Below are 115343 nucleotides of genomic sequence, written 5' to 3' on the forward strand. Positions count from 1 at the left end.
GGGTATTATGGAAGAAATTTGATTGAATTGAAACGATGTTAACAAAATGACGGCTCATGTAAATTCAGCAAATGCTGTTTGTACAGGAACAACAAATAGGTTACACGTATTCAATTCGAAAAATAAATGCCAAAAGGAGATTATTATGGCACAGAAATTTTATTGCAAATGGTGTGGTACAAACTATTCAAGCGTTTCAAGTTTAACTTCCGGTCATTGTTCTCGTAATCCGGAAGGAAAATACCACGAGCTGTATGAAGGAGCTGAAAAAAGTCAGTATACCTGTAAGTTTTGTGGAGCGAAATATTCTTCATTATCAAGTTTGACAAGTGGTAACTGTAGCAAGAGCCCGTATAAGAAACACCATCCCGCGTTATAGAGAGAAATTGAGTGCTTTAAGATATAAGATAAGTCATCTAAAAAAATAGTGTGATGTTGCCTCACACTATTTGAGTGAATTGAAGCTCTATGATTGACATGAGGTCAACCTGTTTTCGATGATGTCGAGACAGGACGGTCTATACTATGTATAAAAGGAGTTTTATTTATGAAACGCAGATATATTTTACTTCTTAGTGCGCTTGTATTATTTACCGGCGCCGTAATAATGACCGGCTGTCCTGCCCACGTACAACCGCAAACCCAAAAGTACAAGGTAACGCTCAACTCCGGCAAGCACGGTTCGGTAACAGTAAATCCCGCACTCCCTGAGGACGGCATGGTTGAAGCGCATACGTGGCTTTCTTTTACCGCGCAACCTGACGAGGGGTATGAAGTTGATACATGGACGGGAGCAAACCGTAACTATCCCGATAATACGACAGCGACGCTTACGGTAATGGCAGACACGACCGTATCCGTCACATTTAAAAGGATAGGCTACAGTTCGGAAAAGCAGAAGTACAAGGTTACGCTTGTTCAACCCGAACACGGTACGGTAACGGTGAAACCTGCCTTATCTGAAGACGGAATGATTCCACAGTATACTCGTCTTACTTTTACTGTAACACCGGAACCCGGTTGGAAGGTGAACAAATGGACGGGGGCGGGTATATGGCAAGATAAGATAGGATACGATGTTGAGAACAATGAGGTACATCTTTCCGTAACCGAAGATCTAACCGTAAGCGTTACGATGATAGAAGAAGGGAAAGCCGATGCATCGCTTTTGATAATCGATTCAACCGGCAGACTGACTGGTGTAACCGACAAATACAGACTAAAGGGAAGTCTGGCGCTTCCGAACACGGTTACCGCAATCGGCAGTAAAGCGCTTACTCTGTGTACCGGTTTAACAAGCGTGATTATACCCGATAGCGTTACCTCAATCGGGTATCAAGCTTTTTATCTGTGCACCGGCTTAACAGGCGTTACCATTGGAAATAATGTTACTGAAATTGATGAAGGCGCTTTTTCCGGCTGTTATAATTTAATGAGTATTACGATACCGGATAGCGTTACTAAAATAGGAGACTTCGCTTTTTCTGGCTTTAAAAGCTTAACAAGTGTTACGATCGGAAAAGGCGTGACTAAAATAGGATATTCCGCTTTTGACGGTTGCAATAAGATTGAGACACTCAACATTAATTGTAAAACGGTACCGTATCTCGGTATGACATCTCTTAAAGAGCTTACGCTCGACGATAATGTGAACGAAATCGGAGAGCAAGCATTTTACAGTTGTACCGATTTAACAAACGTTACCATACCGAACAGTGTTACAAAAATAGGAAACAAGGCGTTTCAAGGCTGTACCGGCTTAACGGATGTTATCATTCCTGATAGCGTTACGGAAATTGGTAAGGCTGCTTTTAAAGATTGCTCAAATATTACCGGTCTGACTATCGGCAAAGGGCTTACTACTATTCACGATGAAGATTATTATTCTAATGAATTTCCTTTTGACGGCTGTAATAAGATTGAGAAACTGAATATCAACTGTAAGACTGTCCCACGTCTTAACATCAAAAGTCTTAAAGAGGTTATTATCGGTGATAATGCTGCTATAATAAATGGATATTCTTTTTCCAATTATACCAGCTTAACAAACATCACTATCGGAAATAATGTTACAACGATCAGTGATAATGCATTTTCCGGCTGTACCGGCTTAACGGATGTTATCATTCCCGATAGCGTTACGGAAATCGGCGCGAGTGCTTTTGCCAGCTGTACTAAATTAGCAACTGTTAACATCGGAAATAACGTTACGACAATCAGTAATAATGCATTTTCCGGCTGTACCGGCTTAACAAGTGTTACCATACCAGATAGCGTTACGGAAATCGGACAAAGAACTTTTTCCGGCTGCACCGGATTAGCGACCATTACCATACCGGACAATGTAACTGAAATAGGATATGCGACTTTTGCTAGCTGTACCGGCTTAACGGATGTTACCATTCCCGATAGCGTTACAGAAATAGGAAGTGAAGCGTTTCAAGGCTGCACCGGCTTAATCGGTATTACGATCGGCTCCGGTGTTACAAAAATAAATGATAATACTTTTTCAAACTGTACCGGCTTAACAAGTATTACTATACCGGATAGCGTTACAGAAATAGGAAGTAGAGCGTTTCAAGGCTGCACCGGCTTAACGGATGTTATCATACCTGATAGTGTTACCGATCTAGGAGATAGTGCTTTTAAGAACTGTTCAAATATTACCAGTTTGACTATCGGCAAAGGGCTTACTACTAATTATTATCTCTATCACACTCCTTTTGACGGTTGTAATAAGATTGAACACCTGAATATCAACTGTAAGATTCTCCCGCGTCTTAACATCAAAAGTCTTAAAGAGGTTATTATCGGTGATAATGTCAATACAATAAGTAAAGATGCTTTTTCCAACTGTACCGATTTAACAAACGTTACTATTGGCAATAACATTACTACAATCAGCGATAACGCATTTTCGGGCTGCACCAGCTTAACGGATGTTATCATACCTGATAGTGTTACGGAAATCGGCAAATCCGCTTTTAAGAATTGTTCAAGTATTACCAGTCTGACTATCGGCAAAGGGCTTACCACTATTCTATTAGAAGATGATTATCCCTATAAAAAAGCTCCTTTTGACGGCTGTAACAAGATTGAGAAACTAAGCATCAATTGCAATCCTATCCCAGCTCTTGGTTTTCTCCGTACAAGTCTTAAAGATGTTATTATCGGTGACAATGTTACCAAAATTGATGACTGGGCGTTTTCCGGCTGTGACAGTTTAGCAAATGTTACTATAGGCAATAGCGTTGTCTCTATTGGCAACAGGTCTTTTGAGAGCTGTACGAGCTTAACAAGTCTGACCATCGGTGACAATATTACCGAAATTAGTAAGTATGCTTTTGTACTCTGTTCCAGCCTAACAAGCGCGAAGTTCGAGAATACGATGGGTTGGAAAGTGAGGGATGGTAGCTTTCAAATGAACATAGAACCAACGAATCTGCAAAATCATTCAACAGCTGCGAAGTATTTAAAATCCATGTATGTTAATTATCGCTGGACTAGAAACTAAAACGCCCGCCGCTTCCTTTTTAAGGGATTCCCTATCGGAAGCAGCAGCAAGGTGGTTAAAGCCTTTTATTATTATAGAAAATCTTTAAAAATCTAACCAAGTTTTTAGAGATGCCCTATATATCAAATCCGCAGAAGGCGGAAGGAGGAGAAAAAATGAACAAAAAGATTGATGAACAGCTTTTACGGATTAACAATCTTCACTGGCTGCCGTGGATAGGAAAGAACTATTCCGCAAGTCAGACAAAGCTGATGGTATTGGGAGAAAGCCACTATCTTTGCGCAGGCGACAGTCCTGACGAGTACGGCATCGATTTTACCCGCAGCTTTATCGGTATGCATCAAAACGGCGAGGAAGGAACAAACGTTATCCGCAATTTTGAAAAAACGCTGTTGAATAGAGATTATGATGAAGAGCTGAGCAAAAAAGAGATGACGGCAATTTCAGACAGTTTTGTCTACCAAGTCATTATTCAGCGGCTTCTTAACGCAAGCGAAGAACGCCCCGACGATTCCGATTTTGAAGCCGGCTGGCATATCATTTTAGAAACGATAAAAATACTCAAACCGAATACGGTTGTTTCATTGGGTGTAAAAGCCTTTGATGTATTAACCAATTTGGAATACGAGGGACTTACCGTTAAACAAGAAAAATGGGGAGATGATAAAATCAACAATGCCTATCCTCGCTATTGCCGTATAGAGCTTGACGGTGAATCCATCGACATCATTTTCCTCCGTCATACCAGCGGAACGATGGGCGGTTACTATCCGAAAGAATGGTATAAATTCTTAAAAAAATATTTTGATGTCTCCCGATATTTGAGTGAATTGAAGTTATAGAAATAACCATAAAGTGCTGGAATCTGCAAAACGTTTTACATTTTTTGCAGATTCCAAAATCTTCCATTTCCTACTATAATACCACTATGAAAAAGGATCAAAACCGTGCGATTACCCATCAAATGTTAGAACGTCTCACGTATATTCATCATCGGATAAAAGCAGAATGCTTCCCTAAGACATCCGAACTTGCAAAAGAACTGGAGTGCAGTGTTCCGACAATAAGCCGCGATATAACGTTTTTGCGGGATCGGTTTAATGCACCCATTGAATATAATGCGCAAAAGAAAGGATTTTATTACAGCGAAAAATATGAAATACCGATCCAAAATATTTCGCAAAAAGATGTAACAGCGCTTGTTGCTGCAAAAACGCTGCTGCAGCAATATCAGGGAACGCCGATCTACAAAGAGCTCGTTGCCGCCATTGATGTTATTACGTTTCCTCAAAGGCAAGGAACGGGAGCGTTTATTGACCGTATCGCCGTTCCGCCGATGCCTTATGCCATTATCGATGAAGCGGTATTTGCTGCACTCTACCAAGCGATGATTCAAAACCGCATGATCGAATTCGATTACCGCGGTGTGTTGGATAGCGGGAAGGTACATCGGCGTGTCCGTCCGTATCAGCTCCTTTTTGATGACGGGCGATATTTTCTATTCGGCTATGCAGAAGAACGCCAAGCGGAACGGCTTTTTTATATTCCGCGTATTGAACAGCTTTGCATTACTGATGAGCTTTTTACGCTGCCCGAAAATTACGACTTTATCTCCCGCTGCGGCGGCGGAAGATTCGGCTCATTTATGGAACCGGAAACGGTTACCTACCGTATTGCATTCTACGGCGAGTCTCGTCTCGCAATAAAAGATTCCGTATGGGCGGACGACCAAAAAATTACCGAATATGATGAAGAAGGGAAAACCGAAATAGTCTTTTCCGCAGCGCAAGGCTACCGGATATTGAAATGGGTCTTATCTCACGGCTCAAACGCACAGCCGCTTGAACCGGAAGATTTTGTGCAAGACTGGCAAGCGGAAATACAGGCTATGGTGAGGCGGAGCAAGAGATGTGCGGAAATACGCTAATTATATTTTCCGGCGTTTAAATCCTTCGACACGGGCGCTTGCAGGACAATCGAGAGCGCTTCTGTCTCCGCGTTGCAGATAACGGTAGCCTACGCCGGCAATCATTGCGGCGTTATCCGTACAGAGCTTGAGCGGCGGGAAGATGCACGTTAAACCTTTTTGTTCGGCGAGTTTTTCACGGAGCAGCGAATTTGCAGCAACTCCGCCGCCTGCGACAATCGTGTGCAGTCCCGTGTCTTCAACCGCCCGCAGCAGGGAACGCAGTAATATCTTAACGGCTCTTGATTGAAAGGCCGCTGCGATATTTTCGGGCGTTTTTTCATATCCGGGATTCCAGAACTGATCGATCTGATTGATAACCGCGGTTTTTAAACCCGAATAGGACACGTCATACCGGCGGCCGGATTCATGCAGCACCGGCATCGGGAAGTTCGCAGCCTTGGGGTCGCCGTTTTTCGCCAGCCGGTCGATGATCACTCCGCCCGGATAGCCGAAATTATAGAATTTAGCAACCTTATCGAAGGCTTCGCCCGGCGCATCGTCGATCGTACTGCCGAGCACCTCGATTGAATCAAAGTCGTAGACCTTACAGATAAGCGAATGACCGCCGGACACTAACAGGCCGAGGTACGGATAGGGAATATCCTGCTCAAGATGCGCCGCATACAAATGCCCAAGCATGTGGTTCACGGCAATAAAAGGCTTGTTGCATGCCCATGCGAGGGTTTTTGCAAAGGTAAGCCCTACCAGCAGCGACCCCATCAGCCCCGGTCGATTGGTTACGGCGATACCGTCTATCGATTGCAAAGTTTCACCTGCTTCCTGCAAAGCGGTCTTGACAACCGGTAAGATCCATTCGGTGTGCTTTCTGCTCGCAATTTCCGGTACTACACCTTTATATGCTTCGTGGAATGGTATTTGAGTCGCCACCACCGAGCTGATGATTTTATGACCGTCCTCTACGACGGCGGCAGCCGTTTCATCGCAAGAACTTTCAATGCCAAGTATCTTCATTCTATATGTCCTTTTTGCGCAGCTTGGGCAATTGCCGAAAGCGAAAAACCCTCTTCGATAAGCGCGGGATACATTTCCGTTAAAAGCTGCGCAAGCTCAACTGTAAATACGTGTCCGATCATAATAGCCGAACCTTTTTGCCTTGCGATGCTTAACCCCTTTTTAATTTGAGTTTCCATCGCAGCACGGCTTTTATCATTGTCAATAAAAATTGCCCGTTCCCAGACAACCATATTTTTCTCCTTTGCAACCTTCGAGACAACCGACTTGGCAGTTGTCCGCGAATCCAAAAAGAATATATGCTTTTCCGCTACAACGTCCAAGACAGCCCTCATAGCCGCCTCATCAGCCGTCATCAATGAACCTTCGTGATTGTTCATACCGGCGACAGGCCAAATCTCCTCAAGGTTTTTTCTGACGATGTTTTTGATTTGCTCCGCAGAAAGCCCCGGCGTAACGGCACCCGGTCCCGGATTGATATGCAGATCTACCGACTGCATCGGCTGGTGCAGGATAACCTGTTTTCCGGCCTTGCGTATCCGACGTGCAGACTCGCTAGAGTACCGCAATCCGGGTAAAACTGCAATAGTACAGGGGAATGGCAGCCGCAAAAAGTATTCAAGCTGGTCGAGGTTGTGTCCCGCATCGTCAAACACAAAGGTAAGATTCCCGGCATAAGGAGCACGCTTGCGCGGCTTTTCCGGTTTTGCAGCAGGCTGCACCGGCTGCATTGTTTGTACGGCTTTTTTCTTGTCGGGTACGGTAGGTTTCTCCGGTACGGTATTCTTTTGCGGAGCCGCATGGACTGCCGATTTCTCTTTCTTCGCACTGTCTTTCTGTGCGGCAGAAGCGGTATGGGATGCTGGCACAGATGCAGCAGCAGGCGAATGCGGCGCCGGTTGTGCAGCCGGCGTTGTTTTTTTGGCAGTCGGCGCTTTCTCCTGTGATGACGCTGTTTTTTGCTGCGTTGCCGGTGTGTTTTGCCGTTTTTGCTGCACCGCGGAATCGGTATGCGGCTGTGCTTGTGCGGCAACCTGCGGCACGGTAACCGGCGGTGAAGGTTCTTGTGCTGCCGTAAGCGGTTCATTCCGTTTTTGTTCGGTTGAGGTTTTATCCTGTTGTTCTTGAGTTTGAGCCGTGCCGGTATCCTGTTTTAATGAATTTTTAAGATTAGGCACTAATTTTAATACTAAAACAAGATTAAACCCCAAAAGCAGAACGCACAATATCACCAATGCGGCAATAATATTCCCGCGCGAACGCTTTTTACGGGCGGTTGAACTGCGCGGCTTTTTCTTTGCAGTGGTAGTGCCTGTGCGGCTTTTGGTTTTCGATTGGGTTTTTCCGGCCGTCTTTTTCGGCGACGTTTTTTTGCTTGTTTTTACTTTATCTTCTTTTTCGGGCATAGGCAAAAGCATAAAAACAGTACGGCTTAATGTCAAGCACTTTTTTATATAGAAAAATATACCGGATTCTTTTTATATCTTTAAAGTAGCGGTTCCCAACCTATTTTTTCTTAACATTTTCATAAAAACGGCACTTTTTCTCTTAAATCTTTAGCCGAATTGCGGCTCATGCCCTATATATCCTTTAAGAAACTGCAACTATCATGTTTTTTACGAAATGGTCGCAGAATGAGGAGTGTAAAATAAAAGCCGTACAAATAGCACAGCTTTTATGGGAGAAAAAAATGACTATTATGAGTTTTGCCTCCTTCGGCTACGAGGGAGAGATTATCAAGGTTGAAGCGGATTTGCGGCGCGGGTTACCGATTGTCGATATTGTCGGGCTACCGGGTTCGGCGGTGAAGGAGGCACGGGAACGGATGCGCGCTGCCATCAGTAACTCCGACTTGCCTTTTCCACAAGAACGGATACTGATAAATTTAAGCCCTGCCGACCAGAAAAAAGAAGGCAGCGGGTTTGATCTGCCGATTGCGCTCGCGGTATTGCAGGCAGACTGTGCGCTCGATACACCGGTTATGGTAATCGGAGAACTGGAACTATCAGGGCGGGTGCGTCCGGTTCGGGGTGTCTTGGGCGCTTTGATTTCGGGATCTACTACTGGAATCGAGTACTTTATCGTACCAAAAGAAAATGAAGCGGAAGCTCGTATTCAAAAAGGCGTACACATATTCGGTGTTGAAACACTGCGAGAAGCGTTGGACAGCCTCTATACGATTGAAGCGGAACTACGCACGGAAAACAATAGCGAATCAAACAGCGGCGACAAAAACAGCGGCGCACCGGCACGGGAAGCTATCGGACACACAGGCAACTCGATTTCCATTGCCGCTTCATGGTCGGAACCAAGTCAAGCGGATGCCGCGGCAAATACGGGTACGGGCGGCTTTTTCGAAGAGGTTTACGGCCAACGCGAACTGGTACGGGCTTTGCACATTGCGGCGGCAGGCGGACACAGCATACTTGCCTACGGACCGCCCGGCTGCGGTAAAACGCTTTCGATGCAGCGGTTTGCCAGCCTCCTTCCCGACCTAGACCCGAAAACGGCGGAAGAAGTTACCCACATCTATAGCATCGCAGGGCTTTTACCGAGTATGCGCGGTCATGATGTGCGGATTAAACGCCCGCCGTTTAGAATGCCGCATCCTAATGCCAGCCTTGAGGGAATGATCGGAGGCGCGGGAAAGTGCATGCCCGGCGAAATCTCCCTTGCGCACGGCGGAACGCTTTTTTTGGACGAGGCCGTACAATTTAAGCAGACGGTGCTGCAAACACTCCGTGCGCCGCTTGAGACGGGAACCGTTACCTTGAGCCGTGCGGGAAGGACAAGTACCTTCCCTGCACGTTTCCAGCTTCTCATGGCGCTTAACTCATGCCCCTGCGGAAATCTCGGCGCCGACGGTAAGGTATGCACGTGTATGCCCGCCGTAGTTGAACAATACTGGAAAAAACTGACGGCGCCGCTGATCGACCGTATCGACTTGCGGATTCCGGTGTTTCCGCCTCAATCATACGGGCTGCCGGAAAAGCCGTGTTACAATACCGCCGATATGCGTAAAAAAATCGCAGCTTCGGATAAAATACAACGAGAGCGGTACGCCGCATATCTTCGTAAAGGATTAAACGGCGGAGCGGCGGCAGGAACGCCTGTACACAACAAGGCGGTAGACTCCAACCTCGCCGGTACTGCACAATCGGCAGCACAGCTATCCTACAAAAACGTACATCTAACTCCGTCAGCCCTGTCGGCACTGTGTCCGCTGACCGGCGAAGCGGAGCGTATTTTTACCCATAATGCCGAAAAAAAAGAGCTTTCGGGAAGAGGCAGCCACGCCGTTTTGAAGATTGCGCGTACCATTGCCGACCTCGCACAGGAAGATGTAATTGCTGCGGCTCACGTCGAAGAAGCAATCCGTCTCCGCGAATGGAGCTCCTTTTTGCCGTTCTTTATGCATTGAAAAGGCACACTTAGTTTATCCCGCGTCAAGAATTTCAAAGGTACGGACACGGCGGGCGCCAAACGAATCGGTAACGGTGAGAATATGCTTACCGATCTTAGGCCGAACAGTCATCGTGTGTGTCCCCTGCGTACTGCCGAGGTATACGCCGTCAATATCCCAATAGATAACCGTGCCGATATCGCGCGCTGCGGCTTGCATAATCATGGCACCCGCAGTACCATCGATTTCTACCGGAATAACAATACGAGCTCCTTGTTCCGGGAAAAGGATTGCCAGCTGCAACTGAGTGCCGCCTCGATGTCCCGCAACGAAGGGCGGCAGTTTTTTATACGTCGCTGCAAACCGGGTATAATAATACTCTACTGCCGGCGGCAATACAAAGCGGTTTTGAATGAGCGGAAACCGGCCTTCGTATACACCCGTCATATCCGACATATCAGCCTGAAATCTCCCGTCAGGTGTAAACGATACGGCGGTGCAATACGGACAAACCGCGCCCTGCGGCGCTTGAGCGGGACGAAAGCCCTTCACGGTACGGCTGCAATGCCGTCCGGCGATATAGCCTGAATCCGCGCAGAAAGTTTCTTCCTTTAAATTCTCGGATGGTACCGCAGGCCAATGCGCTGCGGGAAGGGACGCAAAAATTTCAAACAATACCGGCGCTGCCGTACGGATACTTTGGAGATCTTGCCTCCCCTGCCCTTCCGCATTACCGAACCATACGCCGACCGTATACGCTTCCGTAGTTCCGATTGCCCAGCCGTCGCGGTTCCCGTTACTCGTACCGGTCTTCCACGCAATCCGTTTAGAACCGGCAAAAACACGCCAAAGCGATTCATCATCAGGACGCACCCCCTCGGCCAATGCTTTGAGCGTCAACCATGCAGCGCCGGTTGACACGGGAAAGATATGTTCACCGAAGAATCCGCTCCGGCTGCATGCGGCGTTCATAAGCTGTGCGTAGGCATATACCGCTTCGTAAAGCGTAATCTCACCGCCGCCGAGGATAAGCGGGAGGCCGTATTCATCGGCAGACCGCGTAAAGGTGGTAAAACCGCACCGCTTGAGATAGTCAAGAAAATGACTAATTCCATATTCACGAAGCATTCTCACGGCAGGAATATTTAACGAGCGTGAAAGCGCTTCTGAAGCGGGAACTGCCCCGCGGTAGAGCGGTACATTGTTATCGGGTTTGTAGCTGCCGATACGGGTCGGAATATCGATGACGAGTTGATCCGGTAATAACCGGCCGCTGTCCAACATCGCCGCATAAAGGAACGGCTTTAACAAGCTGCCGGAACTTCTCCGCGCCTGCACGATATCTACTGCCGATGTAGTTCCATTCCGGCCGTCAAGCCCCGTATTGCCGCAGTATGCGAGCACTTTTCCGGTAGCGGTTTCGATAATCAGCGCTGCAGCATTATCGATCCCTTTTCGGGAAAGTGCGCGCGAATACCGTTCCAGAATCCGGTACAAATTTTTTTGCAGACCGGAATCCAGATCGGTATAAAACCGCGCAGTTGAAGGCTGTTGTTTCTTCAACAATTCCAGATAATGAGGAGCATCTGACGGCAGCGGATACGGCTTTGCGGGCAGCGACTCTGCAAGCGAAAGTTCAAGGGTTCGCGCATCGATAGACCCTTTCTCATACAGCATATGCAGCACTGCATTGCGCTTTTCGAGCAGGATAGACCTATGTGCTCCCGGATGCACCAGCGAAGGTTGATTCGGCAGCACGGCAAGTGTTGCCGCCTCCGCCCATGTCAATGAAGCCGGCGAACGGTTAAAATATCGCCAAGAAGCAGCCTCAATACCGATGACATTTCCTCCGAACGGTGCATAAGCGGCATACAGCGACAAGATTTTTGCCTTGCCTAACCGGATTTCCGCCATAACCGCGAGGAAAGATTCCCGACACTTTTGCCCGAATGTCCGCGGCTTACTCCCTGCAAGCAGCCGCATGGTTTGCATTGTAAGCGTCGAAGCTCCCGAAACAATCCGTCCTGCCCGTATATTAGACACAACTGCACGCAGTACGGCAATCGGATCAACACCGAGATGATAATAAAAACGTTTATCCTCAAAAACGATAACCGCTTGGGCAAATTTATCGGGAACCTCTCCAGGCGAAAAACGCCACTGCCCGTCCGACGCAACCGATGCACCGATCAGCGCACCTGTTTTATCATAGAGCGCATACGAATATGGCACATTTTTCGGCAGAATTTTCAACGGAAATAAAAAAATTGTGGCATAGGTAAAAAAAAGCACTGCAAAGAATTTTCTGTACCGTATTTTTGTTTTATCCGGTAAAGCCGATGGTCTGCCGTTCATACCTTATTTTATCTCCTTTTTTGATCCTTTTTAAGAGGTTACCGAAGACTTTCTATATGTCAACAGACAATTGTCTTAACTTCCTTCACGGTCAGTTTTGTTGTATCAAGCTGATAAATCTTTTCTTTTTTTAGCATCGTAAACCAGCTCTCCATCCGTGCATTATCCCAGGGTTTATTTTCAGCGGCACAAATGGTACCGCTGAAAATAAACCTTGACCGCCATATCGGTTTAATTTATTATCTATTTTAGGGAGTATACCATGAAACATACCGGTTTTTTTTCCTACATACTGACAAAAAACGTCAACAACAAAAAAATAAAACGTATACCCATTGCCGCAGTTCTGAGCCTTGCTGCAATGTTTATATTCGCAGCTCTGAGCCTTACCGGATGCGCCGATAAGCGGCAAACGGCGGCGGACAGCGGAACGGAGGAATTTGTTACGGCGATTTCTCCGACCAATATCGAACGGCTTGCTCCTATTGCCGTCAGCTTTGCCTGCGATGTTATCTGCGAACCTGAACAGGCTTTGCAGTTTTCTCCCCGGCAGACGGGGACATGGGAACTCCAAGACAGCAAAACGGTTGTGTTTATGCCGTCAGCTCCCTACCCTTCCAGCCGTAAAATCATCTTATCCGCAGACTGTGCAAAGCTTTTCGGGAAGGAGACGGCGCAGGGTACATACCGCCATGTGTTTTTAGCAGACACCCCTTCCTATGAGGTTGCGTTGGATACGTTAACGTTGAATCAAGATGAGGAGGCTTATTCGCTCAGCGGCAGTATCACTACGGACATTCCCGTTACCGCGGATACCATCCGGCACTGTGTTTCGGCAAAGTCAGGAGGCTTTTGGGGAAGCTCCTGCACAATGCAATGGGAACAGGGTTCATCGGGAAAGGTGTGGAAATTTTTTATCCAAAATATCGGTATTAAAAAACGGGCGCGGAGCTTATCGGTTTCGTGGCAGGGGCGGAAGCTCGGTTTGTCGAAAAAACAGGATGCGGCATTTGCAGGCACAAAATCATTCAATATTCCAGCAAAAGACGAATTTTCCATCATCGATATCAATACTTCAAAAAAGAATACCATACTGGTGAGTTTTTCAGGACTGCTCGACGCTTCTCAGGATATACGGGATTTTGTTTCGACACATAATGAGAACGGCGCACGGAGCGATGATGTCAATGTATCAGTCAGAGGTAATGTACTGACAATTTATAACGATTCAAATTGGCGGAATATCAGAACTATCCGTATTTCAAACGGGATTAAAAGCTCGAACGGTATCTACCTTGCTGCAGCGCGGACTATCACTCTTTCGGATAATTGGGAACTGCCGTCCGTGCGTTTTATGACCGACGGAACTATTTTACCGTCTTCACAGGGGACGGTGCTGCCGGTCGAGACACGGAACGTGAGCGGTCTTTTAATACAAGCTTTTGCTATTTACGATCATAATATGGTGCAATTCTTGCAGGTCAACGAATTGGACGGAACCGATGAACTGTACCGCGTGGGCGAGCCGGTGTGGACGCAAAATGTTTCATTCGAGTGGGACGATTCGATGCAGAATAAATACATTCCGCGCGGAATTGATGTGTCGGCGCTCACAAAAAAATATCCTCATGGGATGTTTCAGATACGCATTTCATTCAGAAAAAAGAATATCAAATACCGTATTCCCTCAGATGCCGATGAAGCTTTTGCTTCACTGCCGCAGCCTCCCGATATGATCGAAGCTGATTTGCCGCCCGACGAAAAGAGTTTTTGGAATTATTGGGAAGATTTGGATTATGATGAGCGGGATACTTATTGGTCAAATAAAAACAACCCCTATCATCCGGCTTTTTATATTCCGCGTTTCAATAGTAAGAATTTGATAAAGAGGAATATTCTTATCTCGGATGTCGGCATTATGGCGAAAAAGACAACGAGCGGGAAACTATACGTCAGCGTTGCCGACATCAAAACGGCGCAACCTATCAGCGGAGCGGAAATTACCTGCTATTCGTATGTCGGCTCCAAAAATGTCGAACTCCGGTCGGACAAAAACGGCTTCGCCGTACTCGAAGACGCTTCCAAGGCTGTGTTCATCGCGGCAAGCTATAAGGGGCAGACTTCATATTTGAAAATTGGAGCCGGAACGGGATTGAGTGTCAGTCATTTTGAAACCGGCGGCGAAAAAACCGTAGGCGGCGTAAAGGGATTCATTTACGGAGAGCGCGGCGTATGGCGGCCGGGTGATCCGCTCTATCTTACCTTTGTGCTGCAGGATTTACAGAAAACCCTCCCCGCGGATATTCCGGTCTCTTTTGAACTTTCCGACCCGCTCGGACGGGTAACGGAGTCGCGCCTCCTAACCCATTCGGTAAACGGCTTTTATCCGGTGGAAACAAAAACCGCCGCAGGCGCGGTAACCGGTCTCTGGCAAGCAAAGGTAAAAATCGGCGGACAGGAATGGACTCGTCCGCTCCGTATTGAAACGGTCGTCCCGAACCGCCTGTCGGTCAAACTGGAACCTGAGAAAAAAATGCTTACCAGCGGTACGAACAACTTTATGCTTTCGGGGGCATGGCTGCACGGTGCGCCGACCCCCAATTACAACGCAGACGTTGCCGTGTTCTTTACCTCTGCGCCGGATAATTTCGGTTATTCCGATTTCAGCTTTACTAATCCGTCGGTAGAAATGGAACTGGGCCGCTCAACCATTTGGGAAGGAACACTGAATAGCGCCTCAAAGGCAACATTCAGCGAACATTTCACCATCGGTGCAGATGATCCCGTACCGGGAAAACTACAGGCTCATTTTGTCAGCCGCATCTTTGAACCGTCGGGAGCCTTTTCCACCGAGCAAAGCTCATTCCCGTATTCGCCGTACAGCCGTTATGTCGGTCTGCGGCTGCCGAAAGGAGATGCCGCACGGGGAATGCTTTTAACCGATGTTCAGCATATCGCCGATGTACTGCTGATAGACCAAGACGGCAAGCCGGTTTCCTCAGGGGAGCTTTCATATACGATTCATAAATTGGATTGGAAATGGTGGTGGGAAAAAGACGCCCTCACCGACGCAACGTATGTCTCCAGCAACTCGTCTTATGAAATTGTACGCGGCTCGGTACCCGTTACAAACGGAAAAGGAAGCTTTCAGTTTGAAATAAAATATCCCTCATGGGGACGGTACCTCGTTACGGTCTCCGATGGGCTGCACGGACACAGCGCAGCAAAAATCGTATATATCGATTGGCCGGGCTGGGCGGGACGGGCTCAAGAAAACGGTTCGGGCAGCGCGGCAATGGTTGCGCTCATCACCGACAAACGGCAGTACAGCACGGGCGAAACCGCTTCTATTTCGTTTGCCTCAAGCGCCGGAAACAGAGCGCTCGTTACGATAGAAAAGAACGGCGAAATTCTCAAACAGGATTGGCTTGAAACCGCAAAAGATACCACGGTATATAAACTGAAATTGACGGAAGCGATGTCGCCGAACGTGTACGTGCATATCACAGTATTGCAACAGCACTTGCAAACGGCGAACAGTTTGCCGATCCGCCTTTACGGTATTGTACCGGTGATGGTCGATAATCCCGCCACGAAACTCAATCCGGTGATTACCGCTCCGGCCGTCTATGCACCCAACGAAAAAGCGGTTATCTCCGTATCCGAACAAAACGGAAAACCGATGACGTTCACGCTGGCCGTTGTCGATGAGGGGCTTTTGGGATTAACGAACTATCACGGGCCGGAGCTGAGGCGAGAATTCTATAAGAAGGAAGCGTCGCAGCTTTCGAGCTGGGATTTATATAAGTATGTTATGAACGCCTATAGCGGAAAGCTTGAAACGCTGCTTGCAATCGGCGGTTCCGAAGACCTTGTCGACAATCGCGAACGGGGCAACAATCGGTTTAAACCGGTGGTGCAATACCTCGGCCCCTTTACGATCGCCGCCGGTGAAAAGAAGCAGCTTTCGTTCGATATGCCTGAGTATATCGGAGCCGTGCGGGCGATTGCGGTTGCGGGCTTTAACGGCGCTTACGGTATTGCGGAAAAGACCGTTCCCGTAAAGGCCGACCTTATGATACAGGCAGCGCTTCCCCGCACACTCGGTGTCAACGAGCGTATCGATGTACCTGTTACGGTATTCAACGGCACGGATTCCGCACAAAATGCAAAAATCACCTTGAATACAAAAGGCGCCATTCCGTCCTTCACCGGTGAAAAAACCGTAAAGGTTCCCGCTTCTTCGGATACGACCGTTACGTTCACGGTAAAAACGGAAGCGGCCGGTACTGCCGACTTCACCGCCGCCGTAAAAACGGACAAAGGTTTTGCACAGTCGGTAACGCCGGTAGCGGTGCAAGCGCGCGGTATTCCCGTTACCTACCGTACGCCGTTCACCCTGAAACCTTCGGAAAAAACGATTGTGAACGTGCAAAGTCCGGGAGAAGTCAGTTCGGCAACACTTTCGATGGAGCTTTCTTCCATACCGGCACTCAATTTAGCAAGCCGGCTCGACTACCTGATTCGATATCCGCACGGATGTATCGAACAAATTACATCCGGCGGCTTCCCGCAGCTGTATCTCGCAGACTTTGTACAGCTGTCGCCGCAGGAAAAGACGCGCATTCAAAAGCATATCCAATCGGTTATCGAACGGTATCCTCAGTATCAAACCGCATCGGGAGCCTTCGCGTACTGGCCGGGCAACAGCGCGCCGTCCGCATGGGGTTCGAGCTATGCGCTCCACTTCTTAACGGAGGCAGAAAAGCAGGGCTATGCGATACCCGATTCGATTAAAAAACCGCTGACCTCTTGGCTCGCTTCCTCGGCGGCAGAATGGGAATCCTATAATGAAGATTCGGCCGAAATACAGGCATACCGGCTCTTCTCGCTCGCCCTTGCAGGCAGCCCGAATATCGGGGCAATGAACCGGTTGAAAAATGAACGCCTTGATGCTTCCGCTGCACTGCTGCTGGCTGCTGCATACTCGCTTGCCGGCCGGAGAGATACGGCGGAAGACTTATTCGCCGATGCATTGAGCGCGTTGGCTAAAAAGGAGACATCCTACCGGTATACCGGCGGCTCTTTCGGTTCGTCCACCCGCATACAGGCGCTCTATTTGATGGTATGTACACTGCTGCAGGATGATGTAAAGGCAGCGAAAGCAGCCCGCGAGGTTGCATCCGTACTTTCTTCCGATGATTGGTGCAGTACGCAAGAGACCGCATGGCTCCTGTTCTCGCTTTTACCCTATTACAAAAACCGCGATGCAGCCTCGTGCAGCTATACCGTTACGGCGAACGGCACGGCACGGCAGGGACAGCTTAAAAACGCCTCGATTATCGAAACCTTGCCTGCGGGAACGGCGGACAAACAGACCATCGAAGTAACGAACACCGGAAAAGCGATCCTCTACGGCGTTTTAACCGCAGAAGGTATGTCCATACCGGGAACGGAACAGCGCCAGAATGAAAATATCGACCTTGATGTTTCGTATTTCGATTCCGACGGATACATGATTTCTCCTGCCGATTTGAAGGTAGGGGATTCATTCGTCATAAAAATTCTTGTCGCGAACCAAACATCGAAGAAGATCGAAAATATCGCACTGACATTCCCCATCCCAACCTGTTGGGAAATCAGCAACGATCGGATAGCCTTGGACAGCAGCGACGGTTCGGATTCTTTTGCCTATCAGGACATCAGAGACGACGTCGTGTATACCTACTTTGATTTAGCGCGTAGGGATTCGGTAACCTACAAGTTCTATGCAACGGTTACCTATAAAGGAGAGTACTTTATACCGGCTATCCATGCGCAAGCGATGTACGATAATTCAATTAGAGCGGTATATCCGGGACGAAAGGTGTCCTTTTGAAAAGAGCACCTTTCACAAATATGGGGATGTCGAAAAAGTAACCAACTTTTGGGACATCCCCATAGCTCAAGGTATTGACCTATGATCTCTTTGGCGATCGATACAGGCGGTTGCATCGGTCATTGGAAGTTTATATACAATCGGCTTTTTACTTTTTGTAAGCCGAGAGCTTCTCCATTGCAACATCCAAAGAAGACCGCCTTCTTCTTTTTTCTTTTGTTTCTTTTACGGAGCCAACCAAAACTATTCTGTGTCTCGGTATTTTTAATATGTAAGTTTTGTACCAATAAGGTTGTGGTTTGGGAATCTTAATATTTACCGCTCCCTTTTTGATGAGGAATTCTTTATTTTTCCAATATAAAACGGCATGATCTTCATATAGTTCAAGCTGTGCTTCTTCCTCCTTGCTGCTCCAACATTTTGCAGCAATCCATGCCGGCAGCGACATAGCAATAGGAATTAAACCGAATATCACATAAACAGCATGCATGGGATGTTCTCTGAAATAAAGCGGTCCATCTTCCGGTCCTTTCTCAATACCGGAGAACACAAGAAATGCATAAAAAGTCAAAAGCCCAAGACTTACTCCGAATAACACCATAATATACAATACACCGGGTGAATATTTATTGCATTGAAATGTTATGCTTCTCATAATATACAGCTCCTTTTGCAACGCTTTATTCCATGACAAGCACTAACTATTGATACATCTCTTTAAGCGATACTAATATCACTTTTTTGTCCTGTAACGTATCAAACCATTTTGTATAACCTGACAGTGAAAACAAAAGATATGTTACAATGTCGTATGTCGGTGATATTACATTTGCTCGCCGTATCAACGTTTCATATATTCCCTTATCTATCTTTTCATTCTTAAATTTACACTCTCCTATGACCGCTTTTTTTTCCATTTCTGACAATGCAACCACATCAATATCCGCAGATTGTATGACTTTCTCTCCATTGCTATTCAAAACGGTTTCCGTTCCCCACCATGTACCAACAGCTGTAATAAAACAATTAAATTTTCCAAGAATTCCTTGTTTCAAGGTATAATATCTGCACATATCCTCAAATACTGTTCCCATAAAAGAATGTAAAATTGGTTTTACTGCTTTTTTATAATACAGTTCACCCTGTCCCATTTCTATTACACTGGTTGCCTTTGGAACAAATTCATACCAAAACTTAAACATGTGGTCTTTTAAAACGTACAGTGTCTTTTTCTTATTCTTTTCTTCTGTGATACATTTTTTCTTTTCTACCAACCCTACACTTATTAATTTTTCAATAGAATAGAGAATGGTCGGCTCTTTTTCATTTATTTTGTTAGCGATAACATTGATGGTATTTTTTCCTGATGCAATCTGCTCAATTATATTATTAACCACTGTGATGTCTGAAAATTCCTGTGTCAGAAGGTTTCTTGTTTCATCATATAAATATCCGTCTGTTCGAAAGAATAACCGTACAATATTTTCATCAAGATTTTTCTTAGGATCAATCATTGACAAATACTTTGCTACCCCGCCGGTGATTCCATAGCAGATTGCTTTGTCCTCATAAGAATACTTCGGTACGAACTGAGCTGCATCCAAATAGTCAAATGCTTCTAATTTTATTTGAGAATCCCGTCTTCCAAATAACGGGCTTTTTTCACTCAGCACCTTGTTTTCCATAAAACTTAATGCAGATCCGCACAGTATAATTTTTAAGTTTTTAGTCCGCCAAACGGTATCAATATACTTCTGCAATACTGAAAGCAGCGCTTCATCTTTTTCTGCCCAATACGGTAATTCATCTATTACCAGTAGCATTTTTTCATCTGACATATTTTGTGCAATAAAGTCAAACACAGCCTCGATTGTACGAAAGTTTATGTCTCCAATGCCTGCTAAAAATACATCCGTTACCTGTTTTGAAAATAATTCCAGATTTCTCTCTTTACCCACTTTAGTGGCTGTATAAAAAATTACCTTTTTATCTTTCACAAATTCCGAAATAAGGGTAGATTTGCCAATACGTCTGCGCCCGTATATAACAGTCATTCCTAGTCCGGGTTTTTGATAAAATTCATTTAGATACGATAATTCTTTTTCTCTTCCAATGAACATATTTACAGCCTCATCAATAGTTTTATTCAAATTGATTTTATTAAAATTGATTTGAATAAAACTGTATCATATTTCATTCTGTTTATCAAGTCAAATGTACTAAGTCAAATGTACTAAGGTAACATTAAACCATGTTTGAGGTGGAGTGATACAATAAAAGTACAGTGCCAAAATTGCCGAAAAAGAGAGGCGTGTAAAATAAAAGCCGTACAAACGGTACGACTTTTATTTACCCAAGTTTGCGGTGAGCAAACTTATATATTATATACACGTTCTTACTTCGTTGCGAACATGCGTAAAAAGTCAATCGAAAGTTGATACTTTTTTCTTGACTTTTTATGGAAGAAAAGGCAATGAAACGGTACGATGAGAACTTTAAAATTGAGGCATTGAAGCTGTCGGACGAGATCGGAGTGAAGAAAGCGTGCGAGCAGCTTAACGTGAACTACGGAAGGTTTATTTTCAGCCGCTAAAATAGCGCGGCTTAAAAACACTTCAAGTTTGCAATGCAAACTCGAAGTGTTTTTAAGCGGTACCATTTGTACCGCTTAAAATAAACCTTGGGATAATGCACGGATGGAAAGCTGGTTTGCGATGCTGAAAAAGGAAAAGATATATCAGCTTGATACGACAAAACTGACCGTGGAGGAAGTCAAGACAATCGTCTGGAGATACACGTTTGCCTATTACAACACCAAGCGTGTAACGACAGTAAATCCCAATGGCTTACCTCCACTGGTATATAGAAAAACAGCAGCTAAAAAAGGTGCTGCTTAAATACATTTGGGATGTTTAGGCACTACACTACTATTGACTATTCCACAATATCACCAATGCGGCAATAATGTTTCCCCGCGAGCGCTTTTTGCGGGATGTTGAAGTTCTCGGTTTTTTCTTTGCCGCAGTACCGGTACGGCTTTTCGATTTTGATTGAGTTTTTCCCGCCGTTTTTTTCGGCGCCGATTTTTTGCTTGTTTTTAATTTATCCTCTTTCTCGGGCATAGGTGAAAGCATAAAAACAGTGAGGGAGAATGTCAAGCATTTTCATAAATTCTTAATTATGAATTATGAATTAAATTACCGGATCTCGCCGCGTTCAACTGAGAACTTTCCTTCTTTCTTTTTTGCTTCTACCTTTATATCGCCGATGGGGTTCCACTCAACCGCAAAAGTTATTGTCGGACTGAATTCATAATATTTGCGGGCTCCTTCATTTTTTATCTGCGGTTTAATTTCGCAATTGAATTTTAATGTCCAGTCTTTAAGATAGTGAGTAAACCCTATGTCGAGCGATTGCAGTTTAAACCCCGACGCTTCTCGTTTCGATCTGTCCCAAAAATAAAATGAGTAAGCCAAATCGGTAAGTATATTGGTCTCGCCCGGAATAACCACCGGCAGATTCAATGCTTTTTGAAAATATCGGGCAATAACATCATTTCTACTCGATGAACCGAAAGAAAAATCCCAAAATTCATGAATATTAAAAATAATCTTAGGAGCAAACGTAAAATAACTGTCGGTGCTCCGGACTAAATTAAACTGTAATGTTGAAGATAGTCCCAACTGTATTTTAATGCGGTTTTTCCAAGCATAAATAGTAAGGGCATTCGACGTATTGGAAAACGAAAGGCCTAATGCAAAAGGAATAAACCGTTTTTCCGTACCGTCTAATATCCAGCCGCTCCCCGGCACAAGTTTTTGCGGTATTTCTCTGCTTTGGGTATAGAAGGCGGAAAAATATTTCCATCCTAAAGTGATATGCAGCCGTTCACTGCTCTTATCCTCAATATTATAAGTGTAGCTTTGAGTACTCCGTATATCATACGGAAGCGTCCATGTCAAATCCGTTTTTAAGGGTTCCCAAGCCCATTTTTTTGCTGTATTTTCTCTTTCAAATAACTTACCGGAAGCTGTAAATGTCCCATAAGGAAACGAAAGATTTAACGATGTACTATATGCCTGTAAAAGGGGCGGCAGGTTTATCGAAAAAGTGATTTTTTGCGTATACTTTTCTGCAAGCACAATACCGAATACCGCCGAGCCCGTATGAGTGGTGATAAACTCCTTGTTCCATTTTACCCTCTGCGTTTCCCATTTCGGGGCATCATGGGTGCCGGTAAACACATTTTTTGCCAACACTTCGGTGATGCTCCAGCCGAACGAGACCGGTTTAAATAAATCCGTATACACCAGCGGATTAACAGTTACCGAGTTTTCATTCTTTAAGGTATAAACATTAGCCTTGAAGTCGTTCAACTCTAAGACCGGCTTTCTGCTTGTATCCCGCGTCCATGGGTGCTGCTGATAGTTACCCGAAAAGACAAGATTGCTCGAAAGAGAAATAAGATTTTGTGAATATGAAAATGAACCTCGTAAACCGGCATTCCCCTTCAATTGGTAATACCGCGATTCATAGTCTTGCCATTTTATGTCTTTGGGAGCATTCCACTGCTCATTAGCAAAGGTTGTTTCCTGTAAAGCGGAAAAATCACCCGTATAGTTCAGCGAATATGTAATACTGTGATCAAATTCTTTACCGTACAGCGGTTTAAATACCGGAATAAAAGTATCTAAAAATTCCCGTTTTTCCGTTTTTTGACTTTCCGATTGTTTAGGCTCTCCTAGGCCTTCTTCCGATGAATTGGGCGGTGTGTTATCCTGCGTAATAAACGGATGAGGAATTCCTTCCACATCGGGAATTTTTTCCGCTTTTTTTTCCGCAAACATCGTATTGGAAAGAATTGTACCCGCAATTGAAATTTTTCCTTCCGGCTTAAAAAGCCGCGGATAAAAAAACTCTCTCTGCGGTGCATGCAATCCTTCAACAGGATCGATAGGGCGTGTTTGTTTGGAAGAAAAATCTACTGCCAGCGATGCGGTATCAAGATTAAACGAAGTAATCCACGGATTAAGGCCTTTCAATGACGGCCGTATGGAACCGTCGATTTTCCAAGAATAGGAAGTCTCACGTCCGATATCGGCTCCTTTCGACAATTTGTCCCTATTCAAAAGATAACTAAACCAATTCATATCTTCCGACCGGTCAAAAAAATCTTTTTTAAAATAAGGGTCGGAAATAAAGGGCATATTTATCGAAAATTGAAACGGTGCTTGGGAGATACCGAAATTGATATGAGCTCTATACCGGAACGGCACGGATATTCCATAAAGAAAACTCTTGTTATAATGCCGTTGTCCGTCACTACCATACGTTATATGCGAAATACCGTCGATCCCGGTATTTTTAAGAGGAAAAAGCGTCCGCGAAAAACCTAACAAGAGTGAGAAATCGAGCTGTCTAATCAGTGTATTTTTCGGCACTACCTTTCCGTCAATTCCGACTAAGCCTCCAAGCTGTGAATACGTATCTGCGAGTAATTTGATATATGAGGAGCCCGCATCGGTGTCATCTTCGTTCAAATTTTTAAAAAACAAACCGTTCCGTTCCTGTTTTTTCAGCCGATCGCTTTTCATAAAATTGGAGAATGAACCGGATGTTTTGGAGTCGGTAGTGAGCGGTTTACGTCCGAAAAGATACGTTGTCGTTTGAAGAAAATATCCTTCGCGGTTACGGAAACCGAACACAGGATGGAAAATCATTTCATCGGCTGGGTAATAAAAAAACGGCAGATAGAATATCGGTACAATTCCAATGGAAAAATAACCGTTAGCAAAGGCAAGTTCATTTCCGGGCAGCATCCAAATCCTGCTTGCACGGATAGACCACAGCGGTTCATCGTCGGGATCGGTATTGGTGCTAAGTGCGGCGTTTTTAAATCCGGTTGCACCGCTTGCATCCCGCCCCACTGTCGCAGATTGAATGGTAAAAGGATTGCTTCCTCTTTTCCGCGGGGCTTGTTTGATTGTCCCGTCAAGAAATATTCCTTCCATCTCGTCGATATTGAATAACAGTAATTCTCCGGTGAATTCTTCTGCCTCCTCGGAACCGCCGGTTTTTCTGCTGTACCGGACATTTCCTTCGGCCTCAATCATGTTTTCGGAGCGGTTATACACCAATGTATCCGCTTCAATCGTAGAAACGGATGAACCGTCTTTTACCGAAAGCGAAACACCGCCGGTGAACATAATAATATCGTCTTTTTTTGCTTCGACAGCTTTTTGCGCCTCTTCCGTCGTTACCTCTAACGGTTGAGCTTCGGCATTAGCGGCAGCATCCGACGGTGCGCTATTCTGCGGCGTTTCACCTTCACCGCTCTCCCGAACAACACCTGCCGCCGATTCCTGCTCACTCTCCGCGGTGTTTTCCGTCTTCGGCGTATCTGATGTTTCGGCTGTCTTCGGCGTTTTAGCCGCCTCTTCCGTCTCCGGCATATCTGCCGCTGCTGCCGTTTCTTTTTTGGTCTCTTGTTCCGTTTTTTTACCGTACTGAGCCTTGTTCTCTTTTTTAAACACCTCCATTATGCGGACGGAATTGATGGTAATAACCTTAGATTCTGTACTATTCTGCGCAAAAGAAGAGAGAATGAGTAAAAAAAGAAAAAAAACGGAGAAGGATACTTTTTTCATTGCATGGAATCTACACCGGTTTTCGCTGCTGCCGGTCAAGCATCTCCTTAATATAAAAGCCGGTGTAAGAATTTTTTACTTCGGCAACTTCTTCCGGCGTTCCTTCCGCAATAACGGTACCGCCACGGAAGCCCCCTTCAGGACCGAGATCGATAATATGATCGGCTTGCAGGATGACGTCGAGGTTATGTTCTATCATCAAGACGGTGTTTCCCTGATCTGCCAGCCGCTGAATAACTTCCATCAACTGCTTGACATCGGCAAAATGCAGTCCCGTTGTCGGCTCATCCAAAATATAAAGCGTCTTACCCGTCGACCTCTTGGAAAGTTCGTGCGCCAGTTTAACCCGCTGCGCTTCGCCGCCTGACAGGGTAAGCGCCGACTGTCCGAGCTTGATATAACCGAGCCCTACCGAAAGGAGAGTCTGCATTTTGCGGGCAATCTGCGGGATGGGGGCAAAAAACTCGGCGGCTTCTTCGATGGTCATATCAAGCACGTCGGCAATGTTTTTTCCCTTATACCGCACATCGAGCGTTTCCTTGTTAAACCGCTTGCCGCGGCATACATCGCAGGTGATATACACGTCGGGTAAAAAGTTCATTTCTATTGCGATAGCGCCGTCGCCCTGACAGTGCTCGCAGCGGCCGCCGCGCACATTAAACGAGAACCGACCCGGCTTATAGCCCCGCGCCTTCGATTCCGGTAAGTTGGCAAACAAGTCGCGGATAGCGGTAAAGACTTCTACATAGGTTACCGGATTTGAGCGGGGCGTTCTGCCGATGGGGCTCTGGTCGATATTGATAACCTTGTCGATATATTCAAGCCCTTTAATCCTTTTATATGCGCCCTCCGGCAGGCCGCTGCGCATCAGCGCGTTGGACACGGCGGGATACAGCACATCCGAAAGAAGCGTGGACTTTCCCGAACCGGAAACCCCGGTGATGCAGGTAAAGGCTCCGAGCGGAATGGAAACGGAAACATTCTTTAAATTGTGTTCGGTTACTCCCTGCACGGTTAAAAAGGAGCCGTTCCCCTTCCGCCGCTCTTTCGGTATTTCCATGCAGAGCGTTCCCGCAAGATATTGGCCGGTAAGGCTCTCCTTTACCTGCATCACCTCATCGGGCGTACCCGCCGCTACGACGGCGCCTCCGTGCACCCCTGCTCCCGGCCCCAAGTCTACGATATAATCGGCGACTCGGAGAGTTTGCTCGTCGTGTTCCACTACGATGAGCGTATTGCCGAGGTTGCGCAGGTACAGCAGGGTGTCGATAAGCCGTTGATTATCCCGCTGGTGCAGCCCGATGGACGGTTCGTCGAGGATGTACAGCACCCCGATTAAGCTGGAACCGATTTGGGTTGCAAGCCGTATCCGCTGAGACTCCCCGCCGGACAGCGTCGCCGCCTTGCGTTCGAGGGTAATGTAGTCAAGTCCCACGTTTTTCATAAACTGCAGGCGGGATGTTATCTCCTTCAAAATCTGATGTGCGATGGTTTTTTCCGTTGCGGTCAGTTTGAGTTTTTCAAAAAACGTAATCGAATCGCCGACGGAGAGGCTGCTCAGCTCGTAAATGTTTTTACCGCCGACGGTAACGGCTAAGGCCTCCGGCTTCAAGCGTTTTCCGCCGCAGTGTTCGCAGGTTGTTACCGCCATGTATTTTTCAAAGTTTTCCCGCTGAGCTGCGGAAAACGCTTCGTTATAGCGGCGCTGCATATCCGTATAAATTCCGAGCCACGGACGGCGGTACTTAGACTTACCGGTTCCGTCCTGCCGTTCATAGACAAATTCAATCGGTTCGGCGCCGGAACCTTCCATAATGATCTTGAGTTCTTTTTTTGACAGCTCTTTTACGGGTGTGTCAAGCGAAAAGCCGAAATGATGGGCGAGCGCCTCAAAACGGGCGCGGTTCCATGCGGAATCGGGATTATAGGGCAAGAAAGCCCCTTCGTTAAAGGATAGCGAGGTATCGGGCACCATCAGCTTAAAATCAAAATGCTGCTTATGCCCCAAACCGGTACACTCCGGGCATGCGCCGTAGGGATTGTTAAACGAAAAGAGGCGCGGCTGCAAATCCGGCATCGAAATACCGCAATCGGGGCAGGCATTTTTTTGCGAAAAGAATACCTCGGTTACCGGGTCGTTTGCAGTCTTTTGCCGCAGCGCGATCAATGTTCCGCCGGAACTTTCAAGCGCCGTCTCTACCGATTCCGAAAGCCGTTTGCGTACATCGGCGGACAGCTGAATACGGTCGACGACAATCTCTATCGTGTGTTTTTTCTGTTTATCGAGCTTAACGCCTTCTTCCAGATTAACCGTCAGTCCGTCGATGCGCGCCCGGAGAAAGCCTGCCTTTTGGGCATCTTCGATAATTTTTTGGTGCTCACCCTTCTTGCCTTTAATAATCGGCGCGAGGATCTGAACGCGGGTATGCTCTTCCCAGCTCATAATCGCATCGATAATTTGATCGACCGTCTGCTCCTGAATTTCCTTCCCGCACTGCGGACAATGCGGGTGCCCCGTCCGCGCATACAAAAGCCGGTAGTAGTCGTAAATTTCGGTTACCGTGCCGACCGTCGAGCGCGGATTACGGTGCGTAGTCTTTTGTTCTATAGAAATAGCCGGGGATAGCCCTTCGATATAATCAACATCAGGCTTATCCATACGGTCTAAAAACTGCCGCGCATACGCCGAAAGGGATTCCACATACCGCCGCTGCCCCTCGGCAAAGATAGTATCAAAGGCAAGGGAACTTTTTCCGGAACCGGAAAGCCCCGACACCACGATGAGCTTGTCGCGGGGCAGCTCTACGTCGATATTTTTCAGATTATGTTCGCGCGCGCCTTTAACAATCAGTTTATTCAGGTGCGCAATATTCCGTGTTTCTTTTTCTTGCATAATTGAGAACCTCTAATTGAGCACCTCTCGAAACCTCAGTTTTAAGAGGTGTTCATTAGATTTATTTGCGAGTTTTTAGAGATGCTTAAAGATTAAACTAAGAATCTTCGCTTACTTCGCTTTGCCCTGATTCGCAACGGCGTTGATTTTCGCATTGATTTTTTCTTGATCGCCTAAATAGGCCTTGCTCACTACGTTAAAATGGGTATCGAAGTCGTAGACAAGGGGAACGCCCGTCGGCAGGTTCACTTGGATAATCTCTTCATCGCTCAGGTGTTCAAAGTATTTAATAAGCGCGCGCAGCGAATTACCGTGTGCCGCAATCAGCACCCGCTTTCCCGCAAGCATATCTTTTTTAATCGTCGATTCAAAATACGGAATAGCCCGCGCAATCGTATCTTTGAGGCTTTCGGTTCGCGGCAGTTCAGCCTTATCGATGCCGCGGTAAGGAGTTTGCAGATACGGACAGCGCGCATCGTCTTCGGAGAGAACAGGCGGCGCAATATCGAAGGAACGGCGCCAAATCTTTACCTGTGCCTCCCCGTATTTTTCAGCCGTTTCCGCCTTGTTTAAGCCCTGCAAGTCCCCGTAATGCCGCTCATTCAGTTTCCATGTTTTAACGACGGGAAGCCAGTTGCGGTCAAGCTCGTCCAATACAAATTGCAGCGTATGGATTGCCCGCTTTAAGTATGAGGTGTAGCAGATATCAAAGTCAAAACCGGCGGCAGCAAGTGCTCTACCTCCCTCTTTTGCTTCTTCTACACCCTTTTCCGATAATTCAACATCAGTCCAACCGGTAAACAGGTTCAACTTGTTCCATTCGCTCTCGCCATGCCGTATAAGCACTAATTTCATTTTATCTTACACTCCCTTAGGAAACTCCGATTATCCGCAAACAGGGTTTCATCGGGATTCCCTTATAAAAAAACGGTAATCCATCTCCGAAAATATCGGATATTCTTTTTCTCTTTTAATCAGCCGATCGGTACCGACCGTTCCCGAACCGAGCGAATCATACACATCGGTAAAAGCATTAAGATGCTCCTCGCACTGTGCGGCGGCATATTCTGCAGAAGTTTGGGCATCCGTCATCAGCGGCCAATCCGTCGACTGCGCAAGCAGCAGCTCTTTTGCGGCCATATTCAGCGTCCGCTCTTTAAGGCCTTGATCATCGGGGAAACGCCCTGCAAGGTCGATCATCCGTTCGGTGGCCTTTTGAATACGCGGAAACATCCAATCGTTGGAACTGTTAATCAGCTCATCCGCATACCCGCTCGGTAAATTGGAAGCATAAAAAGGACTAATGCTCTGTATCCGCCGCACTCTTTTAAGATATTCGGACGGTAACGCACAATGCATATCGTGCAGCTGCGCAAGGTTACGGAAAACCGATTCCAACCAGTATATTCCTTCCATCCACGTTTTTCCGAGGAACCGGAGCGGCAGTACGGAAACCGAACACAGCGGATCGGCATCGAGCAGTTCTGCAGCCTCAGTTAATACTGCGTTCCGGTTTGCCACAAACCGTTCCGCATCCCTTTCCGCCTGCATTGCCCCCGCATGTTCGTCATAGAGGCTGCCGGATCGCCGGGAGTAACAAAGACCGGTGGTGCGCCGTCCTTTCTTCACATCGAACAGCGTAGAAAGCGCCTCACCATCCAGTTCAAACCCGACGTCTTTATCCGTATCGAGGTAGTCGGGGTGCAGATAAAAACCGGTTTCGGGATGCGCAATATCGGCGCACGCAGTGCTGTCCTTGCCAAAAAAAGAAAACCCGCTCTCTCCCATTGCCGCAGAAAAGATTCCGTTTACCGGCGGCCTATCCGCAAATAAAAAGCTCTGAGTTTCCAATACGGTATAGTCGATGCCGTAAGACTTGATGATACGGTCTACACCTGCGTCATAGCCCATTAAGGGAAGCCAAAAGCCGAAAGGTGTTGTTGCAAAGTTCTCCCGAAAACTACTCAGTCCCTGTTCAATCTGGGCGGTTAGCGCCTCAGGCATATCCTGATAAAACGGAAAAAAACACGGCGTTGCCGACGTTGCGAGAAGTTCAATGCAATCCTTGGCGGCAAAGGAATTTATCCTGCTTAAAATATCTTTTTTATAACGGACGTTAAAGTCCTCTCGGTTAAGCGTAAAAAACTCAAGTGCGTGCCGTATCAGAGCTTCCCGCGGTGCGCCGGCCGCCCGTTTCAGTTCCTGCCGTGCAAATGCAATTTGCCGACCCAAATACGCACCGTACCGTTCTCGGCAAAAGGAGGAGTTAAGCATTTCGCACAAAAGCGGAGAAATAACCAGTGCACACTTAAACGGAACGGTATCCGCATCCAAGCGCTCGCACATCCGCAAAAACGGTAAAAAACCGTATGACAGCAATTCATAGAACTGTGCCGCCTCAAGAGGTTCATCCCCATCCGCATGAGGAATATAGGGCACATGAGCATGAAAAATAAAAAGCAACGTCTTTTTAACCATCGGGCACCTCGAATATACGATTCTTCGAACTCGTGGCATTACTGAAACAAAAGTGTTCAGCAGGTTTTCTATCTAAAAGCCTGCCGGTAATGCCGAAAGTGGGACTTTTTCAAAGCAGCCAATCCCGATAAACTGATTATTTTATTCACCGCGTTTTGAGCGATACAAAGCCGCTGCGGAATATTTTTCCGCTGCATGCCGACAATATGCGATTGTGCGAGTACCTGTTCGCGGCCGTTCGTAAAATGAGCCATTAAATCGATGCGGTGCAAGTATTCATCAAAAGAAACATGCACATAGTGCCTGCGATCTTCCTTAGGCACTTCTATATCAAAAAAATCCAGCGATTTTGCCGTATCACCGGGGTCAAGCGAATGCACCCGCAGTGAAAAAAACGAAAAATCTTTTGATTCCGTTAGTTCGGTAAACAGCCGGCGATGAAAATCCCAAAAAACAAAGAACCAAAGCGGATTCTTTACAACAACCCGTACCTCGGTCATGTTATAGCTTGTAGCCTCGTGAGGTTTTGCAGATATCCTACTCGAATCGCTGCCGTCTTCATCGCTCTCCGCCCCATCATCCAGGTCGAGCAGCTCACCGATTAAAAGGTGCCTCGTCAAGTCCGACGACAGAAAAAGCCCGTATTGGTCGGCCAGCGTAAACAGCGCATCAGTCGAGAGTGTCTGCAAATAGGATCTGGTAAATTTCACCGTGTTACCCATTGCCGCATCATCTAAAATATTCATCGTTATGTCAAGACTCAAGCAGGCATGTATTTCTTACACCAAAAACCTTATTTCTCTTTCACGCGAGCTTACTGTTTCGGGTGATTAGCATAGCGACATCAGCGTCTCGACGATTCCATTAAAATCAACCGAAACCCGCTATTTCGTGAATGTTCCTTGATTTTTTTGAGGTTTCCTCTTGTCATTTTTATAAAAATAGAACATAGTAACACAATGCTAGTACTGTGTTCTCGCTATCGGAACCATCATATTTTTACCTCTAAAAAAGCTGTAAAGGTCTTGACACGCCGAAATACGTCTCACAGTCTCACAGTCTCACAGTCTCACAGTCTCTGTGCAAATATAGGTCTCTCTTTTTTACACGCATTCATCATCGATTTTTCTCATCAGTATGCACGCAAAGAAGGGTACAATTTTCTATCAAATCCCTTCTTAACAGCTACTGTGCAGTATATATGCACTCCCCCTTATCCTAAAACCGGAGGAACGCATGCGTAAACTTTACACCAGTACAATCGGAATTTTTTTAACCTTTTTGTTTATATCCTGTACGCAGTTTACCGCCGATATAGAAGACTATTTGAGTTATTGGTCAACGGAAGTTGCCTCTACCAATTTTACAATCGATACACCATATACAAGAGTGGGAGAGATGCCGTATGTATCGTCGGCGGAAGATGTAATAGTTACGATTAAACTGCGAAATCCCAAAAAACTGACCCTCAAGATGCCGACATCCTCCAATAATGTTATCCGTTTTCCGGGGCTGTCTACTCAACCTCAGTACGGTACAGCAAAAGACTATACCCTCACGCAAACGACAAGCAATAAACTCACCCTCACATATAAGAAAGATTTTTTACAAGCGCACGAATGGGGTTCAGGCGATATCGGAGCCGAGATTACCTTCATTGCTGATGACAATAGAGTCTTTGACAAGCGATTCAGTATGAACTTCAAAGTGAATACGCCGCCTCCAAAACCCGACTTTATCGTTGCAAAGACAACCGGCACGCCTTCGTATTATGTGCTTTGTATTACGGTGCCGAAGACTGATATGCAGGAGACAATAGCGGGGGGATTGTTGCATAAGGATATTAAGCGTATCGACATAAACGGGACACCCTATTCGTTTTCAGTAAACGAGACAGAAAAGAAATTTGTAAAACCTGAAGCTGATGCCTTTATTACGCTTTCCGATGTAACAAAGCTCTCTGAACCTGATGCCGATGAGGTTCCTGCAGACGGATGGGTTCTATACTATAAAACCGATGCGGAAGTGAAAGACGGGGCTGCAAAAAAAGACTACACGATTACACTTGCAGATGAAAAGGGCTTGGTTTCCGCAGCCTTGAATGCAAGTACAAAGCCCAATAGACCTGCTCCCGTTCACATCAGTCTCGTAAAGGGAATTTGTACGGCAGATGTAAACAACGACAATACCGAAACAACTCCTCATACTATAGCTGTAGGCGGCCAAAACAAACCTGCAACACTACGCCTTACCAGTGCTACAGCGAATGCAACTATTTATTATACTCTAACGGAAACCTCCGCAGGAAGCACAGCAAGTCCGTCTAACGGAAGCGGCGCCGGAAGCGGATTTGATATCTCTTTACCCATTCAAACAGGAAAAACCGAAGCGAAGTATACGCTTACCGCATGGGCGGAAGCAGACGGTTTTGAAACGGGTACTACCCGTACCGTTTATTATAAAATTATCGCGCAAAGTACCGATACGGCTTTAAACGAACTGAAGTTAACGGAAGGCACTGTCAATTATTCAGCCTCCCTTATTGCAGGCAGTGATTCTGCTTATATCTGCAAGATTCTATTTACGGGAGTGGCAAGAACCTTGAATCTTACAGCAAAAACGGCGAACGATCAGTCAAAAATAACCGCTGTAACGGTAAACGGCACCACCCCCGCAGGCTTTGTAGCCGCTAACACGGTAACGCTTGTAAATGCCGTAACATTGCCTGATAGCCTACCTGCACAAGCAGTGGTAAAAATTACCGTAACGGGAGAGGACACGAGTGCAACGAAAGAGTATACGCTTACGGTTACAGCTATCGACCCACCGGTACTCAATAGCTTAGCTTTTTCCTCCGGCGGTACACCGGTGCAGTTTAGCAATGCAGCGGACACTGGAAACGAAGCCTTTAGCACAAATACTCTTGAATATTATATTTTTGCGGCACAGCTTAGTCCAAGCTCTCTGAGCTTTACTGCCACACCTGAAGCCGATGCAGCGGTTACGGTAAAAGTAAACGGTAGCGACCATACGGGAACAACGGTAACGCTTCCCACCGTAGGAGGAGAAACACTCGTAACCTTTACCGTAGAAAAGGCAGGGTTGCAAAATGAATACAAGGTACACATTAAACGAAAGGCTTATACGGTAACCCTGATGGCAAAAAGTTCCGACGACGAATCGGCAGCAGGCGGCGGTACAATCAACGTAACAAACGCAGTGGGAACAGGAGGCATAAGCTCTGTAAGCAACAACAATTCGGCTGAAGTTACCGTAAAAGCTGAAATCGGAGCAACAATCACGGCAACCGCAACCCCTAATACGGGTTACACGTTTATGAAATGGAGCGGCATAAGTGTTACATCACCAACCAATGTTAACCTTTCTTATGTAGTTGGAAGTAATGCTGAAATAAAGGCGGAATTTCAGTCTCCCAATATCTATGTCCGCGGAACAAACGGCGATTGGTATAGCAATACTACCAACGTACCGGGAGGGGCAGCCGAGGGCAATGACGATACGGGAACCGGTTCAAAGCAAAAACCGTATAAAACCGTTTCCAAAGCCTTGAGCCAATGTACAGAAACAGGCACACCATATACTATCTTTGTAGACGGAACAATTAACGAAACTGTTACACTCAATATTCCAAGCGGCAAAACGGTTACGATAGAATCGTTACGGAAGGATACGCCTGCGGTAATAGAGGAAAAACGAGTATCCCCCAGCGCTTATCAGTATCTTCTTACAACGGCGGGAACGCTTACCCTCGATTCCGTTATCTTAAAAGCGAATAAAACGGGTACTCATACACCTGACGCTAGCACATTTATTTGCGGCATACAACAAAACGGCGGAGCGGTAACCGTTAAAGGCGAAAGGACAGAAATTAAAAACTTTGCCCATGCCGTGGAGATTAAGAGCGGAACTTTTACCATGGAGAACGGTTCAATCTGCAATAATTATGTAAACGGCGGAAGCTCCGGCGTAGAGATAGGAGGGGGCGGGACATTTATCTTAAAAGGCGGCTCTATAAAAGTTAATGAGGCGACCAGCATGGCAGGCGTGTATGTAAAAGGTTCCAGCGAAAGCAGTAAAGGAACATTTAAAATGGAAAGCGGTGAAATATCGGGTAATAAAGCAAAATGCTTGGGAGGCGGTATTTATGTCGGCGAATACGGAGTCGCAGATATTTCAGGCGGAACAATAAAAGCCAACCATGCGGCGCAAAGCACCTATAAAAATCCCGCCGAAGATGTCGGCGGCGGCGGTATCTATGTAGAAAAAGGTACCGTTAATTTTACGGGCGGCACTATAGAGGGAAACATTATCCACGAAGTGGAAAAAAACTGCGGAGCCGGGGTCTTTATCGGTAAAAAGGGAACATTCAATATGTCGGGCGGCTCCATTAAGGATTGTACAACCGAAACATCTGCTTTTAGGCCGAGCCGAGGCGTCGGCGTGTATGTATCCGGCGGTAGTACGCCTAACACAGAAGGCACATTCAAGATGACAGGCGGTACAATCGAAAATTGCAAACCCCTTGCGGGTCATACAGGAGCCGGCGGCGCTGTGTATGTGGGCCAGTATGGAAAGTTTAGTATGAGCGGAAATGTAAACATCAGCACCAATGAAACGGATACGGGTAAAAACGACATATACCTTGCAACTGGGAAAAAAATCACCATTGCCGGAAAGCTCGATCGTAATTATCACGTTGCCCGTATAACGCCTGAAAGCTATCCTGCATCATCTTCTTCTAACACACAGGTATTAGAAAATCCGACAGGTAACACTACAAACGTAGCCGAAAACCATTTTAAATTTACTGTAACACGCGACTCAAATACAAATAAGGCTTACTGTGTAAATGAAGCAGGTCTTATACGGCAGCAGGTAGATACTACTCCTGATGACGTAAGCTTCCAAAACTGGGGGAAATTAAAAGCCGCAATCGAAAACGCAAGCAATGGTGATGTCATTTATATTAGAAACAATTGCCAAGCCTTGAATGATTCCGATACAATTACAGTAACCAAAACGATAACCCTTATAGGATTAACAGTGAATCAAGTTAATCTTAACGGCAATAGAAAATGTAGAATCTTTAAAATTACAAATGGGGGAAATTTTACCATTAAAAATGTGACGTTAGAAGGGGGAGATGCTCAAAACGATGGCGGAAACGGCGGCGGCGGCATATTGTTGGCGAGCGGAGGAACCAAATCGCTTACGCTGGAAAATGTTACTATTAGCGCTTGTTATAATTCTAAGAACGGTTTGTGCCACGGAGTCGGAATTGCTATATACGACGGAACCGTTACGATGAAGGACAAAGCTACTATATCAGGCTGCGAAACTCTCGTTCATAACCGTTTTGGAGGAGGGGTCTATATCGGTTCAGGAGGTGTCCTCAATATAGACGGGTCTGCGGGCTCAACATATGAGACTGAACCTAATATCAGTAGCTGTAAAGCGTATAAGGGCGGCGGCGTTTATATTGCAAATGGCGGAAAACTTAACTTAATAAAAGGACGTATTTTGGGAAATAGAGCCAAAGGTAGTACGGGAGAAGGGTACGCTGTATACAACGAAAATACCACTTCGAACTCATTTAACTGGTTGGGAGGCGCGATTAAATACCATTATGTCGGTTCGGGTGGCTCTGTAATTGAAGGACCGTGCAATAACCCTAACCATTTTGTTGCAGACTAACCCTATAGGGTACAGCAACCACTGTCGGCAGCCGCCTTGTCGCTCAAGGCGGCGCGCAGTATGCAGGGGCTTTTTGGATAAACCCTTGCTTTCATTACATCCATCAACGGACAGGGCGATCAAGCGGAAGTAGAGATTCTATAATAACCTTTGTATCCTCTGCATCTTTAGCGGTTGAATACCCCCTCAACGCCACACCGCTATACATTTTTGACGAGGAGGTTGCGCCTTTTAGATATATACTATAGTATAGAACACCATCATACCACTGCACATATCAAAGATGAGCAAAAAAATGAATATAATCGATTTTATTTACAACATTGTTAAGGGACTCAATTTACCTACAACTATTTTAATATCCTTTGCGTTAATATTGATAAGCGGTTTCTTAGTAACCAGATTCACAAAAAAACTCCAGCTGCCGAAAGTAAGCGGTTATATTCTGGCAGGAATTTTAATCGGCCCGAGCGGATTACATTTAATTCATCGGGATTTTATCGCTAACTTAGATGTTATCTCGGTTATCGCACTCAGCTTTATCGCCTTTGATATGGGACGGTACTTTAAGCGCAGTGACGGGAAAAAAGAAATCGAAAATGTCGTATTCATTACGCTCTGCGAATCGCTGCTGGCGGGATGCCTCGTTACTATTGTTATGCTCTCCGTCTTTAAAATGAGGCTTTCGTTTTCACTCTTGCTCGGAGCGATTGCAACGGCTACGGCTCCTGCAAGCACTATCATGACTATAAAAGAATACAACGGCAAGGGGCCGTTTGTCGATCTGCTTTTGCGTATTACCGCGTTTGACGATGTCGTATGTCTTTTTGTGTTCAGTATTATGGTTGCCGTTGTCAATGCACAGGAAAGCGACGTATTTAATATCATGAGTATTGCGGAGCCGATTGCCCTCAATGCCGCAATGTTGATTTTAGGCTTTTTTACCGCCCTGTGCATGGAATTTTTAATTACGGAAAAACGGAGCTTTGATAACAGACTGATCTTGGCTGTTGCGTTTCTCTTTTTGATTTCCGGTATTTGTTCTTATTTTGATGTAAGCCCGCTGCTTGCCTGTATGGTCTGCGGTGCCGTGTATTATAATCGAACAAATGATAAAACCTTGTTCGACCAGATGAATAATTTTTCCCCGCCGGTGATGAGCAGCTTTTTTATTATTTCCGGTATGAATATGGATCTAAGCATTATCGTAACGGCAGGAATTATCGGCGTTGCGTATTTCTTTATCAGAATAATCGGAAAATATATCGGCGCATACACATCGTGCAAAATACTGTCGATCGATAAAAAAATAACCGACAATATGGGTTTTGCCCTAATGCCGCAAGCAGGTGTCGCCATCGGACTTGCCTTTATGGGTAAGGCGATGCTGCCGGAAAAAGACGGCTTAATCCTATTCAATATCATTTTGGCCTCTTCGGTTTTATATGAATTGATGGGGCCGGTAACCGCAAAGATAGCGCTGATACGGTCGGGAGCAATCAACCCTGAAAGCTTTAAAAAACCGATAAAATAAACTGCGCAAAATACCGTGTTGTATATTCACCGCCCCTCTTGTATACTACTATTTAATATTGGATGAGGGAGTAAGTATAATGAAAAAAGCCGGTATTGTTTTAATGATCATAGCCTTGACAGCCGTTATCGGCGGCTGCGGTAAAGGTGCGGGTTCAACTGATGCAAAGCAAAAAGCGTATATTGCAAAGCTGCAGGAACAAACGCAGAGCAAGTACGACGATCCGAAGCTCTCGGATTTTGAAAAGCAGTTTTTGCCGCAGTATGCGATAGAAACACCCGAACCCGAACAAGAAGCAAAGATACCGGCTTTTAAGGCTCCGGCGCCGCAGACGTCTGCAAAAGACGCATCGGTTATTCCCGGAGTACGGGCGCTAACGGCATACCAAACCGCCTATACGCCCCGATTAATGGAAACCGGCGCTCAACCTAAGGATGCCGGCGGAGACGGAAGTTCCGGCAATGCCGATTCCCCCTCGGATGCACGGCAAGGCGCGGAAACTATCGACCTTCCGCAAGGCGGGGCGCTTACGGTTGCCGATTGGGGACCGAAAGGCAAGATTCCCGCTGCGGTAACCGCCCCTTCGTTGTATGTCGTGTTCTCGCTGCCGGTTAAGGCGATCGCTGCTCTGGAAAAACCGGCAGCGGAGTCGTCCTGCTTATCGATCAGCCCCGCCGTAAAGGGAGTATTCCGCTGGTACGGCTCGCGTTACCTTGCCTTTGAGCCGGAGGAAAGTCTTAAACCCGGACAGGAATACACGATGACGGTTAAAGACGAAGTACAGGCGCTCAACGGTAAAAAAATCGAAGGCAGAAAGCAATTTAAGATTACCAGCGAAACGCTGCGGATAACGTACATGCAGCCCGGCTATACGCTGCGGAAAAACTCCGACCGGTGGATACCGATCGACACCGACAACCTCATCCCGGAAGCGGCAAACGATGTACAGCTCAGCTTCAATTATCCGGTACGCCCCGAAGACCTGTCTTCCATCCTCTCCGTATCGGTGCAGGAAGCGGGAAAACAAGCCGTTCCCTACCGCTACACCCTCTCCCGCATCGAAGGGGAAAACGACTTCAACGTATTGGTTACAATCGGCGAAAAAATTCCCTTTAACGCAACGGTTACCGTCGCGGCAAAACGGCCGGACGGCTCTCTTACAAGCGTGCGATACCATACTCTCAAACCGTTTACCGCACGGGGAGCGGCGGCTTATCATAACGACTACGGATACACAAACCCGATAAGGATCGGTTTTTCACATCCGGTAGATACAAAGACCGTACTCAATAATATTTCCATAAATCCGCCGCTCGCATTCGATGAAAAGAACATCGAGGTGCTCAATTCGGCATACAATCCGGCCGTGCTGATTCACAGCTTGCCGGTGTCTCCTCAAGAAAAATACACCGTTACCGTGCAAAACGGCATAAAAGACATATACGGCAGAGCCATCGCTTCCGCCGCTTCCTATACGGTTACCATTCCCGACGCACCGAGCTTTGTGCAGTACAACGATTCGGGGCATCTGATGCTGGAAGCGGCGTATCCGCATAAATACCTGTTTGAATATCAAAACATCCTGTCTCCGTCGGACTACGCAGTCGCAAAAACCGATAATCCGCTTAATCTTCTTGTTTGGGGAGAAGCGTACGACAGTTCAAAGGCAAAGACCTTAGACGTCTCCGTGCGGAACAAACGGCAGTTTGAACTTGCCGACCTCGATCCTTACCTTGAAAACGGCAAGGGCTTTGTCCGCATCGATACGGCGGTAACGCTGCCACCCTATTCGCAGCGGGACAAAAAACCGCATGTAAGCCGCAGAACGTCAACCGTTCAGGTAACCGATCTCGGCATTACCGTCCGCGCCGCGCTGAATAAAACCGTCGTGATGGTTTCCAAGCTTTCCACCGGAGAGCCGGTGGAAGGAGCTTCCGTGTATCTTTACGATGCAAAAACCGATAAAGCCGATACGGCTGTCAGCCCCGAAGAAGGTGCGCAAAATCCTTTTGCATCCGGCACCACCGATAAAGAAGGGCTTGCCGTCCTTCCTTACGGCAGCAAAAGCATCCGCTTTTTCCGCAATGCGGAAAGTTACACCGCCGTGTTCGTAGAAAAAGACGGAGACCGCGCAGTGTTCTATCCGCACACCCACAGCCCGTGGCGGTTCGATGTTTCCGCAGCGTATTATCCGCAGGAGGTAGCGGAAACCCGGCAGCGGACATTTCTCTTTTCCGACAGAGGCCTCTACAAGCCCGGAGAAACAGTTTCGTTCAGAGGCATCGACCGCACGCAAACGTTCAGTACCTTCACGCCTTACGAGGGGGACTACACCGTGACGCTCTCAGGCTATTCATGGGAAGGAGATGACGTCGAAGTTGCGATGCAGGGAGGTACGTGCACCGGTTCGGGCAGTTTCTGGGGGTCATTCGATTTGCCGGATGATTTGGCGCCCGGCTCCTACAGCCTTACCTACCGGCGGGCGGACGATACAAACAGCGAACCGCAGGAATGCCTTATCACCGTCGCTTATTTTGAAAAACTGAAATTCCAAGCGGAAGTCGCTCTGCCGCAGCAGCCGCTCATTATGGGAGATACGATTACGGCGGCGGTATCGGCCTCGTACCTTTCCGGCGGAGGGCTCGGTAGGGCTTCCTATAGCGGAAGCTGGATGCGTCAAGGCACCTCTTTCCGGCCGCAGAATCCGGCATTAAAAGGCTACCGATTCGGAGTGGAAGGCTACGGCATCGATCACGTTTCATCGTTCTCGGGAACTCTGTCGAATGCCGGCACGGCGGAACTTTCCTGTCAAGCCGCCGCTACGGAAGGCATTGTCGGCCTGCCTTATCGATACACTGCCGAAGCTTCGATAACCGACGTAAGCAATCAGCAAATTTCCGCACGGGATGCCGTTACGGTACATCCGGCGGCGTTCTATGTCGGGCTTGCGCGGCCTGAAAACCTCACCGGCTTTGCGCAAAAGGGGCAGAAGCTCACCTTCCCGTTCATCCTCGCTTCTCTCGAAGGCAATCCGCTTACCGACACAAAGCTCGCCGCGGGAGATTTTACCGTTGAGCTGATCCGGGAAAACTGGAAGCCCGTGCAGGAACGCGGTGCGGGCGGAAGCATTTATTCAAACTACGAAAAAGAGAATATCACCGAGCATACGGCAACCGTAAAACCCGCGGCGAAGGGAACGGTGCAGCTGACGCCGAAAAATGCCGGTTCATATATTTTGAGCATGAGCGGTACCGATACCGCGGGGCGGAAGTTCAAAACCGATTACCGCTTCTATGTTACCGGATCGGGAGCGAGCTTTTGGGATCGGGATTATGAAGACGCCGTGCGCCTTACCCCCGATCAATCGCTGTATAATCCCGGCGACACCGCCCGTATTTTAATGGAAAGTCCGCTCCCTGCGGGAAGATACCTCATCACGGTGGAACGGGAAGGTATCTTTACGGAAGAAATTAGGGAACTCGGCGGGAATACGCAGGTACTGGAAATTCCTGTTGCGGGCAACTATGTCCCCGTGGTCTATGTCGCGGTGTCGTCATACTCGGTACGGACAAAGGAGCCTGAGCACAAGCTCGGTGAGCTCGATCTTGATAAACCCAAGGGCATTTTCGGGATGACGCCGGTATTTGTGAATACCAGAGTTAAAGCGTTCTCCGTTGAACTTGCCGCGGATAAATCCGTGTACAAGCCCGGAGAGCAGGCGACGATTACGCTGACGGCGACACGAGGCGGTAAGCCTTTAGCAAATGCGGAATTAACCCTGCTTGCCGTAGACCGCGGCGTGCTCGACTTAATAGACTATCACGTCCCGAATCCGCTTGAATTCTTTTATAACCCCGAAAATTTCCGGCTCGGCGTTATGGGCGGAGATTCCCGTTCATGGCTGATGGACCCCGTTATGATGGAAGCAAAGGCGCTTGCAGGCGGCGATTCCGACGGTGGAAAAGAAGGAGACGAAGCCGAACGCAGCAACTTTAATCCGACCGCGGTGTTCATCCCCATCTTAAAGACGGATGCAAACGGGCGGGTAACGGCAACCTTTACGTTGCCGGATACGCTGACCAGCTACCGGCTTACCGCGGTCGGGGCGCATACCGATCTCTTCGCCCTGCACGAAGAAGAAATCACCGTGCAGAACACCGTCAACATCCTGCCGGTTATGCCCCGCCGCCTCCGTGAACGGGATACGGCGGAATGCGGCGTCCTCATTTCCAATGTGGACACCCGCGCTCACAGCATTACGGTAAGCGCCTCAGTCCGCGAACCCGGCTCGCAGGATGATTCCGCTGCCGATGCACAGGGCGGTCAGCAAGGCAGCGCGGGAAATGCTGCCGGTCAAAAAAATGGACAGGGGCAGGATACCTCTACGGTCGGCATACCGCACCGCGGAGCCGCCTTTATCGACGGAGAGACAACGCACACGGTTACCGTTGCAGGCGGACAGCAGGCGGCGGTCTACTTTGACATTGCAGCGGTAAAGGCGGGCACGGTAGAGGCGGTGTTTACCGTTTCTTCCGATGCGCTCAAAGAAAAACTGATTCAGCCGCTCGTTATCGAACGCCCCTTTGTCTTTGAAACCGTAACGGCAACCGGCGCTATTGCGCAAAACGAAAGCGAAGCGGCTGAAGGGCTCGTTATTCCGTCTATGGCGGATTCAAACACCGGATCGCTCAGCCTGACGCTGGATTCGAGCGGGCTCGGCGCATTGTCGTCGGCCATCGATTATGTCTTCGATTATCCGTTCCTCTGCATGGAGCAGCAGTCCGCCCGCGTACTGCCGCTCGTATTGTTTGACAATTACATCGACGTGTTCTCGCTCAAAAGCAAGGTACCGAATGTACGGCACACGGTTACCAAGACGATGGCGGCATGGGCACGGGAGCAGCATGACGACGGCGGCTTCCCCTATTGGCCGGGCGGCTGGGACACGGACTTTTACGTCAGCTTGCGGATTGCGCATATCTGTGCCGCCGCACAGCAGCGCGGATACACCCCCGACGATATCGCCGTCAATACAAAAAGGCTCACCGACTACATTCGCTCGCAGCTGCTTGCAAATAGGAAAGCACTCTCGCCGTATATCCAAGCATACGCCTGCTTTGTATTGGCGATGAACGGCGCCGGTTTTGACGACAGCATTTTAACCGCAGTCCAAACGCGCGTGATTCCTCAGCTGGAAGACTACACCGCGCAGCCGAATGATCTTGCAGCCCTTGCATTGCTGAGCTTAACCTACACGCAGCGGAACCGCGCCGGAGATGCAGCAAAGGCGGCGAAGTGCACTGAGCGGATTATAAACTCCTGCCGCTTTACCACCCGCAGCGTATCGCTTGCGGTACCGCCGCAGCAGGGCTACCGCTTCTGGTACGGGAATGACCTTTCCCTCGACTTGGCGCTTATTCTGCAGAGCTTAGTAAAAGCGGCACCCGATCATAGCCGCGAGGATGCGGTACGGGCAGTGCTGTACACCCTGCTCCAGCGTCAAAAGGGCGGTTATTGGCAAAATACGGCAACTACCGCTCACGTACTGGAAGCAGTGTATGAATATATTCAGTATGCACAGCTTGATGCTACCGACCTCACCGCTGCGGCGTCGCTGCCCGGCGGAGACTTGCTCACTGCGGCGTTCAAAGGAGTGGCAGCAAAACCGGCTTTCCAAATGTTCTCCTTTAAAGAACAGCCGGTGTCGGGAGCAAAGCGGGATACCCTGCTGCCGATACGCTTTACCAAAACCGGTACGGGACAGCTCTACTACACAGCCTCGCTTGCGTATGCACTGCCGCAGGAACGCCAGAAACCGCGCGACGAAGGACTCGGCGTTTCCTGTACTATCCGCGACATCGCCGCAGATAAAATCGTAACGCCGGATTCGGAGAACAGCTCGATGATCACCCTCGAAAGCGGCAAAACCTACGAAATAGCAATCCGCCTCTCGTCAGGAAAGGACTATACGTTTGTCGCATTGCGGGCGCCCATTCCGTCAGGCGCAGAAATTTTAGACGCAGCCTTCGTTACCACCGCATCAAACGATTACGAGGAAGAAGATACGGAAGAGTCGTGGACTGATTGGCGGCCTTTAAGCAAGCAGCAAATATACGACAACGAAGTTCAGTATTTCTGGAATATCTGGGACAAAGGCGGCAGCACGGTACGCTTTAAATTCCGCGCAGCCCGCCGCGGCATATTCCCGTGCCCGCCCGTAACCGCCGAATGTATGTACGAAAACGAAATTTTCGGGCGGAGCAGCGGCACACTCTATGTGATTAAGTGATGGTGATGGGAGGATAGGCAAACGTATCAGACTGAGTAAATTGCGGAACGGCAGTAACCGTGCTATAATACCGATATGAACTTTTCACGGAAACTGCCGGTCGGCATACAAAGCTTTAAAGATTTGCGGAAAAAAAATTTCCTCTATGTTGATAAAACGGAATACATTTTTCGACTGGTAAATAACGGAAAGGTCTATTTCCTAAGCCGCCCGCGCCGGTTTGGGAAAAGCCTTTTCCTTTCAACACTTGCAGCATATTTTCTTGGCCAAAAGGAGCTGTTCACAGACCTGTATCTTGAAAAAGCCGAGGAAGAACAAGCGGAGTTCGAACAACGGGCAGCATGGGAAGCATATCCGGTATTGTATCTGGATTTTAATACAGGCAACTATATAGAATCTGATGAGCTCGGTATGAATCTGAATGGGCATCTCTGCAAATGGGAAAAACTATATGGGGTTGAACCATCCGAACAAAATTTTGCACTCCGTTTTGCAGGTGTTATTACACGAGCCTGCCAACAAACCGGTAAGCAAGTAGTCATCCTCGTAGACGAGTACGATAAACCCTTGCTGCAAACCATGGGTGTAAATGAAGAACTGAACGAACACTATCGCAATACCCTTAAAGCATTTTACTCCGTGATAAAAACCTGCGATCAATATATCCGCTTTGCCTTCCTCACCGGCGTTACCAAGTTCAGCAAGATCAGTATTTTCAGTGATTTGAATAACCTTGAAGATATCAGCCTGCGCAATGATTATGCAGGAATATGCGGCATTACTGAACAGGAACTTGAGCAGAACTTTGAGCCGGAGATAGAAGCATTGAGTATAGCAGAAGGTTTGACGAGAAGTAAAACGCTTGCAGCCTTGAAGAAGCACTATGACGGGTATCTCTTTGCAAAAGCCGGTGTGAATGTGTATAACCCTTTCAGCCTTTTAAGCGCATTTAAGGCGAAGGATTTCGGCAACTATTGGTTCAGTACGGGGACACCGACCTTTTTAGTCAATTACTTAAAAGAGGCTCATTATTTTATTCCGGATTTGGACGGTAATGTCGAACTCAATGAATCGGGGTTGGAAACGTATCGTGCAGTGACAGAAAATGCATTACCTATTCTGTTTCAATCAGGGTATTTGACGATTATAGGGTATATCAAAGAAGCGCGGCTGTATAAGCTCGGCTTTCCGAATGATGAAGTACGATACGGCTTTTTAGAGAATCTACTGCCTGCGTATTCAAGTTTACCGCTCGGTGATACAGGCAAGTCGGTATGGCAGTTTGTACAAGACATCCGTGAGGGGAAAGTTGACTCTTTTATGGAACGGATGAGGTCGATCATAGCAGGTATACCGTATGATGATTTTCCGAAAGAAAAGCTGAAACTGAGGGAACAAAACTATCAAACGGCAGTGTATTTGGTCTTTGCGCTGATGGGGCAGTTTGTGCAGAGTGAGGTGCATTGCTCGACCGGACGAGCTGACTGCGTGGTTACTACTGCAGATAGTATCTACCTCTTTGAGTTTAAGCTCACCGGCAACGGCAGTGCGGAAGACGCACTCAATCAGATAAAAGAGAAAGAATATGCAGCAAAATATCTTACGGACGGTAAGAAGATTGTGCTGATAGGAAGTTCGTTTGACGAGCAGACACGTACGATTAAGGATTGGCAGGTAGCTAATGGGTAATGAACAATAGCGGGTTACAAATGAATGATCGAATTAAAAACGCGGATGAACTTGAATTTGCGATATTCTGTATAGAGAACCTTGCTCTCCGCTTAAAAACGGATGCCGAGCATATCTATACGGCGCTCGCAGAATCAAGCAGTTTTCTCTATGACTATATTGTTGCGCATTATGATGTACTGCATACTCAGGATAAAGAGTACATCATCAATGATATACTTGAGGCGATGGATCAATGCGGGATAAAAGTATAATCGTGTATCACGGCTCTGATCGGATTATTGCTCAGCCTGACATCGAGCACTCGCGGCTTAGAGTGGATTTCGGCAAGGGATTTTATACCACACCGTTTTATGAGCAAGCAAAAAAGTGGTGCGAAAAATATACAACGCGGCGGAAAAACGGGATCATCTCATACTACGAACTTGATGTGTCTGTTTATAAAGGATGCGCTGTTCTCTCTTTTGAATCCTATACCGAAGCATGGCTTGATTTTATTTTGAAATGCAGAGCCGGTACTATGCCAAGTGATTATAATCGATATGATATAATTGAAGGCGGAATTGCAAATGATAAGGTATTTAATACAGTGGAACTTTTTTTTGACGGATTGATCGATAAAGCAGAAGCGCTGAAACGGCTGCAATACGAAAAACCGAATTGGCAAATATGCTTTAAAACACAGTCCATTATTGATACGTACTTACAGTACAAAGGATTTTATAGCATATGTTAGCACATCCTGTTCTACTGCAAAAAAAATATGCACGGGTTATCGCTCTGTATGCCGAAAAAGAGCATATCGGTTTAGATGCAGCCTTACAAAAATTCTATCATTCGGTAACATATAAATTGATGAAAGACGGCATTTCCGATATGCATTGTATGAGCGATGACTATCTTACGGAGGAATTGAAGGCAGAAGATATACAAAAGAAGTAGTGAGCCGGTTACCTTGCATCCATACAATTATCCTAAAAATTATTGAATATCGCAAAAAGATTCAATGTTTAGAAGTTTCCTATATCAATCGACATAAAAATCGGTACATGGTCGGAAATCTTCTTTTCAAAGAAAGATTCAGGTTTGTATCTATGCCCTCCCTGTAGTTTCAAATTATTGGCAGCGTTATTTAGAATAAAATGATCATATCGTTTGTGACCGCGAGTTGTCGTTTCACAACATTCGATAACATAACCGGTGAAAGTTAAATATGACTGTCTTTTTAACAAGTTGTTACAGTCTGTATTAAAATCTCCGCAAAGGATTATCGGAGCACCTTCATCAACGATGCTGTAGGGTAATATCTGGATGTCTTGATTTATATTCTCATTTTCCGTATTTGTGCTTCCGTAAAAAAAGATTGGGGAATATCCATCCATTTCATACAGTTTATCACATATCTTGCGTAAAACTCCTATATCCCGTTTTCTATTCTCTTTGTTGTTATAAGGCATATGTGTATTAATCAGATAGAAATAGTTGACATCCGAAAATCGGCTGTTACTATTCGAGATTTTTAAGATATTCGTATGGTTCATACTCATTTTGTACTTCGATATATCAAAGTTATCGAAATAGAACGGATAGCCTGAGTGGAGGTCTTCAACAACGAGTTTATCCGATCGATACAAGACGGCATTATCAAGACCGCTGTCGCTGTTGCACGAGGCGTAATATTCTCCTTTTACCCATTTTTCTCCTCGTAAGGCATATTCTGCGGAGGATGTATACGCCCATTGACCTCCTGTTTGTTCGGATAAAGCTTTAGCAAATTGCTTCAAAAAAGCAGTGGTATCGATTTGCAGGTTTAACATCACTTCCTGTAAGGCGAGGATATCGATATGTTTATCCCGTACAAAAGACTGACCGAATTTAATTACTTCTCGCGCTTCTTTCTCTGCGAATGTTCGCCCATTGCCTTGTATATTCCAAGAACCGATGACTATCTCTTCTGCAAAGGCTGTCAGTAATACACACAGCATGCCGCATATCAATAGAAAACGCTTATAGATAGTTTCAGCAATCATGCGGTATTTTTTATAGGACGGTACACTGTGCAATAGTATGTTTTTAGGATGCAATATTTTTTTCATACATTTTTCCTATCCAATATATTGGAAAAAGAGCGATATTTACTACTCGTCTTTTCCCAACATATACCTCGTTTTAACCATTTCTATTGTTTTTTAATTTCTATGAATTTCGTACATTTATAGTCGGTTACCACATTACCGGTTGTCTCCGATATTGTATCCAACGAGAATACGATAAACGTATCTGTTTTATCGTTGAGCCGTTTATTTCCGGTTAAATAATTCTTGCCCGCATATATAGGAAGCCATAAAATATGACTTACAGCAACAGAAGCATACAATGTCCAATCCGACCAATCAACTTTCCAATATGACGGCGGAGCGTCAAAGCGGTATACACTTGCACTGAAGGCAACATATTTATCATCATGCTTATATGTTTCTTTTTCTGCCTCTTGTAGAATTGTTCTTAACTGATATTGATAATCTTTTTTTATGTTGATAAGATACTCTTGTTCCGATGCATGTCCTTTTTTCTTTGCCGCTTTTTTCGCTTCCTTTTGCAAGGTTTTATCATCCTTAAATTCAAATTTACCATCGCGTAGTTTTTCTCCAAAGATAACAGCTGTATTTCCGTCTTGAGATTGAATATCGGAACCGAGCTGACCTAAACCCATCGCTGCCCGCATTACAACGCCCTCCGTAGAGAATGTTACCGTATAGCGCAATGAAAATGTTTTACCGGTATTTTTATCTGTTAGGATCAGTGCAATCGAATTTTTATCAGGATTCAAATCCTTCCATTTCGTATTGCACCAGTATGTGTGATAGTCATTTCCTTTATTGGAAAATAGAATCGCCGTTACATTCTTTTTTTCTCCGTTTATTTCTATTTCTGAAATACGGTATTCCGCTGCAAGCATGTTGGGAATTGTAAAGCAGATGTAATCATTTACCAGCTCTTTCTTTTCCGGCTTGCCTATAATTGCCAGTTCCAAGTGCGCACCGTCGTCTGTTTTCCAATTGACCGTATCTGCTAAACAGCCTTTGTCATTATCAAATGCTCTATGCAAACGATCGGCAGTAAAGGTAATAAATTCCGCTTTTGTTGCAACATCATAAATGATATGGTTTTTCTCGGATGCTAATTCCGTTTTGATAATTTTTAAAAGGAATTTTGAACTACCAAGATAATCTTTTCCTGAATCGCCGAGTCCGATATTTTCTTCCAAACTTTTAACCGCTTTTGTCGTATCGCCGAGCACATAATAAATCTGTGCCATGTAATAGTTTTTGTCGATAACGTCAAACGTATTTTCCCGTGAAGTTTGTTCTTCGATAATAGCAAGATACTTGTATACTTCGTTTTTATTCTCACGTAACTGTTTGTTTTTTGCTTCCATTGAACCGCTGCCAGCAATAAGACTGATCATGTTTTTTGCAAGTTCAACATAGTATTTATCATACGTGATAATGGTGTTGTTTTGTAACTGTTCGAATTTTGTGTATGCTTTCCGTGCAGCGCTATAATTATTGTCATTTTGGTAGGCGGAACCAAGTTCATACCAGAACGGCGGAAAATTATCAAAGCGGTGTGATTCTTCCAACACGCGCAAATTATTGAGTTTTTCTTTATTACCGCTCATCTGCAAAACAGTAATAAATTTTTCCATAAAGTTTTCGTGCGTGTAGCTTTTTTCATCTAGCCGATATTGACTGAGGAGTGCCGTACTGTTATTAAAGAGCTGTGTTCGTTGATCATCAATGACTCTCAATTGATTTTGATCGATATTAAACGTCTGCTGATCCAATGCATTATCAACGGAATTGACCGCCCGTTTATAATTGAAAAAGGCTGATGTGCCCGTATAAGCAAGTGAGGCAACCATTTGCAACGGTGTCCTTCCGGGAACAAAAACCGAACCGAAACTTTGAAATGCATTAAAAATTGCCTGCTTGCGTTGTTTTTCCGCCTGCTTCTGATAAAATGCCCGTTCGTTTTCCTGCAATTTTAATTCCGTTAAATTTTGCAGTAACGAACTGTATGTATTGATCAAGCGCGGATCGATAAAGATATTCCGTTTAATTTTATTAATGACAAAGTCAAACTCTCTATCGACAACTATCCTGTTTTGATGCTTTTTTATTTGTGCCGTTGAAAACTCAACATAGTTCAATGCGGTGATGAGCTGCTCTTTCTGCGCTTCCGTCAGTGTTCTTACCGTTTGTGCATAGACGCCGATAGCCGTTAGGCATAGCACACACACGGCAACAAGCTTTTTGAATGTGTTCATTTTGTAACTCCTTTTGAAAATCATTTTTATTATCTTCCTCATTCCTCTACTGCCGCCACATCAGCATTTACTTGCTTTCTGCTGCGGCAATAGATGCCCTCCCTAAAAATTCTCCTATCCTTACGGGATTGGCTTGGTGTCGTCGTATTCTTTGATTTTTTTCGATGGAAAATCACCAATTGAAATACCGTGGTCTATGAGACTTCCTATACGAGAACGATGTCCTAACGGAACATATATCGTTTTTACACAAGTATCATAATTAGACTCTTTCACTCTTTTACCGAATGCGACAAAGTATATTTGTTCTATCGTTCTAGGAAGATATATGGTTAAAGAGCGGCAGTTATCAAATGCTTGACTATCAATACGTTTAACATTTTTGGGTAACCGAACTTCTTCCAATGAATAACAGTTATAGAATGCATTTTCACCGATAGTTGTTAATGCATTTGCGGCTTCACCTTGCAGGGTAACTTTCTTCAGCTTTGTGCATCCTTGGCACATAGATTGTTCAATTGTTATTACGGTTCGAGGAATCACGACTTCTGTTAGTTCGGTACAATTGGAAAAGGTATATCCTACGATAGTGGTAACCGGTATCCCATACATACTTTCAGGAATAACGATTCGTCCTTTTAATATTTCATCTTTTCGGGATGCATCTCCTTTATAAAAAAGTCTTCCATGCTCATTTACCGACAAATACGGCAAAGCAGCACTCTTAAAATACGCCTTTACATACCGGTCGCTGGTTACCGTATAGGTTGCAGTTTCCTCGCTTGAGGCAGAGGTAAGCCCTTCCCAGCGGTCAAATACATAGCCGTCCTCCGGTATGGCTGTAAAGGTAACGGAAGAACCGTAAGGCGCTGTGCCGCCGGACTGGAGTTCTTCCGTGTTTTCTCCTATTTTTACCGTTGCGGAAATCGAACCGCCTTCGCTTGCACCAAATGTAATGGTGCATTGCCGTTTTACAAATGCAACAGAAACGGTTACATCTTGTGTGATAATCAGTTCAACAGCGCCCGTTCCGGCTTGAGTATCAGTACCGGTCCATGCGCCGATCGCGTAACCGTCAGCGGTTTTCGGCGTAGCGGTAAAACGTACTTTTGTACCGGCCTTTACCTTCTCGTTGTTGGTTAAAGTCTTACCGTTCGCTGTTGCGGTGAGCGTGCCGCCCTCCGCATGTTCGGCTATGCTGAACTTGACAGTATATTCTTGAACGGGCGGCGGCGGATTTTTCACAAATGCAACAGTAACGGCTACATCTTGTGTGATAATCAGTTCAACAGCGCCCGTTCCGGCTGCTGCATCAATACCGGTCCATGCGCCGATCGTATAACCGTCTGCACTCTTCGGGTTTGCGGTAAACCGTACTTTTGTACCGGCTTTCACTTTCTCGTTACTTGTTAAAGTCTTACTGCCCGCTGTTGCGGTGAGCGTGCCGCCGATGTTGTTTTTCACATTAAAGGTAAGCGTACATTCTTGAGTTTGTTCAGACGGATTCGGTGTTTGCGGTTGAGATGGTGTTGATGGATGCGTTGAACCGCCGTTTGCCGGTTTTTTGATAAATTCAACGCTCACTTCGCTGTCGCGTGTTATCAGCATTTCCGTAGTCGCAGCACCTGCTCCTGCCGATATGCCTGTCCAAGAACCAACCGTATAGTTTTCTGTGTTTTCCGGAACTGCGGTAAAGGTTACTATTGTTCCGTATGGAACTTTCTTACCGCTTGTCAGCGGATTCCCGTTAGCTGTCGCTGTAAGTGTTCCGCCGGTATCATCCTTTACACCGAATATAACAGTATAGTCTTTTTTTACAAATATAACGCTTACGGTACTGTCTTTTGCCGCAGTTAATTCCGCAGCGGTATTCCCTGCCGTTACACCCGTCCACCCTTCTATTTTGTATCCTTCACGGGGGTGTGCCGTCAGCGATATCTTTGTTCCCGACAATACCGGTATGTTAGTTTCAGAACCCGTTTCAACCGGTTTGTGATTAATCATTGCTTTTAGCGTGCCGCCCTCCGCACCGGAGACCTTCAAGGTAATCGTGTAATACACTGCCGCCGGAGCGACTTTGGGCTTACAACCGGCAATACCGATCATCATCATCACCATCATACTGATAACAGCACATAATCGAAGCAGCGATGCTTGTCTTAAGAATTTCATTTTTTCCTCCATAATAAATGAAATGAAAAGAATAAAATATTTGTGCATCTGCAAAAAAGCATGATTAGTTTTTTTGCAGATGTCCATTTAATTGCTGTAAACTTCTTGCCGTTTTCCGGTTTGTGTTTGCAGCAGCGGTGTGTGTGATGGAGCTGTAGCGTTTGACTGAGTTTGAAAGAAATCCGCTTGGCTGTCTGATATGCAGCGGTAGTCCGCTTAATAGGCTCAACGATATAGTACAGGAAGCGGATAGTGCAAAAAGAAACGTCCGGCACGGGGATACTCATAGAGAATCCCCGTGCACTATATATATTAAAAAAGAGGAACCCTTCGATTAAATTTTGTAAGTCGTTGTTACATAATGATTTAATGGGGGGGGGTATGGAAAAGAGGCTCGTGAGCGAATGATAGGCTATGTGTCATGGCGAACCTCCTTGTCAAAATAAGCTAGGGAATAACAGACCAATTATAACCTCTGCAATAAAGCGCTGTCAAGCAAATTTTTATGTGTGTCAAATTTTTATGTGCGTCGTAACAAAGATTATTCAAGCCGGCCGCAGCAACCTCATCAAAGTTGATCAAGGATAGCAATTATCTTAAGTTTGCGTTACACTGATTCAGGTCTGTAATTTCTTGGGTAGTATTGTTTTTTTCTTTCTAATCTAACCATACCACGAATTACAAACTTTTAACACTCCTTACTTTATCTTGGATAGATGTGATGAAAACTGAAAAAACACTTATTGGAACAAAACGGTTTTGGTTTTTAATGTGGGGTTTAGGCCTTGCAGGACAGTTATGCTGGAATATCGAAAATCAATGGTTCAATACCTTTGTCTATGCTAAAATAGCAAAGGATTCTTCCATTGTAACGCTCATGGTGATTACCAGCGCTTTAGTAACGACCTTTGCGACCTTTTTATTCGGTACCTTATCGGACAGAATCGGTTCACGGAGAAGGTTTATTTCCATAGGCTATATCGTATGGGGAATTACAACCATCCTGTTCGGGCTCACCGAATTTGTCGGGCACGGACAGGTAGGAACCGGCGCAAAGGTTTCGGTGTGGGCGGCAGTCCTCGTTATATTAGCCGATGATGTTATGAGTTTTTTCGGTTCGATGGGAAACGATTCGGGATACAACGCATGGAGCAACGACATGACCACCGATAAAAACCGCGGTCAAGTCGGAGCCGTACTTGCAATCCAGCCGATAATCGGCACAATCGTCGGCACCGTATTGGGAGGTCTCCTTATCGGCAGCGAAAATAATTATCAGCGGCTGTTTTGGTCTATGGGAATATTTGTCATCATGGCCGGACTTTTATCTCTTTTTCTTTTAAAAGATTCTCCCGACTTAAAACCTTATAAAACGGGTTCGTTCCGGCAACAATTAAGCTCGATCTTTAAAGCGGAAGGATTTTTTTCTCAAAAAGAATTGATGCTTGCCTGTATTACAACAGCGCTTTTTTTTATCTCGTTTAACGTTTATTTTGTGCACATGGGAAACTGGATGATTTACCGTATGGGCTTTAACGCGGGAAGCATGGGAATTATTCAAGGAATAAGTTTAATCGCCGCTTCTCTGCTGGTGATACCCGCAATCGGGATTATCAATAAGAGACGTACGCCGCGCCTTGCCGGTTGTGCAATTATCTTAAATATCATCGGCCTGTGCATTTTGTCGCTCTTTGCAAAACCCGCCGCCTTTAACACGGAAACGGTATTTTGCTTACAAAATCTCCCGTTGTTCCTTTCCGTATTCCTTGCAGGAGCAGGACAAATCCTTGTTACGCAATCGATGACAATGTGGGTTAAGGAACTGTATCCCGAAACTGCGCGGGGGCAATTTGAAGGCATCCGTATTCTCTTTTTTGTCCTCACCCCGATGATTATCGGAACTGTGATAGGAAATATCATCGTCAAAAACGGAGCGGGTTCCATCGCAAATGAATTCGGTATAATCGAAAATATCCCTGCAGAATCCATCTATATATGGGGTGCAATTTTAGCGGTAACGGCACTGCTTCCGCTCTTTTTCGCATCAAAAATGTATAACAAACGCAGAAATATTTTTCTAAATATAGGGAACATCAAATGAGAACGAACAAACCGATTACACCGCTGCTCACCTCGTGGGGCGAAGCAGCCGATAAATCAAAACCCTTAAACGATTATCCCCGCCCTCAGCTGATGCGGAAAGAATGGCAATGCTTAAACGGTCCGTGGGATTATGCGATAACTGCCGATAAGCACATTCCCGAAACATGGGACGGTGAAATAATCGTTCCATTCTCTCCGGAAACAATTCTTTCAGATGTACAGCGGCAGCTTCTTCCCGGTCAAACCCTGTGGTATCGTAGAACGTTCGATTTTGAAAAATGCAAGCAGGGGGAACGGCTTCTCTTGCATTTCGGAGCGGTAGACCAGCATTGTACCGTCTATATCAACGGTAAAAAAGCAGGCTCCCATTCGGGGGGATACTGGCCGTTCTCTTTTGATATAAGCGGTTTTATAAACAGCGGTAAAACGGAAATCCTCATTGAAGTTACCGACGATACCGATACCGGAGACGAAGCCTACGGTAAGCAAACCCTGAACAGAGGAGAGATTTGGTACACGGGACAGAGCGGCATTTGGCAAACCGTATGGTGCGAACGGGTTCCCGCCGTTTATATCGAAAAGATCAACATAACCCCTCATTATCAAACGGGAGAGGTTGAATTTTCGGTCTTTATCAATACCCCCGATTCCGGCGGAAAGGATGAGCCTCCGCATAACCGTGATGATATACGCATTAAAATCTTTGATTCCGGCGCATTAATTGCGGAAGGAACACTGAAAAACAATCCGCTGATTATAAAGATGCCGGCAGGTTTTAAGAGTTGGAGTCCCGAGCATCCTTTCTTATACGATGTGGAAATCCGCGCCGGAGAAGACACGGTAACTTCATACTTCGGCATGAGAGAATTCGGGATTGTAAACGGTAAACACGGTCCCGTGCTCAGTTTAAACGGAGAGCCGCTCTTTCATAACGGTCTTTTAGATCAGGGATATTGGAGCGACGGAATGTATACGCCTCCTTCCGATGAGGCGATGGTGTGGGAAATTAAAAAGCTGAAAGATATGGGTTTTAATATGCTGAGAAAGCACATTAAAATAGAGCCGCTCCGCTGGTACTATCATTGCGATAAAATCGGGATGCTTGTTTGGCAAGACTTTGTAAGCGGCGGCGGTCCGTATAAACCTTTTGTCGTTCAATATGCGCCGTGGCTCGGTTTCAATTTTAAGGACACAAAAAAACGTTATGCCCTGCACGGACGGAAAAGCGATACGGGACGCCGGGTGTTTTTACGCGATGCCGAACGCACCGTTGATTTACTGTACAATACGGTCGGTATTTCGGTGTGGGTGCCCTTCAACGAGGGCTGGGGTCAATTCGATGCGGCGTCAATGGCGGAGCGCGTACATAAGAAAGATCCCACGAGGCTCATCGATCATGCAAGCGGATATTTCGATCAAGGGGCGGGAGATTTTCACAGCTATCACATCTATTTTAAATCCTTCCGGCCCAAGCCCGATAGGTTAAAACGGGTTTTAGCGTTAACCGAATTCGGAGGATTCAGCTTAGCCGTAGACGGACATACTTCATCCGATATCTTGTACGGTTATAAAATGTTCAAAGATAAACAATCCTTAAACGATGGTGTCCGGACTCTCTATGCAAACGACGTATTTCCGGCGATGGAAAAGGGATTGAGCGCTGCAATTTACACACAGGTGAGCGATGTTGAAGATGAGGTAAACGGTATCTTCACCTACGATAGAAGAGAGACAAAATTAGACCCAAGTATCACTGTAAAAATTGCCCGAACTTTACATGAACTTTTCAAAAAAAACTACTCCGGTAATTAAACGTCCGGTATCTCCGGCAGAAAGCAAGAGTAAGAGCCGCAGGTTGAGTAAAAAACAGCTGCTGTACGGCGCAGGGGCATTGCTGCTTGCGCTCTGCCTCGGCGCTTGGCTTTCGCTTTTTTTGCCGTTTCCGGAGCTTGATGCTTTTATACAGCGGGACTGGAGTACCCGTGTCTATGACCGGGGCGGCAACCTTATTCAAATCCTTGCGCTGGAAAACGGCATACGGCGCGAATTTACCGCGTATGAAGCGATGCCGCCCGATGCCATCCGCGTCTTCCTTGCAGCGGAGGATAAGGATTTCTTTACCCACCGCGGAATCGATATTGCAGCCATTGCACGGGCGGCTTATCAGAATATCAGCAGCGGAAAACGGGTAAGCGGGGCGTCTACCGTTACGATGCAGTTAGCCCGCCTCGTTGTTCCGGCAAAAAGGCGCACGTTTTTTGCAAAGCTCCGCGAGGCGCGGAATGCGCTGCGGATTGAGCGGCGGCTTTCAAAGCGGGACATCCTTGAGCTTTACCTCAACAGCATTCCGTTCGGTTTCCAAACCGAAGGGCTTACCTCGGCGGCGAGAAATTTTTTTTCCCTGCCGCTTTCGGAAATCACCTCGGAACAGCTCTGCTGCCTCGCGGTTATTCCCCGCCGCCCTGCCGGCTATAACCCCCTTGAACATCCCGAAGCCTGCGCCGAAAAAGCGGCCGTGCTCTACCGTTCCGTATTCGAGCCGGAAAGCGGACGACCGAACAGCCGGCAAGAGAGCCAACCTGACACTCTGATTGAAGACCGGCTATTGCAGGCAGCGCGTACCGCCCGCCGCTTTGAATATCCCTTCAATATGCCCCATTATATCGAATACCTTGTGCGACGGTATAAAGCGGGCGATTTTTATCCGCAAACGGAAGATATCTCAGAGGTATTGCAGAGAGAGACTCAACCGCAAAGAAACAGACAAACAGCCCGGCAATCCGAAGCGGCTGCCCGGACACTGCCGCCCGACTGGTACCTAACCGCCGACAGCGCCTTGTCCGCTCAGGGGGAATTTTGGCTGCAAGCGCAGCTGAAAGCCAATCCGCAAGCCCGCGTACGCAACGGCGCCGTCCTCATTATCGAAAATGTAACCGGAAACATCCTTGCTTGGGTAGGCTCAAACTCTTACTTTGATGATGAAAGCAACGGAAAAATCGACGGCGTTACCGCTTTGAATCAGAGCGGCAGCAGTTCCAAACCGTTTTTATATGCGCTTGCCTTAGAAAAAGGATGGAAGCCGTCGGATGTGCTGCCGGATATTCCGATGCGGTTCGGCAGGGAAGAAGCCTATATCCCGCGTAACTTTAATAACCGCTTTAACGGCCCCGTCCGCTTACGGGTTGCCCTTGCCTCCAGCCTCAACATCCCCGCCGTGTATCTGCTCAACGAAATCGGCGCCGAAACCTACCTGCAAACCTTGGAGCAGCTCGGCTTTCAGTCCATCGGCACAAAGGGAGATGAAGCGGGGCTGTCTCTCGCGCTCGGCAGCGTGCCGGTTCCCCTCTACGAGCTCGTCCGTGCGTTCAGCGTATTTCCCCGCGACGGCATACTCCTCCCCTTGCGCTCATTCACGGACGGGAGCACCGCCGACGGGTTTTCCGAGCCGAGGACGGTTTACAGCGCCGATACCGCACGGCTTATCTGCTCGATTCTTTCGGATTCTGCGGCGAGGGCAAAGGGATTCGGTTTTTCTTCAACTTTTAAGACACCCTTCCCTTCTATTTTTAAAACAGGTACGGCCAATCAGTTTCAAAGTCTTGTCGCCCTCGCCGCATCATCGGCCTTTACCGTCGGCGTGTGGATGGGTAATTTTGCAGGCGACACCGTGATGGGAAAAACGGGAAGCTCCGCGCCCGCCGCAATCGCACGGGACTTACTTGTACGGCTGCACAGCCGGCCGTTGGCGGACGGCACGCTTACCCCGGCGCAGTCTTTTGCAGAGCCGGAGCACTGGCGCCGTGAATCCGTCTGTGCGCTTTCGGGGATGCCGGCCGGCTCCGCGTGTCCCAACACCGTGCAGGAATATCTGCCGTCCGCATTCGACGGATACCATCCGTTCGACACAGCCGGCCGGCACGGCATGTATGAACGGAAAAACGCTCAATATGGGCAGGGCAGCAATACATATAAGCAAGAGGGCGGCGGATGTACATGGCACCGCATGCAAAACGGGCACACGGTAACCGTCTATCCCGAAGAATACCGGCGATGGTTTGCAAATAGCACACGGCACGGCACAATCGGACGGCCGAGCAATGCGTTAACCGTTATCCGCCCCGCAGACGGCAGCCATTTTGTCGGTTCGCCGGACAGCGGCAGTATCCCAATCGAAATTACCGGCGGTGCGGAAGATACCGTGCAAGTCGAATACGACAGCCTGCCCCCGTTTATATTGAACCGGCCGTTTTCCGGCAGTCTTCCCTCGGAAAAAGGCGAACACAGCCTCTCCGTCCGCTGCGGCGATGAAGAAGTGTCGGTAACGTTTACCGTCGAATAAGCCGATTTTAAAGAATAAGCCGATTTTAAATAAAAAAGACACTCGGAATGAGTGTCTTGTAAAGAGGTTAGCGGCAATAGGGCTTGAACCTATGACCTAACGGATATGAGCCGTTTGCTCTACCGACTGAGCTATACCGCCGTAAAAATACTCAAAGAATATATCGTAAAATAAAATCTTTGTCAATTGCCCTAAAAAGAGTGTTAACAAAATATGTCCCATGCGCCCCCTTGAAAAATATACACCGAACCATATACAATAGGGCATCTCTAAAAAAGAACATCTCTAAACACTCGGATAAAATAATGGCGGAAGAAAAAACGGAAGCATCGGCGGCATTTTTGCGGACACGTGCGGATCATGCAATAGAAATACTGGAAGATTATGCCGAAGCTATCGCTCAAATCACTAAAGAAAACGGCAAATGCCGCGTTATGGATCTTGCACGGTACTTTGGTGTAAGCCACGTATCCGTTATCCAAGTGCTGCAGCGGCTTAAAGCCAATCATTTTATTGAAAGCGGTACTCATAAGCCGATATGCCTTACCGAAGAAGGCCGTAAATTGGCACGCGAATGCGCAAACCGCCACGGTATTGTACTTCAGTTTTTGCTGAAAATCGGCGTAAGCGAAAACACTGCGATGCTTGATTCCGAAGGATTGGAACATCATATCAGCGCAGAAACCCTGGAATGTATGAAAAACTTCATTGCCGTACAATAGGGCAATCAACAAAAAAAAATCGTATAGTTGACCAAAAACCGGTTTTTATGTATCATAGCCTGTATTTTATTATTATAAGGATACCTCTAAAAACTTTTATTACTAGAAGTTCCTATCACTTGATTAATTTCCGGGAGGATTAACGTGAGCGTAAAAATCAGATTAAAGAAATTCGGGAGTAAAAAACGCCCGTATTACCGCATTGTAGTACAGGATGTGCGCGAACCCCGCGACGGCAAAACGATCGACGAGGTCGGTATCTATCATCCTATCGAAGCGGAAGAGCGGCAAATTGCTTTTGATGCCGATAAGGTACGAGGTTGGCTTAATAAAGGCGCTCAGCCGACCGACACTGTCCGCCACTTACTCAACAAAAAACAATTTACGTTATAGGTCGGCTATCGAACATGGAACGTGATTTAGTCGAGTACATTGCAAAGTCGCTTGTCGATGATCCCAGCGCCGTTTCCGTTTCGGAAAAAGAAACCGACCGCGGCATTGTGTTGGAATTGCGTGTTGCAAGCGGTGATGTAGGAAAGGTAATCGGAAAATTCGGAAGGGTTGCACAGGCGATTAGAACCCTGCTTATGGCATCGGCAGGCCGCAGCGGAACCCGCTATTTACTGGAAATTCTTGATTAATGGACTGGCTCATAACCGGTAGGGTTCGGGGGACATTCGGCCTTGAAGGCTTTATTAAAATTGAAAGCTGTTCAGGCGAATATGAGCATTTTTTAAGCTTAAAAGAGATTATGCTGCGGCTTCCCGTCCGAGAGGCTGAAGAACAGTGTCCCGAAATAACCTATCAGGTTGAAGAGTGCGTTGTCCGAACTGCGGACGCGTTATTAAAACTACGGGGTATCAATTCGCCCGAAGCGGCAAAAAAGCTGCACGGAGCGGATATATTGGTTCCTCGCGATATGGCTTGCCCGCTTGAACGCGGTGAGTTTTATATCAATGATCTTTGTAATTCTGACCTTGTGTACAAAGGAAATTCTGTGGGTACAATTGCAGATGTAGTGGAAGGCGGAGGCGGCTTTTTATTGGAAGTCTCCGAGGCTGCAACAGGCAAAACCGTGTATATCCCGTTTCGTTCTCAATTTATCGGGAAAATAGACATACCGGCAAAGCAGGTTGAGCTCATGCACCGCTGGATTCTCGAATGAGATTCAATGTGCTGACCTTGTTCCCCGAAATACCCGCCGCCTTTTTTGAATCGTCGATCATGGCGAAGGCGGTTGAGCGGGGGCTTATTACCTACAATCTGGTGAATATCCGCGACTTTGCTTATGACAAGCATCGCACCTGCGATGATCTAACCTACGGCGGCGGGGCTGGAATGCTCCTATTGCCGCAGCCACTTTCGCTCGCACTCGATTCCGTACAGGCTGCCGAAAAACGGGTTATCTATGTAACCCCTTCCGGTAAACCCTTGACGCAATCACGTGCAGTGGAGCTTGCACGAGAACAAGAACTCGTGTTTATCTGCGGCCGCTACGAAGGAATTGATCAGCGGATTATCGATGAATACGTCGACGATGAAATTTCGCTCGGCGATTACGTGATGTCTTCAGGTGAACTTGCTGCGCTCGTAGTAATAGACGCGGTATACCGCTTGATCGACGGCGTTATTTCCCGCGAATCCCTTGAAGAGGAAAGCTTTTCCGACGGTTTGTTGGAATACCCCCAGTACACACGGCCGCAGATATTCAGGGACAGAGTTGTTCCTGAAGTGCTTCTTTCCGGACACCATGAACACATCCGTAAATGGCGGCTCGAACAGCGGATCAGAAAGACGCTTGCCATGCGTCCCGACTTACTATCGGCAATCCGCAGTTCGGATAAATGGACAAAAGAAGCGGAACTTATTTTACAGGAGATAACAAATGGCAGAGAATTTAATTCGTAAAATTGAAGAAAAGCAAAAGATTGTCGAAAAACCTTCTTTTAAAGTAGGAGACACTGTCAAGGTTCACTTCAAAATTATTGAAGGAAAAACCGAACGTATCCAGATATATGAAGGCTTGGTACTATGCTTTAAAAATGCCGGCATCAGCCGGACATTTACCGTAAGAAAGAATTCGTACGGTGTTGGTGTCGAACGCGTATTCCCGCTCCACTCACCGCGTATCGCAAAGGTGGAAGTTGTACATGCCGGTAAGGTACGCCGTGCCAAGCTGTATTACATCCGTGAAAAGATCGGTAAGGCGGCAAAGATTAAGACACTTCTGCAAAAGAAGAACTAGCAATATGCAGTCTGCAGCGGAACGGCCGGCGCTTTTTATTCCCTTAAACCGGAACAATGCGCTTAATACGGCCGTTCTTTTCAACGGCAACACTGCTGCCGATTTTTCGGAAAACGAGCCGGTAACGGTTCGGGTACTGTCAATCCTTAAAAACAATACGATACGGATTGCCGTCAAAGGCGCCGTACTGCAAGCACAAACAGCTCTTTCTCAGGATATTCGGGAAGGGGCTTTTTTATTAATGCGCGTTCATATAACCGATAACACGGTTGTGCTAACCCCGTATCAAAAGCACATACTTCCGCAAATTCCGCATAACGATGTATTTACCCAGCTCGGTGTACCGCAGTCGGATCTTACGGCGGCGCTGATTGCGTTTTTCCGGCAAAATGAGCAGCCGCTGCAACCCCGTCCGCTTTTAAAGATACTTTCTTCACTCCATGTTTTTGCCCCCCATGAAAAAAAAGCCGCTTTTGCCGCAGTCCTCCTCTACTCCCGCGGCATCGAACCTTCGGAACAGCTGATTGCGCAATGCCTCGCCGCCATGTTTACCGTCTCAGATCGGCAAAACGAAAAAGCAGCCGATGCTCCTGATGATGCCGACCTATTCAAGCTGCTCAATCATATAAAGGCGGGTAAAAACCATTGGGTAGTCTTTCCGTTTGAAAAGCAGCTCGATACACTCTGGAAAGGATCGGCCGCTTTTCTGCTTGATCTGCAAGACACGGTGTGCCGCGAATGCTGCCTGAGGGTGCGGAGTGAAGAAAAACAGGAAGCATGGATATTTACACTCAAAAATAGCCTATGTCTTTTCTCTTATCAGGGGCAGGCCGAACTTTCAGGGCAAAAAAAAGAAGAACTCACCGCACTGCTGCAAACATGCCTTGAAGCCGCAGGAGTTACGGCCTATACGGCGCGCTATGCCGACGGCATAGAAATAGAACAGAATCAAACCCTTGCATCAATCGACATATCCGTGTAAAATAGTTTTGGAATCTATATGACTTTTTTTGTATTTTCTTGGAAAGGAATAGTATGAACCGAACGAACGACTGTTCGGTTGCATTGTCATATACATTCGGAGAAAGTGTTCCGCTTATTGCCGCCTCGGGACACGGCGTAATCGCGCAAAAAATACGGGAAATTGCCGATAAGTGTCATATTCCCCTTATTAAAAATCCTCTCTTGGCGGAAGTGTTGGTTGAAGCTGAAATAGGCTCTTGTATTCCTGAAGAAACGTATCAAGCGGTTGCCGCTCTTTTTGCATTTCTTCAAAAAAAGGATGGGATAATCGGTGCTTAGGCGAATTAAGGTAGAAGATTTAAAAGAAGGCATGATGTTTTCGGAACCTCTATTCTTTGACGACGGTAAGAACAGAGTTCTCGGCAAGGGGCATCCGGTTTCTCAACGCGAACTATCGGTCTTAAAGCAATGGAAAGTTCCTTTCGTGATGACAGCCGGTAAGATCATAAAAAAAGATGAAGAAGTAGCAGAACTGGTTGAAGAGTTGGATTCGCTTCCGGACGAAAGTGAAGGAGCTGCCGGAAAAAGCACTAAAAAGCAACAGGAAAAGAAAACTGCAGAACATGCGGTTTTACAACTGCCTGATATTTTAACACATAGTGAACTGTACACCGAATATTTAGCAATCATCCTAACCCTTGATGTGTTTTTAAACGATGTCAAAAAGAGAAAACCGATGCCGACACGCCCTGTCGACGGAATAGCATTAAGGCTGCGAAATCTGATTGCAGCCGATAGGCCGCTGGTTATTTCATTTGTTCTATCAGCTATAATTCCCGAACGAGAGATGGCAAAAGCCCTTGTCGATACTGCTATTCTCGCAGAAACTATCGCGAATTTTATGAAATTGCCTGAAGACTATATTGATGATATAGTGCTCGGCGCCTTACTGCACGATTGCGGTATGTTAAAAATTCCCGATACTATTTTAAAAAAGAAGGGCACGCTTTCGGATACCGAAATGCAGACCGTTGCGGCTCATACCGTCTATGGGTATAAAGCCGTATTATCGGAGTTTATGTATACCGAACGGGTTGCAATGCTCGTCTTACAGCACCATGAGCGTTGGGACGGTAAAGGATATCCAAACGGGCTCGATAAAGAATCTATCGAAATAGGAGCCCGCATTATTGCAGCCGTAGACGCCTTTGTTGCAATGACCGCGCAAAAAGCCTACCGCAGCGCATTGCTTGGATATGATGCGATGAAAACACTGCTTGCCGATAAAGGCCGCCGCTTTGATTACGAAATTATCAAGGCGATGATCCAAAGCATCGGCGTCTATCCCATCGGTTCCATAGTCTTGATGAACGATACTTCTATCGTGCGCGTTGTCGGCGTAGCGCCCGAAGCCCCCTTGCGTCCGCTGATTAGGGTGCTTATCGATGAAACCGGGCACCTCTATCCCAACAATAAGGGGAAATTGATCGACTTACGCGAATATAAAAATATCTTTATCGTCAAGGCCATCGATCCGTCGCAATATCAGCAAAAAAAATGACGGAAGAACGGCTTGGGCCGGCAGGAGAAGCATTTGCAGCAAAATGGCTTGAACGGAACGGATACTCCGTTATTGCCCGGAATTGGCGCACCAGAACCGGTGAAATTGACATTATAGCGGAAAAAAACGAAACGCTTATCTTCTTTGAAGTAAAAACGCTGCCGCATACGGCGTTTACAGACTTGGATATTATTGTCGGAAATAGAAAACAGGAAAGGATTTGTAAAACCGCTAAATATTTTCTCTTAACTCATCGAAAATATAACAAGATGCATATTCGTTTTGATGTTCTTGTGTTGCCGTTTGACCCTCGGACAACGGAAGAAGCAGAGCCTGTGCATTTAGAGAATGCTTTTGAGGATTATATATGAATGTTGGCGTGTTTCCAAAGAAAGAGCGGTATACTCCCCGCAAATACTTTACCGAATCTGATTTTCGCGAAATGGAAACAAAACTCAAGGATGAGGCGTATATTCAGGCCGCAATATATCGATTGGCGTCGATATTGACCGAACAAATGATGTATATGAGAGATGATGAATAATGAGTAATAGACGGGAACATAGAAAAGGTAATCGTTATAACGAAAACACCGCAACAGACAATAGACCGTATACCGATTCACATCATGATGAATCTGCTGAAGTCTTTATCTGCGCACGATGCGGAAAACCTATCAAAGACTTGAGTGCCGCGCTGGCTGATAAAACGGACGGAAATCCGGTACACTTCGATTGCGTATTGAATTTTTTAAAACAGCATGAAACCTTACAGGCAAACGAGGCCGTTACCTACATCGGCCAAGGCAGATTTGCCGTTATCAAATATGCTTCGATGGTAACAATGAAAGAGTTTACGATCGTACGCATCATCGAATGGGAAGATAAAAATCAGCGGGCGGAATGGCGAGGAAAAATTGCCGACCGTTTCAGCTTAATCGATTAAGTGAACAGTCTTTCCGTAAGCCTTTTGAAAACAGGAGTCTGAGGCTGTTGGGTACCTTCCTTACTGTGCGAAATTTTTCCAAAATTTCGTACAGTTTATTTCAGAAGCAGGGCAAATGCATCAGACGAATAAAGACAAATTCTGCGAAATTAAGAGGCTGTGAGACCATTTGAACCGCAAAGGTTCAATTCTGGTTGAATAGCCTCTTAATTTCGCAGGGCTGTAAAAAAATACTCTGATGCGTTTATCCTAAGCATTATAGAACGATATTCACAAGCTTATTCGGCACCACAATCACCTTTTTAGGCGGCTTACCGCCGAGGAAGCGCTGTGCACCATCCGTTTTTAAGGCGATCGCTTCAAGCTCATCTTTAGGTAAATCGATAGCGGCCTGAAATTTATCGCGTACCTTTCCGTTGATTTGCACGACAATCGTACATTCGGAATCGATGCAAAACTTTTCGACGTACATCGGCCATTGTGCGTAAGCGATAGTTTCCATATACCCTAGCTTTTCCCACAGCTCTTCGGCAAGATGCGGCGCATAAGGAGCGAGCAGCTTGATAAATGTCTCCCATGCAAAGCGGGGCACGCTATTGTATTTTCCGAGCGCATTGATAAAAATCATCATTTGGCTGATTGCGGTATTGAAATTAAGCGATGCGGTATCCTCCGTGATCTTCTTAATGGTCTTATTGAGGAGCTTGGTAATTTCCGCATGCTCCGGCGTACTCGTATCGTTTACCGGACACAAAGTCAGCTCTTTTCCTGCAATCCCCCAGATTTTTTCCAAGAAGCGGAAAATTCCTATAAGTCCCTGCGTATTCCACGGTTTGGACATATCGAGCGGCCCCATAAACATCTCGTACATACGGCACGAATCTGCGCCGTATTGAGCGATCATCTCATCAGGGTTGATAACATTTTTTAAGCTCTTCGACATCTTTGCAACAACCCGTTTCAGCTTTTCGCCGGTGCTTTTTTCCTCAAAGGACTCTTCGCCGGTCTGGATAACCTCGTCGATCGGCACGAGCGAACCGTTCGAGCGCTGATACGCAAAGGAGGTAATCATTCCCTGATTGACAAGTCGCATAAACGGTTCCTTGGTGTGCACCAAGCCTAAATCGTACAAGACCTTGTGCCAAAAGCGGGCATAGAGGAGGTGGAGTACCGCATGTTCCGCGCCGCCGATATAGAGGTTAACCGGCATCCAATAGGCTTCCTTTTCCTTGGCACAAAAGCTGTGTGCATTATGGGGATCAAGGTAGCGGAGATAGTACCAGCACGACCCCGCCCATTGCGGCATGGTATTGGTTTCGCGGCAGGCAGGGCGGCCGCAGTGCGGACACACGGTATTAACCCATTCGGGTATCTTGGCAAGCGGGCTTTCTCCAGTATCCGAAGGGGTGTAGCTATCCGTTTCCGGCAATGCAAGCGGTAAATCTTTTTCGTCCAGCGGGACAACGCCGCATTTCGGACAATGCACTAACGGGATGGGTTCCCCCCAATAGCGCTGCCTGCTGAAAACCCAGTCGCGGAGCTTATAATTGACGGCCTTTTTTCCAAAGCCGTGCGCGGCTGCATAGTCGGTAACACGTTCTATAGCTTCCCGTGTCGGCAATCCGGTAAATTCGCCCGAATTTACCGCATAGCCGTCGGCAACGGTGCATTCCGTAGGAGTGGCACGGTAATCGCCCGCCGCGCCCTTTTCTTTCCATTCAGCTTCGGACGCAACCGTTTGAATAACCGGCAGCGAAAAGAGTTGAGCAAACTCCCAGTCGCGCTCGTCATGCGCCGGAACCGCCATAATGGCGCCGGTTCCGTAAGAAACCAAAATATAATCGGAGATCCAAATCGGAATATTTTCTTTTGTCAGCGGATTTACTGCATACGCGCCGGTAAAGACGCCGCTTTTTTTCTTAGAAAGTTCAGTCCGCTCAAGGTCGGTTTTCTTTGCCGTCTCATCGATATAGCGCTGCACGGCGTCTTTTTGCTCCCCGCTGACAATGCGCATGACGAGCGGGTGCTCCGGTGCAAGCACGAGGTAGGTCGCCCCGAAAATAGTGTCCGGCCGAGTAGTATACACGGTGATCTTTTCGCCTTCATGCGGAGCGGCAAGGTGAAAGTCTATTTCCGCTCCGGTGCTTTTGCCGATCCAATTCCGCTGCATCACCTTAACGGATTGAGGCCAGTCCAATTCATCCAAATCTTCAAGGAGCCGCTCCGCATACGCAGTTATCTTGAGCATCCACTGCCGGACATTCTTACGGACAACCTGCGTACCGCAGCGCTCACAGCATCCTTCCTTTACTTCCTCATTCGCAAGGCCGGTTAAACAACTCGGGCACCAATTAATCGGCGCTTCCGTTTCGTACGCTAAGCCTTTTTTATACAGCTGCAAAAATATCCACTGAGTCCAGCGGTAATAGTCCACATCCGAGGTCGCAAGCTCGCGATCCCAGTCGTAGGAAAAGCCGAACGCTTGTATTTGCTTTCGGAAGGTATCGATATTTTCTTTCGTGGTAATGCGCGGGTGAGTGCCGGTCTTAATTGCATAATTTTCGGCCGGCAAGCCGAAGGAATCAAAGCCCATCGGATGCAGCACCGCAAATCCGTTCATGCGAAGATACCGGCAATAAATATCGGTTGCCGTATAGCCTTCAGGGTGTCCGACATGCAGCCCCGCTCCCGACGGATACGGAAACATATCCAATATATATGCCCGTTTTTCGGGCGAATAATTTTCATCCTCGGTTACCTTAAATGTTTTATGATCTTTCCAATATTTTTGCCATTTTTTTTCAATATCGTTAAAAGGATACGGCATATATAACTCCCTTAAGCTTCAGTTTTTAGAGATACCTTATTACTGCTATTTTATTACTGTTATTATAGAAGGATTACTTTTTTGCTATCGGTCTTAGTAATCCCGAATACCCGCAAAATATTTTCCGTGGTATAATCCGCATGGGCTAACTTGTTATAATAGTCCGTAACGGTTTGCAGCTCTTCTTGAGAGTCATCGTAGACGGCAAAAGCCGCTGCACTGCGGAAAGCGCCTGCCTCAAGCAGCTGCGCCAAAGTCTTATTGCCGTTTTTAGCGCGGCGTTCTTTATCGACTACTGCTGCAGCGCCGTCATAGCCGATTGTACTGATAAAGTCATTTTTTGTCATATATTACTCCCATAAAAAGTCAAGAAGAAAGTATCAACTTTCGATTGACTTTTTACGTACGTTCGTAACGAAGTGAGAACGTGCGTATGATATACAAGTTTGCGCTTGAGCAAACTTGAGTAAATAAAAGCCGTACTATTGGTACGGCTTTTATTTTACGTTCCTTGCTTAAACCTTTTTAAACCCGTCCTTTGAAACGCCGCAAAGCGGACATACCCATGTGTCGGGAAGCTCTTCAAACCGGGTACCCGGCTTAATATTACCTTCAGGATCGCCGGTGTTGGGATCATACTCATACCCGCATAAATCGCATACATATTTATCCATACCCTACTCCCATTACTCCTTACAGAATACTTACAAGCCACTACTATACGGGTTTTAGGGCAGTTTTACAAGTAGGAACAGACAAAGCTGTCTTGTTATATTCTGTTGACAATTCGGGTCTATTCGTATATATTTTCCATCGCAAATAACTGACGGTACCGTCGGTTTCTAACTTTGTTCAGTTTTTATTTTAAGGAGCGTTTATGACAGATAAACGGGAAGAGCTTGTATCGGGAAATATCGTCAAGCTCATGTTGCAGCTGGGTATACCGGGCATCATTGGGATGCTGGTAATCAGTTTATACAGCTTTGTCGATGCTATGTTTGTCGGGCGGTATGTGGGAGAAAAAGCACTCGGCGCAATCAGCGTTGCTTATGCATTTACATTGGTAAATAACGGTATTGCGGTTCTGATCGGGATGGGTTCCGCATCAATTTTATCGCGTGCTGTGGGACGGAAAGATCAAAAGACCATCGATTCAGTGATGGGGAACGTATTCGTATTGGCACTGCTGATGTCGTCGGCGGTGATGATAGTCGGATATATTTTTGCGCCGCAGTTATTAAGCCTTATCGGGGCGGAAGGGGAAATGCACGCACTGGGTGTGCAGTATTTACGGATTGTGTACCTCGGATCCATCTTTGTGAACTTCGGACAGGCGTCGAATATGGTGCTGCGCGGAGAAGGGAGAATTGCACTTGCGATGATCATTATGGGATCGGGTGCGGTGCTGAATATTGCCCTCGACGCGCTGTTTATTATCGTGTTTAAGCAAGGGATTGCCGGCGCGGCAATTGCCACGGTTATTTCGCAGGCGGTGTTTGCGCTGTTCAGTTTTTTCTACTTTTTATGCTTCAGCAAGAATGTGCGCTTTAAGACCTTTAAACTGGATAAGTCGATTGTCGGAGAAACCATCGCAATCGGTATGTCGGGTATGATTATGCAGGTGCTTTCGTTGGTACAGCAAACGGTGATGTACTCCACGTTGAAAAAATACGGCGGAGAAGATCAGGTTGTATTGATGGGCGCATTCTTCCGCTATTTGATGTTAAGCTTTATCCCGCTCTGGGGATTAAGCCAAGGGTTCCAGCCTTTTGTCGGCACAAACTTCGGCGCGGGTCTTTTTGAGCGGGTAAAAAAAGGAACGTGGATGTTTTACGGCTTCGGACTTTTACTCGCAGTAATTGCATGGGGTATCTTTTTACTTAGCCCCGAAAAAGTATTAAGCCTATTTATCGATAATCCCGTACTCGTATCACAGGGGAAAACCAACGCCGTTATCGCCATGCTGATATTCCCCGCACTTGCGATTATGATATTGAACATGACCTTGTTCCAGGCAATCGGTAAGCCGAAACCCGCCGGTATTTTGGCAATTTCCCGTCAGCTGGTGTTCTTTGTGCCTGCCGTACTGATCCTGCCTCATTTCTTCGGCGCCCGGGGTATATGGCTTGCAATGCCGCTCGTTGACGGAATCGTTGTCATTATTTCGGTCGTTATTATGATAAAAATATTTACAACCGACCTTGCAAAAAAATAAAAGCGATTTATTTTTTTAAGTCCACCGCAAAGCCGCAAAGAATTTTCTCAATAACTGCCGGTTAAGAAAAACCTCTAAAAGATTCAGTTTTTAGAGGTTTTTCTCTGCGTCCTTGCAGTCGATAATTCATAATTCATAATTATGAATTATTAAGGCTTATACCACTTTGCAAGCCCTGCCGCTAAGGCATCGGCAGCTTGCTGAGGAGTCTCTTCTCCTTTCATAACCGCAATGACACCTTCATTCATCAAAGTATAGCCGGAAGGCGACCCATTCATCAGCCTCGGCCATGTAAAGCGGACATCATGTCCTCGTCCCGTAAGAAGCGCATAGAGCTCGGCACTTTGAGGACTTTCGACAGGAATAGCATCATTAAACATAGAGTAAAAACCGTTCGGCAGATACTTTGCGACAACGGCAACCCCTTCGGGCGTACAGAGCCACGCTAAAAAATCCCGCGCCTCTTGCGTATGTTTTCCGTTTGCATTCATTGCAATTCCTACATCGACATGAAAGCAAATTTCAGACTGCTTGCCGGCAGGAGGAGGAAATGCGAAATTTCCCCAACGAAACGGTAAATCTTTAAAGCTGTCCAGCGTCCACGACCCGTCGGCATACATAGCCGCTTTACCGGTTGCAAAAAGCGTATTTGAATCGGCATACTTTAATAATTCAAAATTTTCAGGGCAATACGGCGCAATATCTTTCATCGCAGTAAACGCCGCAACCATATCTTCATCATTAAAGGGACGCAGCCCGTCTTCGTACGCACACCGGCCGTTTTCTCCCCCGATAAAATTCGGTAATAAGCCCATCATAAAACATTCGTTAATATCCCATGCATCGGCCAAACCGTTTGCAAACGGCGTATATCCGGCAGCTTTTAGATCTTTACAAGCAATTAAAAGTTCTTCCCAAGTAGTGGGTATGGCAATTCCCTGTCTACCGAAAATCTCTTTATTATAATAAATACTCTGTATAACGGCAGCGACGGGAACCGCAAAAGATTTTCCGTCGGCACCGCGCCATGCATCTTTGCTGCTTTCTGAAAAATTCTCCTGTAAATGAGGCAGGTTACTTATATCCGCAAAAAATCTTTTTTCATAGAGCTCCCTACCGGCCGCATAGGAGCGTGCAAATATTAAATCCGGCCCTACTCCATTCTCCAGCTGCGTACGTAATTCCGCATTGTAATTGGGCGGGTTAATCGGCTTAAATTGAATAAGAACGCCGCTTAATTCTTCATATTCCGCAAGCAGATGAGTCCATGCTTCCAAATCGTCTGCACGCCATGAACCAAGCGTTAAAACAACTTTTTCAGTATCTTTTTTTACATTTCCGGCACATCCGATAGCGGCCACGGTTGCGCCCGCTATCACAACAAGAATCATTACTCTTGCGGTAATTCTTCTCCACATATTTTCCCCTCCTAAATTATGGCGAATATAACCTCTTTTAAAACGTTGCATAAAACAGCGGCAGCGTATTTACATCTGTTAGTATAAATCAATCATCAGTGAATAAGATATGGAATACAATTTAAAAATTAGCAAGAAAATAAATACCGAGAAAGATGGCAAGACGCGCTTTCTCCGGCGAAAGCTTAGGCTGTGCCGTAAGACACTCAAGGTAATACCAAAAAAGTCCGAAATCGGGATCAATACGGATGGCATATTCTAAAAACCCTCCGCCGTCAATTTGCCGTCCGAAAAGCAAGAGTACGACATCATGCAGGACACTGAGACATTCGGGCAGCAGCCCTGCATAATCTACCGGTTGTTCCGCCTGCTGCATAGATTCGCAAAAACAGCGCAGCCGGTATAGGACGTCCTCTTTTACATCTTCATCAGCCTTTTCAACCCACATTTTATCGACAAGCAGCCGTACGTTCTTTTCAAAGCTGCGGATAAGGCTGATTTGATAGTGCGGTGTAATAGGTTCCGTACCGGCAAATACCTGCTCAAAAGAACCGCCGGCATGGAAAGCCCTTGCAATAAGAAGCGCTTGTACGGCAAGCGCTTCGGCGTCCTCCGCTGCGAGGAACGCCGGTAGATATTCAACCGCCGCCTTATGTATCTGTTCCGGCAATTGCATATCGGCATCGTTAAAAATAGATTGGTGCATAGCTAAAAATGGTATTTAATTTATTTTTTGTCAAGTAGTTACAGGGCAAACGCATCAGACATTTATTGAATATCCCGCAGAATCGATAGGCAGTTCAACCACAACCGCCATGGATGGCGGTGGTTTCAAGCAGCAGCGATGTTTTGTGATCAGCACAAAACTCGCCTTCAACTGATGTGCACGGATGTACATCAGTTGAAGATGGTTCAAATGGTCTCACAGACTATCGATTCTGCGCTTTTTGTCTACCGGTCTGATGCGTTTACCCGAAACTCGTCGCAGATGCGTCGTATATTTTCAAAAGCTGTTCTACCGTATACTTCTCAGCAGCGACAAAAGCTGAGACATCTGCTGCCCCCGCGAATCGGCACCGTCGACGGTTTTTTCCGTTTTTCCGCCGGTTCGTGCGGGATCGGTATAGATGAGCACCGCCATATCGCCTTTTGCCATTCTGTCATAGTAGCCCTTGCGGGTCAGCGTTCCTTCGGTTAGGTCTTCGGAAATGCGCCCTACCGTAAACGTCCCGAGTACGTCTTTTTCGTTATATAAAAGCCCGATTCCTTCATTCGCGATGGTAAGCGTGCCGTTTTTGACGATTTCGACGGTATAATCGGTAAAATCGCAATCGCCGGAACCGATATCGATAACAGCTTCGGCCTGAGAGCGCCCTACAATACTGCCAATAACCGGCATAGCTTGGTTAAACATACCGATAATGCGGCGGATAGCGTTGCCGAACCGGTCATTCCCCGACCGGTACACCGTTAAGGTTTCAGCCTTTGAACCGGTGCGCCCGACATACAGGTCAAGCGTAATCTGGATATCGCGCTCGTTTTCCTGCAGGTTGACAATACCGAAATAATCGTTTCCGGCGGTGCGCGCCTGCCTGAATGCTTCCATATATGAGCTTGGACTGTCCAGATGGGCGGAAATTGCAAACCGGCGGTTATAGGACAGGAGATCGTTCATCAGCGATGCCGTGAGCTTTTCCGCTTCGGGATGGAATACGTTAGCGGCATTAACCTGATAAAAAAGCCCTACGGAAAGATGCGCCTTGTTCAAATACAGCGGATTGATATTCCAGCGGTTCCGCACCGAGTGGTCGAGCATCTTGCTATATGCTTCTACGGTGTCGTTAATCCGTGCGGTACTCTTTTCAATGGATTGAATAAATTCAAGCTGCTGCACGGCACGCTCGTAAAAGCCCTGCCGTATCAGAATATTGGAATATGCCTGCCGGCTATCCGTGTCATACGGATATACCTTGAGCGCCCGCCGGTATTCGTATAAAGCTTGATCGGTCATGTTACGATTTAAAAAAGCATCGCCCTTTACGCGGTGCGCATCGGCGAGTTCTTTCCGCTGCGTATCTTCAAACTCAAATGCTTGTACGGCAATATCCTCAAGCAGCGTGCGCATCAGTTCGTTTTCGGGATCGACGGAAAGCCCGATTTGCGCAGCCTCAAACGCCTGTGTTTTTTCTGCAAGCTTCATTAAACAAAGCGCTTTTACGTACCACGCATCGGCACGTTTGCGGTCGCCCGCAATGCGCAAATCGGCTACGGACATCGCCTCGCGGTAACGGCCGGAGCTGTACAGAAGCGAGCACAACAGAGCCCGCGCCCTGTCATAATTTTCATCGATTGTCAGTGCGGCACGGATACGGCCTTCCGCCTCAGTCAGGTTTCCCGCAAGGGCGGAAAGATACCCTGCAAAATAATGCACCTGCGCATTATCCCCGTGATACTGCAGGGCGCGGCTAATATAGCTTTGGGCAGCCTGCATATTGCCCGTTTCGTGGCTCAGCAGCGCAAGAGACAACAGCGCCTTGCGGTTTTCGCTCTGGCGGCGGAGCGCGGCAGCATACAGTTCCGAAGCGTTGGTTAATCGGCCGCCGGTTACCTCGATCTCCGCCATGCCGAAGCGGGCGTCAAGATTGTTCGGATAACGGTTTAAAATACCGGAAAAAATCTTTTGCGCTTCTTCGATACGCCCGATGCCGATAAGGATAAACGCATAGAGGTTTTCTATATCGACATCCTGCGGAGAATACCGGCGGGCTCTTTCCGCATACACAATAGCCTGATCGTATTCACCCAGCGCGTAAAAACACTCGGCCAAGCCCCGATACACGGCATTATAGGCAGGGTTTTCTTTTAACGCTTGCTGATACAGTTCTATAGCGCCGTACCAATTTTCATGGTATTGCAGCTCCTTTCCCTCCTCAAAGAGTTGAATGGGCAAAGCACAGAGCGGCAGCGCAATACAGAGTAAAAACACAATAAACAGACTATTTTTACGCATACTTGTTATCCTTTTTGTAATATCAGAGCATTTCGCCATCTTTAACCGCAGCAATTTTTACGGTATTGATTTTATGCCCGTCCATATCTTGAACGATAAAATCAAAATTCTTCCAACGTACTTTTTCGTAACGCACTGGAATTTTTCCAAATAAGTCGAACACAAAACCGCCGAGCGTTTCAAATTCATCGGAAGGCAGATCGGTATGAAGACACTCCGCTAAATCATCCATATCGACACGCGCATCGCAAAGCCACAGCCCGTCTCCGATGGAAGCGATATCTTCCCCTTCGTTATCGAATTCATCCTGAATATCACCGACAATCTCTTCGATAATGTCTTCCATACAGACGATGCCCGAAATACCGCCGTACTCGTCGACTGCGATTGCAATATGTACATGGCGGCGCTTAAATTCCCGTAAAAGACCGTCGATGCGCTTGGATTCGGGTACAAAAAACGGCTTTCTGATAATTTTTTCCAAATCGATCGGTTCGTTTTTTGCGAATGAATTGATTAAGTCCTTAACATACAAGATGCCCACTACGTTATCGATGGATTCGGCATAGACGGGGAACCGGGAATGTCCGCTTTCCGCAACCCGTTTAAGCAGCGCTTCCGTTTCCATATCCAGCGGAATAAAATCGACATCGATACGAGGTATCATCACTTCTTTTACCGACGTATCGGAGAGATCCACCACCCCGCGTATCATATCTTCTTTTTCTTCATTGAGCGAATCCTGCAAAATTTCGGACACCACCCGCTTTTTTTTCAGTTTATCAAATATCCCCATACTTATTCCTGATAGATAACCGTACCGCTATACGAACCGAGTATCTTTTCCTGTAATTGCAGCATTTCCTGCTGCGGGTCGTTATCACTGTGATCCATCCCGCTCAAGTGTAAAATACCGTGTATCAGCAGCCGTTTTAATTCTTCATTCATTGTTACATTAAAAGTTTCGGCATTTGAGCGCAAACTATCGAGGCTGATTACAATATCTCCCGCATTAAAACGCAAGTTTCCGTCCTCATCATCGTATTCGTTGCCTTGCTCAAAAGAAAGCACATCGGTAGGAGAGTCGATATGCCGATAGGTTTTATTCAGCTCATGGATAAACGCATCCTTGCAAAACACAACGGATAAATCCCAATTTGTGTGTTCAAGTTGTGTAAGCACTGCCTGTAAAAACGGCAAAACCGAAGCACCCCATTTCGGCTCCGGTATATCCTGCCATGCAATCGCAATATTATTCATTCCGTTCTTCCTTGTTATCTTTTCCTTCCTGTTGATTTGGCGTAAGCGCCGCGGTTTGCTCCGGCGCAGCGGTTGAAGATTGCCCCGCTTCCGATGCAGATGTTTCAGGTGATTCCAAGCCGAGGTCTATCTCCAAATAATTTTTTACCCCGGGCGAAATACCTTTCATAACCGGAAATCCCTGCGGCACCAATTTTTTCTCCGATTCTTTTTCGGAAGCGGCTTCCGATTCTGCCGATTTTTCGTCGGCGGTCTTTTCGGCTGCCCCCTGTACCATGTTTTTTTCTCCCGCAGTTTTGCCCTCGCCTTCTTTTTCATCGGGGTCTTTCTGGTTCGGATACTTAATCCGGGAATGATAATAACCGGCAAGCGTAGTAACAAACGATTCTTGAATAATGCGCAGTTCCCGCAATGTTAAATCGCAGTTATCCAGCTGTCCCGATTCCATCTTCCCCTTAACCAATTTTGCAATAAATTTTTCCAGCCGAGGAACCGACGGGTGGTCTAATGTCCGGCAGGCGGCTTCGCTTACGTCGGCAAGCATCACTACGGCGGCCTCTTTAGTGCGCGGCGGCTGCCCCGGATACGAAAAATCTTTGGGGCTTACATTGGGGTCGAGCTCTTTTGCCTTTGCATAAAAGTACTGCACCAAGGAATTACCGTGGTGCTGCCCGATAATATCGATAACTTCGCGGGGCAGCCGCATACTTTCCGCCTTTTCCACACCGATTTTAACGTGACTGCGGATAATAGCCGCCGAAAGCCGCGGATTTAAATCCAAATGCTTATTATACGAAGTCTGGTTTTCGACAAAGTATTCGCTGTTTGCCATTTTTCCGATATCGTGATAATACGCGCCTACCCGCGCCAGAAGCGCATCCGCCCCGATTTCGCGGCAGGCTGCTTCCGCCAATGTCGCCACCATCATCGTATGGTTATAAGTACCGGAAGCGGTGAGCAGCATCTGCTTCATCGTCGGAGAGTTAAGATCGGAAAGCTCCATCAGGCGGAAGCAGGTCGGCGTATTCATCCTATCTTCCAAAATAGGTAAAAACCCGAGCACAAAGATGCCACTGATAAAGCCGTTTATAACCGAGCCGAACAACACAAAAACAAAGTCGCCGTATGAATCGGGAAACATCGAACAAAGTACAAACGTAATAATCGGATGGATGACTGCAAGTTGGCATGCGGTTTTAATTAAATCCATCCGCCGGCCGGTCAAATTCGTTAAAGAGACAGCCGATAAACCGGAAAAGAGTGCAAAAAGCGCCGGTTCAAGTTTAAAACCGGTCGCAGTTAACACAATCAGCATAATCAAGAATACAATCCGTATTGCTATTCGTGTGGAAATAAGCGTAGCAACCAGCATAGCCGTAAGCGCGGCGGGAATAAAAGGAATAATATCAAGTGCCTGTACGAGGGACAGCGCTTTTGCCGTAAAAAGGACAATAAGATATACAGCAAGAGAAATCATCAGTAAAAAAACCTTCCGGCTCTCTTGTAACCGCTCCCCTGTTGCCTGCAGTGAAAACATAAAAGCGCCGACTATATAAAGGCACAAAATAAAGGCGGAAAGCCCCAAAAATTTACTCAGGTCAAGATAATTTCCCGCATCGGAATAGGCCTGCAGCTGACGGTAATTTTCCGTAGTAATAATAAATCCGCGTTTAATAATCTTTTGATTCTTTTGAATGGTTACGATAACCGGCTGAACCTGTTTAAGCGTTTCCTGCACCCGTACTTCGGTTTCTTTTTCGTCATAAATAATAGTCGGCTGCAAAAAAGGCCGGATAAGCGCGGCCGTTATTTCAGGATCGAGGCTTGTACTCAGCGATCGTATTGCATTTTTAATATAGGCATCGAGATTTTCTTTTTTAATAACCGCGCTTGTCTGAATATTGATATACTCGCGGTTATTACCGTTCCGCGTCAATAACGTAATTTCACTCTGATTAAACCCTTCCAGTCCTTTTTCGGGGAATTCCGCAATGCCGACGGCCATCAGCTGTTTAACGATTGTTTGAGCGGCGGATAATATACCGTTGAATTGTTTTTGCTGTTGCAAATTTTTTAAAACCTGCGTATTGAAAAAGCCCGGATATTGCTCCTGCATCCGCGCTTCAAAGATAGACGCAGTCTCATTGTGCAAAGCAAGCGTAAACGAAACGAACTCATCGTATTTTTTAAGCGTGTCGGACACCAGTTCAGTATCCTGCCTAAAAATCGGTGCTATTGTCTGAAGACGGGCAGCCTTTCTAATCTCCGTAGCGGCCTGATCCGTATAAGAAATAGCCCTATCTGCAACGACATCGCGTTCCGCTACCCTGCCTACGGCAAACTCATCAAGGTTTAAGTATGCAAGGCCGCCCCTGTCAAGCGTTGTGAACAGCATTGCTGCGATAACAACAAAAAAACTTAAAATAAACAGAATGGAAAAAACTTTTTCAGCCCTAAAACCGTCTTTAAGCTTACGGAAGAAACCCGCTATGGACGGCAATACGACTGATTTAATATATCCGGAATTGTTTTCGTCTTTCATGTAATGACTCCGCTATACCCCGCAAGAGTTGATATATTTCTTAAAAAAACGGCGTTATTGTCTTTCATACGCATTAATGATCTTTTGTACCAATGAATGGCGGACTACCTCATCCGCAGAAAATTCGACGGTTCCAATCCCGTCAATCATACGGATTAAAGAAACGGCATGAACAAGCCCCGATTCGGATCTTCCCCGGATATCCGATTGAGACGGATCACCGGTAATAACCAGTTTTGAACCTTCGCCCATCCGCGTTAAAAACATCTTCATCTGTTCTTTCGTCGTATTCTGCGCCTCGTCTAAAATAACAACGGCATTATGCAGTGTACGGCCGCGCATATACGCAAGCGGTGCAACCTCGATGACGTTTGACTCTTCCATACTGCGCAGCACATCTGCAGGAAGCAGCGTTTCCATAATATCGAACAGCGGTCGCAGGTACGGATTTATTTTCTGGACAAGGTCGCCGGGTAAAAAGCCGAGGCTTTCGCCGGCTTCCACCACCGGACGGGTTAAAATAAGCTTACGCACCTTATGCGATAGCAGCAGTTTAAGTGCAAGCGCAACTGCAATATAGGTTTTTCCCGTACCGGCAGGCCCAAGCCCGAACGTTATATCGTTTGCATAGATGGAATCGATCAGTGCGGCTTGCTTCCTATTCTTAGGATAAACCGATTTTATACCGCGCGGAATATGAATACACTGCGGACAAAAAGCCCCCTCTTGCGGCGCACTATTGGCAATGCAGGAGGCAATAAAATCAGCTGAGCTTTCCGAGGTAATTTCGGGGCTTTCCAAAAGAGTGTCGATGAGTTTTTGGAACCTTTGATAAACCGCTTGGTCGGAAGTTACTACCGTTACCTCGTTACCCCGACAGATGACGGGGACGCCCAAATAGGTTTCAAAAACATGTAAATTCTCATCATTTGCACCGCATAGAGAAGCCAGCACTGTCCGGTCTTCCAATACGATTGTATATGAGGTATCCAAAAACACTCCTTTACCGATAACCGACTATGATAAAACAAGTCTACAATGAAGATAGGGGATAGTCAAGAGAACGGAAAAATCAGGAAGCACACGCTGATTACGGATACGGTTTATATTCGTTAACGATGCTGATCTGCGTAGAAACCGAACGTCCCTCTGCCAATTCTTCAGCTATTTTTAGCGCCTTGTCGATACAGGCAACAGAGTCCGCAACTCCGTGTAACACAATCTGCGTGTCGGACACTTCCGCATCAAGGAAATAAATCGGCAGTTCATCTTTAAACGCAATCCGGTTTACAATCCGCTGCCCCAGCAAAAGTTCGGCGATACGCTTGAGCCCTTCCCGTTCTTCCTCAGGGGAAATAGCCTCCTTGCATGCATAAGTGATAATATTTGCGGCAAAGTGTGCGGTAGCAAAATCAGTGTTAATAACCAAACGGTAATGAGTCGGGTCTTCCGGCTTCATATCGAAAAAGCATCTGTGGAATCCTTCACGGTTGGCATCGCTTTCCGCCATTAAAGCGCGGGCTTTTTTTTCGGGCCAATCGAACTCCTTCATCAGCCGTGCAATCCGCACATCATCGGAAGCGACCAGCCGTACCGCATAGCAGCCGGGAATACCGCGCAGTAGCGCAAAACCGCCGCGACCGATAAAGATGCTGTTTCCCTTCAGTGCATACCCGTAGACAATCTCCCGTAAATAATCGAAATAGGCATCGCGATTGCGGGGAAGCGATGCCCAAAAACCGGGTTTCCGCTCGTCATAATGGGCAAGGCTCTCTTTGGAAATACCTCGATCGATCAGATCTTTTTCTAAGTCTTTTTTGTCAATAAACTCGTAGCCGAGCGATTTAGCCAACTCTAGGGCTGTTTCATCGCCGTAAGAAGCTATTTGCCGTGAAATTGTGATAATTGCCATAAAGCCTCCTCTTCTATAGAATAAGGCTAAATTCTGATTATGTCAAAGGAAGGTTCTATTTTTATGCAAAAAGATCTTAATCTTTCATGGAAACCCGTCGGTAAAAAAGAAATATGCACGACACGGGTATTCACCGTTAACGAAATTACCAGTCTTTCGCCCCAAAACGAAACAAAAACATTTTCGACATTGTCCGCACCGGAATGGGTTATTGTTATACCCCGTATTACCGATGCGCATGGCCGACGGTATTTTTTGATGGTAAAACAGTGGCGGCACGGTTCTTCACAGCTGTCGATTGAATTTCCCGGCGGCGTAGTTGATGAAGGAGAAACTCCCGAACAGGCGGCACGGCGGGAACTGCTTGAAGAAACGGGAAAAACGGGTAGGAATTTAACGCTGCTTGGTGAGGTTTATCCCAATCCTGCAATTATGGGAAATAAAAGCCATGTTTATTTTGCTGACTGCGAATCGGATACGCAGGCGCAGCACCTTGATGAAGATGAATTTTTAGAAGCCGAAGCGGTTCCCGTAGAAGAAGTATTAAGCAAGATGGGAACTTTTCCTTACGACCATGCCTTGATGTGTACCGCTCTTTTCTTTTACCTGCGGGAAGTCGATAAAAACTTCACATTTAAGCGGTAACACCCCGTAGCAAACTAAATCTAAGGGAAACCTCTAAAAAATAGAGGCTATTCCGAGGCGATTGTTCTCGGAATAGCCCGTCTGACTATTTCTTAGCCGGCGGCAATTTTTCATACGTTGCCGCAGGGTCATATAGTCCGCTGCGTTTTTCACCGCGGAGACTCGGAATTGTCAGGATAATTCCGGGTTCAACCCAGTCGGGATTATTAGGATCGGGCAATTTATCTTTGTTTGCTTCATACAATTTCCGCCACAGATAGGGATTATCGTAGATTGCCTTATCTTTTGCGATATTCCACAAACAGTCCCGTTCGCCGCGCCATGTACGGATGCGGTATTGGGCAGGCAGAGTCGTAAACGAGGATTCATCGCCGGTAACAACGGCAAGCGCATCCAAAACTTTCTTTGCACAGACAACCGCAACATCGAAATCTTCATTTTCAAATGCGTTATGGCCTGCCTGTAAAGCCTCTGTCGCCGTTGTAAACGCTTCGGGATACTTTTCTTCCGCCTTATTGTTTTTTGCCCATGTATAGCGGGTACGCGCCTTATTCATTGCCTGTTCCGCTTCAATACGGGCAAGCATATATTGAATATAATCGGCGGATTTTTGTGCATTCTCTTCAGCAAGCCGTGAATACTCTATCGAAGCGTCATAATCACCTTCGCTATATGCTCGCTGTGCCAATTCGGAATAAGCGCGGCTTTTGCGTTGATACTCGTTATTGTCATACGATACGGCAAACAAAAATGCCGCCCCTGCCAAAAAGAATACGGTACAAAGAATAGCTGTTTTTTTCATAGGTTACCTCCCGTTACCGGATGACGCTGCATTTCCGGCAGTTGTAGAACGCTGCAACTCTTCCAGGTCGACCGGCTCTTCAGAAAAACCTTCCGCATCTTCCGGCAGGGGTGCCTCGCGGTCGGCGTCTTTTGCAAGCTTACTGCTGGCTTCTTGGCGTGCTCTGGCACGCTCCATTGCATCGTTTGCCTGCGCCCGCTTAATTTGTACCTTCTCGTAAATATCGTTAAACTCATCGGCAGCGGTCATATATCCGGTATACGCTTGTTCGTATCTCTTGTTCCCCGCAGCAATACCGGCCGCACGGTAGCGGTTCACCGTTTTTGTATACGGATCTTTCATCGCCGTAGACGCTTTTACCGAATCGCATCGTTCGCGTGCTTCGTCCGCTTTCTGTTTTGCATCCTTCATCAGCGAAGCAAAACCTGCCTCTTTTACCGTTTCATAGTAATTAAGCGCTTGCTGAGAGGCTTCAAAAGCCTTTGAAGGATCCGATTCATAAAGTCCGGGAATCCTTGCAGCCGTATCTTCGGCTTTTTTATAGTTTGCAGCATCATAGGCGGACAGATCATTTTGATCGATCTTTGCTTTTAATTCATCAATCTTCGTTCGATTAATAAGCGTACGATACTGCGTAATGGCTCTTTGAGCCTTAGCCTGCGCATCCGCAAAGTTATTCGATTCATAACCGCTTCTTGCTGCGGCTGCCGTATCATCAGCCGATTTAAATTGAACGGGATAGGCAGTATTAGCCTTTACTTTGATAGCCTCTGCACGAACCTTTGTCAGCTCATCCAATAAGCGGGCGGCCTTTTCCTGTTCCTCATTTTTTTCCGGTTCGGCAGGTATCACCGGTTCCGGTTTCGGCTTAGGTTCAGGCTGCGATTTACAAGCACCAAAACCGACCAATAAAGCGGAAATACACAGAATATACAACAATGTTTTCAGCGTTTTACTCATTACAACCTCCATTTCTAAACGGATATCAAGGCATCATACAAAAACTCACAAAGCTTTTAAAGAGGCCGATCTGGGGATGTCTCAAAAATTGGTTACTTTTTGGACAGCCCCCAATAAGTTACTATAGAACTCCATCATATTCAAGACGCTGACAATCGGGACAAAGTCCGAAAAAATCAAAACGGTGCGAATCGATACGGTAGCCGCTAATCTCCGCAGCCATTTGATCGCAGTGTTCATCTGACGGCATAAACGCATCTTCAACCTTGCCGCATCGGGTACAGATGACATGATTATGAACGCTCATATCCGCATCAAAATGCGCAAAGGTTCCATCGACATTGATAATCTTAATCCGTTTTTGTTCTGCAAGGATATTCAGATTGCGGTAAACGGTTCCCTGACTAAGATGAGGAAAATCTTCCCGGAGCTTATCATACAACCATGCCGCCGTAGGATGCGTACGAGTGGAACATAAAAGGTTAAACAATGCTTCCCGCTGTTTTGAATGCTTATACGACACAGCTTTTTTCATTATATACAACTCCTCGTATAGACTATAACGTCCTGCATTAGAACGTAATGCCTAATTGATAATCAATACTACAATTTTAAAAGGGGAACTGTCAAGATTTCGGATAATTCATAATTCACAATTAAGAATTTGACCGGATTGGTAAAGAAGATATCGAAGCTATTAACTGAAATGTAGAAGATTGGGGATGTCTCAAAAGTTGGTTACTTTTTTGACATCCCCGAGCTGCTTTTATTTTTTTACTTCCGTAGTCGGTTCAAATGCATGAGCATGCAAAAACTCAACCGTTTTGGGGATGTGTACTTCTTTAATATTATTTTTCATAAAAGCGTACATATTGATCTTTTTTACCGAAGCGGGAATTGTTACCGCCGTCAGCGCATTCTTGTAAAAGGCTGACGTGTCAATCAGTTCCAGCGTCTCCGGAAGATGGAGTTCTTCCAAAGCATTCAGCGCGAAGGCGCTCGGTTCGATCATTGTTTCCTTACCGCCGAAGGTAACACTTTTCAGCCCGTTCCGGTAGAATGCAAACCCTTCGATGTCCTTCAACGCACTCGGCAGTTTTACCGAGCTTAATTTGCATACGCCGAACGCATCATAGCCGATGCTCTCTACGGTGTCGGGGATAACGACAGAGGTTAAGCCTCTGCGGTAAAAAGCGTTGTCGCCGATCCGCGTAATCGGGGTTCCGTCCGGTGCGGTTGCGGGAATGGTCAGGTCGGTAAGTCCTTGCGTTTTTACCTTATCCTTTCCTTTCTGCGTCATGCCCTTTAATTCGGCGCCTTTAAAAATAAAATCATCATTTTCCCATACGTTTTCACTCATTCCGCTTAACCTCCCTTACATCCGATTGAGCTGTACAATCTCGTTGAATGTTTCGAGCTGTGTTTTTACCTGCCCGAAATCCGACATCTGCTGATCATATCCGACTTTTACCAACGGAATCTTAGCGTCGCTAAACGCCTGCTTGAGCGATGGATACTCCATTTCTTCCGTGTCATCAAAGTTCATCATAAAGAGTAAGCATCCGTCAGCTTTGTTATCCTTTGCCAGTTTTACAACGTAGGCAGGACGCTTGATAAGGTCGGGGTCGTAAAGGAGCGGATCTTCGTCCATACGGGCAAATTGATCGGCAAGAGCCATCATCGGATCGTCGATAGACAAATCGATGTCAACCTTCAACGCGCGGGACTCGTGTGCCACATCATCGGCAACGATACAGACCTTGTAGTCGTCAAAGACTTGCAGTAAGCCGGGGTTGTCGGTAATAACGCCGCTGGTAACCACCCGAACGCCATCCCATTTTTCTTCCGGTAAGGCTTCGAGTAAGGCGTTCAACTTTTTCAGCAGTTCCGTATGCTCGTCCTTCAGCATAAAGTATGAGCTTTTAAGCACATAGCATCGATCCGAAGCTTTTACGCTTTGCGGATGAGAGGCGGCAAGCTTGATGAAGCGGCGTTTTTCGGCTCTGTTTTCGTTATACACCTTGAACGCTTTCTTTAAGTTTTCATCGGTTACTTTAACGCCGCAGATTTTTTCCAGCTCTTCCTTTGCCTTGGTAAAGATACGCGCGTTGTACTTTTTGCCGAAATCTTCTTTGCGGTGCTGTCCGTGATTGATAAAGATCATCGGGATTTTCCGCCCGGCGCTCACCTTGTAGTTCTGAGAAAGCGGACGCAGCGTGTCATCCAGCGTTGTCAGCATCGAAGCGGACAACCCGTCGAGGGTGCCGTCCAAAGCCATTTCCAAACAACGCAGCGCCAACGAATAATAGAAGGTGGGGAAGTATTCTTTTGCCCGTTCGATAGGTCCCTGCCCTCCCCATACGCCGAACGGCGCGATGCCGGCTGCATAGACGATTTCTTCCGGTGCATAGTACGGGAAAATACCGACGGCTTTTTTCCCCGCCGCAAGATATTTATCCAGCTGCTTCCGCGGATTGTTTGCCAAATATTTAAATTGTTCCAATAAATCCTTAACTGTTTCCATAGTGTCCTCCCCTACTCCAGCGTCGGCTTCGACCAATCGGTCTCTTTGGTATTCTTAAAGTTGGTATAGACGTCCTCACCCTTCGCCTGTTTATCCTGCTTGCGTTCGTCCATAATTTCTACCAAGCCCTGCACTCTCGTCTTGTACTGTTCCGTAGAGAAGTTACGCTCATCAGCCTGATCGCCGTCGAAGTGGACGACCGGAATACCGAGGTCTTCCTTCCAGCGCCGTTCAATTTCGGGCATCGCGCCGCTCCACGGTTTACAGCTGCGGTTGTAGTTGACCAAAGCGCCGCTGATACCGTTTTCTTTTGCCATGGTCTCGCGCCATTCAACACCGGTTTCGATACAGACGGAACACGGTGCCTTGCAGTACGCGGCGGCCATTTCGCGGATATTCGAATAGCGGAATCCGAATGCCGGAGCATATACGACAGCGGTTACGTTGACGCCGCTATCCTTTAAGGGATCAAACAAGGGACGAAGCGCCGGCCAGCACGGAATACCTTCAAACAAGATACGATGCTCTTCCGGATATTCCCACGTAGAGGTATTCTCTTTTACCGATTGTTCAAATTCCTGTGCCAAGAGTTCAAAACCGACAGCGGCGTCTTCCTCACAGCGGGCGGCGACAATGTCTGCCATGTGGTTAAACAGGTCAAATCCGCTTAACGGAGACGGCTTATACGACATAAACGAACAGGATTTCAGCCAAGCGGCGGCGGTTCTGTTTGCACGCGCACAGGCATCCTCAAATTTCTTTTCGTCAAATTTCTTTCCGGTCAATTGCTCCAGCTGCTTGATGGCATAATCAAACTGCCCGAGTAAATAATCTACTTTTTCTTCGGGGACATCCACCGTATTGGAGAACGGAATGTCGACCATGATGAGTGGGATATTGTGCATACGCGCAATATTCTCGTACCATTTAGTCATCATATTGCAGATATTGTTACAGCACAGCAAAAAGTCAGGCTGCGGCATTCTGCGCGAATCGGTGGGTTCTCCTGCGGCATACGCAAGACTGATACGGGCATAACCGCAGATATCGTTATCGTATCCCATATCCTCCGCAGCTTGGCAGAGGCGCAATCCGTCTTTCTTAGCAGCCGTCGACGCCGCATGATTTTCGGGATACACAACGTTAAGATCAAAAGCTTTCGCTAATTCAATTGGAAATTTAGAAGAACTCCATCCGACTAATTCACCGCGCCGCTTTGCTTCCCACGCGTTTGCATAGACCTTATCTACCACATCGCGTAAAACAGCGGCAGCAGGCTTATGCCCTTCAATCGGCCGCGGCGTTTTGTTGGGTAACTTTTCCATTTTTTGGGCCATTTGTTTCCTCCTATGTCCTCAAGGTCATCTTCAAAAAAACGAAAGGGTTCTTTAAAAGATGCCATTCAGGCCTGCACCGGCCTTGCATTAACCGGCGTAAAGCCTTACTTATTTTCCCGCCTGCATACACTTTTGGTGTGCAAACAGAGCGGCTCCAATTGCGCCATTTAACTGGCAATATTCACTCGTGTGAATTTTAAACCCTATATTTTTTTCCATTGCCCGGACCATTCCCTTATTCAGGGCTACTCCTCCGGTCATTACAACATCATCCTGAATGCCGACACGCTTGGCCAAACTACCGACACGGCTGGCAATCGCAGTGTGGATTCCTTTTACGATATCGGGAATTTTTGCGCCACTTGCTAACTGAGAGATAACCTCCGATTCGGCAAAAACGGTACAGGTAGAACTGATTGTCAACTCTTTGGTGGACTGTTCATCAAGCTTTTCAAGGTCTTCCAAATTGATTTCCAAAACCTTTGCAATAACATCGAGGAAGCGCCCCGTACCGGCAGCACACTTATCGTTCATAACAAAGTTTTCAAGCATGCCGTTATCGCTGAGCTTTAGCGCCTTAGAATCCTGCCCGCCTATATCGATAATAGTACGTACCCGCGGGAACAAGAAATAGGCACCTTTTGCATGACAGGACAGTTCGGACATCTGTGCCGGTACTTCCTTTAACGAATTACGCCCATAGCCGGTTGCGATAGCTCCGTCAAGCTGCTCCATCGAGGTAAACCCGAGTTGTTCCAGCGCTTGCTTCATTACCCGCGCGGGCCCGCTTGTTCCCGTCCCCACCGGAACAACAGCCGTTGCGACGATTTCCTTCCCGTCCTTGATAATAACACACTTGGAAGCCGTAGAACCGACGTCTACGCCCATAGTAAATATACTCATAACGATATATCCGCTCCCTTGCCGATAAAAATATACAAAAATTCCCAATCACGGGCAATTTTCAGGTAACCACTTTTCAGTCAGCGGTTACCGCACACACAGCAACAATACCGTGTCCTTAAAGTCCGAGCATGTGTTTTGCCAGATCTAAGAACTTCGTGATGATGATTGCGTTGGTGATATTACTGATAAATCCTCCGATAACCGGTACAACGAAGAATGCCAGCTTGGAATAGCGGTATTTGCGGCATACGGTTTGCATCGTGGTCATCGAAACGGGTACTGCACCTAAGCCGAACCCGATATGTCCGACTGCCATAACCGCCGCATCGTAATTTCTTCCCAAAAGGTTGAACGTAAGGAAGTAGCAGAAGATAAGAATTAACACAACCTGCACGAGCAGCAATACGACCAATGCAGTGCCTAAGCCTGCGAGCTGCCACAGCTTCATCGAAACAATCGACATCGAAACGAATAAGGCCAACGAGAACTCACCGACGATATCACAAGCATTATATAACACATTGTGTTTATTAGGATTATTTTTTGAAGTCAAATCAAGCAAAAGACGCATTGCAATTCCGCCGAACATACAGCATACGTGAATAGGGAAATTGACTTTAAAATACTTGAGTGCCAAAAATAACACTTGGCCGATACCGCATGCGATACAAAGCATGAACACCGCCTGCAGCATATTGTATTTATCAACCAATGCCCCTGCAGTACCGCCTGAACCTTCAGCCTTTAATTCCGCAGCTTCTTCTTTGCCGTCCAGTTCGGGATTTTCAAGATGAAAGCGCTTTACCATAAAGTTACCGAACGGGCCGCCGAGAATACATCCCGAAATCAAACCGAAGGTTGCTGCCGCGATCGCGACTTCCATTGCTGCAGTTCAGTTGCGCCTGCTTCTACAGCAATCGGTGCAAACGAAGCGGCGTTTCCGTGACCGCCGGTCATTGGAATACTGCCGGTCATCATGGAAATGAGCGGACTGATATGAAAGAGATTTCCAACCGAAATAGCAGCGGCATTCTGCAGCGCGGCAAGTAATGCAGCCAATACGGTAAAGATAATAACCAACTTACCGCCTTTTTTCAGCAGTGCCAAACTGGCTGCGGCTCCGCTTGCGGCAAAGAACAGACAGTAGAACAGCTGATTCACCGTTTTATAATCAAAATTAAGTTCAAAAATATTAACCGAATAAAGCAATAATGAAATGAGCGCAAACAATGTTCCACCGACAACTGCAGCGGGCAAGCAATACTTTTTTAATACCGGGATTTTGTTGCGCAAAAACTCTCCTACATAGATCGCGATAACGGCAACCATGAGTGTTTCGAACATCCCCAACTTTAAAACAATTCTTTCCATAAAAAGACATCTCCTTATAATGCATATATAGCCGCGTAAAAATTATGACGGTATATATGCACAAATAAGAGAGCCGCCGTACACGGTTTTTATCCGTTTGAGCGGTTCCCAAACGAGACGGTACCGGTTTTACCGTTCAAAACGGCTTACCGGTACCGTTTTTGCAAGTTTATTTCTTTACAAACGTATTGTATTCTCTAATTGCCCGCGGCAACAGCATTTGATGGAATGCACAAATTGCTTTGGGATTCTGGTATACCGAATTGGTAAATGCAACCATATACGCTCTTAGATCATACAAATTAACGATTTCGTCCACCATACCGGTCTTGGCGCAGTACTGCGGAACGGACTTTTCCTTGTATTCATTGATCAGCTTATTCATCTTTTCAATGGTAGGCGTTAAATCCTTTCCTGCATCCTTGTCTTTTACCAAACGCCGGCAATACATCGCGGTTGCAGCGGTTTCGCCGTTCATTACGTTGATTTCGGTTGCCGCAGTACCGAGCGAGAATGCATTGGTGTCATTGCCCTGAGGCCCGCCCAATACATAGTGAGCAGCAGCAGTACCTTTCCGCAACGTAACTTCCATCTGCGGGATATTGGAGTTCTGAATGGAGTAAATAAGCGACTGACCTAATCCCAAAAGCTCGGCTTTTTCCGCATCGTTTCCGACGTCGATACCGGTAGTATCCTGCAGCCAGATAATCGGAATCTTATCGCGGGCACAGAGGGTTACGAACTCATTCATCTTCATAAGTCCCTGCCGATAAAGCTTACCGCCGATACCGACTGCGCCTTCCTTGTATTCGGGATACTTCAGCAGCAAGCCCTGGAAGTTGGCGACAAGACCGACCAAAAGTCCGTCTACCTTCGCAAGTCCGGTTACCATTTCGGGACCGTATCCTTTCTTGTACTCGCTGAATTCGCTGTTATCTACCAACCGTCCGATAATATCGTAGATATTGTATATCTTTTTCTGATTCATCGGCAAAATCGAGTACAGATCGTTCGGATCGAGCGCCGGTTCCCTCGGTTCGTCTACGCGGAAGAATTCCAAATTATAGGCAGGCAAGTAATCCATGTACTTTTTAATACCGTCCAATACGCCGATTTCGTCGCTGTATACCTCGCGGAAGAACCCCGTTTCGTTATAGTGAATGGATACTGTTCCGGGGACATCGACACCTTTGGACTTTTTGCTTGCTTCAATAATCTGCTCGGCACCCTCTTGGTCGATATACCCCTTGGGATTCATACCGCCGACAATGCCGGCGCCGCCGACTGCCATATTCGCTTTTTCATGCGCAATCAGGATAGTCGGGCTGATACTGTGATAACCGCCGCCTGCAGGGTTTGTTCCGTAGATACCGACAATGACGGGAACGCCCAACTGCTGCAGCTCTACGTTCCGATAGAACGGAGTACCGCCGCCGCGCCGGTTCGCATACACCTTTTCCTGTTCGTCAAGTTTAACACCGCTGCAGTTCAATACATACACGAGCGGAATGCGGAGACACTTCGCCGTGTCGGATGCCCGCAGTAAATTTTCCGCTTGGCCGGGAACCCACGCACCGACGATTTTTTTGTTGTCGGAAGCAACGATAACCGCCCACTTCCCGTTAATCCGTCCCAAGCCTTTAACAATACCGGTTGCGGTTTCAAAGTCCTGAGGATTATAGAGACTGTTTAGCGGACACCACGTGCCTTCATCAATAAGGTCGGCAACCCGCTGCAGCGCAGTCATCTGCCCTTTTTCGTTGATAGCCTCCGTCGGCGTTCCTGCTTCGTGAATTTCATCTATCAGTTTGCCGATTTCTTCTTCAACGTCTTTAATCAGCTTCTCATTTTCTTCATCAATATGAGCCAATGCTTTTCCAACTTGTTCCATATTTTGGAAATAGTTTGGCATCGAATAATCACCCATGTTTATTCCTCCGGTTACGACATTTTCCGCGAGCACGAAGCTCACGGAAAATGCTCTTTTTCTGTGCGAAATTTTATCAAAAATTTCGCACATTTTTTCTAACAGACGGGTAAACACATCAGGCGGAGTAGATTAACATCGCAGAATAATTGTGGCTATGACGTCTAAAACTAGCCTTTCCGTCAGCCTTTTGAAAATAACGGTACCGGATACAAGGCGCAAACAAAAACAAAGCGGAGACGTACTTGTTGTACGTTGAGCATTTATTTTTGTGCAGCAACGCCGTAAACGGTATGCATATTTTCAAAAGGAAAGGTTGAACGGCCTCCTTATATTCTGCGGGGCTGCTAAAAAATAGCCTGATGTGTTTACCCTACCTTGATACTTACTCTTCGACAGGAACTTTGATAAATGCCTGTCCGGGGTCGATTTCCTCGCGGATCATCTTGATGACGTCTTCATTCGGCGCTTCCAATAACACTGCTTTGGAGACATCGAGGTCAAAGCCGGTATTTTCCAGTACATCTTCGGGGGAAGAAGTCGGATAATATCCCGCTAAGTACATCCGCTTGGTTTTATCGTCAAATTTGAGGATACCGCGGTCGGTAACAACGGCAATCGGGCCTCTGTTTCCGGGGAGGCCGAGTCTTTCGCGGCCGCCTGCACCGTCGCCCCAGCCTGCGCTGGTAATATAGTCGATTTTGTCGATAAAGCGGCGTTTTTCATGCTGCATCATAATAACGGTGTTTGAGTAAGTTGCGATACCGTTTGCACCGCCGGAACCGGTAAAGCGGGTAATGGGGTTGTGATAGTCGCCGATACAGGTTGAGTTTACGTTTCCGTAGGGGTCAATCTGAGCACCGCCGATAAAGGCGATCATACGGTCGTTATCGTTGAGCCATTCATTTGCCTCAAACCCGATAAAGCGGACATTCGGCCATTGCACTCCGCAGTGAGCCATCAGCCGGTTATCGCCGACGCTGCGCGGTACTTCGATCGGAGCGCAGTCCATCAAACCGCTTTCTACAATCAGCTTGCAATTCGGAGCAAAAATCCGTTTTGCCAACGAGGCTCCGATTAAAGGAAGGCCCGTCCCTACAATAACGATTTGACCGTCTTTAATGGTCTTCGCGATTGTAATCGCCTGCATCTCTTTATTGGTATAATTCTTATAATTCTTCGCCATCTTACTTATCCTCCTTCACAAGCTTTGCCGCATAGCCGAAGCCCGGCACAACATGGAGCTTCGCCAATCTGCTCGCGCCTAACTTATCGATATACTCATTGTGATCTTTTACGCCGTATACCCACTCATTCAGGTACGCTTTAAAATCTTCTTCGGTCTTGGTAACGCTGTCGTACATTTTGAAGAAGTTCGCATCATAATCATAATAGTTATAGCACTGAGCGGGATGAGCACCGTAGGGAGTGTGAACAACTGCATCGACGCAGAATTCGGGAATTGAGTTCTTGCTGGGATCTCTTCTGATTTCTTCTTCGGTTACGAGTTCTTCGCAGGTTACGATACATTTTTTTGCGGCAATTGCGATATCGACATCGTGGAATTCATCGCCCTCAATAGAGCATGTCCCTTCGATAGAAGCCTTCTGCACGTGGATAATTGCGGTGTCCAAGCGCGGCACCGGTACGGCAACCACTTTTTCGCCGGGGTTAAAGGGATTGTCCATCTCTATCAATTTATCGTTAGGAAGACGAGGATCTTTTGCACGTTCTTCCTTACTAATTCCCCACTTATTTACTAAGTCGGTACCCTGCATCAGCCGTACCGGCAGATACGGGAGACCGAGAGATGAAGCATGGAGCATCAGCATTAAAACATCCTGCGAATAGTCTTCCAGCAGCATTTTTTTGTTTTTTTCTATTTCGTGGCGGAAACGGCGCGCTACATTCGTATAGCCGGAATTTGCAATATAACAGTTAATAAAGGCCTTTACCCTTCCTTCACCGATCAACATATCCCAGTCGCCGCCTGCAGGGCCGGAATACCCGACAAAATCGCCTAATCCTTGCCGTAAAATCTCATTTACCGCCGCATAAGGCTTACGGTTTGTCGTAAAACCGCCGAAACAAAGCACGTCTCCCGATTTTACATACGTTTTAATTGCATCATGCAATGACATAACCTTACTCATAATACATCTCCTTCCAACTATATGTACTTTAATGAGATAGACAATCGCGGAAATTACTCTTCAGCAATACGTTCTATCATACAAGGAGGGAATGCCGATAACATCGGTATTCCCTCCTCTTTATTACTTGCCAAAAATCAGCATAAAATAACCGGCTGCAACCGCCGATCCGATAACACCGGCCACATTCGGCCCCATTGCGTGCATCAACAGAAAGTTCGTCGGATTTTCGGACGCCCCAACCGTCTGCGAAACGCGTGCAGCCATCGGTACCGCAGAAACGCCGGCAGATCCGATTAACGGGTTGATTTTTCCGCCGGTAACAACATACAAGAGTTTTCCGAGTAAGATACCGCCGACGGTAGACATACAGAACGCAAACAATCCCATAAAGATAATGCTAATCGTTTGCACCCGTAGGAACAATTCTCCATTAGCGGTAGCGCCGACCGTAACACCGAGCATGATCGTAACAATGTTAATCAAAGCGTTTTGCGCCGTATCGGACAAGCGCTGTACGACACCGGACTCTCTAAAGATATTGCCCAACATCAGCATACCGAGCAACGGAGCAACCGACGGCAGCAACAGCGCAGTAAATAAAACAGTTCCGATTGGGAATACAATTTTTTCGGTCTTGCTCACCTTCCGTAGCTGCTTCATCTTAACAGCCCGTTCTTTTTTGGTGGTTAACAACTTCATAATCGGCGGCTGAATCAACGGAATTAAAGCCATATACGAATACGCTGCAACGGCGATAGGTGCCAGCAGTTCGGGAGCCAAGTTATTTGCAATATAAATAGACGTAGGACCATCAGCTCCACCGATGATGGCAATGGCGGCGGCTTGCTTAGCCGTAAAGATCGGTAAAGCGCTTGCAGCCATAAAGGTGATATAGATACCGAACTGAGCCGCCGCGCCAAGCAATAAACTGATCGGATTGGCAATAAGCGGTCCGAAATCAGTCATGGCGCCTATTCCCATGAATATCAGACATGGGAACAGATTACTTTTAATACCGCTATAGATAATCCGAAGTACACCGGATGCATACCAAGGATCCGCTTCCTTCATCAAATCCGCTAACGGTAAATTCGTCAAAAACATACCGAAAGCAATCGGCAACAGCAGCAACGGTTCAAACTGTTTGACGATTGCTAAATAAATTAAAACGAACGAGATGACAAACATCACAAGCTGCTGCCATGTCAACGCAGCAAAGCCTGATTGCTGCATCATCGTTCCTATAATCTTAATAAATTCCATGCGGCGCCCCTTATTTAAGCTCTACCAATACCGTATCCGTATCGACGGCATCTCCTTTTTTAACTCGCACTGCGGATACCGTACCGGCAAATTCGGACACAATTTCGGTTTCCATCTTCATGGCTTCCAATATAACCACCACCTGATTTACGGAAACGGAATCGCCTTCCTTTACTTTAACATCAAGAACAGTACCGGGCATCGGGCTTACGATGGAATTGCCGGCACCTGATGATGCAGGAGCCGGTGCCGCAGGCTGGGGAGCCGCAGGGGCAGCAGGCTGTGCTGCAGGAGCAGCTTGGACAGGGCGGGATACCCGCTCAGGCGGCCGTCTTGACAGGGAAGACGATGCGCCGCCGACTCTTTCTACTTCAACTTCATATCTTTCACCATTCACAGTGACTACATAGTTCATACTAAACACTCCTTTATGTGGTTTATAGTTTCTTAATATTCGTAATTACGAATGAATTTAAAGGCTCGCGCCTTTCTTCGCTGATCGCAGCAGCAATAACCGCAACTTTTACCGCTTCGGCACCCGCTGCAGGCTTCGTATTTACGGCTGTAGATGCCGCTGTTGCAGGGGCTGCTTGAGGTTTAGCAGGTAATTTTTTCTCTAAGCCTGAAATAACTTTCGAAACGATCATAACATAAATCGCTAAGAAGATTAGAGATAAAAACACAATGCCAAGCCCAAGCAGAGATGACAACAAGCTTGTAACAAAGCTTATGTACTCTGTTGTAATCATTCATACCTCCTATAAGGAATAAATAGCTTGAAAAAGCATCCTGTATAATAGCCTTATCATAATAAAAAAGTGCTTTACTGTCGAGACAGCAAAGCACTTTTTAAGTGTTCCAGGGTATCTTTAAAAGTTTGATTAAATCTTAAAAAAATCCCTCATAGAATAGATGCGTTCTCTTCAAAACTACCCGACAAAAATACTGGTAAAGGTCTGAATGATAAACGCATTAACAAAATCGATAAACAGTGAACCTACGAGCGGAATAGCCAAAAAAGCCTTTGTCGAGAAACCGTTTACTGAAGTGAACGCTTCCATGTTTGCGATCGCGTTCGGGGTAGCCCCCATACCGAAGCCACAGTGTCCGGTTGCAATAACAGCAGCATCGTAGTCCCGTCCCATAATATTGAAGGTTACGAAATAGGCAAACAATCCCATAACAACGGTCTGTACTAACAGGATTACGATAAGCGGAATCGCCAAGTCTGCCAATTCCCACAACTTCATCGACATCAATGCGATAGCCAAGAAGAAGGAAAGACATACACTTCCGATAATCCCAATTTCATCGATAGGAGTTTTGTTTGAAGTTGAGTCGACAACGTTACGCATAATAGCGGCAATAAGCATCGGAATAAGATATGCGGGTAAAGACAATCCTGCTTTTTTAATAAGCGGAGTGATAAGGCCGCCGACACCCATTGAAATACCGATCATACAGGCTGCTTTAAAGAAGGATTTCTCGGTCATCGTAGCTTTTTGAGCGAGAGTCTCTTCGTTTTCCGCTTTCTGTTGAGCATCTTTTGCATTTCCCTCTTTGCATACCAGCTTATTCTTTTCCATAAGGCGTTTTGCAATCGGCCCGCCGATTAAACACCCTGCAACCAAACCGTAGGTTGCCGAAGCGATTGCGACAACCGTAGCGCCTGAAACGCCCCGTTCTTCCAAATAAGGACCGAAAGCGCCCGACGTTCCATGTCCGCCGGTCAGCGGGATAGAACCTGCTGCCAAACCGATACCGGGGTTAAGTCCGAACACCTTCGCTAATGCAACACCGATACCATCCTGTACAACACAAAGAACAGCAGCTGCTGCTAAGAACAGCAGGGTGGCGATACCGCCCTTTTTCAATGCGGAAACACTTGCTAAGAATCCGACGCTGGTAAAGAACACAACCATGAAGAAATTCTTTAAGTTCCCGTCAAAAGTAAATGTAAATAGTCCCATATTATGGCCTATCAACATTATAATCGAGAACAGTGTTCCTCCGATAACCGGCGCAGGAATGTAGTACTTCTGCAAAAGCCCGACTTTTGCTTTAATACCGCTTCCCAACAGGTACAGTATAATAGCAAGCCCCAACGTTAGATACATATCAAACGTAAATGTAAACATCTTTCATTACCTCCTCATACAGATGCATTTACTGTAGATTAAATATCAAGCAGAACATCTAAAAAACCGAAGCTTTTAGATGTTCTTTATAACTATGCTATACAGCACATTACTGAATTTTGTTCTTACAGTCTCCCGTTTCGACATATTCTTTTATGTTATCAAAGGTTGTTTCGATCATATTTAAGGCAGCCTCATCGGTATAAGAACCTATATGCGGCGTAATAATAACCTTAGGATACATATTGATCAATTTTTCGAATGCGGGAACAGGCAAAGTCTTACCTTTAAAATCTTTAAAGAAGATTTCAACCTCGTTGTCCAAGGTATCGATACCCGCAGCATAGATTTTTCCGCTTTCCAGCGCCTCGACCAATGCATCGGTATCGACAAGTTCTCCTCGTCCCGTATTAATAAGAATAACGTTATCCTTCATCTTCGCGATTGCTTCTTTGGTGATAATCTTACCGTTTTCTTTGATATACGGAGCATGGAGCGTAATAATATCGGATTTTGCCAGTACTTCATCCATCGACATCTGCGTTACGATGTCTTCTACACCGGTTTTCGGGAAAATATCAAAACCGATGACATTGGCGCCTAAACCTTTAAACAGTTTAGCCGCTGTCATACCAATTCGTCCCAAACCGAGTACGCCGACCGTGCAATTCCGTACTTCACGTGAGAACATCTGCTTATCGACAATAAAGTTCTTATCTTTTGTCTTGTTACCGGTATAGGTAACGTTTCTCAGCAGTGTCATTGCTAAGGTTAACGCCAATTCCGCAATCGCATTCGGAGAATAAAACGGTACATACGCGGTTTTAAAACCCAGCTCTTTTGCATACGGTATATCAATATGATTAACACCGACCGTTCTGGTCATTACATATTTAACACCGAGCTCTTTATAAATGTCCAGCCGCTCTTTTGTCGCAAAGCAGTTTCCGCGTAATACGACAACGTCATGTCCGGCGGCTTTCCTTGCAGTAGCTTCATCGGTTAGATATTCGGGAATTAGCGTCATTTCATACCCGAATTTCTTATTTACTGCTTCAAAGATAGGCCGCTCGACATCGCGCACGCCGTAAAAAATAATCTTCATGTTATAGCACCTCCTACATTCTTTAATCTTACAATGCCTCTACCGCGTTGTCAAGAAAAATTTATTTTTGCGTAAGGCTGAATACGCCGTCCCAATTGTCGGCCGGAGGCTTTTGCATAAAGTTTTCGCATTTGCGCAGATAGGCAGCGGAGGGGCCGTCGTCGGGGCGCTCTTCGGACAGCGCTTTAAAAAGCTTGAGCGCTTCCTTCCAATCCCGCTTATCGAACACGCAATGGGCTTCCTCAAACCGCTGTAAAAAGTCGAGCGTTGCCGAATCGACAGCCTCCTTCAACTCAACCAGCTCCCATAACTGCACCGGCGTATTGATACCGACAACGCGCACACGGTCGAAGCGGCGGGTAATAAATTCGTCGCCGATTTCGTTTCTCGTCATATCGGAGATTAACAGCCATGAACCGTACTGCTTGTTTACACCTTCCAGACGGGCGGCAAGGTTGACGGCGTTACCCATAATCGTATAGTCCATCTTCCGTTCGGTACCCATGTTCCCGACAACCATATCGCCGGTGTTAATCCCGATACGGGTTAAAAGCGGATTAGGACTCATCCCTTCACGCATAAAAAGTTCGTTCAGTTCAACCTCTTTACGGTGCATCAGCACTGCGGCATGACAGGCGAGGCGGGCATGTTCTTTATAATCTACCGGAGCGCCGAAGAACGATATAATGGCGTCCCCTTCATACTTATCGATAGTGCCGCGCTGCTCTAAAATAATATCACTCATACCGGAAAGATAGATATTCAGCAGCTTAACCAGTTGTTCGGCATCGAGCGCTTCACTTATTGTGGAAAAGCCCTTAACATCGGTAAACATTGCGGTAATCCATTTTTTCTGTCCGCCGAGCTTCAGCATAGAAGGATCTTCTATCATCTCATTGATAACATCGCCGGAAAGGTATGTGCCGAATGCTTTGCGGAGAAAGCTCTTTTCGCGCTCACTGATGATGAACGACACCATCGAATAGGTTAAGAACGATACGAAGAGTGCCAGCACCGGTGAGATAATAAAGATATAAATACCGGTAAAGTGGAATATGAGTTGATTCACCATCAGCACGACGAGGGACAGCACAACTCCTGCAATAATCTGAACAAGGGTGCTGAACCGGCGGATAACCACAATAATACCGAAAGAAAACGCAATCGCGAGCAGAGCCGACACCCAAACCGGCGCTTGCTGTAAGAAATCACGCTGCAAAATAGTATTGGCGACCGCAGCGTGCGTACCGACATTCACATATTCGCTGTGAAAGGGGTTAACGCCGATATCGGTCGTGCCGGTGCTTGACCATCCGATGATGCAAAAAGAGTCTTTAAGTTTACCGGCAAGCGCCGTTTCAAGCTCCGTATGCCGGTTATACGATGTGGCGGCGTTTGCATACAGCGTTTCAAAATCGGCCTTTACCTGATCGTAGAGTTCCGCATCTTCGGGATTTCCCGCCTGTTTTGCCTCGTCGAACAACAAGGCTATCGATGTACCGTAGTCCGTTTCCAAAAAGTTTTTTACCGTATCCCAATAAGCCTGCACCGAAGTAAGCCATGCCTCTTTATCCTGCGTACTCCCCGATTCAAGGGCGGTACGGCGCAGTTCTTCGCTTTCTACCCACAGCTGCATACACGTGTCTATCGGCGCATATCCGGGACCGAGATTCCAGCCCTGATTAGCCCGCAACAGGCGTAAACTGCTTGCCGTTTTTTCTCCGCTTTCGGCATAATCGATCAGCAGATAGAAAGGAACATGAGTAAAGCTGTTTTGATAGTTTTTTTTCGGCCATCGAATCAACATCATACCGCTTGAATCAAGCGGTATTGAAATATTTTCTTCTTTACCGTCATACACGGCACCGATCAACGTAACGAGGTTTTTATCGATGACAACTTCGGGAGACCTCAGTTTCTTCAGCAACGGAGAAAAGGCAAGCTGCATAAACACCGTGTCGCCGATATTATCTGTCAACCGGATACGCCGCCTCACACCGTCGCTGTCGATATGCACATTGGTAAACCCCGCCCCCGCCGCCATACGGCTGATTTCCGGTATCGGTACTAAAGCGCTGTGCCGACCGTCCGATAAGGGGGCATTCACTTTCAGCTTAGGATAGACAAACCGCTCTTTCGCAATGGCATATAAATCTTCTGAACCATCGCTCGGAGGATCATCCTGCATATTAACCGTAATAAACGACGAACCGAACAGCCGCATTGCCTGTCCCAAATAACTGTCATTCTCGATCGCAACCTGCTTTGTATGCCGGTAGAGAGTGTCGCGCGATTGATCGATTAAATCTACCAATTCGCTCCCGTATATTCCTGCCTCCGGCAGGGTAATTTGATTATTGGCAAGCGCCGCAAAAATATCCTGCACATTAGCACCGATCTCTTCAAAAGAGGCGGCAAACTCGGACTTTAAAGCACCGTTTAAATAGGTAAAATCTACGCTCATCGGGCTTTTATCGATATATTCAATATCGAATACCGCATATTCCGCACCGAGCTGCGTCAGGGTTTCCAAACCTTTCGCAATGGTATTACGGGGCCACGGATAGAGCCCGACCTTTTCGATGGAAACATCGTCGATGTCCAACAGCACAATAGAAGAATCTTCTTTAACATCAGACTTTAAGCCTAAAAAGAAATCATACAGTCGATTTTCAACCCCTATCCAAAATGGAAACAGATAAGCTCCTGCACACAGTAATCCGATAATACACGGTATAACAATCGAAGGCCAAGATATTTTTTTCTTCACTCTTTACTCCCTATTAAATCTATAGTATGATATGTACGTGAGTTATACAATGGGCTGTTTTAAAATTTTATAAATTTTATATCATAAATTTTATAAAGGAGGAAAAAATGAAACGGATTATCGGAATAACTGTTGCGGTTTTTCTTACTGCTGCAGCATCGTTCGGCCAATCGGCTGAAAGAGTTGACAAAATTTTGGAGACCGAACAAGCGACCTTCGGACAGGCTGCATATCTGATACAGACGGCGTTGAATGATAGCTCTGACGAGCTTGATTTTAACACAGCCTTTGACCGCTTCAAAAACGAAAACCAAAACTTAATACCGGATTCGGTTACGGCAGAAGAGGCCATCTCCGCCAAAACTTATGCTTTTTTATTGATGAAGGCATTCAACGTAAAAGGGGGCATGATGTACCGCATCTACCCGTGTCCGCGGTATGCATATCGCGATCTGCGGTACCTTGGGGTAATTCAAGCTAACAGTGATCCCGATGCTCCCTTGGCAGGATCGGCAATGCTGCAAATGCTCGGCCGCATCGATGCAGTACAAGGAGGTGAACAATGAAACGTATAGTATTCCTTCTTATAGTGGCAGGTGGTATCGTAATGCAGGCTGCCGCTTTGGAATTCGGTGTAAATTTTTCCGATACCACCGGATTAAACGGCACGGATAAGGCTTTTAACATTTCGCAAGCGAATGAAGCGGAAGCATTTATTAAATTTCCCGTAGGAGGCTTTTCTTCAATATATATTTCCGGCGAAGCACGGTTTTCCGGTTTTTTTCCCATTAGCCCTAATGGGACGGCACAGCTGCTGCCGCTCGCTCAATCATTCAGGCTTAAAAGAACCGATTGGTCCGGCCACACAGCCTTTAATACGATCGGCTTTCAATGGGCAATCGGCCGTACTTTGTTCAATGAGTACTCAAATAAAATTTTAAGCGGTTTATTTGACGGAGCACGGGCAGGCCTTACCATAAAACATACCGACCTTGCTTTTGCGCTCGGCTATACGGGTTTAACGTATAAAAACGATGCAAAAATAAGAATAGACCAAGATGATACAAACCGAATGGCCGATAAGGGGAAAATACTGGCGCCGCAGCGGTTATTTCTGTTGTTATCAGCCGCTTTCCAAGAGATAATTCCTTCGCATACATTCGGCCTTGATATGCTGGCACAATTCGATTTACTCAAAGAAACCGGAAGAACCCATACGCAATACTTTATACCGTACATTCACGGAAGAATAAACCGGAATTTCAACTGGAAATACTGGGCGGCCGTTCAATTCGGCGAGGATACACAGTTTTTCTACTCCCTCGCATCGGGGCTTTCCGTGCAATATTTCAATCCTGACTGGCGCTACTTTACTTTAACCGGTAAGCTCGATTGGGCTGCAGGAGACTATGACGGCGCCGGATCGATGCGCTCGTTTATACCGGTTACGAGCCTAAAACAAACGGTCGTTGCCGACGGAGCGATAAGCAGATTCAGCAATATGCTTACGGCAGGGCTCACGGCAAGTGTCCGGCCTATCCGGGCGCTTTTAACGGATGTATCATACATAGCGCTGGCTTCGCCGAATACCGTAAAAGCTCCCGCTTATATCGGTTCCGAATTATCGGCAAAAGTATCGTATCACTTCTATGATGATTTTAGCGCAGCGTTTACAGGCGGCATCTTTGTCCCGAATCCGAAATTTACCACAGCGTATAATGTACGCTGGATGACGGAACTGGCATTTACCGTAAGGCTATAATACGGTGTTTTAGGAGGTTTAGTATGAAAAAATACTTTGGAATTTTAATACTCTGCATAGCAGGCATTTCTTTAGCTGCGGCATCGGATCTTACGGCAACAATCATGGAAGTTGCAGGGAAGGTTGAATGTAAACTTCCCGGAAAAGATTGGAAAACTGCAAAAACAGGCGACGTTTTACCGGCAGGTTCTTCTATCTCGACCGGTTTTAAGAGCACCGCTATTCTTAAAATGGAAGCGGCGACACTGACGGTAAAACCCGTTACCCGCTTATCGCTTGAAGAACTGGTAAAATCCGAAGGGACAACCAAAACCCAGATGTTTTTGATGGCAGGACGGGTTAAGGCTGAAGTTACACCGCCTGAAGGCGAAAAAGCGGAATTTAAAGTGAAAAGCCCCACGGCAACCGCTTCCGTCCGCGGTACGGGTTTTGAATTTGACGGGCAAAACCTCGTTGTAGATCACGGAACGGTACAGCTTGAAGCGGAATCCGGCGTAGGAATTCCTCAATCCGTCGGAGGGGGTCAATTCAGCACTTTGAGCCAAACGGGTACGGTAACAGCTCCCATTGCTGTTACAACCGCCTCAGCTTCGTCGTCGGCTATCTCAGACATCCGGGAATCGGCCTCGAATACTTCAGCGGCAAATAGCTCTGTCATCGACACTACATCTACTACCAGTGATGTAACGCGTCCCGACCTGAAGCCGGATCCTGTAGAACCGAATCCTCCTACACCTGATAACCCTGAGCCGCCGAAACCTGAAGAACCTAAGACCCGCGACGTAACAATCAGCGTAGGATGGGAAGATTAACCGTCCCGATATTATATCCGGCAGCCGTCTTATCTCCCGATAGATGACAGGCTGCCGGTTCCTTAGGGAAGCTCTTTAATTCAAAAGATAGGTTGTGTTTGAAAAATATTATAGGAAGTTATGGACATCAAAATCATCTGTGCAGATATAACCGTACTTAAAGTAGATGCAATCGTTAATGCGGCAAATACCTCGTTGCTCGGCGGCGGAGGTGTCGACGGAGCAATTCACCGTGCTGCCGGCCCCGAATTATTGGAAGAATGCCGTGCACTCAATGGCTGTAAAACAGGGCAAGCAAAAATCACACGCGGCTACAATCTCCCTGCAGAATATGTTATCCATACGCCCGGGCCGATATACCAAGACGGCAAGCACGGGGAACCGGAGCTGTTGGCAAGCTGCTACCGCAATTCACTCATCCTCGCCTCAGACTTCCACTGCAAAACAATTGCATTCCCCTGTATCAGCGCAGGGGTATACGGTTATCCCATGAAAGAGGCGGCGGCAATCGCTCTTTCTACCGTTTATACATATTTAACAAAAACAAAGGCGGATATGATCGTCTACCATGTCTGTTTTAATAAGCAGACCGAAGGACTATACCGTACGTTATTAGGAAAGATGGAGCCCTCTAAAAACTCAGTTAGCTTTTAGAGATGACACAATAAAGAGGCGTATTATGACCGTATCACAATTACACAAGGCACGGTATGCATATATACCGCGATTTCCCGCTATCCTCGATGAACCGATTGAATCCATTGCAATGCAAAAGGAGCAAGAGACCGCTTCCATTGCAAATACAGAGGAAATACAGCCTCTTTTTCCCCACATATACGGTAAGCCGGTTGTTCATTTTGTCAAAGGGACGGCTCATATCGATAAAAAGCCACTCCGGGTAGGAACGATTTTATCGGGCGGACAAGCACCGGGCGGACATAACGTTATCGCAGGTTTATACGACGGTTTACAAAAAGCAAACCCCAATTCCAAGCTCTTCGGCTTTTTAGGCGGGCCGGAAGGGTTGGTCATCGGAAGGGCAATCGAAATAACCGGAGCAATTATCGAAAAATACCGGAACACCGGCGGCTTCGATATGATCGGTTCGGGACGTGCAAAAATCGAAACACCCGAACAAATTGCCGGAGCTGTAGAAACGGTAAAACGGATGGAGCTTGATGCGGTGGTTATCATCGGCGGCGACGATTCAAACACGAATGCGGCTGTGCTGTCGGAATACTTTGTGCAACAGGGCATTGCAACGCAGATTATCGGCGTTCCTAAGACCATCGACGGCGATTTAAAATACGATATGGTAGAAACCTCTTTCGGATTTGACACGGCTACCAAGATATATGCCGACCTCATCGGCAACATTGCCCGCGATGCAAACTCCGCAAAAAAATACTGGCACTTTATCAAACTGATGGGGCGCTTTGCCAGCCATATCGCTCTGGAATGTGCGCTCCGTACTCAGCCGAACATCTGCCTGATTTCCGAAGAAGTTGCCGAAAAAAAGATGACCTTACAGCAGATTACCGACATCATCGCCGACGCGGTGGTAAAGCGTGCAGTGCGCAAAGAGAACTTCGGCGTCGTGCTTATTCCCGAAGGCGTTATCGAATTTATCCCCGAGATGAAACAGCTGATCAAAGAACTCAATGAGGCGATGGCGCAGCACGCCGATACATTTAACACGCTTGAAACCTTTAAACAACAAAAAGCGTGGGTAGCGCAGCATATCAGCCCCGAATCGGCGGCCTTGTTCGCCTCTATGCCGGAAGACATCGCGGCGGAGTTTTTAACGGATCGCGACCCGCACGGGAACCTGCAAGTGTCGCGGATAGAAACGGAGCATCTGCTAATAGGCTTGGTAACCAAACGGCTTGCCGAACTGAAAAAAGAGGGAACCTATACGGGAAAGTTCAGCGCACAGGCTCACTTTTTCGGATATGAAGGACGGGCGGAATTCCCTTCAAACTTCGATACCGACTACTGCTATGCGCTCGGCAGGACAATCTTCGTGCTGATTGCAAACGGCCTAACAGGCTATCTGGCATCGGTGTATAACCTTACCGCCCCGCCCGCCGAATGGAAACCCTGCGGTATTCCGCTGACCAAACTGATGGATATGGAGCTGCGCTCGGGAAAGAAGCAGCCGGTTATCAAAAAGACGGTTATTGATTTGAACGGCAAGCCGTTTAAAACCTTTGCAGCACAGCGGGAACAATGGGCTGTCGAAACCGCTTATATTTTCCCCGGCCCTATTCAGTATTTCGGGCCGTCTGAATTATGCGACATTCTCTCTAAAACATTACTTTTGGAGCATGAAGAGCGGATACATCCATGATGAACCGGCCATTTACGAGCAATCCAGAATCTGCGGAGCCTTGCGAAAATCTCAACGATTTTTACCGATGGCTGGACGGGTTTATCAACTTTGAAAAACGGCCGCATAAAAAAACCTTTTCACTGGAGGTTATCGGATACTATGCCGCGCTGTTTTCAAACCCGCAGACCGCGTATAAGTGTGTACATATAGCCGGTTCAAAGGGAAAAGGCTCCGTTGCGGCGATGCTTTCTGCCTTGCTTACCGAAGCGGGCTCTAAGACAGGCCTCTACACGTCTCCCCATGTAAACGATTTCCGCGAGCGGATAACGGAAAACGGCCGTTTTTTCAGCGATTCAGCCTATCTTGAAGCGTTCCGTTCAGTACGGCAGGGAGCCACGCCGCATATCGATAAAGAAGAAGAGCCGCAGCCGAGCTGGTTTGAATTGGTAACGCTTACCGCCTTTGTGCTGTTCCGGCAGGAAAAGCTCGACTGGGCGGTGTTTGAGACCGGCATGGGAGGGCGGCTCGACGCTACCAATATCGTGCGGCCGGAACTGACCGTGCTGACACCCATCGAGTTGGAGCACTGCGAGTATCTCGGCCATACCATACCGCTTATCGCGGCGGAAAAAGCGGGCATCATTAAAGGGGGTATTCCCGTTTTTTGTTCACGGCAGCAGGTCTCCGCACTTGAAGTATTTAAGGAGCGGGCGGCGGCACTTAACGCCCCATTTTTTTATCTCCCCGATCTTATCGAAACAATTGAACACAGACTGACGCCGCACGGCCGCGAAGTTACCGTCCGCTTTTCCACCGACCATCCGGTAGGAGCGCTCTTTAAACGCCCGCTGCGCACCGTGCTGCCGCTTTTTACACCCGTGCAGGCGGAGAACGCAGCGCTCGCCGCCGCCGCCTTTAAGTACCGCTTTCCCGACGCGCCGGAAGCACTGATCGAACGAGGGCTTTCAAAGGCATGGCTCCCCGCGCGCTTCCAGCTTTTAAGCACCAAGCCTTTGATTGTAATCGACGGTGCGCACACGCATAACAGCATACAGGCATGTGCGGACACCTTTTTTTCTCTCCTCGGCTCCGGCTCCTCGTCCGCGTATTCCGGCCGCACGGTAATCCGTGAAGCTCCTTCACCTGCACATTCCGGTACGCTATCCGTAGCCGGTGCATCGAGTAATGCCAAACCCATACTGGTATTTGCCTGTGCAGCCGACAAAGACCCTGCCGGTTTTGCGCCGATATTCCTCGGCAAAATTGCTCGTCTCTATTTAACTATCCCGGGCTCATTCAAAAAAGGCAATTTGGAAAAAACCGCCGGCGCATTTACGCAGGTTTTCAAAGATGAGAAAGACGTTGTAATGACAGTGAGCGGAGACTTTAATGAGGTACTAAAACAGGCCTTTCACCAAAGCTATGCCGAAAACCGGCCGCTTTTGATTACGGGTTCATTTTATCTGGCGGCGGAAGCGCAACGCATATATTCCGCCGAGGGTTTTCAGGATCGGGAAACTCAAGCTTAACCGCGTAGAGCTGCAAACTCACACCTCTGTTTTCCGCCCCGTACGCGGGCTCCGTCCTCTGCGGCGCATAAAGAGGGTCTCCCACAATGGGCAATCCGATAGAGGCCAGATGAGCGCGCACCTGATGGCGGTAGCCGCGGGAAAGGCGGCAGCGTACCCTAATCGGAGCGGAAGCTGAAACATCAACAGGGGACGGCCTATCAGCCGAAGACGGCGGCATATCATCCGGCTGCCGCAATTTTTCAGCCGGAAGCCGCAGTTCTTCAACCGCTTCTATGACCGTTGTGTAGAGCCGCCCGTCTTTTTTATAATGCCGAGAGCTGGGAAAAACCGGAGCAACTTTCTTTGCGCCGGGGCCGAAATTCCTAAACTGACTTTCCACTGCAGCTATCCGGTTAACGGCCGCACCGGGCAGGCACGGTTCTACAAAAGCGCAATAGGTTTTTATTATCTGCCCCGCTTCCTGCCGGGCTGCAAGAAAATCATATACCGCCTGATCTTTTGCAAAAAGCACGAGCCCCCGCGTATCCGTATCGAGCCGGTGCAGCAGACCCGCCTCAATCGCCTTTTTACCGCACACCTGCCCTTCCCGGCTGTGCTGCCCAGCCGCCGGTATTTTAGGTTTATTGCCGGTCTGCATTTCTTGAATGCACTGTCCGTATTCGGCGGACGGTCCCTGCGTATCATCGGCTTGGTCGGTTGCCCCTGCCTCAGCTCTGTGCAAAAACCAATACACCAGCGTCTGCCGTTCGTCCGTACGGAGCGGCGCAGTAGGCAGATACGGCGGCTTATACACAACCGCCCAACGAGCGGTTTCCCGTATCACACAGGGTTCCGTCCTATTATAATCGGCATTCGCCGCGAGAAACATTTCCATAAATTTTTTCATACAGCCTCCACGGCAACCTCATCAGACATTTTGTGGGATATCCCCGCAGAATACAACCAGAACTGCCAAGGATGGCAGTGTATCCATACAGCAGCGATGTTTTGTGCTCGCACAAAACTCGCCTTCAACTGTTGTACACGGATGTACAACGGTTGAAGATGGCTCAAATGGTCTCACAGTCTATTTATTCTGCGATTTTTTCTACATTATCTGGTGTGATTGCCTTTTTTAAGATAAAATGCACGAAATTTTAAATAAAATTTCGTGCAAAAGGAAGGCAATCGATTAAAATCTTTCTGATGCGGATACCTTAGTCATTACTTTGTTACATCTGTAGGAGGTGCAGGACGGTCTGGAATCTCCGAGGCAGCGGGGCGGTGAAAACCGTTTTTTCCCGTGTTGAAGGAAGCGCAACGCAGAGCCGGTACGCATGGAGCATCATCCCGTACGGTTTCCACTCCGCCTCTTTTTTCCCGTACAGCGGATCACCGACAATTGGGCAGCCGATAAAACGCGCGTGTAATCTAATTTGATGAGTTCTGCCGGTGTCGATTTTAAAAAGCACGAGCGCATACCGCCCGTACACCCGCAGTACCTTATAGCGGGAGCGGGCATATTTTCCCTTAGCAAGATCGGCCGAGGCGGCGAAGCGGATACGGCTATGCTCATCGCGGAACACCGAAGTTTCAATAACACCGGTACGTTTTTCCGGCACCCCGTTTAAAATAGCCGCATAATATTTTTCCGTGCGCCGCATCTTAAACTCATCTTTTAAAAAAGCCTCCGCTGCGGCAGAACGGGCGGTAATCAGTACACCGGAAGTATCCTTATCAAGCCGGTGCACGATACCCGCACGCAGCAGATCCTCAAAGTTCCCCCTCCCCTGCTCCGCTTCGAGGAGGCCGGCAAACTCATCATGAATAGGCGAAGTGTGCAAGCGGTAATACGCCAGCGCCTGTACCAGCGTTCCCGTCCAATTGCCCGCCGCAGGATGCGTTACCATACCAACCCGTTTGTTTACTGCAATGACATCGTTATCCTCGTAAAGGATTTGAAGCGGAATGTGTTCGGGAATAAGAAAATCGGGGCTGGGATTGTTCCACATCAATTTGATGCGGTCGCCCGCTTGCACACTGCTTGAAAGTTTTGCCTGCCGCCCGTTGAGCTCCACGGATTGCATCCCTGTTTTAAGCCGTGAACGGGTCATATTGGGAAGAACGCTGCTGCAAAACGCATCGAGCCGCAGCTTGCCGGTACCGTCCGGCACTTTAAACTCAAATATTTCAGTCATACTACCGTGCTTCGGCAGTGCCGCTATCCTGCACCTGCACCGGCTCCGGTGCGGTGCTATTTTTAACCGGCGATGAAATCCCGCCGCTCAATCCGATAAACAGCATATCATTGATAGAAATCGGCGGCGCATCACCTTCAATCGGTACTGTTATCAGTGTAAATTGAATAGGATCTTCCGCAAAAGCATTTTCCCGTTCCAAGCGTTTTTTTTCTACAGAACGCCTAATAGCGCGGTATGTTATATCGATTAAGGCGATGGTTACCGATATGCCAGCCGCGGTGAGAAGCACTCCAAGCTGTTCTTTTTCGGTAAGCGCAACTGCTTTGTCAGCCTGTTTGAGCGGCCACGGATAATAGGCGGGGTCGTTGGGATGCTGTGCAGCACGAATCATATCGTAGCCCCAAAAAGACAACAGCGTAACAAAGGGTAACGCCCCGAAAGACAGTATTTCAAACCGTCTAAGCTCCCGCTGCCAAAGCGGAAACTCTGCTTTTGTATAGGGAACCGGCGTATGATCTTCTTTTTTTTCGTCCGCAACCAACGGCATCTGCACCGCAGCCATAATACACAGAACAAAAAACGCAATATAACGCAATCGTTTATTCATCACAGCCCGCCACTATATCGGATAATCGGATAAAATCATAGACCGTAAGAGACTCCGCGCGGTCAACGGGATCGATTGAGGCCTCTTTCAGCAGTGCTTCCGCAGGGGGCGTCTTTTTTCCTCTTGCAGCAAGAAGCGTGCTTAAATTATTTTTTACCGTTTTGCGCCGCGCTCCAAATAGGCCGCGGACAAGGGTTAAAAAAAGACGTGCATCGCGTACCGGCTGAGGCGATCGTTTCTTTATAAAGCGAAGCGCACGGGATTCGACATTCGGCTTAGGCCAGAACGCGGCGGGAGCAATATCGCGGATCGGCGTTACATCGTAGGCCCATTGGCACAGCACCGAAAACGACGAATAATCTGCAGAGCCCGGAGCCGCGGTCATCCGGAGACCAACCTCTTTTTGCACGGTTATTACCATGCGGTTAAAAAAACACTCGGCTTCGATTGTCGCTGCGATAAGTTTTGCCGCAATATTGTACGGCAGATTCCCGAAAAAAGCATCCGGCGCTTGTCTATCGTATTCCGCTTTCCATGTTTTAAGCACGTCGCCTTCTATTAAATGAAATGACTGATGGGAGCCGAAATAGGATGTTAAAAGCTGTACGAAGCCGCGGTCGATTTCGAACACGGTTACATCGGCGCCTGTCTCCAACAGCAGCGACGTCATCGAGCCGAGCCCCGGCCCCACTTCCCACACGCTATTCCCGGCAGAAAGGCCGAGCGCGGAAACGAGTTCCTGCCGTATATATGCGTTAATTAAAAAGTTTTGCCCGAACTTTTTCTGCATTCCGAACCCGTGTTCGTCAAGTACGACAGCAAGCGCGGAAGGAGCGTTATAGTCGGGAAGTTTCATGTTCAACCTGAAGCGGCCGTGCCATCTTCCGTTCATCTGCCCATTCGCTACGGGCGCGGAACACCTCGCTGCCGTCGGAGGTTCGTACAATAGAATGAACACATACATTTTCTCCGCTGTAAAAGCAGCGGCAGCAGAGTTCGTCCCCATATTGTGCGGAAATTAAAAAATTGGTATCGAGGACACGGAGCAGCTTTCCTCTGCAAAAGTCCGCATCCATAAACGACAGCGCCCATCGGATATAATTGAGATTATTGACATGACCGTTCATATCGATGTCCAAAAGCGACGGATGCAGCCGCTCTTCCCTGTCCCAATATTCGGGCAAGGGAATCTTTGCAAACACACGGCCTTCCAAATGATCTGCGCAAAACCCCAGCGAACCGAATATCGTCTCGTCAAGCACGGCAGGCTGATTGGTTTGCGTATTCAGCACAAGCCAGCAGGTACTGCCGCGCACGCACAGAGCTCCATGCTGCCGCAGCGAATCTACCGTCCATTCCTCACCCTTCCGCTCTGCCGAATCGAAGTCGTCAAAAGCTGAAGATAACGAAGCTTTCTTTCCGCCCTCGGCATAGTAATAGGCAAAATCCCGAAAACAAAAAAGCCCCTTCGGCGGCTGCGCCCATGTTTGTAATGTCAGGCAATCGAGCCAGAGCGGATATTCATGTATTTCAAAATGCTGCTTAGAGATAACCCACGTTAATCCCTTTTTTTGCAGCTGCGGCATAAATATACCGGTAGAACTATAATGATTAGCCGCCAAATCTTGCGAAAGGGCTGCAAAGGAAAGAGGTGTACAGCGGTACTGCCCGTCGATGGCGGTAGTAGGCACCGTATATGGAATCGTGTATTTATTGTCGAGTATCATGGGCATCAGTGTAACCGCTTTTGGGCCGTTGTTCAATGAGAGAAAGTTGGTGTTTCAAACACGTAATCGCGGTGCAGGCGGAGGATAAACTCCTTCATTAAATACTCGCCCCCTTCGATGGTGTAGTGGATACCGTCGCTTTGCATCAACGGTATCCACGCCTTACCTTCCGGCCGGATAGCCCCGATGTATCCCGTTCCGTACTGCTCAACAAAGCTTTTAAGCGAAATTTTTATCAGCTTTTTAGAATCGTATTCTTCAGCGATGGACGCATGCACCGCATTTAAGTATTGTATTTTTTCGTTATATGCGGCGTTCCGCACTACCGGTAAACCGAGCCAGTAGAGCCGCGGAACGGAAGCAAGCACGATGTCGAGGTGCGCTTTTACCATTTTACGGTATACTTCTTCCCATTCGGGCGTACCCGCCGTTAGGATGATGCCGTCGGTTGTCCACATATCCTGATAATCGTTCATACCTAAAAAGAGCACTGCCGCGTCAAAACGCTCTCCGTCTTTTTGCGCGGTAAGCAGCGCTTCCAGTTTTTGCGGCCAGTTATAATAATCGGAACGGAGAAAACCGGAAGAAGGAACGCTCAGCTCTTGCATAACGATAGAGGTGTCGGAGCCGAGCGCACGGGTCATACCGGCGGCGATACTGCGCATCTGGGAATCTCCGAAAAAGAATAAGCGCAAGGGTGTCTGCGCGGAATGAACGACCGGTAGAGCAACATCGCGGAGCGTTTCTTTAGAAATATGACCGAACAATTCCGCAGACAGACCGCCGCCGTTTAGATTGTCAGAAAAACCGGGCATCGATTCGGCATACCCTTGCTCGCCGGTTACCGCATAATAAGCGGCAACATCGCTGTCGTATACTCCTTGGCGGTAAAAAAACGTATCCCATTCGCCACGGTTCTGCAGCCCCGCAGTCCGTATAAACGCATTCCTCAGTACGGGAATAACGGCGGCGGTGGGAGAAGCTTCGGTAACGGAAACTGCCGGAGCGGTAAGCGCCGTATAAATATTTTTTAAGGAGGCGCTTTTAATGCCTTGCACCGGATGCGCCAGCCGTTGCCCTAAAAACGGAATCAGCACAAGAAGCGCCGCCGCCGCAAAAAAGAGACACTGATTGGGAGAGTACCGGCCGTTCCGCTCCTGTCCTCCGTTTGCGTTTTTATCATGTTGCCCTTGTTGCCTGTGTTGCTCTTGTTGTGTGTGCTGCGCTTGTTCAGTCGGTTCGCCTTGTTTATTGTTTTCAATCATAGCCTGCACATACTCCTCTAAAACCCGAAGTAGATAAACGGAGCGACGCCGGAAGTGGACACGATATTGAGGGCGATAAAAAACAGCACAACGGCGGCAATCTTTACAACAAGCGGCAGCCGCACATAGCGGGCAAAATAGGTGCAGCGCGTCTCCTCGCTCGGTATTTGCAGCAAAAAGGCGGCGGCAAGCGGTACAAGGACAAACCAGTGCACCGTGCGGAGCGGCTGCGTGATATTTTTGAGCGACGTAACGTAGAGCGCAATTTCCCGCACGGTATTTGCACGGAAAATAAGCCAGCTGATATTGATAAACGCAAAAACGCCGCCGAACCGAAGCATCCGTTTGAATGCAAGATTCCGGCCGGCAGCAGTGTTTATAGCGGCGGCGCGGCGTTCTTTACCAAGAACGGCGACAACCCGCTCTGCGGCGCAGGCAATGCCCTGGAGCAGCCCCCACAGCACAAAGGGAATGGAGCCGCCGTGCCACACCCCCGCGATGAGCATTGTCCCGACCAGCGCAATCACCGTGCGGACTAAACCGTAGCGTGAGCCGCCGAAGGAGAAGTACACATAATCGCGCAGCCACGACGAAAAGCTGATATGCCAGCGCCGCCAAAACTCACTCACCGATTGGGACAGATACGGCCGGTTAAAGTTCTGCGGCGCTTCAAAACCGAGCAAAAGCCCGATGCCGATTGCCATATCGCTGTAACCGGAAAAGTCGCAGTAGATGACAAACGTGTATGACACAAGCCCAACGAGCAGTTCAAGGGTATTGCACTGTGCCGGATTCGCAAATACGGGATCGACGGCAAGCACGGAAAGAAAGGTTGCCAAAACCATTTTTTTATACAGCCCCGATACAATCAGCAAGACGCTGCGGTCAAAGTCTATCGGTTTTTCCGCCTCCGCATCCCGCGTCAGGTTATCCGGCAAGGCGGTAAAAAAAGGTTCCGCCTGCACAATCGGGCCTGATGCCAGTTGCGGAAAAAACGAAATATAGAGCAGCAGTTCGATAAAAGATTTTGCCGGCCGCATTTTGCACAGATAAATATCGAAGATGTAGCTCATCGAGCGGAATGTATAGTACGAAATTCCCACCGGCAATAATAGAGAGTACCCCTGCAGCTGCAGCAACAGCGGCGTTTGGAGCTGCCCGTTAAAAAACGTGTAGTTTAAAAAGGAAGTAAAATCGTAAAAATATTTAAAAAATCCGAGAAAGAGAATGTGCAGTACGGTACCGGTCACCATCGTAACGGTACGGGGAATATAGTTTTTTTGGATTCCGAGCAAATAGCCGATAAGACCGGACAGCGCCGACACTCCGAACAACAACACGCAAAAGCGCCAATCCCAGCAGGCATAAAAAAAATAGCTTGCGCACGTAAGGAAAATAATCCGTTGTTTTTTCTGCCTGAATACATACCAGTACAGAAAAAAAACAACGAAAAAAAAGAGCGCGAACCGGAGTGTCGGAAACAGCATCGCTCAATGGATTTAAGGAAGCGTTGCCGGTTTGTTTGCCATCTTACGCTGAATATCGGCAGCGCGGTTAGCCGGCATCAGCGAGAACCAGTATGCAACGGAAGACGTTTTGTTTGCCTTTTTGGCAATCGCTTCCACTGCCCGCAGTACATCGATAATATCTTGATCATCCATTTGCAGTAAGTTGGCGACCGCCTTCTCAGGCTGCATACCGTTGATATACCGCGCAATCTGATCGATATTCGCTTCCCGCATATCCCGTTCCGCCATCCTCTGTTCAAAGGATTTTTCTTTTTCTTCTATAATAGAGAGTCGATCATCAAGCTCCTGCGATACCTGCGCCGCTTCTTTTTCGCGAGCGGTAACATCAGCTTCTTTTTTATCGAGCTCCTGCGAGCGGACATCCAGCGCAATCAGCCGTTTAGCATACCGGTCGGCATCTAAATCTGCATCCGCATCAGCCGGAGAAGCGACACCGGCAGGCGTCTTTAATCCGAACAACGAGTATACCGGTGAAAAAACTCCCCGTGCATTGATTAAGCCGAGATAGCTGAACCAAAAAAGTCCGCCGAAAACCAATATAATAATCAATAAAAGCAATACTATTACTCGTCCAAAAGAACCTCTACGTCTCACCGGAGTCCTCCCTGCATATTTCAGTATCGGTAAAAATCTCAACAAATATTAGGACATCTCTAAAAAGCATTTTTTTAAAGCGCCCTATCAGTGCTCGTTAATGTTTATAGAGATATTGAAAGTATTCCATATCGGTTGATAATATCTTCTCGGTATCGGGAAGCGCATTTTGATATACCTCAAGGCTCTTCCAAAAGCTATAAAACTCAGGGGACTTGCCGTACGATGCAGCATAGATTGCGGTAGCCTGCGCATCTGCCATTCCCTTTATCTTCTCCGACTCGGAATACGCCTTTGACAGAATACTCTTTTTCTCGTTTTCCAATTTACCGAGCCATTCCGCCTTTTTTCCCTCACCGGTAGAACGGAACGTTTGTGCAATCTGATTCCGTTCCTTAATCATTCTATTATAGACCGAAACCTGCAATTCATCAGAATATTTTATCTCTTTAAAAATAACGTCGATAACCTCAATGCCGAAATCTTCCAGTTGCATATTCGCCTTCTTTAAAATTTCGGCGGCGAGCACATCGCGCCCTTTTTCGATAGCGGCATATACCACCTTTTCCGAACCGGTTACCTCCTCCAGCTTCACTTCGTCCGTATTCAATCCGAATTGCTCTTGATGGACGATTTCGTTAATACTGTTGGTGCTACGAACAACGTCATCCAAACTATTAACGGTGATAATATCCCGTACCGACGAGTCGATAATATCGGAGAGACGTGAATACGCGCCTTCATAGGTTACGAGCGATTGATAAAACTTGCGGATATCCGAAATACGCCAACGGCTGGTCGTATTCACCTCGATAAACTGCTTTTCTTTGGTAAGGATTTTTTGAGGGTCGCCGTCGATGCGCAGCAGTTTTGCGGTATACCGATGCACCTGATGCAAAATCGGCATTTTAAAATGGAGCCCCGCCTCCGTTTCCGTTTTGATAATTTCGCCGAACTGAGTGATGATGGCCGTCTGCCCCTCATTTAAAACATAAAACGGTTGTATCAACAACACAAGGATAAACACAACCAGCACGGCGATAACGCCCCGCAGCAATTTGATGTTTTTTATAGTCTTGGCACTCATTCGCGGCCTCCCGAAAGATCTTTTAACGGTAAGAAGTTTTTAACATTTTTATCGATGAAGATTACCTTGTCGGTATTTGCAAATATCTTATCGAGCGTTTCAAGATAAAGCC

Annotated in this window: 89 protein-coding genes and 1 tRNA gene (1 of these 90 only partly in view); 36 read left to right on the top strand and 54 right to left on the bottom strand. The window is 47.0% G+C overall.

Annotation, left to right across the window (positions count from 1 at the left end; all coding sequences use genetic code 11):
• The first annotated feature begins 547 nt into the window (after positions 1-547).
• From HMPREF1222_RS12370 to HMPREF1222_RS03220, 3 genes are all read left to right on the top strand, one after another.
• Positions 548-3514, top strand: coding sequence for a leucine-rich repeat protein (locus HMPREF1222_RS12370; protein WP_016518186.1), 2967 nt, complete (start codon positions 548-550; stop codon positions 3512-3514).
• Between the two features lie 155 nt (positions 3515-3669).
• Positions 3670-4356 carry a uracil-DNA glycosylase family protein gene (locus tag HMPREF1222_RS03215; RefSeq protein WP_016518187.1) on the top strand — a complete coding sequence of 229 codons (687 nt, stop codon included), beginning with the start codon at positions 3670-3672 and terminating at the stop codon, positions 4354-4356.
• An 86-nt stretch (positions 4357-4442) separates the two neighbouring features.
• Positions 4443-5441, top strand: a complete 999-nt coding sequence (locus HMPREF1222_RS03220) for a helix-turn-helix transcriptional regulator (protein WP_016518188.1) — start codon at positions 4443-4445, stop codon at positions 5439-5441.
• Here the strand turns inward: HMPREF1222_RS03220 and tsaD are convergent, their stop codons facing one another.
• Positions 5442-6455 (bottom strand): tRNA (adenosine(37)-N6)-threonylcarbamoyltransferase complex transferase subunit TsaD, encoded by a 1014-nt coding sequence (gene tsaD / locus HMPREF1222_RS03225; protein WP_016518189.1) that lies wholly within the window; start codon positions 6453-6455, stop codon positions 5442-5444.
• Positions 6452-7861 (bottom strand): divergent polysaccharide deacetylase family protein, encoded by a 1410-nt coding sequence (locus tag HMPREF1222_RS03230; protein ID WP_155997557.1) that lies wholly within the window; start codon positions 7859-7861, stop codon positions 6452-6454. Before HMPREF1222_RS03230 ends, tsaD begins: the two co-directional genes overlap by 4 nt.
• A gap of 284 nt (positions 7862-8145) precedes the next feature.
• Between HMPREF1222_RS03230 and HMPREF1222_RS03235 the strand changes: the two genes are divergently transcribed.
• The gene (locus HMPREF1222_RS03235) at positions 8146-9876 is read left to right on the top strand and encodes a YifB family Mg chelatase-like AAA ATPase (RefSeq protein ID WP_038076826.1); all 1731 of its coding nucleotides are present in this window, start codon (positions 8146-8148) and stop codon (positions 9874-9876) included.
• 15 nt (positions 9877-9891) lie between these two features.
• Here the strand turns inward: HMPREF1222_RS03235 and pbpC are convergent, their stop codons facing one another.
• The gene (pbpC, locus tag HMPREF1222_RS03240; protein ID WP_016518192.1) at positions 9892-12213 is read right to left on the bottom strand and encodes a penicillin-binding protein 1C; all 2322 of its coding nucleotides are present in this window, start codon (positions 12211-12213) and stop codon (positions 9892-9894) included.
• A 262-nt stretch (positions 12214-12475) separates the two neighbouring features.
• On the opposite strand from pbpC, the gene HMPREF1222_RS03250 reads away from it, so the two are divergent.
• Entirely contained in the window at positions 12476-18091 is a 5616-nt protein-coding gene (locus HMPREF1222_RS03250; RefSeq protein ID WP_016518193.1) for an alpha-2-macroglobulin family protein, read from the top strand.
• Positions 18092-18239: 148 nt separating this feature from the next.
• On the opposite strand, the gene HMPREF1222_RS03255 is transcribed toward HMPREF1222_RS03250, so the two are convergent.
• Together HMPREF1222_RS03255 and HMPREF1222_RS03260 are read right to left on the bottom strand one after the other, a co-directional pair.
• Positions 18240-18746, bottom strand: a complete 507-nt coding sequence (locus tag HMPREF1222_RS03255; RefSeq protein ID WP_006189214.1) for a hypothetical protein — start codon at positions 18744-18746, stop codon at positions 18240-18242.
• 46 nt (positions 18747-18792) lie between these two features.
• A complete protein-coding gene (locus HMPREF1222_RS03260; protein WP_016518194.1) occupies positions 18793-20211 on the bottom strand; it encodes an ATP-binding protein in 1419 nt (472 codons plus the stop codon).
• Between the two features lie 576 nt (positions 20212-20787).
• On the opposite strand from HMPREF1222_RS03260, the gene HMPREF1222_RS03270 reads away from it, so the two are divergent.
• Positions 20788-20988 carry an IS3 family transposase gene (locus tag HMPREF1222_RS03270; RefSeq protein ID WP_016518195.1) on the top strand — a complete coding sequence of 67 codons (201 nt, stop codon included), beginning with the start codon at positions 20788-20790 and terminating at the stop codon, positions 20986-20988.
• 30 nt (positions 20989-21018) lie between these two features.
• Here HMPREF1222_RS03270 and HMPREF1222_RS03275 read toward each other — a convergent pair whose 3' ends face one another.
• The 6 genes from HMPREF1222_RS03275 to HMPREF1222_RS03300 form a co-directional block, all read right to left on the bottom strand.
• The gene (locus tag HMPREF1222_RS03275) at positions 21019-21213 is read right to left on the bottom strand and encodes a hypothetical protein (protein WP_038076472.1); all 195 of its coding nucleotides are present in this window, start codon (positions 21211-21213) and stop codon (positions 21019-21021) included.
• Between the two features lie 75 nt (positions 21214-21288).
• Positions 21289-24738 carry a hypothetical protein gene (locus HMPREF1222_RS03280; RefSeq protein WP_016518196.1) on the bottom strand — a complete coding sequence of 1150 codons (3450 nt, stop codon included), beginning with the start codon at positions 24736-24738 and terminating at the stop codon, positions 21289-21291.
• Positions 24739-24748: 10 nt separating this feature from the next.
• Positions 24749-27631: an excinuclease ABC subunit UvrA gene (gene uvrA / locus HMPREF1222_RS03285; protein WP_016518197.1), complete on the bottom strand. Its 2883-nt coding sequence runs from the start codon at positions 27629-27631 to the stop codon at positions 24749-24751.
• Between the two features lie 111 nt (positions 27632-27742).
• Entirely contained in the window at positions 27743-28486 is a 744-nt protein-coding gene (gene gpmA, locus HMPREF1222_RS03290; RefSeq protein WP_006189209.1) for a 2,3-diphosphoglycerate-dependent phosphoglycerate mutase, read from the bottom strand.
• Between the two features lie 48 nt (positions 28487-28534).
• Positions 28535-30109 carry a 1,4-alpha-glucan branching protein domain-containing protein gene (locus tag HMPREF1222_RS03295; RefSeq protein WP_016518198.1) on the bottom strand — a complete coding sequence of 525 codons (1575 nt, stop codon included), beginning with the start codon at positions 30107-30109 and terminating at the stop codon, positions 28535-28537.
• A gap of 68 nt (positions 30110-30177) precedes the next feature.
• On the bottom strand, positions 30178-30855 hold the full coding sequence (locus HMPREF1222_RS03300) for a DUF4912 domain-containing protein (protein WP_006189207.1): 678 nt from the start codon (positions 30853-30855) through the stop codon (positions 30178-30180).
• Positions 30856-31345: 490 nt separating this feature from the next.
• Between HMPREF1222_RS03300 and HMPREF1222_RS03305 the strand changes: the two genes are divergently transcribed.
• The 7 genes from HMPREF1222_RS03305 (at position 31346) to HMPREF1222_RS03335 (ending at position 46278) form a co-directional block, all read left to right on the top strand.
• Entirely contained in the window at positions 31346-35824 is a 4479-nt protein-coding gene (locus tag HMPREF1222_RS03305) for an InlB B-repeat-containing protein (RefSeq protein WP_016518199.1), read from the top strand.
• 295 nt (positions 35825-36119) lie between these two features.
• Positions 36120-37358 (top strand): cation:proton antiporter, encoded by a 1239-nt coding sequence (locus HMPREF1222_RS03310; RefSeq protein ID WP_006189205.1) that lies wholly within the window; start codon positions 36120-36122, stop codon positions 37356-37358.
• Between the two features lie 79 nt (positions 37359-37437).
• The gene (locus HMPREF1222_RS03315) at positions 37438-43647 is read left to right on the top strand and encodes an alpha-2-macroglobulin family protein (RefSeq protein WP_016518200.1); all 6210 of its coding nucleotides are present in this window, start codon (positions 37438-37440) and stop codon (positions 43645-43647) included.
• Positions 43648-43722: 75 nt separating this feature from the next.
• The gene (locus tag HMPREF1222_RS03320) at positions 43723-45336 is read left to right on the top strand and encodes an ATP-binding protein (RefSeq protein ID WP_016518201.1); all 1614 of its coding nucleotides are present in this window, start codon (positions 43723-43725) and stop codon (positions 45334-45336) included.
• A 20-nt stretch (positions 45337-45356) separates the two neighbouring features.
• Positions 45357-45590, top strand: coding sequence for a DUF3791 domain-containing protein (locus HMPREF1222_RS03325; RefSeq protein ID WP_038076830.1), 234 nt, complete (start codon positions 45357-45359; stop codon positions 45588-45590).
• Positions 45572-46072 (top strand): DUF3990 domain-containing protein, encoded by a 501-nt coding sequence (locus HMPREF1222_RS03330; RefSeq protein WP_016518203.1) that lies wholly within the window; start codon positions 45572-45574, stop codon positions 46070-46072. The genes HMPREF1222_RS03325 and HMPREF1222_RS03330 overlap by 19 nt, the downstream gene beginning before the upstream one ends.
• Positions 46066-46278, top strand: a complete 213-nt coding sequence (locus HMPREF1222_RS03335) for a DUF3791 domain-containing protein (protein WP_016518204.1) — start codon at positions 46066-46068, stop codon at positions 46276-46278. The genes HMPREF1222_RS03330 and HMPREF1222_RS03335 overlap by 7 nt, the downstream gene beginning before the upstream one ends.
• A gap of 68 nt (positions 46279-46346) precedes the next feature.
• Here the strand turns inward: HMPREF1222_RS03335 and HMPREF1222_RS03340 are convergent, their stop codons facing one another.
• The 3 genes from HMPREF1222_RS03340 to HMPREF1222_RS03350 form a co-directional block, all read right to left on the bottom strand.
• Positions 46347-47432, bottom strand: a complete 1086-nt coding sequence (locus HMPREF1222_RS03340; RefSeq protein ID WP_016518205.1) for an endonuclease/exonuclease/phosphatase family protein — start codon at positions 47430-47432, stop codon at positions 46347-46349.
• Positions 47433-47515: 83 nt separating this feature from the next.
• Positions 47516-49666: a tetratricopeptide repeat protein gene (locus HMPREF1222_RS03345; protein ID WP_016518206.1), complete on the bottom strand. Its 2151-nt coding sequence runs from the start codon at positions 49664-49666 to the stop codon at positions 47516-47518.
• 120 nt (positions 49667-49786) lie between these two features.
• Positions 49787-51838 (bottom strand): InlB B-repeat-containing protein, encoded by a 2052-nt coding sequence (locus HMPREF1222_RS03350; protein WP_016518207.1) that lies wholly within the window; start codon positions 51836-51838, stop codon positions 49787-49789.
• A gap of 721 nt (positions 51839-52559) precedes the next feature.
• On the opposite strand from HMPREF1222_RS03350, the gene HMPREF1222_RS03360 reads away from it, so the two are divergent.
• Genes HMPREF1222_RS03360 through HMPREF1222_RS03370 form a run of 3 tightly spaced genes read left to right on the top strand, consistent with a single transcriptional unit; the run spans position 52560 to position 58280 of the window.
• A complete protein-coding gene (locus HMPREF1222_RS03360; RefSeq protein WP_016518208.1) occupies positions 52560-53939 on the top strand; it encodes an MFS transporter in 1380 nt (459 codons plus the stop codon).
• Positions 53936-55753: a glycoside hydrolase family 2 protein gene (locus HMPREF1222_RS03365; RefSeq protein WP_016518209.1), complete on the top strand. Its 1818-nt coding sequence runs from the start codon at positions 53936-53938 to the stop codon at positions 55751-55753. Before HMPREF1222_RS03360 ends, HMPREF1222_RS03365 begins: the two co-directional genes overlap by 4 nt.
• Before the next feature lie 43 nt (positions 55754-55796).
• Positions 55797-58280: a transglycosylase domain-containing protein gene (locus HMPREF1222_RS03370; protein ID WP_038076842.1), complete on the top strand. Its 2484-nt coding sequence runs from the start codon at positions 55797-55799 to the stop codon at positions 58278-58280.
• Positions 58281-58348: 68 nt separating this feature from the next.
• Here HMPREF1222_RS03370 and HMPREF1222_RS03375 read toward each other — a convergent pair.
• A tRNA-Met gene (locus HMPREF1222_RS03375) sits at positions 58349-58421 on the bottom strand.
• A 164-nt stretch (positions 58422-58585) separates the two neighbouring features.
• On the opposite strand from HMPREF1222_RS03375, the gene HMPREF1222_RS03380 reads away from it, so the two are divergent.
• The 12 genes from HMPREF1222_RS03380 to HMPREF1222_RS03430 all read left to right on the top strand — a co-directional run bounded on the left by HMPREF1222_RS03380 (position 58586) and on the right by HMPREF1222_RS03430 (position 64716).
• Positions 58586-59002: an iron dependent repressor, metal binding and dimerization domain protein gene (locus HMPREF1222_RS03380; protein ID WP_006188546.1), complete on the top strand. Its 417-nt coding sequence runs from the start codon at positions 58586-58588 to the stop codon at positions 59000-59002.
• A gap of 144 nt (positions 59003-59146) precedes the next feature.
• On the top strand, positions 59147-59395 hold the full coding sequence (gene rpsP / locus HMPREF1222_RS03385; RefSeq protein ID WP_006188553.1) for a 30S ribosomal protein S16: 249 nt from the start codon (positions 59147-59149) through the stop codon (positions 59393-59395).
• A 14-nt stretch (positions 59396-59409) separates the two neighbouring features.
• Entirely contained in the window at positions 59410-59643 is a 234-nt protein-coding gene (locus tag HMPREF1222_RS03390; protein WP_006188554.1) for a KH domain-containing protein, read from the top strand.
• Entirely contained in the window at positions 59643-60167 is a 525-nt protein-coding gene (gene rimM / locus HMPREF1222_RS03395) for a ribosome maturation factor RimM (protein WP_016518211.1), read from the top strand. Before HMPREF1222_RS03390 ends, rimM begins: the two co-directional genes overlap by 1 nt.
• Positions 60164-60910 (top strand): tRNA (guanosine(37)-N1)-methyltransferase TrmD, encoded by a 747-nt coding sequence (gene trmD, locus HMPREF1222_RS03400; protein WP_016518212.1) that lies wholly within the window; start codon positions 60164-60166, stop codon positions 60908-60910. The genes rimM and trmD overlap by 4 nt, the downstream gene beginning before the upstream one ends.
• A complete protein-coding gene (rplS, locus tag HMPREF1222_RS03405) occupies positions 60888-61247 on the top strand; it encodes a 50S ribosomal protein L19 (protein WP_016518213.1) in 360 nt (119 codons plus the stop codon). The genes trmD and rplS overlap by 23 nt, the downstream gene beginning before the upstream one ends.
• A 4-nt stretch (positions 61248-61251) precedes the next feature.
• Positions 61252-62229 (top strand): hypothetical protein, encoded by a 978-nt coding sequence (locus HMPREF1222_RS03410; protein ID WP_016518214.1) that lies wholly within the window; start codon positions 61252-61254, stop codon positions 62227-62229.
• A 53-nt stretch (positions 62230-62282) separates the two neighbouring features.
• A complete protein-coding gene (locus tag HMPREF1222_RS03415; RefSeq protein ID WP_006188567.1) occupies positions 62283-62549 on the top strand; it encodes an EscU/YscU/HrcU family type III secretion system export apparatus switch protein in 267 nt (88 codons plus the stop codon).
• A complete protein-coding gene (locus HMPREF1222_RS03420) occupies positions 62542-63771 on the top strand; it encodes an HD-GYP domain-containing protein (RefSeq protein WP_016518215.1) in 1230 nt (409 codons plus the stop codon). Before HMPREF1222_RS03415 ends, HMPREF1222_RS03420 begins: the two co-directional genes overlap by 8 nt.
• Positions 63768-64142, top strand: coding sequence for a YraN family protein (locus tag HMPREF1222_RS03425; protein WP_016518216.1), 375 nt, complete (start codon positions 63768-63770; stop codon positions 64140-64142). The genes HMPREF1222_RS03420 and HMPREF1222_RS03425 overlap by 4 nt, the downstream gene beginning before the upstream one ends.
• A complete protein-coding gene (locus tag HMPREF1222_RS12915) occupies positions 64139-64315 on the top strand; it encodes a hypothetical protein (protein WP_006188570.1) in 177 nt (58 codons plus the stop codon). The genes HMPREF1222_RS03425 and HMPREF1222_RS12915 overlap by 4 nt, the downstream gene beginning before the upstream one ends.
• Complete coding sequence (locus HMPREF1222_RS03430; protein ID WP_006188571.1) at positions 64315-64716, top strand: hypothetical protein; 402 nt, start codon at positions 64315-64317, stop codon at positions 64714-64716. The genes HMPREF1222_RS12915 and HMPREF1222_RS03430 overlap by 1 nt, the downstream gene beginning before the upstream one ends.
• A 256-nt stretch (positions 64717-64972) precedes the next feature.
• Here the strand turns inward: HMPREF1222_RS03430 and leuS are convergent, their stop codons facing one another.
• The 3 genes from leuS to rd form a co-directional block, all read right to left on the bottom strand.
• Positions 64973-67543: a leucine--tRNA ligase gene (gene leuS, locus HMPREF1222_RS03435; RefSeq protein WP_016518217.1), complete on the bottom strand. Its 2571-nt coding sequence runs from the start codon at positions 67541-67543 to the stop codon at positions 64973-64975.
• Positions 67544-67605: 62 nt separating this feature from the next.
• Positions 67606-67890, bottom strand: coding sequence for a hypothetical protein (locus HMPREF1222_RS03440; RefSeq protein ID WP_016518218.1), 285 nt, complete (start codon positions 67888-67890; stop codon positions 67606-67608).
• Between the two features lie 168 nt (positions 67891-68058).
• Positions 68059-68217, bottom strand: coding sequence for a rubredoxin (rd, locus tag HMPREF1222_RS03445; RefSeq protein WP_016518219.1), 159 nt, complete (start codon positions 68215-68217; stop codon positions 68059-68061).
• A gap of 203 nt (positions 68218-68420) precedes the next feature.
• Between rd and HMPREF1222_RS03450 the strand changes: the two genes are divergently transcribed.
• Positions 68421-69758, top strand: a complete 1338-nt coding sequence (locus HMPREF1222_RS03450) for an MATE family efflux transporter (protein WP_016518220.1) — start codon at positions 68421-68423, stop codon at positions 69756-69758.
• Between the two features lie 149 nt (positions 69759-69907).
• On the opposite strand, the gene HMPREF1222_RS03455 is transcribed toward HMPREF1222_RS03450, so the two are convergent.
• The 8 genes from HMPREF1222_RS03455 to HMPREF1222_RS03490 form a co-directional block, all read right to left on the bottom strand.
• Entirely contained in the window at positions 69908-71176 is a 1269-nt protein-coding gene (locus tag HMPREF1222_RS03455; protein WP_016518221.1) for an ABC transporter substrate-binding protein, read from the bottom strand.
• Between the two features lie 121 nt (positions 71177-71297).
• Positions 71298-71852, bottom strand: a complete 555-nt coding sequence (locus HMPREF1222_RS03460) for a hypothetical protein (RefSeq protein ID WP_244870109.1) — start codon at positions 71850-71852, stop codon at positions 71298-71300.
• A gap of 339 nt (positions 71853-72191) precedes the next feature.
• Positions 72192-74186: a tetratricopeptide repeat protein gene (locus HMPREF1222_RS03465; protein WP_016518222.1), complete on the bottom strand. Its 1995-nt coding sequence runs from the start codon at positions 74184-74186 to the stop codon at positions 72192-72194.
• 22 nt (positions 74187-74208) lie between these two features.
• On the bottom strand, positions 74209-74982 hold the full coding sequence (locus HMPREF1222_RS03470) for a hemolysin family protein (RefSeq protein WP_006189951.1): 774 nt from the start codon (positions 74980-74982) through the stop codon (positions 74209-74211).
• A gap of 2 nt (positions 74983-74984) precedes the next feature.
• On the bottom strand, positions 74985-75446 hold the full coding sequence (ybeY, locus tag HMPREF1222_RS03475) for an rRNA maturation RNase YbeY (RefSeq protein WP_016518223.1): 462 nt from the start codon (positions 75444-75446) through the stop codon (positions 74985-74987).
• Entirely contained in the window at positions 75439-77988 is a 2550-nt protein-coding gene (locus HMPREF1222_RS03480) for an HD family phosphohydrolase (protein ID WP_016518224.1), read from the bottom strand. The genes ybeY and HMPREF1222_RS03480 overlap by 8 nt, the downstream gene beginning before the upstream one ends.
• 54 nt (positions 77989-78042) lie before the next feature.
• Entirely contained in the window at positions 78043-78981 is a 939-nt protein-coding gene (locus HMPREF1222_RS03485) for a PhoH family protein (protein WP_006189946.1), read from the bottom strand.
• A gap of 97 nt (positions 78982-79078) precedes the next feature.
• The gene (locus tag HMPREF1222_RS03490; protein ID WP_016518225.1) at positions 79079-79900 is read right to left on the bottom strand and encodes a cytidylate kinase-like family protein; all 822 of its coding nucleotides are present in this window, start codon (positions 79898-79900) and stop codon (positions 79079-79081) included.
• A gap of 63 nt (positions 79901-79963) precedes the next feature.
• On the opposite strand from HMPREF1222_RS03490, the gene HMPREF1222_RS03495 reads away from it, so the two are divergent.
• Entirely contained in the window at positions 79964-80545 is a 582-nt protein-coding gene (locus HMPREF1222_RS03495) for an NUDIX hydrolase (RefSeq protein WP_016518226.1), read from the top strand.
• 85 nt (positions 80546-80630) lie between these two features.
• On the opposite strand, the gene HMPREF1222_RS03500 is transcribed toward HMPREF1222_RS03495, so the two are convergent.
• From HMPREF1222_RS03500 to HMPREF1222_RS03580, 18 genes are all read right to left on the bottom strand, one after another.
• On the bottom strand, positions 80631-81347 hold the full coding sequence (locus HMPREF1222_RS03500) for a LysM peptidoglycan-binding domain-containing protein (protein ID WP_016518227.1): 717 nt from the start codon (positions 81345-81347) through the stop codon (positions 80631-80633).
• Between the two features lie 3 nt (positions 81348-81350).
• Positions 81351-82307 (bottom strand): hypothetical protein, encoded by a 957-nt coding sequence (locus HMPREF1222_RS03505; RefSeq protein ID WP_016518228.1) that lies wholly within the window; start codon positions 82305-82307, stop codon positions 81351-81353.
• Positions 82308-82428: 121 nt separating this feature from the next.
• A complete protein-coding gene (locus tag HMPREF1222_RS03510) occupies positions 82429-82842 on the bottom strand; it encodes a Fur family transcriptional regulator (protein ID WP_016518229.1) in 414 nt (137 codons plus the stop codon).
• Between the two features lie 231 nt (positions 82843-83073).
• On the bottom strand, positions 83074-83667 hold the full coding sequence (locus HMPREF1222_RS03515) for a leucine-rich repeat domain-containing protein (protein ID WP_006189934.1): 594 nt from the start codon (positions 83665-83667) through the stop codon (positions 83074-83076).
• A 15-nt stretch (positions 83668-83682) separates the two neighbouring features.
• On the bottom strand, positions 83683-84831 hold the full coding sequence (locus HMPREF1222_RS03520) for a 2-hydroxyacyl-CoA dehydratase subunit D (RefSeq protein WP_016518230.1): 1149 nt from the start codon (positions 84829-84831) through the stop codon (positions 83683-83685).
• A gap of 11 nt (positions 84832-84842) precedes the next feature.
• Positions 84843-86168 carry a 2-hydroxyacyl-CoA dehydratase subunit D gene (locus HMPREF1222_RS03525; RefSeq protein WP_016518231.1) on the bottom strand — a complete coding sequence of 442 codons (1326 nt, stop codon included), beginning with the start codon at positions 86166-86168 and terminating at the stop codon, positions 84843-84845.
• 108 nt (positions 86169-86276) lie between these two features.
• Complete coding sequence (locus HMPREF1222_RS03530; protein ID WP_016518232.1) at positions 86277-87071, bottom strand: acyl-CoA dehydratase activase; 795 nt, start codon at positions 87069-87071, stop codon at positions 86277-86279.
• Between the two features lie 118 nt (positions 87072-87189).
• Positions 87190-87957, bottom strand: coding sequence for a sodium/glutamate symporter (locus HMPREF1222_RS13255; RefSeq protein WP_016518233.1), 768 nt, complete (start codon positions 87955-87957; stop codon positions 87190-87192).
• Positions 87921-88445: a sodium/glutamate symporter gene (locus HMPREF1222_RS13260; RefSeq protein WP_016518234.1), complete on the bottom strand. Its 525-nt coding sequence runs from the start codon at positions 88443-88445 to the stop codon at positions 87921-87923. The genes HMPREF1222_RS13255 and HMPREF1222_RS13260 overlap by 37 nt, the downstream gene beginning before the upstream one ends.
• A 169-nt stretch (positions 88446-88614) precedes the next feature.
• Complete coding sequence (locus HMPREF1222_RS03540) at positions 88615-90372, bottom strand: acyl-CoA carboxylase subunit beta (RefSeq protein WP_016518235.1); 1758 nt, start codon at positions 90370-90372, stop codon at positions 88615-88617.
• A gap of 385 nt (positions 90373-90757) precedes the next feature.
• Positions 90758-91558, bottom strand: coding sequence for a glutaconate CoA-transferase subunit B (gctB, locus tag HMPREF1222_RS03545; protein ID WP_006189927.1), 801 nt, complete (start codon positions 91556-91558; stop codon positions 90758-90760).
• Position 91559: 1 nt separating this feature from the next.
• Complete coding sequence (gctA, locus tag HMPREF1222_RS03550; RefSeq protein ID WP_006189926.1) at positions 91560-92525, bottom strand: glutaconate CoA-transferase subunit A; 966 nt, start codon at positions 92523-92525, stop codon at positions 91560-91562.
• A 123-nt stretch (positions 92526-92648) separates the two neighbouring features.
• Entirely contained in the window at positions 92649-93791 is a 1143-nt protein-coding gene (locus tag HMPREF1222_RS03555) for a sodium ion-translocating decarboxylase subunit beta (RefSeq protein WP_016518236.1), read from the bottom strand.
• Positions 93792-93801: 10 nt separating this feature from the next.
• Complete coding sequence (locus tag HMPREF1222_RS03560; protein ID WP_016518237.1) at positions 93802-94206, bottom strand: biotin/lipoyl-containing protein; 405 nt, start codon at positions 94204-94206, stop codon at positions 93802-93804.
• A gap of 22 nt (positions 94207-94228) precedes the next feature.
• A complete protein-coding gene (locus tag HMPREF1222_RS03565; protein WP_016518238.1) occupies positions 94229-94540 on the bottom strand; it encodes an OadG family transporter subunit in 312 nt (103 codons plus the stop codon).
• 180 nt (positions 94541-94720) lie between these two features.
• Positions 94721-95929, bottom strand: coding sequence for a sodium/glutamate symporter (gene gltS, locus HMPREF1222_RS03570; protein ID WP_016518239.1), 1209 nt, complete (start codon positions 95927-95929; stop codon positions 94721-94723).
• 109 nt (positions 95930-96038) lie between these two features.
• The gene (locus HMPREF1222_RS03575; RefSeq protein WP_016518240.1) at positions 96039-97034 is read right to left on the bottom strand and encodes a 2-hydroxyacid dehydrogenase; all 996 of its coding nucleotides are present in this window, start codon (positions 97032-97034) and stop codon (positions 96039-96041) included.
• 61 nt (positions 97035-97095) lie between these two features.
• Positions 97096-99804, bottom strand: a complete 2709-nt coding sequence (locus tag HMPREF1222_RS03580; RefSeq protein ID WP_016518241.1) for a CHASE2 domain-containing protein — start codon at positions 99802-99804, stop codon at positions 97096-97098.
• A 107-nt stretch (positions 99805-99911) separates the two neighbouring features.
• Here HMPREF1222_RS03580 and HMPREF1222_RS03585 point away from each other — a divergent pair, with 107 nt between their 5' ends.
• From HMPREF1222_RS03585 to HMPREF1222_RS03610, 6 genes are all read left to right on the top strand, one after another.
• Positions 99912-100370, top strand: coding sequence for a hypothetical protein (locus HMPREF1222_RS03585; RefSeq protein ID WP_006189913.1), 459 nt, complete (start codon positions 99912-99914; stop codon positions 100368-100370).
• The gene (locus tag HMPREF1222_RS03590) at positions 100367-101566 is read left to right on the top strand and encodes a hypothetical protein (RefSeq protein ID WP_016518242.1); all 1200 of its coding nucleotides are present in this window, start codon (positions 100367-100369) and stop codon (positions 101564-101566) included. The genes HMPREF1222_RS03585 and HMPREF1222_RS03590 overlap by 4 nt, the downstream gene beginning before the upstream one ends.
• A gap of 23 nt (positions 101567-101589) precedes the next feature.
• Positions 101590-102378, top strand: coding sequence for a FecR family protein (locus HMPREF1222_RS03595; protein ID WP_016518243.1), 789 nt, complete (start codon positions 101590-101592; stop codon positions 102376-102378).
• A gap of 120 nt (positions 102379-102498) precedes the next feature.
• On the top strand, positions 102499-103032 hold the full coding sequence (locus HMPREF1222_RS03600) for an O-acetyl-ADP-ribose deacetylase (protein WP_016518244.1): 534 nt from the start codon (positions 102499-102501) through the stop codon (positions 103030-103032).
• Between the two features lie 25 nt (positions 103033-103057).
• The gene (locus HMPREF1222_RS03605; RefSeq protein ID WP_016518245.1) at positions 103058-104728 is read left to right on the top strand and encodes a diphosphate--fructose-6-phosphate 1-phosphotransferase; all 1671 of its coding nucleotides are present in this window, start codon (positions 103058-103060) and stop codon (positions 104726-104728) included.
• A complete protein-coding gene (locus tag HMPREF1222_RS03610; RefSeq protein WP_155997563.1) occupies positions 104725-106239 on the top strand; it encodes a bifunctional folylpolyglutamate synthase/dihydrofolate synthase in 1515 nt (504 codons plus the stop codon). The genes HMPREF1222_RS03605 and HMPREF1222_RS03610 overlap by 4 nt, the downstream gene beginning before the upstream one ends.
• Here HMPREF1222_RS03610 and HMPREF1222_RS03615 read toward each other — a convergent pair.
• The 10 genes from HMPREF1222_RS03615 to hflK all read right to left on the bottom strand — a co-directional run.
• The gene (locus HMPREF1222_RS03615) at positions 106157-107128 is read right to left on the bottom strand and encodes a pseudouridine synthase (RefSeq protein ID WP_016518247.1); all 972 of its coding nucleotides are present in this window, start codon (positions 107126-107128) and stop codon (positions 106157-106159) included. The genes HMPREF1222_RS03610 and HMPREF1222_RS03615 overlap by 83 nt on opposite strands.
• Positions 107129-107453: 325 nt before the next feature.
• Positions 107454-108419, bottom strand: a complete 966-nt coding sequence (locus tag HMPREF1222_RS03620; protein WP_016518248.1) for an RluA family pseudouridine synthase — start codon at positions 108417-108419, stop codon at positions 107454-107456.
• A 1-nt stretch (position 108420) separates the two neighbouring features.
• Complete coding sequence (locus tag HMPREF1222_RS03625) at positions 108421-109029, bottom strand: hypothetical protein (protein ID WP_016518249.1); 609 nt, start codon at positions 109027-109029, stop codon at positions 108421-108423.
• Positions 109022-109885 carry a 16S rRNA (adenine(1518)-N(6)/adenine(1519)-N(6))-dimethyltransferase RsmA gene (gene rsmA / locus HMPREF1222_RS03630; RefSeq protein ID WP_016518250.1) on the bottom strand — a complete coding sequence of 288 codons (864 nt, stop codon included), beginning with the start codon at positions 109883-109885 and terminating at the stop codon, positions 109022-109024. Before rsmA ends, HMPREF1222_RS03625 begins: the two co-directional genes overlap by 8 nt.
• Positions 109866-110756: an acyl-[acyl-carrier-protein] thioesterase gene (locus HMPREF1222_RS03635; protein ID WP_016518251.1), complete on the bottom strand. Its 891-nt coding sequence runs from the start codon at positions 110754-110756 to the stop codon at positions 109866-109868. The genes rsmA and HMPREF1222_RS03635 overlap by 20 nt, the downstream gene beginning before the upstream one ends.
• 32 nt (positions 110757-110788) lie before the next feature.
• Entirely contained in the window at positions 110789-112021 is a 1233-nt protein-coding gene (locus HMPREF1222_RS03640) for an SGNH/GDSL hydrolase family protein (protein ID WP_016518252.1), read from the bottom strand.
• A 17-nt stretch (positions 112022-112038) separates the two neighbouring features.
• Positions 112039-113508, bottom strand: a complete 1470-nt coding sequence (locus HMPREF1222_RS03645) for an MBOAT family O-acyltransferase (protein ID WP_016518253.1) — start codon at positions 113506-113508, stop codon at positions 112039-112041.
• A gap of 12 nt (positions 113509-113520) precedes the next feature.
• A complete protein-coding gene (locus tag HMPREF1222_RS03650; RefSeq protein WP_016518254.1) occupies positions 113521-114144 on the bottom strand; it encodes a periplasmic-type flagellar collar protein FlbB in 624 nt (207 codons plus the stop codon).
• A 97-nt stretch (positions 114145-114241) separates the two neighbouring features.
• Positions 114242-115231: a protease modulator HflC gene (gene hflC, locus HMPREF1222_RS03655; protein ID WP_016518255.1), complete on the bottom strand. Its 990-nt coding sequence runs from the start codon at positions 115229-115231 to the stop codon at positions 114242-114244.
• Positions 115228-115343: the final stretch of an FtsH protease activity modulator HflK gene (gene hflK, locus HMPREF1222_RS03660; protein WP_016518256.1), read on the bottom strand. The gene runs 823 nt beyond the window's last position; the window shows 116 of its 939 coding nt (coding positions 824-939); the start codon falls outside the window, past its right edge — the gene reads right to left on this strand; the stop codon is at positions 115228-115230. The genes hflC and hflK overlap by 4 nt, the downstream gene beginning before the upstream one ends.

The organism is Treponema vincentii F0403 (assembly GCF_000412995.1).
GTDB classification, from domain to species: domain Bacteria; phylum Spirochaetota; class Spirochaetia; order Treponematales; family Treponemataceae; genus Treponema; species Treponema vincentii.

Coding starts and splice junctions, on each gene's coding strand:
- hflC (WP_016518255.1), bottom strand. CDS start 115,231: ATGAGTGCCAAGACTATAAAAAACATCAAATTGCTGCGGGGCGTTATC.
- trmD (WP_016518212.1), top strand. CDS start 60,164: ATGAGATTCAATGTGCTGACCTTGTTCCCCGAAATACCCGCCGCCTTT.
- tsaD (WP_016518189.1), bottom strand. CDS start 6,455: ATGAAGATACTTGGCATTGAAAGTTCTTGCGATGAAACGGCTGCCGCC.
- HMPREF1222_RS03465 (WP_016518222.1), bottom strand. CDS start 74,186: ATGCGTAAAAATAGTCTGTTTATTGTGTTTTTACTCTGTATTGCGCTG.
- HMPREF1222_RS03315 (WP_016518200.1), top strand. CDS start 37,438: ATGAAAAAAGCCGGTATTGTTTTAATGATCATAGCCTTGACAGCCGTT.
- HMPREF1222_RS03310 (WP_006189205.1), top strand. CDS start 36,120: ATGAATATAATCGATTTTATTTACAACATTGTTAAGGGACTCAATTTA.
- HMPREF1222_RS03490 (WP_016518225.1), bottom strand. CDS start 79,900: ATGGCAATTATCACAATTTCACGGCAAATAGCTTCTTACGGCGATGAA.
- HMPREF1222_RS03380 (WP_006188546.1), top strand. CDS start 58,586: ATGGCGGAAGAAAAAACGGAAGCATCGGCGGCATTTTTGCGGACACGT.
- gpmA (WP_006189209.1), bottom strand. CDS start 28,486: ATGAAATTAGTGCTTATACGGCATGGCGAGAGCGAATGGAACAAGTTG.
- HMPREF1222_RS13260 (WP_016518234.1), bottom strand. CDS start 88,445: ATGGAAAGAATTGTTTTAAAGTTGGGGATGTTCGAAACACTCATGGTT.
- HMPREF1222_RS03635 (WP_016518251.1), bottom strand. CDS start 110,756: ATGATACTCGACAATAAATACACGATTCCATATACGGTGCCTACTACC.
- leuS (WP_016518217.1), bottom strand. CDS start 67,543: ATGCCGTATCCTTTTAACGATATTGAAAAAAAATGGCAAAAATATTGG.
- HMPREF1222_RS03610 (WP_155997563.1), top strand. CDS start 104,725: ATGATGAACCGGCCATTTACGAGCAATCCAGAATCTGCGGAGCCTTGC.
- HMPREF1222_RS03595 (WP_016518243.1), top strand. CDS start 101,590: ATGAAAAAATACTTTGGAATTTTAATACTCTGCATAGCAGGCATTTCT.
- HMPREF1222_RS03220 (WP_016518188.1), top strand. CDS start 4,443: ATGAAAAAGGATCAAAACCGTGCGATTACCCATCAAATGTTAGAACGT.
- HMPREF1222_RS12915 (WP_006188570.1), top strand. CDS start 64,139: ATGAATGTTGGCGTGTTTCCAAAGAAAGAGCGGTATACTCCCCGCAAA.
- HMPREF1222_RS03455 (WP_016518221.1), bottom strand. CDS start 71,176: ATGTGGAGAAGAATTACCGCAAGAGTAATGATTCTTGTTGTGATAGCG.
- HMPREF1222_RS03300 (WP_006189207.1), bottom strand. CDS start 30,855: ATGAATATTTTAGATGATGCGGCAATGGGTAACACGGTGAAATTTACC.
- HMPREF1222_RS03480 (WP_016518224.1), bottom strand. CDS start 77,988: ATGAAAGACGAAAACAATTCCGGATATATTAAATCAGTCGTATTGCCG.
- HMPREF1222_RS13255 (WP_016518233.1), bottom strand. CDS start 87,957: ATGGAAGTCGCGATCGCGGCAGCAACCTTCGGTTTGATTTCGGGATGT.
- HMPREF1222_RS03495 (WP_016518226.1), top strand. CDS start 79,964: ATGCAAAAAGATCTTAATCTTTCATGGAAACCCGTCGGTAAAAAAGAA.
- HMPREF1222_RS03415 (WP_006188567.1), top strand. CDS start 62,283: ATGAACCGAACGAACGACTGTTCGGTTGCATTGTCATATACATTCGGA.
- gltS (WP_016518239.1), bottom strand. CDS start 95,929: ATGTTTACATTTACGTTTGATATGTATCTAACGTTGGGGCTTGCTATT.
- HMPREF1222_RS03645 (WP_016518253.1), bottom strand. CDS start 113,508: ATGCTGTTTCCGACACTCCGGTTCGCGCTCTTTTTTTTCGTTGTTTTT.
- HMPREF1222_RS03270 (WP_016518195.1), top strand. CDS start 20,788: ATGGAAAGCTGGTTTGCGATGCTGAAAAAGGAAAAGATATATCAGCTT.
- HMPREF1222_RS03515 (WP_006189934.1), bottom strand. CDS start 83,667: ATGAGTGAAAACGTATGGGAAAATGATGATTTTATTTTTAAAGGCGCC.
- HMPREF1222_RS03500 (WP_016518227.1), bottom strand. CDS start 81,347: ATGAAAAAAACAGCTATTCTTTGTACCGTATTCTTTTTGGCAGGGGCG.
- gctB (WP_006189927.1), bottom strand. CDS start 91,558: ATGGCGAAGAATTATAAGAATTATACCAATAAAGAGATGCAGGCGATT.
- HMPREF1222_RS03520 (WP_016518230.1), bottom strand. CDS start 84,831: ATGGAAACAGTTAAGGATTTATTGGAACAATTTAAATATTTGGCAAAC.
- HMPREF1222_RS03360 (WP_016518208.1), top strand. CDS start 52,560: ATGAAAACTGAAAAAACACTTATTGGAACAAAACGGTTTTGGTTTTTA.
- HMPREF1222_RS03600 (WP_016518244.1), top strand. CDS start 102,499: ATGGACATCAAAATCATCTGTGCAGATATAACCGTACTTAAAGTAGAT.
- pbpC (WP_016518192.1), bottom strand. CDS start 12,213: ATGAACGGCAGACCATCGGCTTTACCGGATAAAACAAAAATACGGTAC.
- HMPREF1222_RS03505 (WP_016518228.1), bottom strand. CDS start 82,307: ATGAGTAAAACGCTGAAAACATTGTTGTATATTCTGTGTATTTCCGCT.
- ybeY (WP_016518223.1), bottom strand. CDS start 75,446: ATGAATAATATTGCGATTGCATGGCAGGATATACCGGAGCCGAAATGG.
- HMPREF1222_RS03365 (WP_016518209.1), top strand. CDS start 53,936: ATGAGAACGAACAAACCGATTACACCGCTGCTCACCTCGTGGGGCGAA.
- rimM (WP_016518211.1), top strand. CDS start 59,643: ATGGACTGGCTCATAACCGGTAGGGTTCGGGGGACATTCGGCCTTGAA.
- HMPREF1222_RS03305 (WP_016518199.1), top strand. CDS start 31,346: ATGCGTAAACTTTACACCAGTACAATCGGAATTTTTTTAACCTTTTTG.
- HMPREF1222_RS03560 (WP_016518237.1), bottom strand. CDS start 94,206: ATGAACTATGTAGTCACTGTGAATGGTGAAAGATATGAAGTTGAAGTA.
- HMPREF1222_RS12370 (WP_016518186.1), top strand. CDS start 548: ATGAAACGCAGATATATTTTACTTCTTAGTGCGCTTGTATTATTTACC.
- HMPREF1222_RS03590 (WP_016518242.1), top strand. CDS start 100,367: ATGAAACGTATAGTATTCCTTCTTATAGTGGCAGGTGGTATCGTAATG.
- uvrA (WP_016518197.1), bottom strand. CDS start 27,631: ATGCAAGAAAAAGAAACACGGAATATTGCGCACCTGAATAAACTGATT.
- HMPREF1222_RS03575 (WP_016518240.1), bottom strand. CDS start 97,034: ATGAAGATTATTTTTTACGGCGTGCGCGATGTCGAGCGGCCTATCTTT.
- rd (WP_016518219.1), bottom strand. CDS start 68,217: ATGGATAAATATGTATGCGATTTATGCGGGTATGAGTATGATCCCAAC.
- HMPREF1222_RS03345 (WP_016518206.1), bottom strand. CDS start 49,666: ATGAACACATTCAAAAAGCTTGTTGCCGTGTGTGTGCTATGCCTAACG.
- HMPREF1222_RS03555 (WP_016518236.1), bottom strand. CDS start 93,791: ATGGAATTTATTAAGATTATAGGAACGATGATGCAGCAATCAGGCTTT.
- HMPREF1222_RS03250 (WP_016518193.1), top strand. CDS start 12,476: ATGAAACATACCGGTTTTTTTTCCTACATACTGACAAAAAACGTCAAC.
- HMPREF1222_RS03295 (WP_016518198.1), bottom strand. CDS start 30,109: ATGGTTAAAAAGACGTTGCTTTTTATTTTTCATGCTCATGTGCCCTAT.
- HMPREF1222_RS03525 (WP_016518231.1), bottom strand. CDS start 86,168: ATGGCCCAAAAAATGGAAAAGTTACCCAACAAAACGCCGCGGCCGATT.
- HMPREF1222_RS03340 (WP_016518205.1), bottom strand. CDS start 47,432: ATGAAAAAAATATTGCATCCTAAAAACATACTATTGCACAGTGTACCG.
- HMPREF1222_RS03330 (WP_016518203.1), top strand. CDS start 45,572: ATGCGGGATAAAAGTATAATCGTGTATCACGGCTCTGATCGGATTATT.
- HMPREF1222_RS03540 (WP_016518235.1), bottom strand. CDS start 90,372: ATGGGTGATTATTCGATGCCAAACTATTTCCAAAATATGGAACAAGTT.
- HMPREF1222_RS03625 (WP_016518249.1), bottom strand. CDS start 109,029: ATGAATAAACGATTGCGTTATATTGCGTTTTTTGTTCTGTGTATTATG.
- HMPREF1222_RS03470 (WP_006189951.1), bottom strand. CDS start 74,982: ATGGGGATATTTGATAAACTGAAAAAAAAGCGGGTGGTGTCCGAAATT.
- rplS (WP_016518213.1), top strand. CDS start 60,888: ATGGCAGAGAATTTAATTCGTAAAATTGAAGAAAAGCAAAAGATTGTC.
- HMPREF1222_RS03585 (WP_006189913.1), top strand. CDS start 99,912: ATGAAACGGATTATCGGAATAACTGTTGCGGTTTTTCTTACTGCTGCA.
- HMPREF1222_RS03530 (WP_016518232.1), bottom strand. CDS start 87,071: ATGAGTATATTTACTATGGGCGTAGACGTCGGTTCTACGGCTTCCAAG.
- HMPREF1222_RS03390 (WP_006188554.1), top strand. CDS start 59,410: ATGGAACGTGATTTAGTCGAGTACATTGCAAAGTCGCTTGTCGATGAT.
- HMPREF1222_RS03280 (WP_016518196.1), bottom strand. CDS start 24,738: ATGAAAAAAGTATCCTTCTCCGTTTTTTTTCTTTTTTTACTCATTCTC.
- HMPREF1222_RS03410 (WP_016518214.1), top strand. CDS start 61,252: ATGCAGTCTGCAGCGGAACGGCCGGCGCTTTTTATTCCCTTAAACCGG.
- HMPREF1222_RS03440 (WP_016518218.1), bottom strand. CDS start 67,890: ATGACAAAAAATGACTTTATCAGTACAATCGGCTATGACGGCGCTGCA.
- HMPREF1222_RS03320 (WP_016518201.1), top strand. CDS start 43,723: ATGAACTTTTCACGGAAACTGCCGGTCGGCATACAAAGCTTTAAAGAT.
- HMPREF1222_RS03325 (WP_038076830.1), top strand. CDS start 45,357: ATGAATGATCGAATTAAAAACGCGGATGAACTTGAATTTGCGATATTC.
- HMPREF1222_RS03230 (WP_155997557.1), bottom strand. CDS start 7,861: ATGCCCGAAAAAGAAGATAAAGTAAAAACAAGCAAAAAAACGTCGCCG.
- HMPREF1222_RS03565 (WP_016518238.1), bottom strand. CDS start 94,540: ATGATTACAACAGAGTACATAAGCTTTGTTACAAGCTTGTTGTCATCT.
- HMPREF1222_RS03430 (WP_006188571.1), top strand. CDS start 64,315: ATGAGTAATAGACGGGAACATAGAAAAGGTAATCGTTATAACGAAAAC.
- HMPREF1222_RS03425 (WP_016518216.1), top strand. CDS start 63,768: ATGACGGAAGAACGGCTTGGGCCGGCAGGAGAAGCATTTGCAGCAAAA.
- HMPREF1222_RS03605 (WP_016518245.1), top strand. CDS start 103,058: ATGACCGTATCACAATTACACAAGGCACGGTATGCATATATACCGCGA.
- HMPREF1222_RS03255 (WP_006189214.1), bottom strand. CDS start 18,746: ATGAGAAGCATAACATTTCAATGCAATAAATATTCACCCGGTGTATTG.
- HMPREF1222_RS03640 (WP_016518252.1), bottom strand. CDS start 112,021: ATGATTGAAAACAATAAACAAGGCGAACCGACTGAACAAGCGCAGCAC.
- HMPREF1222_RS03615 (WP_016518247.1), bottom strand. CDS start 107,128: ATGAAAAAATTTATGGAAATGTTTCTCGCGGCGAATGCCGATTATAAT.
- rsmA (WP_016518250.1), bottom strand. CDS start 109,885: ATGAAACTTCCCGACTATAACGCTCCTTCCGCGCTTGCTGTCGTACTT.
- HMPREF1222_RS03460 (WP_244870109.1), bottom strand. CDS start 71,852: ATGCAATTGCCGGAACAGATACATAAGGCGGCGGTTGAATATCTACCG.
- HMPREF1222_RS03235 (WP_038076826.1), top strand. CDS start 8,146: ATGACTATTATGAGTTTTGCCTCCTTCGGCTACGAGGGAGAGATTATC.
- HMPREF1222_RS03335 (WP_016518204.1), top strand. CDS start 46,066: ATGTTAGCACATCCTGTTCTACTGCAAAAAAAATATGCACGGGTTATC.
- HMPREF1222_RS03260 (WP_016518194.1), bottom strand. CDS start 20,211: ATGTTCATTGGAAGAGAAAAAGAATTATCGTATCTAAATGAATTTTAT.
- gctA (WP_006189926.1), bottom strand. CDS start 92,525: ATGAGTAAGGTTATGTCATTGCATGATGCAATTAAAACGTATGTAAAA.
- HMPREF1222_RS03350 (WP_016518207.1), bottom strand. CDS start 51,838: ATGAAATTCTTAAGACAAGCATCGCTGCTTCGATTATGTGCTGTTATC.
- HMPREF1222_RS03450 (WP_016518220.1), top strand. CDS start 68,421: ATGACAGATAAACGGGAAGAGCTTGTATCGGGAAATATCGTCAAGCTC.
- HMPREF1222_RS03620 (WP_016518248.1), bottom strand. CDS start 108,419: ATGACTGAAATATTTGAGTTTAAAGTGCCGGACGGTACCGGCAAGCTG.
- HMPREF1222_RS03215 (WP_016518187.1), top strand. CDS start 3,670: ATGAACAAAAAGATTGATGAACAGCTTTTACGGATTAACAATCTTCAC.
- HMPREF1222_RS03275 (WP_038076472.1), bottom strand. CDS start 21,213: ATGCCCGAGAAAGAGGATAAATTAAAAACAAGCAAAAAATCGGCGCCG.
- HMPREF1222_RS03510 (WP_016518229.1), bottom strand. CDS start 82,842: ATGAAAAAAGCTGTGTCGTATAAGCATTCAAAACAGCGGGAAGCATTG.